This window comes from Sphingobacterium phlebotomi (assembly GCF_008180195.1).
In the GTDB taxonomy this organism is placed as follows: domain Bacteria; phylum Bacteroidota; class Bacteroidia; order Sphingobacteriales; family Sphingobacteriaceae; genus Sphingobacterium; species Sphingobacterium phlebotomi.
Genome location: NZ_VTAV01000001.1, coordinates 692,057 through 807,399 on the forward strand (window position 1 = coordinate 692,057; position 115,343 = coordinate 807,399).

The window sequence follows — 115,343 nt, forward strand, 5'->3', positions numbered from 1 at the left end:
CCCTTTAAAAAACGGGTTCCTTCGGTATACAAATTGTTTTTTGAAAAATTGGCGACACCTGTTTCGGTATTATAATTGCCTTTTTCGGTATATAGATTCTCTCCGCTATTTCCTTTGATGTTGGTTGGTCCAAAGAAATAGGTCATGCGTTGATTTGAATTGTAACGCATGGTGTCGGTGTAAATCTTTACATCGGGTGTGCGCACCACAACTTGATTTCGAAAATAGGCATCTTGTGTATTTTCAAAGTAATAGGCGTTTCGCGAAGTAATCGTATCTCCTTTGGAGATAATTCTTCCTCCTCCGGTGTAGTTACCTATTTTGTCGCGCATCTTATAAATTAGATGATTCGTGGTCAAAACGGAATTGGCGTCTACCATGCGGACATTATTCGTTAATGTAGCAATCTGTGGGGCAGCATCATAATGCAGACGGTCGGAATAGATAATTGTTCCGGATGGCTGCGTGATAACGACATTGCCAAATGCTTCAAAGAACTGCCGGCCTACCTCGTCCTCATAGATAATGCCGCTATCTGCGGACAATGTATTTCCTTTGTGCGCATAAACGGGTTGAATACTGCTGAACCCTTGTTGGTCGATAATGGTACTGTACCTCGAAGATATAAGACGTAGCTCTTCCTGGGCAAACAAAGATGTGAGCCACACGAGGTTTAAAATAAGGGCAAAACAGTATTTCACGGAGGCAAAAATAGTTAATTAAATAGCAAAATTTTGTTAAAGGATAAATTTTACTGGCAAATACGTCAGACGGGAATAATGTCTTAACTTTGACATATGGATTTGGTTCACCGTTTTCAAAGATACATGCAAGAAACACTGGATATTCGTATGGATGATAAAGTGCTGCTAGCGGTTAGTGGTGGACGTGATTCGATGTTGATGACTCACCTGTTTTTAGCTACGGGCTACTCCTGTGTGATCGCCCATTGTAATTTTCATTTGCGGGAGGTGGATGCGGACTTGGATGAACAACTGGTAAGAGAATTCGCAGCACAATATAAAGTGCCTTTTTTTGTCCGACATTTCCAGACCAACGATTACGCCGAACAATATAGTATATCCACCCAAATGGCGGCACGTGAGTTGCGTTATGCTTGGTTTGAGGAACTACGTACACAACAAGATGCGCAATGGATTAGTGTCGCGCAACATCAAGACGATCATATCGAAACGGTGTTGCTTAATCTGACAAGAGGAACGGGCTTGCAAGGTCTGCAGGGCATTCTTCCCAAAAGAGGAAAAATAATCAGACCCTTACTGTTTTTGTCATCGGAAGAAATTACGGCCTGTGTACAAGAATGGCAGATTCCGTTTCGGGATGATCAATCTAATTTTTCTACAAAATACGCACGAAATAAAGTACGTCTGGAAATTATCCCTAAGTTTAGGGAAATTACTTCGGAATTCGACGATATCATGTGTGAGAATATTGCTCATTTTCAAGAAGCGTACGATTTGCTCCAATCATTTGTTTTGCCTATCCGAGAAGAGCTTTTTGTTCCAGAGAGGGGCTTGATCCACATCAAGAAATCAAAATTGGAAACCTATTTTCATCGACTTCCCTTATTATTTGAACTGTTTAAACCGTATGGTTTTTCGAAAAATGTGTTGGCCGATTTGCAAATGCATTGGAATGGCGAACCGGGTAAACTTTTTCGCTCGCCACAATATGAGTTGCTGTTGGATAGGGATGATATCTGGCTGAAAGCGCAAGAAGAAGAACAACAACCTTGTGGAGCTATCGAAATACAAGCGGACACCTCGGTTTTTTCTTTTGTAGATAAGCTATTCGAAGTCGCAATAGAAGAAGATACATTAATACAACGATCAGAAAATGTGCTACAGGTAGATTTTGAAAAGTTACAGTTTCCATTGACGTTACGTTTTTGGGAAGAGCGTGATTATTTTTATCCGATAGGAATGGGCGGTAAACGTAAAAAGGTAAGTGACTATTTTATCCAGCAGAAAATAGGACGGTATAAGAAGAAGACGATTCCTATTTTAATCAACGGCAATGGTGATATTGTATGGATTGTTGACTATCGTGCAGATAATCGGTATAGGATAACGAAAAGTACAAAAAAAGTCTTTACTTTAGTTTGTAAATAAACGCTATGAACGAACATTATCTTTTTCAGGAAAAGCAATATTTAGGACGGGACGCTACGTGGATTAGCGTACGGATGATTTTGGCTTTATTTTGTTTTGTAGCTTTTTATTTAAATATAGAAAATATGCCTTCCAGGCAATTGTTCTTCATCGTTGGAACAGGTGTTATTATCGTCTCCGTCATCATGATTTACATGGTGCATTATAAAACGACAGTAGAAGGTAAGTTTTTGATTCTAAGTGGGCTGTGGTCGTCTAAGCTAGTTAAAATAGACCTGTATAATATCGTAAAGGTAGAGTTAAAACCATATAGTTCGTTTATATTCAATAATCCGGTTTATAATTTGCATAAAGGAGGAAAAATCCGTTTTTATTCTGGTGGAAAAGATGCGGTATGGTTGACAGATAAAGAGGGATTGATATACATAATAGGTTCACACAAAGCGGAAGAGCTGGCTCGTGCCGTTATGGAAGCAAAACGGAAGCTGAATACTTAAATTTTGTTAAGGATTTTGATGCTGACATTCTGTTGACGGATAGAAAAGAATAAAATTACTATTTTTGATAAAAACGTTGAGCGTATGGAATTTCTTAAGATTATCGCTATATTTTTTCTCGTCTTTTATGGATTAAAATATTTGTTTCGTCTGTTAATGCCTTTTGCGTTACGTAAAATGACGGAACGTCTTATGAATAAAGCACAGCAGCAACAATCCACAGGGGGAGGGCGTAGGACATATTATTATACTACAGGAGGAAATCCTTTTGATCAATTTAAGCAGCAAACCCCACCAAAGCAAGAGGGAGAGGTGCGTGTAGACTATGTGCCGGATGAAGAGGCTAAAGCAAAAAAAGGAACGCAGACTGCAGGAGAGTTTATTGATTTCGAAGAGATTAAATAATCTGTAGAGGGCAAAGAAATATATAACGAATAGGTGGGCCAATAGCGGATGTGGTTAAAACAACTTTCTGTTTTCAATTTTAAGAACTATACCGAATCCTCTTTGGAGTTTTTACCCCAAATCAACGCGTTTGCAGGTGCTAATGGGGCAGGGAAAACCAACTTACTTGATGCTATCCACTATCTAGCTTTATGCAAGTCTTATTTTAATCCGATAGATTCGCAACATATCAAAAAAGGTTTTGATTGGTTTATGGTGCAAGGTGAGTTTGATCGTGACGAGATTCCGGATATTATTTCTTGCAACTTAAAGAGAAGTCAGAAAAAGCAGTTTAAGCGTAATAAAAAGGATTACCAACGTCTAGCAGACCATATCGGTTTATTTCCGTTGGTCATGATATCTCCTAATGACACGGTTATTGTGACGGAAGGAAGTGAAGAACGACGTAAATTCATGGACAATGTTATCTCCCAAACCAATAATCATTATTTGGACATTCTTATCCAATACAATAAAATTCTTTTGCAACGCAATATGTTGCTTAAACAGATAAAGGAGAAAGGCGTATTGGATCTCGGGTTATTGGAGGTTTTGAATCTCCAGCTGACCGAAGCGGGGGAGCGGATATTCGAAAGAAGAAAACAGTTTATGGACGAATTCCTTCCGGAATTTGAACGATACTATGCCTTCTTAACGGAAGGAGCGGAGAAAGTTTCGTTGGTTTACGAATCTCCATTGATGGGAACAGATTTCGGGACGTTGTTAAGGGATAGTTTGGAGAAAGATCGTGTATTGGAGCGAACTTCGCAAGGGATTCACAAAGATGACCTGTTGTTTACGATCCACGATGACATGGCATTGAAGAAATTCGGTTCTCAGGGGCAGCAGAAATCTTTTTTAATAGCATTGAAGTTAGCACAATACAGCTTCCTTAGAAACAAGAAAAAATATAAACCATTGCTGTTGTTGGATGATATTTTTGACAAATTGGACGAAAGCCGAACGAAAAAACTGATGCAACTCGTTTCCGAGGACGAATTCGGACAGATTTTTATTACGGATACAGACGCGGAAAGAATAAAGGATATTTTCGATGAAATAGCGCAACCAATTCGTATTTTTGAAGTGAAAGGGGGCACTATAGATGTATAAGAAGAAATTGGATGAAATTCCGACGAAAGATGATGTAGGCATTAAGGAGGTTATCGAGAAATGGATTGAGACCTATCGTCTGCGCTCCAAGTACGATGAATCGTCAATAGTCAATGCTTGGCCCGATATTATTGGGAAAGCTATTGCTAATCGCACGCAGCGGATCTATATTCGCGATAAAAAATTGTTTGTTAAAGTAGAATCAGCCGTTATCAAAAATGAGTTGGCGATGATGCGCCGTCAGATTATTGGTCGGGTGAATGAATATGTGGGGCATGTGGTAGTAGAAGAGTTCGTAATCCTATAAATATTCTTCGAGATCGCCCTTTCCTTCTCTTAGGACTTCAAAATCTCCCGATGTTACATCGACAATCGTAGAGGCGACATTACCCCCATAACCACCGTCGATAACCAAATCAACAAGGTCTTGATATTTTTCATATATTAACTCAGGGTCAGTAGAGTATTCAATTATATCGTCTTCATCTCGGATGGAAGAAGTAACAATCGGATTACCTAGCTCTTTCACTATTTCCCGAACAATATGGTTATCAGGTACACGGATACCTACGGTTTTCTTTTTCGTGCTTAATAGTTTGGGAACTTGGCTGCTTGCATTAAAAATAAACGTAAAAGGACCTGGTAATGCTTTTTTCAATACACGAAACACAACAGTATCAAAAGGCTTGGTGTATTGCGAGATGTCGGTCAAGTCATAGCATATAAAAGATAGGTTGGACTTTTCCGGTTTGAGACCTCTTATTTTGCATACACGTTCGATAGCTTTCTGATTCGTGATATCACAGCCAATACCATACACCGTATCGGTAGGATAGATAATGACACCGCCTTTTTTAAGGATATCTACTGCCTGTTCGATAAATTTCGGGTTCGGATTTTCTTCGTATATTCTTAAAAGCATTTGATAAAATAAATAAGAAGCTATAAAAATAAAACCGCTGAAAGTTAAAAAAGTTCAGCGGTTTTACCCTTTTATTAAAATTCTGCGTTTTTGGGTGTCCTTGGAAATGGAATGACATCCCGTATGTTGGTCATCCCAGTTACAAATAATACCAGACGTTCAAATCCTACTCCGAAACCGGAATGTGGAGCGGAACCAAAACGACGTGTGTCTAAAAACCAATCCATTTCTTCTTCCGGAATACCAACTTCTGCCATACGTGTGAGCAGTTTGTCAAGGTTTTCCTCCCGCTGTGAGCCACCGACCATTTCACCGATTCCTGGAAACAGGATATCCATGGCACGTACCGTATGGCGACCTAACGCATCAGGCTCATTCTGTTTCATGTAAAATGATTTGATTTCGCGCGGATAATCCGTAAGAATCACCGGTTTTTTGTAATGTTTTTCTACCAAATAGCGCTCATGTTCCGATTGTAAATCCGCTCCCCATTCTTCAATAAGATAGTTAAATTGTTTCTTCTGATTAGGTTTGCTTCGTTTTAGAATTTCAATAGCTTCTGTATAGGTAACACGTTCAAAATCGTTTTCGATAACGAAGTTCAATTTTTCCATCAAGCTCATTTCAGACCGTTGGTTCTGCGGTTTTGATTTCTCTTCTTCCAATAGCCGGTTATTCAGTAGCTCGATTTCTTCCGGACAGGTGTCTAGCGCATATTTGATGACGTATTTCAGCAAGTCCTCCGCTAAATCCATATTATCGTCTAGCACATAAAATGCCATTTCCGGTTCGATCATCCAAAACTCGGCTAAGTGCCGCGTCGTATTAGAGTTTTCCGCCCGGAAAGTAGGGCCGAACGTATAAATGTTACCCAATGCCATCGCCGCAAGCTCCCCTTCCAATTGACCTGATACCGTCAAGTTTGTTGGTTTACCGAAAAAATCTTCTTTAAAGTCTATTTCGCCTGATTCGGTGCGGGGAGGATTGCTTAAATCCAAGGTCGTGACCTGGAACATTTCTCCGGCACCCTCCGCATCAGAGCCCGTAATAATGGGGGTATGCATATACACGAAATCTTGCTCGTTAAAGAATTTATGTACAGCAAATGCTAGGGCGTTACGTACTTTAAATATTGCATTGAACGTACCGGTACGAAAACGTAAATGTGCTATTTCCCGTAGGAACTCTAAACTGTGCTTTTTGGGTTGTAATGGATATTTTTCGGGATCTGAATCCCCTAGGATCGTCAGTTCATTCACTTTAATTTCTACGCGCTGCCCTTTTCCTAATGACTCCACCAATTGTCCTTTTACGCGCACGGCAGCACCCGTTGTTACTCTTTTCAATAAGGCCTCATCTGTATTTTCAAAATCTACAACTGCCTGTATATTGTTGATAGATGAGCCGTCATTGATCGCAATGAATTGGTTGTTCCGGAAAGTCCTGACCCAACCTTTTACAATGACTTCTTTACCAAATTCTTCTGATTTTAATAACTCTTTTATACGTGTGTGTTCCATTTTAATAATAGTATTATTATACTCTCCTTTTTTCTTGATAAAAAAGGAGACAAAAAATCAAGACTGAATATGGTTCTGCTATTTTTCTTTGTCTATTCCTAAACAAAATAAAACTCGCTACGCTCAAACATTATTTTGTTTTTAACGGAACAGCCGGCAGAAAAATGGCCGCAGAACAATATAAGGTCATTATAGCCCGCGTCATCACTTACCTTACTGGTCGCATTTATTTACGCCATACACACGGCCAGTTTGTCTTTCAGCACGCAATGCACTATCTCTCCCTTAACCTCTAATGTCGCATCCGGATGTTTGAGGTCTGTAGAAACTCATTCTTAGTACCACCTCTTCTCTCAAATATCCGAAGCGACGATTTTTTTTGCTTCTTTTTTTGAGGTAAAAAAAGAAGATAAATAATTTTTTACAAAAAAACCGGTTTTCAAAAAGGAAACCGGTTTTTTGAAGCAATACTGCTTATTATCCTTTCAGTACTTTCGTTACCAACTCGGCCGCTTCTTTTAATAGGATAGCAGAGTAAACCTGTAAACCGGAATCATCGATTAATTTCTTTGCTTCCGCCGCGTTTGTCCCTTGAAGGCGAACAATGATGGGTACTGGAATATTTCCGATTTCTTGATATGCATCAATTACACCTTGTGCTACTCGATCACAACGAACGATACCACCGAAAATGTTAATTAAGATAGCTTTTACATTTGGATCTTTTAAGATAATATTGAAACCAGCTTTTACAGTCTCCGCATTCGCAGTACCACCTACGTCTAAGAAGTTCGCTGGTTCGCCACCTGCAAGTTTAATAATGTCCATAGTAGCCATCGCTAAACCAGCACCATTTACCATACAACCTACGTTACCATCCAATTTCACATAGTTCAAGTTGGATTCTCCTGCTTCTACCTCGGTAGGATCTTCTTCTGCTAAGTCACGTAATGCGGCATAATCCGCGTGACGGTATAGCGCGTTCTCGTCAAAATTGACCTTAGCATCTACCGCCAAGATTTTATCATCAGAGGTTTTTAATACCGGATTGATTTCAAACAACGCTGCGTCAATAGAATCGTAAGCCTTATACAAAGCAGCGATAAATTTTACCATATCTTTGTGTGCAGCACCGGAAAGACCCAGGTTGAAAGCAATTTTACGTGCCTGGAAGCCTTGCAAACCCGCTTTAGGGTCGATTTCTTCTTTAAAAATTAAATGAGGAGTTTTTTCCGCAACCTCTTCAATATCCATACCTCCCTCGGTGGAGTACATGATGATGTTGCGTCCTTTTGCACGGTCTAATAAAACCGAAACATAAAACTCTTTGACTTCACTCTCTCCAGGATAGTATACATCCTGTGCAATCAAAACTTTGTTTACTTTTTTTCCTTCCGGACCGGTTTGTGGAGTCACCAATTGCATCCCGATAATGTCGGTTGCACGTTGCAATACCTCGTCGTGGTTTTTCGCCAATTTCACGCCACCGCCTTTACCACGGCCGCCGGCATGGATTTGTGCTTTTACAACCACCCAGTCTGAGTTAAAATCTTGTTTTAATGTCTGTGCAGCCTCAACAGCCTGCTCGGGAGTTTCTGCAAGGATTCCTTCTTGAACTCTTACGCCAAAACTTTTAAGTATTTCTTTTGCTTGATATTCGTGAATGTTCATCTTAAAAAATTTGTCGTAAAATTATGATTTTTAAATGGAAAGGGCAAGTAATCTTTTCTTCCTTTTTTTCTTACCTTCGCATTATGATATTGGAAGCAAACCAGATATATAAATCTTTCGGTCAGCTACCGATTTTGCGTGGTGTAGACCTATCCGTAAAAAAAGGTGAAATTGTTTCGATCGTTGGTGCATCGGGTGCCGGAAAAAGTACCTTGTTACATATTATCGGCACGTTGGACAGACCGGATAGTGGACGGATTGTCATTAATGGTATTGACGTAAATGAGCTGAGTGAAAAAAAGATGAGCTTATTCCGTAATAAACATATTGGTTTTGTTTTCCAGTTTCATCATCTACTGCCGGAATTTACAGCGCTTGAAAATGTTTGTATCCCAGCCTTTATTAGCAATGTTGGAAAAAAAGAGGCAGAAATACGTGGTATGGAGCTTTTAGAACGATTGGGGGTACAACATCGCGCCCAACACAAACCATCTGAGATGTCGGGAGGGGAGCAGCAAAGGGTATCGGTAGCGCGTGCATTAATCAACCAACCGGCGTTAATTTTAGCGGATGAGCCATCCGGTAATCTTGATTCGGAGAATGCTGCTTCTTTGCACCAGCTGTTTTTTGAACTACGCGCCTCCCTTGGGCAGACCTTTATCATTGTCACGCACAATGAGGAGCTGGCTAATATCTCCGATCGGACGGTTCACATGTGCGACGGACAGATTCTTTGAAATAAATGATGGATACTATTTTAATCACATACGGTACACAGCCTTTTGCTCAGCGTATCGGTAGACTGTTGTCTTCGTGTTACAAGGTCGCTTACGCCAGTTCGGAACCATTTCCGGATATATTGTTAAAGCAGAACTATCATCGGATCCCGACAGGAGCGAACCCTACGTTTGCGCATGAGATATTAAAGTTATGTTTGGATAAAGGATATCAGATAATACTCCCTTTAGGTAAAATGGAAGGACAGCCATTAAATGAGGCCCGTGTATTATTGGAAGAGTACGGGATAGCAGTCTTATTGCCCCATGATCTGGAGGATTGCTTTGTTATCGAGAATCCATCGGGCGCTGTTCATGTGCTGAAATCTGGAAAAGATATGCTGACAGGTGAACAGCTATGTGATAGTCCTTTTTCAGGGGTAGGAATGATGTCTGATTCAGACGAAGAGCCGATACTGTGTTTGGTTTAAATGATGAATAACGAAGCTTTTTCTTTTGATAAGTCGGTTTATGTCTTTGAAATCGATGATGTATTATATCCTAAACGGGATTACTTATTGCAGGTATATTATTTGTTTTCCAATTTCGTAGAATATACGGAAGGAAGATCCTTGGCAACGGAGATTTTGGGTTTTATGAAGGAAACTTTCGAGGCGGTAGGGGAGCACGCAGTGCTACCAAAGACCATTGTGCACTTTGAATTGACTGAAGGATATCTTGAGAATTTTGAAAGATTAAAAGCTAATGCCCATTTGCCTTTGAAGCTTATTTTGAAAGACGATATTAAAACATTATTGTTATCTTTATTCGAGAAGGGGAAAAATGTGGGGATACTAACTGACGGTAATCCCGTAAAACAATTGAATAAATTGAAGCACATCGACTGGCAAGAATTATCCAGATTTTTACCATTGTTAAAGGTGTTTTTTATACGCGAATTGGAGTTCCGTAATATTAATCCTATTGATTATCTTGTAGGGGAGTATCATGTACCGGCAGATGAGATTCAAATTATTGCTGGAAATGAATCAGGATTTTGATAGATTGTTTTACTAATAAATACATGGGTATGAAGAAAAAACCTGCAACGATAAAGGAAATTGCACGGAGATTGAAAATATCACCTTCCACTGTTTCGCGTGCACTCAACGACCATCCGAGTATTGGTTTAGTGACTACTATGCGGGTTAAGAAGATGGCTGAAGAACTGAATTATGAGCCTAATCAGACGGCTATATTTTTCAAGCAGCGTCGAACGTTCACCATTGGTGTTATTCTTCCTAGCCTCTCCGAGCCTTTCTTTTCCTCCGCCATTAGCGAAATAGAAAAGGTGGCAAGTGAGCATGATTATACTGTGCTGATGGGACAATCGCATGATGATGCGGAGCGTGAACTAAAAATTCTCCAAACATTTAAGAAGCATCGGGTAGATGGCATTTTGATATCATTAGGCAAAAATACGGAAGATTTGGGTTTTGTCGAGATGTTAAATGATGCGGAGATTCCTATTGTTTTTTTTGATTGCGTGCCAAGAATTGATGATGTTAATAAAGTATACAGTGATCTTTCTACCGGTATGCGTGAAGCCATTCAATCATTTGCTTCTATAGGACATAAGAATATTGCACTGATTAACGGCCCGGAAAATTTACTAGCTTCGCAGGAGCGGGCGGCCGCTTATAGAAAAGCTTTGAATAGTGAAAATCTGGAGTACAACGAACGTTATGAAGTTCATACCGATTTAACAGAACAAGGTAATATCGAAGCGATAGACAAGCTATTGGCATTGTCGGAACGTCCATCGGCTATTGTGTCGTTTAACGATTTTGTCACGTTGGATGTCATAAAATACGTACGTCAGAAGGGATTGGTGCAAAAGAAAGATGTTTTCTTTATCAGCTATGCAAATTATCCGCTGTGGAAATATATGGAAAACCCGCCCATGGGAAGTATAGAACAGTATCCGGATCAACAGGCACGTAAAGCCGCGGAAATCCTGTTTAAACATATCGGGGCGGATGATGATGAACAGCAGCCGGAAACAGTGGTTTTCGAATCGAAGTTGGTACTAAAATAAAAAAGCGAGGCACGTGCCTCGCTTTTTTATTTCTATAAATGAATGACCTCATCATAAGCTGCAGCTGCAGCTTCCATGATGGCTTCACTCATGGTAGGGTGTGGATGAACGGCCTTAATCATTTCGTGTCCTGTGGTCTCCAGCTTTCTGGCAACCACGATTTCTGCGATCATCTCCGTCACATTAGCTCCAATCATATGCGCTCCAAGAAGCTCACCATATTTTGCATCAAAAATCAATTTGACAAATCCATCTTTTGCACCTGCAGCCGAAGCTTTACCAGAGGCTGAGAACGGGAATTTGCCTACTTTAAGATCATATCCAGCTTCTTTAGCCGCTTTTTCCGTATAACCGACAGAAGCAACTTCTGGTGAGCAGTATGTACAACCTGGGATATTATTGTAATCAATAGGGTCAACATGGAGACCTTTGATTTTCTCAACACAAGTTATCCCTTCTGCGGAAGCAACGTGTGCTAAGGCTTGACCTTTTACAATATCGCCGATGGCGTAGACACCATCAACGTTCGTTTTATAGAAGTCGTCCACTATCACACGGCCTTTATCCGTTTTTACACCAACTTCTTCTAAACCTAAATTTTCGATATTTGGCGTGATACCTACGGCAGAAAGAACAACTTCAGCTTCAATTGTTTCCGTACCTTTTGCTGTTTTAATAGAAACTTTTGATAGTTCACCTTTGGTATCTACCGATTGTACCTCCGATTTGATCATGATATCGATACCCGCTTTTTTCAGTGATTTTTCCAATTGTTTGGAAACCTCTTCATCTTCAACAGGAACAATTCTATCCATGAATTCTACGATTGTTACTTTTGTACCGATCGCATTGTAGAAATAAGCAAACTCTACTCCGATAGCTCCCGAACCAACTACCACAAGTGATTTGGGTTGTTTAGGAAGGTTCATCGCTTGACGGTAGCCAATAATTTTCTTACCGTCTTGAGGTAAGTTAGGTAATTCGCGTGAGCGGGCACCTGTCGCTAATATCGTATGTTTAGCTGTATATTCTTTGGTTGAACCATCAGCACCTTTTACCTCTACCTTACCGCCTTTTTTTATTTTCGCAGCACCCATGATGACATCAATTTTGTTCTTTTTCATCAAGAACTGAATACCTTTACTCATGCCATCCGCCACACCGCGACTTCTCTTCACAATGGCAGAAAAGTCTGCTTCGCCACCTTGAACTTTGATTCCGTATTCTTCGGCATGGTTCAAGTATTCGAATACCTGTGCACTTTTCAGTAGCGCTTTGGTCGGGATACAGCCCCAGTTTAAACAGATACCACCTAATGCTTCACGTTCTACAATGGCTGTTTTAAAGCCTAATTGAGATGCGCGGATAGCAGCAACATATCCTCCTGGACCACTACCGATTACTATGATGTCGTAATTCATATGTAATTAATTTATTTTTAAAGGTCATATGGAATACCCCGATTATTTTTATTTGTGTTTTTGCAATCTTGGGTATTTCATAATGTGTATTATTTTTAAGCGTATGCATGGTACATGGGATATTCCCGGTACGCATATAATTTAAATATTTTGTAGTAAAAGACCTTGTACGCATAGCGAACGTTCCAAAAATACATATTTTTTTTCGGTATTAAACAACCGTTTTTGTGTTTCACGAAAGGATAATGAGAGACCATTTAACTGTCATGTCAGACTTTAGTCAATAGATAATTAAAATACCCTGCTATTGGACTTTAGACCGTAAGTTTGCAAAAACTTTTAATCGATCATTATGCTACGGATTTTTCAGCAAATTGCATTGTGGGAGGCCATTTCCACTGTTGTTCTTTTTTTTGTCGCTATGCCCTTAAAATATCTGGCAGATATACCAGAGGCTGTTCGTATTGCTGGCTCTATCCACGGTTTCCTGGTGGTACTATTTGTTGTTCTACTGATTATGTGCTGGAGCGAATATAAATGGCCCTTTAGCCGTGTAATAAAATATTTTTTGGCATCCTTGATACCCATTGTATCCTTCTGGGTAGAGCGTGATGTAAAGAAACAAATAGCTTCCGCTCGATAGCAACTACTCGCCGTTTCTTTCTATCCCCATATAGGCATATGTAATTTCTGTTTTATGATGTGGGGCCGGGTTACCATCTTCATCTAAATTCACAAATACTAATTTGTCAATAGATAGGATGGTTTTACGGGTGATTTTATTCCTTACTTCACAGCGCATGGTGAGGGAGGTACGTCCAAACTGGACAGCTTCAATCCCCATTTCGATAATATCACCCTGTTGCGCGGAGCTTACAAAATTGATTTCCGAGATGTATTTGGTTACTACCTTTGGGTTTCCGAGTTGCACAATGGCATAGATAACGGCCTCTTCGTCAATCCATCGTAATAGTGTTCCGCCAAATAAAGAGCCGTTTGGGTTTAAATCCTCCGGCTTTATCCATTTTCGCGTATAGAAATTCATAATGTTAATATTAATTAAAAAAGGCAAGATAATCTATCTTGCCTTTTATTCTTTAAGCGTGAATTGCTCTGTTTGCGGTAGCTGCTAACGCCGCCTCTTTTATGGCCTCCGTAAATGTTGGATGCGCATGGCATATCCTACCGATATCTTCGGCCGATGCTCGGTATTCCATTGCTACAACAGCTTCTGCGATCATATCAGCCGCACGTGGGCCAATCATGTGTACGCCCAATACTTCATCAGTTTCGGCGTCTGCTAAAACTTTAATGAAACCGTCCGTATCTCCAGACGCTTTAGCTCGACCGGATGCTTTAAAAGAAAACGAACCAGCCTTATATTTTACACCTGCTTCCTTCAGCTGTTCTTCTGTTTTTCCTACAGAAGCCACCTCAGGCCAAGTGTATACCACACCAGGTATAAGGTTGTAGTCGATATGTGGTTTTTGACCTACAATATGTTCTGCTACATAGATTCCTTCATCTTCTGCTTTGTGGGCAAGCATGGCACCTTTAATCGCGTCGCCGATCGCATAGACACCTTCCACCGATGTTTCTAAATGCTCATTAACGGGTATTTTGTTTCCTCGCTCTTCGGTTTTGATACCGATATTCTCCAGTCCAAGTCCCTCCGTATAGGCAGTTCTTCCGACAGCAACAATACAATAGTCACCCTCTAAGGAAATAGTCTCGCCTTTTGGATTTTCCGCAGTCACCGTTACTTTTTTACCTTTTGCATTAGCGCCGGTAACTTTATGTCCTAAGAAAAATTCCATTCCTAGATTTTTCTTTAACACGCGTTGCAGCTCCTTCCCTAAGCCACCATCCATGGTGCCGATGATGGATTTAGCAAATTCAACAACCGATACCTTTGCGCCAAGACGTGCATATACAGAACCCAATTCTAACCCAATAACACCCCCGCCAATCACAATAAGATGTTTCGGAACTTCTTGAAGGTTTAATGCTTCCGTAGAAGTGATGATCCGTTTTTTGTCAATCGGTAAAAAAGGAAGTGCCGTAGGTTTTGAACCGGTGGCAATAATCACGTTTTTTGCTTTTAGTTCCTCTGTGCTACCGTCTTTTTTGGTGACTTTGATCGTGTTTTTATCGACAAAGGACCCTACACCCTCATAGGTGTCTATTTTGTTTTTCTTGAAAAGAAACGTAATACCAGCCGTATTTTGGGAAATAACCTCATTTTTACGCTCCATCATCTTTTTCACATCGATCTTAAGGTTACTTAAACCGATGCCGTGGGATTCAAAATTGTGCGCCGCATTGTGGTAATGCTCTGAGCTATCCAATAATGCTTTGGAAGGGATACAGCCTACATTTAGACAGGTTCCTCCAAAAGTGCTATATTTTTCGATTACAGCCGTTTTTAATCCAAGCTGGGCACAACGAATAGCACCTACATATCCACCGGGGCCGCTTCCTATAACGATTACGTCGTATTGCATAAAAATAGTATTGTAGTTCGGCCCCAAAGTTAACGATTTAAATAAATTTAATTGTATTTAATGCGTAAAATAAAAAAGCACTTACCTGGGTAAGTGCCTTCTACTTGTAAAGCTATTTTTGAATTATAAACTGTCTTATTCAGCAACGATTTGCCCTTGCATGACACCGAAATGTCCTGGGAAACTACAGATATATGTATACACACCTTTCTCTAAGGTAAATGTGATTTTATCTTCTTCACCTGGCCCTAGTAATTTCGTGTGTGCTACGATAGAGCTTAAAGATGTTTTTGGGATATAATCATTGTCGGCAGCAGCAACGGCTTCCCCACCAAATGTAGCCACATCTACTCCCGGTTTTAGGATGACAAGGTTATGACCCATAGATTCTTTTGGCAGCTCTCCTACATTTTTTAATGTAAGTTGAACTTCTTCACCGGCCTTCACACGTAAAAGGTCTTTGTTAAATTTCATCTGGTCGTTGCCTTCTACGGCAAGCGTATTGGATAGTTCCACGTTTTCAATGCCCGGAACAGTTTCTGTTGTTGCACTTCCTGTTGTCGCTGTTTCTTCTGTTGTGGTTGACGTGCTTTTATTTTCAGAACCACCACAAGCCGCAAACGACAAAGCGATAGCAATCGCTGGAAAAACAAATAATCTTTTCATTTTAAAGAAAATTAAATATAAATATATGTATGCTTTGAACAAATTTAGTTAATATTATTTTATAATCAAGATATTATACCCTTTTTGAGATAAGTTTGTCGATTTTCTGATACAGATCCAAGGGATCGAAAGGTTTTCCGATAACGCTATCTGCTCCTGCTTCATATGCAGCCGCCTGTTCGTGTTGCAATACGGATGCAGAAATAGTAATGATGGGCGTATTGGCTTTATGCGGATTTGGATGCGCCTTGATTTCCTGTATTGCTTCAAAACCCGACATAACAGGCATGTGCGTGTCCATCATGATAAGATCGTAATCGTGTTGGTTTATATATTCAACAGCAATCCTCCCGTTTTTTACCACATCGACCTCGCAACCCCAGGACTTCAATATGTGCACGAGCATAAAACTATTTAATTCGTTGTCTTCTGCCACGAGGATTCGGACGTTATCAAATTTATGTAGGGATGAGATCGCTGTCGTATCTATTGTTTCTTCCTGCCTAAAATTGTCAACTTTTTCGAACGTGGCTTGGAACGAAAATGCAGATCCTTCTCCGTAAGCGCTTTTTGCTTCAATTTTTCCATGTAGCAAATCTGCTAACCGTTTTACGATAGCGAGCCCCAAGCCGGTACCGCCGTATTTTTTTGTGATGCCGTCGTCGCCCTGTTCGAATGCAAGGAATATCTTTTCGATAGCTTCTGGTTTGATACCTATCCCGGTATCGGTTACCGTAAACTTAATGGTACATTGTGAAGCCGCTTGGTCTACAACACTTGTTTGCAATGTGATTTTGCCTTCTTCTGTAAATTTTAAGGCATTCGATACAAAGTTGTCGATAATTTGTTGGATACGGATGGGGGAGCTCCTTATATATTCTGGTAATTGTGGGTCAATATCCATTTCGAATGCCAGATTTCTATCCAACGCCTTTATCTTGAAGAAATTGTCGATATCCATTAACTTCTTACGGATGGAAAAATTCTCGTATTCTATTTTCATCATACCCGAATCTATTTTGGAAATATCGAGGATATCGTTGATGATGAGTAAAAGCGAGTTTGAAGCATTGTCCAGCCGCTTGATCCAGTCGTGTTGTTCATTATTAAGCGGTGTATTTCGGAGGATGTGTATAATACCTACGATACCGTTAATCGGTGTCCTTATTTCATGACTCATGTTGGCCAGGAAACTCTCTTTAGATCTGCGGGCTTCTTCGGCTTCCTCTTTTGCAAGGATGAGTTGTCTCTGCGATTCCTCTAACGCAATGTTCTTTTGCTTGATTTCTTCCTGTATGTGGATTTGGCGCACAAAAGAGGTAACTTTCGCGACAGTTATCTCTGGATGGAGAGGTTTGTAAAGGTAATCTACCGCTCCACTTTCCAGTCCTTTCAGTAAGTATCTATCCTCTTTGGAAATCGCCGTTACCATAATGGCCATGATGTGGTTGGTCTTTGGATTTGATTTCAACAGCGAAACAAATTCAAAGCCATTTATTTCAGGCATTTGCACATCGACCAGAGCAATGGCAATATCATTTTTCCAGCAAATTTTAAGTGCCTCATTCGGATCGGTCGAGCTGATGATGTTGATATGGTCGACTTCTGAAAGCAAAGCAGATAAACTGATGATGTTTTCTTCCTTGTCATCTAAAATGAGAAGATTAACATGCTTCATGTTGATTTTATTTTAAATTTCTGAAATACGATATAATCTGTCGGTTACTGTATATCTCGACATGCCCATTGGCCTCAATAGCGTGCCTGGGCATCGTTGAAATTAAGGCTTCCGTGGGTGATTGTACAATAACTTTTGACCCCATCTGCTGCAACTGTTTTACACCGTCTGTACCATCTTGATTAGCGCCCGATAGTAAAAAGGCCGTACAATGATCAAGATATACTTCTGCTGCCGTCTCAAAAAGTACGTCGATAGACGGGCGAGAAAAACGAACACGTTCAGAGAGATCCAATGAAAATGTCTTATCCGGTTCTATTAACAAATGATAACCTGGTGCAGCAAAATATATCTCTCCTTTTAAGATAGTCGCTTTATCCTCGGCCTGGACAATCTTTTTTTTGAGCCTTGCAGAAAGCGTATCTTCTATCTTCGTGGTAAATTTGGGGTTACGATGAATAACAATGATAATGGCAGGAGAGAAAACCTCCGGTAAAGCCTCTATCATATCGATAATTAACGTGTATGAACCAGCGCTTCCTCCAATTAAAATGATGTCATTCGCTTTTTCCATCACTTTACTTTTTGATAAATGTTAAACTTTTTGTTAATCACTTTGAATTTGGACATAATTTCGTGATTGAACAACGTTTCTTTGGTGCCTAAACAGATAAAGCCAAATTTACTTAAGGATTCGTAGAATAAATGAAAGATACGGTTTTGCAACTCCAGATCGAAATAAATAAGCACATTGCGACAGGATATGAATTGAAATTCATTGAAGGTATAATCTGTGGCAAGGTTATGTTGTGAGAAAAGTATATTTTTCCGAATATCCGCATGGATAATAGCAGCATCATACATAGCCATATAATAATCTGATAAGCTTTTGAATGCGCCTGTGGCATTATAGTTCTCCGTATATAATTTGAAGTTTTTAAGCGGATAAATCGCTTTTTTGGCCGTTTCCACTACGTTGCCATTTACATCAGTACCATAGATAAAACTACGATTATATAAACCCGCCTCCGTTAACATAATTGCCAAAGAGTACACTTCTTCTCCAGTGGAACATCCGGCACTCCAAAATTTTAGGCGAGGAAAGGTTTCAAGATAGGGGAAGACATCCGTACGTAGTGCGGCATAATAAAGTGGATCCCGAAACATCTCCGTTACGTTTACCGTAATCTCGTTCATCAAATAGGTATGGAAACCTTCCACATTGATGATAGCATTCTTTAAGTCCACAACATCCATTCGCTCTAAATCCATCACACGTTGTATGCGGCGTTTTAGTGAAGATTTGCTGTAACCCATTAAATTAAAGCCAGAGACTTTCCCCACTAACTCGACAATCTCTTGGAGTTCCTGAAAACTGATATGGGATATGGTTAACTTAGCCATACGCGCATCAACGATACTAATTTGTCAATGTCGATTGGTTTGCTAATATAATCGTTTGCACCAATCTGTATAGATTTTTCTCGATCTCCTTGCATTGCCTTTGCGGTGACGGCTATAATAGGCAGATTAGCGTTCTGTTTATGTTCCCTTATTTTCTTTATGGCTTCGTAACCGTCCATTTCGGGCATCATAATATCCATCAGTATAATATCAATCTTTCCGATATTGTTGTTGGCAATCTCCACAGCCTCCAACCCGTTGTTTGCAATTTCAATTTCCATATTATACGCTTGGAGCGTAGTCGTTAAGGCAAAAACGTTGCGCATATCATCATCAGCAATCAATACCTTTTTTCCCTCCAAGCTACCCGGCTGCGGATTATTCTTTTTAAGCTTGTCGATATTCTTTATAGGTGTATAATCGTCCGAGCTGATTTTGTTGAGGAATAGCGTAACCTCGTCTATCAACCGGCTGTTGCTTTTACCTGACTTGAGCACCATCGCCTTCGTATGTAATCTAATGTGCTCTATCTGTTCCGTAGAAAGATCATAAGCTGTGTTAATAATAACGGGTGTTTCAGCATAGGAGGGTATGGATTTGATCTGGTCTAGCACATCCAATCCATTCGCATCAGGGAGTTTGATGTCCAATATCACGCAGTCAATATTTTGTTCCTCTTTGAGCTTACGGAGAGCAGATTGTGCGGAGAATGCTTGTAGAACATTAATATTATGTTCGGCAAATGCTGATTTTATAACATCGCTTTGAAATTCTTGGTCTTCAACCAATAATACTTTTTTGATGCTTTTGTTAATATTGAGCTGAATATTTTCAAAAGCTTTTCTCAACGCATCTTCAGAAATGGGTTTCGATAGAAAGCCAATAGCTCCTTTTTCAATAAACTCGCGTTGGTTGAAAGACGCAGCGGACATCATGTGGACAGGGATATGCTTTGTTTCAGCATCTGCTTTTAATGCGCGTAGTACTTCCCAACCATCGGATATGGGTAGCATGACATCCAATATGATGGCTTGAGGCTTAAACTGCTGCGCTTTTTGTATGCCATCGACACCGTTGTATGCTAACATAACCTGAAAACCATATAACTCGGCAAATTCACGCAGGATCTCCGCAAAATTAATGTCATCCTCCACAATCAACAATGTGCGCGTTGCATCTGTTGCGTCTTCATTGCTCACGGTAGCATTATTCAGCGTAGGAGGAGACGAGGATATATCTACTGGTTCTTCGTCAGGAATAGCGTTTGTTATCGATTGTTGTCTGGCCGATGTGACGTTCTTTCCGTTTGGATGGTAGGGGATGGTCAATGTAAACGTGCTTCCTTTGCCGATTTCACTTTCTAACGTGATCTGACCGCCCAATAATATGGCGATTTCACGACTGATAGATAAACCTAATCCTGTACCCCCGTATTTTCGGCTCGTAGAGCCGTCTTCTTGGCGAAACGCTTCAAAAATCAACTGTTGTTTTTCATTTGATATGCCTTTTCCAGTATCGGAAACGGCAAATTTTAAGTATTCTTCATCACGCGTGATGGCTAACTGAATCTTTCCGTTGTTATTCGTAAATTTGAAGGCATTCGAAAGAAAATTCTTAAGTACTTGCTCTAGCCGGTACTCATCACAAACAAAAGTTGAGGCGACATCCTCCTGAATAGTGATGTCAAATTGTATATCTTTTTTCTGAGCAACAGTGGTAAATAAACTTTCCATGTTGTCTGCAAATTCCGCGGTGCGGATAATATCTTTGTTAAGCTCTACTTTCCCTGCTTCAATCTTGGCGAGGTCTAATAGTTCGTTTATAAGTTGTAATAAATCGCTGCCCGCACTGTGGATAACAGAAGCATATTTAACTTGATCGGTGTTTAGATTTTCGGCTTTATTGTCTTGTAAAAGTTTTGCTAAAATCAAGATGCTATTTAGCGGTGTTCGAAGTTCATGGCTCATGTTCGCCATAAACTCCGATTTATATCTGCTCGCAAGCTCTACTTCCTTGATTTTTTCTTCCACGGTTTTCTGCGCTGCGTTCAGCTCTTCATTACGTGATACCAGTTGATTCGCCTTTTCTTCCAATTCGGTATTGGCTTGCTGCAATTCCTCTTGTTGCACACGTAGCTCTTCTTCCGAGGCTTCTAATAAATTCGTTTTATAGATCAGCTCTTCGTTGGTGATACGCAGTTCTTCCTGTTGCGCCTCCAATTCCTCCGTCTGTTGTTGTGTTTCCTCCAGGAGATTTTCCACCAATGTATGTTTCTGTCCACTTTTTATAGCAATGGCTAGAATATGTGCGATGCGTTCTACATAGCTACTGATTCTCGGTAGATCATCATCCGCATAGTTGCCGCCGATTTCGAGTACGCCCCATGTACGACCATCCTGCACACAAGGTGCTAACAGGATGACTTGAATCTGATTTGAACTGAGCGCGCTGGAAGAGCTGAATACATCCTCCACATTCTCTCGGAGAACCTTTAATTTTTTACTTTTTGCGACATGTCCCACTAAGCCTTCGCCTTCGAGAAAGATTTCGGGTAGTTTACCAGTGTGATCCACACCAATCTGTTGCTTTAACGCGTACTCATACGAATCTACCTTCTGTATATATAAAGCTGCAGCATGCGTGTCTATGGTTTCTAAAAGGGTTTCAAAAGCAATTTGGGCAATCTCGTTTTCATTATCAATGCCACTGATTCGTTCGTTAAGTTTGCTGGATTCTGTTAACACCCAATTGCTGTCTTCGATTTGCTTCTGGGCGGCTTTGATTTCCTTGTTTAATAAATGGGTCTCTTTAGAACGTTGCCCTAATTCATTCATCGTTTTTACAATCCTGTTGAGGATATAAATCAAGACCAGCATCAGAAAGCCTATTAATATATAGGTCCTGGTTTTTAAAGCCTCGACTGATTCATGGATTTCCTTCACACTGATAACTTTCACTCTTTCAATTTGCTTCCCAAGGTCGTTGAAAAAGTATACGGCAGCACCTATAATTAAGATATAGGTCATCGTTACCCCAATGAACAATTGCCATTTTAGGCGTACATCCTTTTTCATCAGTATAATTATTTATATTATTGTTTTTCTAAAGATAGATGCCCTTTGGGTACAAAAATAACAATTGACTGATATAAAGAGGTCTATATATGAAAATAATTTGTTCAATTAAGCTCTTGAAAGATTCCGCTTGAATTGTTCTTAGCCCGAGAAGGGTCACTTTAATTATAAATTAGGTTGCTTAAAATGCAAAATAAAATAATATCTTTAAGGAGTTACTTAATTAATATAATGTATGGGACCTGAAATTAGCTTAGTTTTAATTATTGTAGGGGGAGTTGTCGCTTTTTTTGTGCTGATATACTTGTTGCCGGTGAATCTTTGGTTTACAGCACAACTTTCCAATGTGAAAATCAGTCTTTTGAATTTGGTGTTGATGCGCTTGCGGAAGGTGCCGCCATCGCTAGTGACGAATGCGATGATCACATCGACAAAAGCGGGATTACGTATCTCCACGAATGATATCGAAACCCATTATCTCGCCGGAGGAAATGTGAATAAAGTGATCAAAGCGCTTATTTCGGCGGATAAAGCGAATATTCCCCTTAATTTTAAATTGGCTACTGCAATTGACCTTGCGGGGCGGGATGTTTTTGATGCGGTTCAGCTTTCGGTAAATCCTCAAGTTATTAACACGCCCCCTGTAGCAGCGGTAGCAAAGGACGGTATACAGTTGATTGCGAAAGCAAGAGTAACCGTGCGTGCCAATATCAATCAGCTTGTAGGTGGAGCTGGTGAGGAGACAATTTTAGCGCGGGTAGGCGAAGGGATTGTAACGACAATTGGATCGGCTGTAGACCATAAACAGGTGCTGGAAAATCCTGATAACATCTCCAAAACCGTGCTTTCCAAAGGTTTGGATTCGGGGACAGCATTTGAGATCTTATCGATTGACATTGCTGATATTGATATCGGGGAAAATGTGGGAGCTAAATTGCAGACCGACCAGGCAGAAGCAGATTTAAAAGTCGCGAATGCCCGAGCGGAGGAACGTCGTGCGATGGCCGTCGCTTCCGAACAAGAAATGCGTGCCAAGGCCCAAGAAGCAAGAGCAAAAGTAATAGAAGCGGAATCGCAAGTGCCGTTGGCTATGGCTGAAGCTTTCCGGAGTGGAAATCTGGGGGTAATGGACTACTATAAAATGCAGAATATGCAGGCTGATACAGAGATGCGATCTTCGATTTCTAAACCAACCTCGGGTGACAAAGGGAAATAAAACAAAACCCTGGCGATGGGCGCCAGGGTTTGCTACTAACCAATTATAAACCTAAATTATGAAAAGACAATTTTAATATTGTAATCTTTATTTGCTCTTTGATTACAATACAAAAGTACGTCTAAAAAAAATATTTGTCAAGGGTTTCGATGGTATAGTTGCCTATGTAACTAACATCTGACAAATTTCTGATGAAATGACGGGTTTTGATAAAAATTTGGCTTGATTAATTAACTATTTTTATGGTTTTACGACAGTTCGCCCACATTAAAGTTCTTTTGCTGGATGTAGATGGCGTGCTTACGGACGGCTCTGTGCTTGTTACAGAGCAAGGTGAGCAATTAAGACGATTTTCTATTAAAGATGGGTATGCTATACAACTGGCTATAAAACGTGGTCTTCGTATTTGTATTATCAGCGGCGGAAAGTCGCAAGGTGTATTGCACCGTCTCCGTGGACTTGGTGTGGAAGATATTTATCTCGGCGTCACCGATAAGTTGGCATTAATGGGGGAAATTATTATCCGTTACGATGTCGCGTTAGCGGAAGTCGGTTTTATGGGAGATGATATACCAGATTTGGCGTGTTTAAAGCAGGTCGGATTACCCATGTGCCCACAGGATGCTGTGGAAGAAATAAAAGCCGTTGCACGTTATGTTTCACCGAAAAACGGTGGAGAAGGTTGTGTTCGAGATGTTATTGAGAAAATCTTGAAACTACAGAAAAAATGGTATCACGAAGATAATATAAAAAGTAACTAAATGCCCATAAACACGCTTAAAGATATCCCGATAATCTTGGGATCACAATCACCTCGACGGAAAGAACTTCTGCAAAAAATGGGATTTGATTTTCAAGTGATCGTCAAGGAGACGGATGAACATTTTGACGAACAGCAATCGCCTCAGGAGATTGTAAAACATATTGCCATTAATAAGATTTTAGGCTTTGATAGCATTTCCTTCCATGATGCATTGGTTATCACAGCGGATACAGTGGTTGTGTGCCGAGGTAATATATTAGGAAAGCCCCGCGATGAGAAAGAAGCATTTCAGATGCTGAATCAGCTACAGGGAGATAGTCATACCGTATTGACAGCGGTGGCCTTGCAGTACCAAGGAAAATTACATTCCTTCGTTGAGGAAACCCGGGTAGCATTTTATCCGCTATCGGAGCAAGAAATCCTTTTTTATCTGGAAAATTATCGTCCGTTTGATAAAGCAGGTTCCTATGGTATTCAGGAATGGATTGGGTTTATCGGGATCAAATCTATTACGGGGTCGTATGAAAATGTGGTAGGATTACCAACGGCACGATTATATCAAGAGATGAAAAAATTATAGGGGCAAAATTTTTGCCCCTATATACATTATTTAATATTATAACGCACCCCCGTATAAAACATCCGACCTGTGATCGGACCCCATAGCAGGTTCGTGTCAAAATGGTTGCCGAAAGGTTCTTCAAACGCCAAGATCGGGTCTTTCTGGTAGAAGTTTGTTAAATTTTCTCCACCCAAATATATAGTGAAGTTTTTGTCTGCGCCGAAGCTTTTGCTGATTTGTGCATTCATGGTAACATACGCATCAGAATAGGTCGCCAGCTGATATTCAACGGGATTGTCTACGGTAGACGGAAGACGTTTTTTACCCACCACATTCAATGTGTAATCAAAACTCCATCCACTATGTAAGTTGTATCCCATATTGACGAAACCTCTGTGCTTGGCTGTCAATGGTTTTTGTAGACGTCCGTCTTGATAGTCTGTCTGTACGTCCAGTAACCTGTACGCCATTCTTGTTTCGAAGTGCTGCGCCGGCATAAATCTAAATTCAGCTTGTAAACTATTGGAGTATGATTTGCCTTCTAGATTATAGAATGCCACCGTTCTAGGGTTCTCCCAATCTACAACTACCTGATTGGTGAAGTTGTTGTGAAAGAGTTCGAGGGATACACCCGATTCTCTCCCAAATAATTGGAAATCTTGATCAAAAGTAAGGCCGGTGTTCCAAGATACTTCCGGTTTTAGCCCATAGGCAGTGCCGTTTTGGTTGGTAAGCTGCGTGTAGTCTATCGCGCGGCTCGATGCGAATATGCCCAGATTTTCTGCAAATATATTCGCTGTTCGCTGTCCCCTTCCGGAGCTTAAGCGGAACGTCGTGGTGTTAGTGGGCGCATAACGAAGTACAGCCCTTGGAGTTGTAAACCAACCGTAAATGCTATTATAGTCTTGACGAAGACCTAATACTGCGTCGAATTTCTCACTAGGGGTATAGGTGTATTCGAGAAATGCTCCCGAGACGGTTTCCGTTCTGTTAAAATCGTATTGAAGGATATTTTCATTGTATTTATCGTACGACACGGAAAATCCAGCTCTGTATTTATGATTTACATTGCCGATGACATCTTGATAAAGCAAGTTGGCATAGCCGCTATTTTGCTCATTATCATAGGTCGTTAAACCAAAAAAGCTGTTTTGGCGGAAATGTGATCCGGAGAGTTGTAAGCCTATGCTACGGAGTTTGTTGCTTGGGAAAACATAACCAATCTTCGCAAAACCTTCCACACGGTCGATATCGAACCCCAGTCCGTAACGATTGGTGGTTAACTTGTCGGTGTTTTTATTAAAATCGATTTCTCCTCCGGTACGGTCATCACTTAAATATTTGATGCCAAACTGTGCGATTAGACCCTTGCCATCTTCATAATGCCATCTGTTGATACCCGAAAAAGTATTACCCACAGGCATATCTCTAAAGCCGTTATTGCTGAAATTCATGTTCTTGTTGTACATGAAATTATCATGTAACAAGAGGCCTACAGACCATTTGTCATTTATTTTTTGAGCCAGATTTAAATTGACATCCGTACGTCCCATGTTATTGGCATACGCATTAAAATAGAGGCGATCTGTGTGATGTGGTTTTTTCAATTCTACATTGATTTGTCCCGACATGCTTTCAAATCCGTTCGCTACTGATCCCATACCTTTGCTGATGTGTATAGCTTCAATCCATGGTCCGGCCATACTATTTAATCCCAGTGGTGACGCGAATCCCCGCGGGCCGGGGAGGTTCTCCACCGTTAATTGAGTGTAAATACCACTTAAGCCTAATAGTTGGACTTGCTTGGCACCTGTTACCGCATCACTCGCGACTACATCCACAGAGGCGTTTGTCTCAAAACTTTCGCTAAGATCACAACAAGCGGCTTTAAACAGTTCTCTGGCCGTAATTGTCTCCACGCGGTTAGCGTTCAATTTATCGACATAAGCTGTGCGTTGCCTTCTGGAAACGACCACCTCTCCTAAGACATTATCTTTTGCGTGGATCACCAATATCTCATGTAGATTCTTTACTTCGATGGTGTCGGGCTGCATGCCAGCGTAGCTCACTATGAGATGTCTGTAGCCTTTTTCATGTTTGATGTCAAACACACCCTCTCCATTACTTTGCTTTTGTGACGCTTTATTTTCCAACCAATGCACGTTTACACCCGCAATGGGTGTGAGATCACCGCGATTATTTTCTTGTACCACGACACCACGAACAATGTGTTCATGGTCATGGTTATGATGGTCATCATCATGTTCGTCGGTGCTTTTTTCCCCGCCGAGTCGGTCGTATAAACAGCACTGATGGAGCTTTTCATAAACTTCTTGCTTAGCTCGTGTTTCATCGGTATCATGTCCGGCGTCGGCAATCGACTGCTTAATGTTTTTTGCGGAAATAACACTTGGATTGAAAACTACTGTCGCCATACCATCTTGTAAATTCCATGTGGCTTGCGAAACACCGTTGATTTTCGCTGCTTTCTCAATCCGTTGTTTACACATGGCACAATTTCCCGCTACTTCAAAAGTGATGGTGCTATCTTGCTTGGCAAAACTGATGCTGTATATACTGATAAAAAGTAAAGTGAACAGTCCTTTATATATTCGATTCATTATATTTTGTCATTTGATTATTGTTAAAATAAATAGACTAACATTCCTTGGTTTCCTTATAAAATGGAAATGGAATAGTATCGCTGTTTTAATCCTTTAACAATGAAAATCAAATTCGGAAGTTACAATGAAGAAGATAGGTCGGTGCGGATCGTTTTGCCAGCAGGAACTGATCAGGTCCGGTGTTTATTTTTTGTGTGTCAACATGTGGTTGAAAAACCACTAGCCAAATGATAGAGAGCGTCGCTGGCGATAATGTCATGAAATTAAAAGAGGAAGGTGTACTTTCAACCTCTTCTTGTCCTTTCTTTAAATCAATTCTGATGTCTTTGCAGCAATTGTCACCTTTCATATCACACGTATGAGATGAAGACGACTCTTTTTCATGTTCATGATCCAAACAAATAGGACAACTTTGATGATGTTCCGCAGCGTTATCTTGTAGCATGATTAAGGAGCCTCCATGACATTGGTGCATATAGACCGTAGCCCCTGTGCAAGTCAAGGTGTAAAAAAATAAAATTATGCTCGATAAGAATGCTCTCATTAAAACAAAGGTAGGAAAGATTTTCTATCTCTAAAAAGTTGTGTAAAAAAAATAGGATTAAGGTATTGCATTTGCGTAAAGAAGATATTAAATTTATATCATCATAAAACTAATCGATATGGAGCAACTACTGTCTGAGCCTAGGGTTCTTCTCTCTTTAGCGGCGTCACTCTTAATCATAGCTATTGGTATATTTAAGGTATACTCCAGATATGTAAAAGAACCGTAAGAGACACCTGGAGGAAATCGAGAATTTACGTTCTCAATCTTTATAGCCTGCCCTGAAACGGAGCTTAAGGACAGACTATAAAGATGTTGATGTTATTTATGCCGTTTTGATACTTTTAATAAAAGGTTCTATCTTATCCGTATAGTTGTCGTCTGACAATAATCGAACAAAAGCACTGCCAATAATAGCACCTTTAGCATAGTTGGTGGCCTTTTGAAAGGTACCCTTATCGGAAATTCCGAATCCGATAACCAATGGGTTCTTTAAGTTCATATCTTTCAAGCGTTGAAAATACTGCCCTGCTTGTTCACCCACTTCTAGATTTTTACCAGTGGTCGCATTGGACGATAGAAGGTAAATAAAGCAATTAGAGAGGTTGTCTATTTTCCGTATCCGTTCATCGGATGTTTGTGGTGTAACCAAAAAAATATTACTGATATTGTATTGCTTAAATATATTTTGATAAAGATCCTCATATTCGTATATGGGCAAATCTGGGATAATGGCACCATTCACACCTACTTCCTGGCAAGATTTGCAAAAGTTTTCTACGCCGTATTGCAAGACCGTATTAAAGTATCCCATCAGAAAAACGGGAATGGATACGCGTGACCTTAGTTCTCCCAACTGTTGAAAAAGCAGTTGAAGTGTCATGCCATTTTTTAAGGCAACCTCCGAGCTATGCTGGATAACAGGTCCATCTGCTACAGGGTCGGAATAGGGAAAACCAATTTCGAGGAAATCTGCTCCGGCTTGTTCTAATTTTTCAGCGATAGCAATCGTACTATCCAAATGCGGATAGCCCGCCGTATAATAGATGGATAAGAGTCCTTTTGATGTATCGTTTGTAAATATATCTTGTGTTTGCATAGTGTTAAAATCCAAAATATTTCATATAGTTATCCAAATCCTTATCTCCGCGACCTGATAAACAGATCACGACATTTTCCTTACCTTGAAAGGTCATCTTTTCCAAGTAGGCTAAGGCATGTGAACTTTCGATTGCTGGTATGATACCTTCTAATTTTGTGAGCAACAATCCAGCTTGCATCGCTTCGTCATCGGTAATACTGACATACTTTCCACGCCCACTTTTATACAGCCAGGCATGTTGAGGTCCGATGCCTGGATAATCTAATCCGGCGGAGATAGAGTAGGGCTCGACGACTTGACCGTCTTGCGTCTGCATGAGAATAGAACGGCTTCCATGCAATACCCCCTCCTTACCTAAAGCGGTTGTGGCCGCAGATTCTCCACTGTCTACACCGTGCCCTGCTGCTTCCACAGCGATAAGCTGTACTTCCTCATCCTCTAGAAAATGATAGAACATTCCCGCCGCATTCGAACCGCCACCCACACAGGCAAGAACGTAGTCCGGTAAACTATTGCCGGTTTTTTCGGCAAGTTGCTTTTTCGTTTCTTCGGATATAATAGATTGAAAGCGGGCAACTAAATCGGGGTAGGGGTGCGGTCCCACTACCGAGCCAATAATATAATGCGTATCTACGGGGTTGTTTATCCAATCGCGTAATGCCTCATTGGTGGCGTCTTTCAAAGTCTTGCTGCCAGACTGTGCCGCAACTACGGTAGCACCCATCATTTTCATACGGGCTACATTGGGTGCCTGGCGTTGGATGTCGATCTCGCCCATATATACGACACATTCTAGTCCTTTTAGTGCACATACGGTAGCCGTAGCGACCCCATGTTGGCCTGCACCGGTTTCCGCTATAATCCTTTTTTTGCCCAGACGTTCTGCCAAGAGAATCTGTCCGATCGTGTTATTGATTTTGTGTGCTCCTGTATGATTGAGATCTTCTCGTTTTAGAAAGATGTTTGCGCCATAACGTGTTGACAAACGTTTGGCAAGGTACAAGGGCGAGGGACGTCCTACATAATCTTTCAGCAGTTCCTGAAATTCTTGTTGAAAGCTCTCTTCTTGCATAATCTCCATGTATTTTTTTTGGAGTTCCGCTACATTTGGATACAACATTTCGGGGATGTAAGCACCTCCAAATGGGCCATAATATCCTTTTTCGTTTACGTGATATTTACTCATGTCTGATTATTTTCAATGCTTGCTGTAATTTATCAATGTCTTTTAATCCCGGTTTTATTTCAAATTTTGAGTTGATGTCTAAACCGATCAAGCGCTCGTCTGTAATAGTTAATGCACTTGGGATATTGGTGAGGTCGAGTCCGCCACTTAGAAAATAGGGAACATCATAAGGATAGCTTTTCAATAATTCCCAGTCGAAAACACGACCCGTCCCGCCATGTTGTGGACTGCTGGTGTCAAAAAGGAAATAATCGACGATGCCCACGTAGGGAGCGAGGATTTCCCATGATGTGTCAGTATTAATCCCGAATGCCTTGATGATTTCAATATGCGCTGTTTTTACTTGTTCACAGAACATAGGTGATTCTTGTCCATGTAATTGTAAGGCTTGCAGCCCCTGGGCTATTTTTTTATCTATATACGTTTTCTCTGCATTTACGAATACACCCGTTTTTTTAATTTGATCGGGAATGGGAATGTTTGGAAGTTCCGGTGTATAACGGGCTGATTTTTCATAAAAGATGAACCCCATGTAGTCGATGGGAAGCAAGCTGAGCGCCTGAATATTTGTCGGCTCGCGCATACCACATACTTTTATTTTTAAATCTTTCATGTTATGCGGAAATCAATTTATGAAAACTTTGGAACGCTTTTTTTCCTAACAAGGATGATTCTGCTTCGTAATAACAATCTCCGAATGTTTTTTCAGGGTGTATCGTCTTTATGGCAAAAGCGGCGTTAGTCAGTACCACATTGTTTTGCTTTTCGTTGCCTTCTCCACCGATTATACGATGAAAGATAGCCGCCGCTTCTTCCACGGTATCTCCTCCTGCGAGGTCGATCGGAGCTATCGGAGAAAAACCGAGGTCTTCAACCTTAATATATTTCTCTCCTTGATTATCGATGATTTTAAAATCACCTGTGAGCGATATTTCGTCATAACCATCCAGCGCATGGATAACGCTATACTGCTTGGATGTTTTTTGATAGAGATAATTGTATAGACGAGCAAGTTCCAGACTAAACACACCCACAGCTTGAAATTTAGGGTTTGTGGGATTGGTAAGTGGACCTAACATGTTGAAGAATGTTTTAACGCCTAATGCCCGTCGGATCGGTGCAACTGTTTTCATGGCAGGATGGAAAAGCGGAGCATGCAAAAAACAGATGTGGGCCTCATCCAACTGACGCTGAAGCGCATCACGATTGTTGGTAAACGTATAGCCCAAATATTCCATGACGTTGGAAGATCCACAGCCCGAAGAGACGCCTACGTTGCCGTGCTTCGCCACGTGATAGCCTGCTCCTGCTACAACAAAGGATGCCAGTGTGGAAATATTAAACGTGTTTTTACCATCTCCACCAGTACCGCATAAATCAATCAAGTCATATCCCGGAAATTCTACCTTATGACAGAGGTCATACATCGCGTTGCGAAAGCCGCTAAGCTCCTCTACACGGATACTTCGCATGCCGTATATCGTCATAAAAGCCGCTATTTGATGCGAATCGTATTTTCCAGTCGCGATATTCGTAAGAATAGTATATGCTTCTTCCGTTGTGAATGTTTTATACTCAAATAAATGAGCTAGTATTTCTTTCATATCATGCAAAACAAAGTCTATAAAAAAAGGCTTGCCTAATCTTTAGGCAAGCCCACTATTTTTTGATGTAAAAATTTCAAGCAATAGGTTTTTGCCACAACATTAACTGTTGTGCCACCACCAAGCTCTATTTACACTGTTTGATTTCATTTTTATTACTATACAATAGCAAATGTCTAATATTTGTTAATCAAATGCAAGAAAAAATGTGAAAATTATCTAAAAAGATGCCTGTAGACTCCTATTAATACGTTACAAAGTGCGCTTGGTTATCGCCTTTAGATACCAGTGTAAACGATGCGATTTTATCCTGTGCGATATAAACGGCGAGCATCTGACGTTTGCGGTAATGTAAAAAATACATTTTAGCTGTCGGTTTTCCCTCGGGGTCGATATCACGAGTTCCTCGCTTAGGTAATTCTTGGAATGGAATATAGGCTATTTCATCGAGGTTTTTGGGTTGGAGATTGATGCGTATTTCTTCTATACTAGCTTCCAGATAGTCGTATTCTTCATCTGTTTCTGTCTGCTCCAACAATACATGTCTGCTCAGAATGATGTCCGGGCGTAGTGTTTCGTCCGCTACGTCCGCAATAAAATCTTTAATACGTTTAATGTCATCTTGCGTGGACGTTTCAGTGGTTTGTGCTGTAACGTGTGCGACGGAACAGAAGAGGAGAAAACTTGATAATATTTTTAACATAAAAAGCTTACTTTATGTAAATAAGACAGCTTTTCAAAGAGAAGGATTAATACCTTCTCTTTTTAATATTCGTCTTCGTTAAAGAAGAAATCGTCTTTTGTTGGATAGTCTGGCCAAATCTCTTCGATGTTTTCGTAAGGCTCTCCATCATCCTCCAGCGCTTGCAGGTTTTCAATAACCTCAACTGGAGCTCCTGAACGAATACCATAGTCAATTAACTCATCCTTAGTTGCTGGCCATGGTGCGTCTTCTAAATGTGAAGCAAGTTCTAGTGTCCAATACATATATCTACTATTTTAGTGAATTCCTTTTTTTCGCAAAAATAACATTATTATCCACTAAATCAAGTCAGACGATTGTTATTAAATTTGTTTTGATGTAATTTGTTGTGTTACAGCTTTATAAAATTATATGTTTTCAAAATCAGAGCCTTTTTCTTTGAGGGCATCAAGTCTGGGGTGTACCGATTTGATCTCGGGATTGGGGTAGTCGTCTTCGATTAATCCGTCGCGCATACGGACGATTCGATGAGCATGTTGTGCGATATCTTCTTCGTGGGTGACCAATATAATAGTATTACCTCTCGAATGTATATCTTCCATCAATCCCATGATTTCAATGGATGTTTTTGTGTCTAGGTTTCCCGTAGGTTCGTCTGCTAAAATAATGGAAGGGTCATTGATGAGGGCACGCGCTACGGCCACTCGCTGCCGTTGTCCACCGGATAGCTCGTTAGGTTTATGATCTACACGATTTCCCAATCCCACGTTGTCCAAAGCATGTAAGGCCTTTTCTTCCCGTGCTTTTTTACTGTAACCGGCGTAAATCAATGGGAGTGCTACGTTTTCCAAAGCCGAATTTTTCGGTAAGAGATTGAATGTTTGAAAGACAAAACCGATTTCTTTGTTACGAACCTCTGCCAATTCGTTCTCGCTCATTTCTGAAACGTTAATGTTGTTCAGTATATACTGGCCCTTAGTTGGCGTATCTAAACAGCCTAAGATATTCATCAAAGTAGATTTGCCGGAACCAGATGGTCCCATGAGGGCAACAAACTCACCCTTTTTTATGTTTAAGGACACCGACTTTAGGGCGTGTATTCTTTCCGCTCCGATGATGTATTCTCTTCCAATATCTTCTATTTGAATTAAATAATGCTCTTCCATGCGTTTCGCGTTAAGTGGGGATAAGATACAATTTATTTGTTACAGATGTTCCATACTTCCTTCATTTTGTGGTAGACCTCAGCTTCTAAGGAGCCGAAGACCTCACCACCTTCCGCATTTGAAGCAATAGGAGTGAGTACTTTCACGTGGATGACGCCGGGTTTTGCACCATGGGTTTTTCCATCATCCCATAATAGTTGCCACGCATCTTGAATGACAATGGGAAGAATGGGCGTCCGATTTTCACAAGCCATTCGGAAAGCACCGGACTTAAATCGGTGCAGGAGCGGGGGATAATTGTCATCAATTCTACCCTCTGGGAAAATAGCCAATGATTTACCCTCTTGGAGAAGTTCGAGTGCCCTTTTGTATGCTTTGAAGGCCGATATTTTACTGTCTCTTTTGACCGGTATATCGATGGTCTCAAAGAATATGCGCGTAACAGGATTTTTCAGAAGTTCTATTTTTCCCATAAAGGAAAAAGGAGATTTACACAGATAGTTTAAAATGGTAATATCAAGAAAAGAGGTATGGTTGGCACATAGTACATAGTTTTTGGACCAGTCAATAGGTGTTTCATATTCTACGCGGATACGGATGCCGATAGCATAGATTCCCGCTAAGCTTATCCATCTCCGAAAAGCAACCAATTTTTGATAGTGTTTTTTTGGATCTCTAGCGAAATAAAATAGAAACGGATAGCCCAATGAAAAGAAAAATAGGACAGCCGCAAAATATGCATAAAGATGTACCTTTCTTAAGAATCTGGTCATATTTAAACAGTAGAGACACGATGGCTGTCTATCCGACAGGTAAACACGGCGTCTCTACAATTATAATCTATTATTTGTTTAATTCCGCATAATATTTAAAGAATAGGGGGATCGTTTCGATACCTTTCAAATAGTTGTCTATGCCATATTTTTCGTTCGGTGAATGTAAATTATCGCTGTCAAGTCCAAAACCCAATAATACAGTCTTTACGTTAAGTTCTTTCTCAAATAGCGCGACGATTGGGATGGAGCCGCCGCCACGAGTTGGGATAGGCTTTTTGTTGAATGCTTCCTCTAATGCTTTCTCGGCGGCTTGATAAGCAATACTATCGGTTGGTGTTACGACCGGTTCACCCCCGTGATGCGGTGTTACCTTTACTTGTGCGTAAGCGGGAGCGATACTTTCAAAATGTTTTTTGAATAGATTGGTGATCTTTTCTGAACTTTGATTAGGAACCAATCGCATGGATATTTTAGCGTGAGCTTTAGCAGGTAATACGGTTTTTGCTCCTTCACCGATATATCCACCCCATATACCGTTCACCTCTAGTGTCGGACGGATTCCGGTGCGTTCGATCGTGGTATAGTCTTTTTCTCCCCACACCTCGTTAATGCCTAAATCTGCTTTGTATTCTTCGATATCAAAAGGGGCTTTGTTCAGCGCTTCCCTTTCTTCCTTGCTCAATTCTACGACATCGTCATAAAATCCGGGGATGGCAATATGGTTGTTTTCGTCGTGTAAGGAGGCTATCAGTTTGGCAAGGATGGTTGCAGGGTTGGCAACAGCTCCACCATAAACGCCCGAATGTAGGTCGCGGTTTGGTCCGGTCACTTCTACTTCCACATAAGAAAGTCCTCGCAATCCCGTTTCTAGAGAAGGTTGTTCAAGGCTGATCATGGACGTATCGGAAATGACAATGACATCATTCTTTAGTCGCTCTTTATTTTCTTTGACAAAAGTTCCTAAATTGGCGGAACCCACTTCCTCTTCGCCTTCGATCATAAATTTGATGTTACAAGTCAAGGTATTGTTTTTCATCATGTATTCGAATGCCTTGACATGCATATAGAATTGTCCTTTATCATCCGCAGCTCCTCTTGCATAAATTTTCCCATCGCGGATGGTAGGTTCAAATGGAGGGGTATCCCATAACTCCAATGGATCCGCAGGTTGTACGTCATAATGTCCGTATACCAAAACGGTCGGAAGAGACGGATCTATAATCTTTTCTCCGTAAACGATGGGGTTTCCTGCTGTTGGGCAAACTTCTACCTTATCAGCGCCTGATTCTTTTAACTTATCAGCAACAAAGTTTGCCGTATTTACAATGTCTTCTTTGTATTTGGAATCGGCACTAATGGATGGGAAACGTAATAATGCGAATAATTCTTCTAAAAATCTATCCTTATTGGATTGGACATATTCTTTTATTGTTTGCATAATGTTGTGTTTTTACAAAGTTACCAATTATAATTTTCATTAGAATAAATTGTTTTATCTCCTTTTGTTTATGGTAATTTATGCAGGTTTTATTTTTTTTCTGTAATGGATGAGACAAATTTAAGATGTTAAAAAATGCTAAAGATTTCGAGAAAAAATGAATTGTAATGTAATTATAATATTTTAGTAGGGTCGTTAGTTTATGAATTTTAGCTACCAATTTAATGAAAAGACTATCTGTACCGTTTTTTATATTCTTGCTCCTAACTTGTTTTATTCATTTGCAAGCGCAAACAAAAATCACGGGTAAGGTCTTGGATGAAAGTGATCAAACTTCGCTTGTCAACGCTACGATTATGTTGTTGCAGTCGAAAGACTCTATTCTGGTGGATTACACGAGAGCCGATGAAAATGGAGGATTTAAGCTACTTAAACCAGATACCATTCCATATCTACTGATTGTGAGTTATCCGAAATACGGCGATTATTTTAAACATATTGAGGATGACGACGATGTAAATTTAGGCGATGTAAAATTGACGAGCATAAGCCATTTAATTGAAGAGGTTATTGTGACCGGTAGAATCCCCGTTGTTATAAAAGGGGATACCACGGAATATGATGCATCGAGTTTCGTCGTAGAAAAAAATGCTAAAGTTGAAGATTTATTAAAGGTATTGCCTGGCATTTCGGTGGATGCTGATGGGAAAATTACAGCACAGGGAAAGACGGTAGAGAAGGTATTGGTCGATGGAGAAGAGTTTTTTGGTGATGATCCGACGCTCGTGACGCGTAATATCCGTTCGGATATGGTGGACAAAGTACAATTATACGAGAAGAAATCAGAAGAAACAGAACGGACGGGCGTGGATGACGGAGAACGCATACAGACCATCAACGTAAAATTGAAAGAAGATGCTAAAAAAGGTATGTTTGGTAAAGTAGAAGCTGCGGGGGGAACGGATGATTTTTATTTAGGAAAGCTCGCACTGAACAAATTTAATGGCAGCCAGAAAATCGGAGCCTATCTTATGGGTGCTAATGATGGCAACCTAAGTTTAAATTGGGAAGAAGCAGAGAAATTCGGTATGTCGAATATGGAGACGGGAATGACAGATGATGGCGGCATGTATTTTTACTCATCAGGTGATGGTTTCGATTATTGGGATGGAAAAGGTAGGCCTCAAGCACTAAGTACCGGTTTCAGTTTTCTAGACGCTTGGAAAGAAAACAAGCATAAATTAAACGGGAGCTATAAATACGGCATGATTCAAAATGAAGTGGGGGAGAGCTCCCTATCCAGAAATAGTTTGCCGGATAATGAAGAACTAAATACATCCAGTACATCCAATAGAGAAACGGATGCGCGCAGACATCGCTTTAATTCAAAGTACGACTGGAAAATAGATTCATTGACCACCCTTACGCTCAATCTATCCGCATCAAAAGGTAAATCAGAGTCGAATAGTTATACCCGGGCCGAGTCATGGAACCAGGATGGTGCTGCGATAAACGACAACCAGCGAGCGGAAAGCTCCATCTCCGATAATACGGATTTTAACTACCGCGGTTATCTTACGCGACGGTTCAAAAAAATGGGGCGTTCGATATCCTTTCGATTTGGCGGTAATGTCAGTGATAACAAAGGGTCTGGCTTTTTGAATTCAACCCTGAACATCTATGACGAGGAGGGGAATACGCAGAGAGATACAACAGACCAACAAAAAGAAATGAACCGGCAATCAAATAGTATAACCACCTCGTTAACGTATACCGAACCGATTACTTCCAAATTGAACTCCTCGATCGGATATGAGTATAATATGTCTAGAGCGCACGCCATCAATACCTCCTATAATGGCGATGGCGAAGGTAACTATACGGACTTCGATGAGGAATTTAGTAGTGATTTTAATTTTAATACGGTTAGAAATGCGGTGAATGTGGCCGTTAACTATAAGCTGGAAAAATTTGAGGCTAATTTCACGAATAACTTTCGGAACGATGATATGTTCCAGCAAAATAATTACGAAGACCTCAACGCGAGCCGTGACTTTTTTACGTACAATCCTTCTGCAAGATTACGCTATAATTTAAGTAGCAATAAAAGGATCGGGTTTCACTATAATCATTCGAATACGCTGCCCTCGCTTTCCCAGATCCAGCCACTCCGACAGAACCAGGATCCTTTAAATATCGTTGTCGGAAACGAGGATCTGACGCCGGCGCGCAACGACCGATATAATATGTATTACAGCAATTATAATATGATGAAGGGTACGAATTTATATGTCGATATGGAGTGGAGGCAAACCAGAAATGCCATTCAACAGAATGTCATGATTGAAAATGGTGTGCGGACGTTATTTTATGAGAATTTGGACGGATATGTAACGAATAACGGACGGATATGGTTGGGAGGAGGTTTCGATGTTAGTAAGAAAATGCGGTTAAAAGCGCGTGTTTCTGGGAACGGAAGCTATAATAATTATTATAATTATATTAATTCAGCGTTGAACGAGAATACGAACTATGATTACTCTTTTGGGCTAAATCTTTCTAAGAATACAACAAAGAATATTGATTTCAACGTTGGTTTCTATCCCGGTTGGCGGTTGATGGAAACTTCCTTGCAGCCTGAATTGAACAGTTCCGGGTTTGTTTATCGCACCAGCGTTTGGTATTCTTGGAAATTGCCTTGGAAGCTAAGTTTTTACGGAGATATGTCCTATAATTATGAAGCACCAACGAAAGCGCTGAACGAGAAATTTGAGCTCTTGTTGTTCAAACCGGGGATATCAAAGAAGTTCTTAAAAGATGAAAGCCTTGCCGTGGATGTCTACGTTAATGATATTTTTAATCAGAATAAGGGGTTCAGACGATTTCAATCGGGCAGTATGATCTCACAAAACACCTATAACACGATATCGCGATATTTTATGCTGAAGGTTAGTTGGGATTTCACATCCATGAAAGGAGGAAAAGAATGATGAAACAGGTAATCTATTTGATTGGCATTATAGCTGTTTTTGTCACGGGAACAGCAGAAGCACAACATGCTTATTTTCCTACAGAGGGTACGATCCTTTATGACAAGACCGTGCATGTCAAAAACCTGCTTAGACGACATATCTCCACGCTAAAAGACGATGACTTTAGCAAAAATTACTTTCAGGAACTGCAGGATAGAGTTTCGGAGACCGCTGTGTTAAAGAAAAAAGTTTCTTTCCGTGGACAGGAAATGAGTATGGAAAATGTTCCCGAAACTTACGATCCCATCATCAATAATCTGCTTCAGATGGGGCTGCTTGATTATCAGCAAACCCTTTATCAAGACCTGTCTAAATCCGCTTTAAAATCCACTTTTGAGTTGGGGGGATCTCCGGTGCTTATCCAGGATTCACTGCTTCAAGTAAAGTGGAAGATCACGAATGAATATCGTAACATCGCGGGTTATGATTGCCGTAGAGCAAATGGGGTTACGTTAGATTCGGTGTATGTGGTGGCATTCTATACCGACCAAATTCCGATATCGGCAGGTCCAGGTACAATACACGGACTTCCCGGAATGATTTTGGGATTAGTTGTACCAGAGCAACATTTCAATATTTATGCTACAGATGTGAAGTTCGGTTCTCCTACCCTAAAGACGGCTGTGGGTCGAAAAAGAGATAAGCCGATGACGCGTAAAGAAGCGCAAAGTAGATTAAAAGACATTCTCGGACGTTGGATGACCGATCAACAATTTAACTTGTTATTGGCCGCTATGTTTCTTTAGCAAATTATTCCCAGGGCGTTCATGATTTCCATTACGGCATACAAAAAAACCCGATTGTACACACAATCGGGCTTTTATAAGCGAAAAGCCAAAAGACTATTTCTCGGAATTTTTCTTCGCCGTCACTTCGTTACGAAGTTCCTGCGCTAACGTTTTGATTTCTTGTAAACCTTTACGTACACGTGTTCCTGCAGCAGAATTACCATTGTTAAAGAATTTGTCTGCATCTCCTTCGATTGATGCTACTAAGTCTTTTAGTTTGTTGTAGTTTTCCATTTTTAAAAAGTAATTTAGTTTTTATGAATATTATATTTTAAGCTGATTCTAAATACAAGCTAAATATACAAAAACAACGTTTTAAAGTGCAATTTTTGTATTAAAATCGAAAAATAAATTTCGTTTGAAGGTATTATTCGACAATTTTTAGCTCATCAATGATGTTTTGTGCTCCTGCAAATTTATCGATAATGAATAATACATAACGAATATCTACCGATATGGTACGTTGTAAAACCGGGTCGAAAATTACATCGCCAGCCATCGCCTCTATATTTCCATCAAAAGCCAAGCCAATAAGTTCGCCGTTTCCATTTAATACGGGAGAACCAGAATTACCGCCTGTTATATCTTGGTCGCTCAAGAAATTCACGGACATATGACCGTCTTTATCAGCGTAACGTCCATAGTCTTTCGCCTCATATAAATCCATCAAGCGTTGGGGCAAATCAAACTCCTCGTCGCCGGGTTGATATTTCGCGATCGTACCTTTTAAGGTGGTGTAGTTATTGATTTTAGCATCATTACGCGAATCTTTCGGCAAGGCCCGAATGGTTCCATAGGTCAACCGTAAGGTAGAATTCGCATCTGGATAATACTTTCCTTTGGGATTGGCCTCCAACGTACCCGCAATGTATTTACGGTAAGCCGACTGGAACGTGTCTTCCAAGGCTTCTATTTCTGGCGTTTTTTCACGGTATTTATCCATTAAAGCGGTAGAAATCAAATACAGTGGGTCGTTATCAATCGCTTCTACGGATGGGTTGACCAAGAATGAATGTAGTCGGTCAGCCGAAGCAAAAATGCTTTGGTCGAATGCCGTTTGAACTTCTGTTTGGAAATTGCCATTATTTTTGGAGGCAAGCTCTTGTATATAGGGCGCAATATTTCCCGCTTTTGCAGCGTAAAGATTGAGTTCATCCGATAAAACATCCATTTCCAATGGAAGATAGATATTCTCAAATGTCTCCGCAATTCCATTTTCCAGACGCGGGAGCATATCTGCACGACCCTTTTCATTAGCAGCAGCATATTGTTTTAAAGCACTTCCCAGACTATACGGGAGTGGAGCAAACGTCGAGGAACGAAGCATGCCGATCAGGTAGTTGTCATGCCTTGCTTTTTCATTGGTGGCGGCATAATAAGTGTCGATGTCGGAAAGAACATCGCCGTATTTTTCCCTATTATTTTTTTTGTTTGCCCATTTTTGGAACTTCTTTTCTTGCTTGCGTTTGGTTGCTGCAGTTCGGTGTTTTGTTAGTGCATCAATCATTCCCTGGCGGTTTTTCCAATAGTTTGCAACACCGGAATAGGTGGAAGCATAATTTAATTTTACCGCTTGGTCGTTGTCCATGTGCTTCTTCATCGCATCCATTCCTACTTTGGAAGCTTCTACCCACGCCGGATATGCATAATGCACATTTTGATCTATTCCCGCAGCAGGCATCCAGCGATTCGTACGACCTGGATAACCTAAAATCATCGAGAAATCACCTTCTTGAAACCCTTTAATGCTGATGGGCAAGAAGTGCTTCGGTGTTAGCGGTACATTGTCTTCTGAATAAGCTGCGGGATTACCATCTTTGTCAGCATATACGCGGAAAACAGAAAAATCACCCGTATGTCTGGGCCATTCCCAATTGTCGGTATCACCGCCGAATTTTCCAATGCTATTGGGAGGTGTTCCTACTAAACGCACGTCCGTATAATCTTGGTAAACGAAGTAGTAGTATTCATTTCCGTTGTAAAACGACTTGACGGAAACAACGTATTTGCCATTTTCGCTATTCTCTTGTTCGATTTTAGCAATCTCCTGGTTCACCATTTTTTCACGCTCTTTTTCGTCCATGCCATCATTCACCAGGCTCAGTATGCGCTGTGAAACATCATCCATCCGTACAAAGAAGCGAACCGATAGGGATTTGGGCTTTAATTCTTCTTCCAATGATTTCGCCCAAAATCCATTTGTTAAATAATCATTCTCCGGAGAAGAAAGTTCTGCAATCGCACCATAACCACAATGGTGGTTTGTAAATACCAGCCCTTTGCCCGAAACGATTTCCGCGGTACATCCACCGGCAAACTGTACAATAGCATCTTTCAGCGATGAATTATTGATGCTATAGATTTCTTCGGCCGTCAGTTGCAGCCCTTTTTTTTGCATATCTGCCTCGTTTAGGCGTTTCAAATGCATTAAAAACCACATCCCCTCATCAGCGAAAGTGGTCATACTCACCGTGGTAAGGAGTATAAAAATCCAAATTTTCTTCATATTCAACCAATTTTGATATGCAAATTTGATTTAATTCCTTATTAAATCAAAATAATAGTGCTTTTCCGTATCTTTGTTCGATGGCATCATTTGAAGATTTTAAGCTCAACAAGCAATTGCAAAACGCGATTGCGGAAGCGGGCTATACTGTTCCTACGGAAATTCAACAAAAAGCAATCACACCTATTCTTGCCGGGCAGGATGTGATGGGAATTGCGCAAACGGGTACAGGAAAAACTGCCGCTTTCGTGTTGCCGATGCTCATGAAATTGAAATATGCGCAAGGGAATGACCCTCGTGCCTTGATTATATCACCAACACGTGAGTTGGCGATGCAGATTGATGAACATATCCGTTTATTTTCCACTTATCTCGATTTGCGTACCGTGTTGTTATATGGTGGTCTAGGGCCTAAGACGCAAAAGGAGCAATTAGCAAAAGGATGTGATATTATTGTAGCTACACCGGGACGTTTTCTCGATCTTTATCTAGAAGGTGATATTAACACCAAATCTTTGAAATTCTTAGTGATGGATGAAGCCGATAAGATGATGGACATGGGATTCATCGGTAAAATCCATCGGATATTGGAAGTTGTGCCCCGAAAAAGGCAAAACCTTCTTTTCTCTGCTACGATGAGTGAACTTGTCCGCAAGATAGCAGGGGACTTTCTCGCCTTCCCCACAATCATTGAAGTAACAGAACAGGCGACCCCGGCGCAGACGGTGACCCAAGCGCTGTATGAAGTGCCTAACCTAAAGACCAAACTCAATCTCCTACAACATCTTTTGAAAGATGATGAATCGTTCCACCGGATTATCGTTTTCTGTAAAACAAAAACAGTGGCGGATAATGTTTTCCATTATCTGGAACGAAAATATGGGCAGGAGCAAGTACGGGTTATTCATGCCAATAAAGGGCAGAACACCCGTATAAATTCGATCAATGCCTTTAAGGAAGGGAATATTCGTATTTTGGTAGCAACCGATGTCGCTGCACGTGGTTTGGATGTCTCTAATGTAAGCCATGTGTTCAATTTCGATGTGCCTATTGTAATCGAAGATTATGTACATCGGATTGGTCGGACAGGACGGGCGTTTAATAATGGCGATGCGATTACATTTTGTAACCCGGCTGAAAAATATTATATCGAAAAGATTGAAAAACTTATCCGACAGGAAATACCTGTATATACTATTCCAGAAGAGGTTTTTATTGAAAAAACTGACTTTAACGAGAAGCAGGATATTGCACGTGAAATAGACAATCAGAAACGGAAAGAAGATCCGGATTTTAAAGGGGCTTTCCATGAGAAGAAGCACATACCGAAAGCTAATGCCGGTACAAAAAAGCCGTCGAGAGGAAAAACAACGAGCCATAAAGGAAAACCAGCTAAATTCAGAAAAAAATAATTGATGAAGCTTACACCTTTAAATATCACGTTGGCCTGTGTGCTGGTTTGGGTAATTTCGGAAATGAATTTAGATACCGAAATGACATTCTCGTGGGGTTGGCTAGTTGCACTATGTGTAATTTTGTCGTTGATAGATTTGGGGTTCCGCATGATGTTTAAAGATTTGAAAAAATTGTGGCTTGCCCAGATTGGGTTTATATTAGTAGTGGGAATCTTGATGGTGGTTATCCGAGTGATGTAGGGAATTTGTGGGTTAGGGAGTGAATATTTTGAATATATGAAACAAGCAGAAATAAAACTAAATGTTACGTTAGACGAACAGAACATTCCGGAGCGTATCGATTGGTCGTCGACGGATGGAGAGACTTCAGAAGAAATGCCGTCAAAGGCAATGTTCTTAGCACTATGGGACGCGCAATATAAAAATTCTATGCGTATCGACCTTTGGACAAAGGATATGCCTTACGATGAAATGAAGCGGTTCTTTTATGAAACGCTGCAAACCTTGGGCGATTCTTTTTTACGGGCATCGGGTGGCGATCCTATGGCGGATAAGGTCATTGGTGATTTGCGGGACTACTGTGCTCATTTTGCGGAAAAAATGGAAGTACTGGAGGAAGGAAAATGAACTATTTCTTAGTAAAATCTGAACCGTTTAAATATAGTTGGGAGCAATTCAATAAAGACGGAGAAACGTTTTGGGATGGGGTGCGTAACTATCAGGCGCGAAACAATCTCAAAGCAATGAAAAAGGGTGATCTGGTGTTGTTCTATCATAGTAACGAAGGCAAGGAAGTCGTGGGCATCGCTAAGGTTATTAAAGAATTTTATCAAGACCCGACGACGGACGATGAACGTTGGGTAGTGGTAGATTTAGCGCCTGTCGAGACATTCAAAACACCTGTAACGTTAGAAATGGTAAAAGCTGACCCACTCTTGCAGGATATTGCATTGGTACGTCAAGGACGGCTGTCGGTGATGCCACTGAAAGCAGCAGAATTTGACCGTATCGTCGAGTTGGGGAACGCGTAGCATTAAAACAGCAACCGTATGGTTGTTCCTTTACCGATCGTGGATTCCACCTCGATGACACAACCGATCGCCTTGGCAAGGTCACGGATCAAGTGCAAACCCAAACCCGATTTAATTCCCACGACTTCCTTGTCATCATACAAGGCACGGAATTTTTTGCTGTCCGCACCGGGGCCATTATCCGTCACGGAGAGCAGTATCCGTCCATTTTCCTGTCGGGCTTCCCATATTATAGTAGGGTTTTCTGTCGTTGTAAATACGTTTATGGCGTTGCTAGTCAGGTTTCTGACGATGGTTTTTAGATAATTCAAGTCGGTAAATACTTCCAGGTTATCCGGATTATGATATCCAAAATGAATATTTTGATACCCAGAAAAAACTTTTTTGTTATCCTCGAACAGTTTTTGTATTTGGATCTGTTTTGGTTCGGGTTTAAAGTTTTCCATTTGTCCTTTGCTCCATAATAGTAAATCTTCCATCGAAGCAAGTAAGTTTTCGGCTCCCGATATGGTCTTGCCCTGCAGACGTTCTTTCGTTTCTCTGTCCAACAGTTCGGGGTTTTCGTTTTGTAAGTGTAAGAAGTGGATGAGATTGGCCACCGGACTACGGAGGTCGTGGTTCAGTATACTGAAAAATCGGGTTTTGATGCGGTTGGCTTGTTTGAGTTCGGTATTCAATACACGGAGTTTTTCGTTGTGTTTCTTGCGGGATCGATTCTGATAGAACAACAGCCCCCCTATTCCCGCGATTAGGGCAAGCCCGGCAAGTGAAACATTGCGAAAACCTTTTTCTCTTTCAATATTTACCAGTGCCTCGGCGTCCTTTTTCTGTTGGTCGGCTAACATTTCGGCTTCTTTGCGCTTGCTTTCTGCCTGGGCTATAACGTGCTCGTTCTCGATTTGTTGCCGTTTTATTTCCTCTTCGATCATCAGCTGGCGCCGTTCTTCTTCGTTCTTTGCTGCTGCCTGTTTCCGTTCGTATTCGTGGTGTAGTGCCACTAATTGCATTTCCTTTTGGAGAGCTAATTGCTCCTGTTCGGCTGCAAAGCGCAACGAGTCTTGTTGCTTATCCGCTTCATACTGGACTTCTAGACGGGTAAGTTCTTTGGTGTTTTCCTCGTTGAATAGGCTGTCTTTATATTTGGTGTAAAGTTTATAATTTTCAAAAGCCGTTTTATGATTGCCTATCAATGAATATGCTTCAGACAGCGATTCATAGTTTTCCCTGATATTTTTGAGATCATTGACTTTTTTTGCCGTTTCCAACGATTTGTCTAAGTAGTGTATAGCTTGTTCAGGTCGGTTTAGCTTATTATAGAGCCTACCCAATTTGAAGTGTGTTAATCCTATTCGTAATTGGTCCCCATTGCTTTCGATCAGAGCTAACACCTCGTTATAATGATGAAGTGCTTTGTCATATTCTGTCTGATGTTCATATATTAACCCCATGTTGTCCACCACCAGCGCTTTGAGTGTAACATGATTAAGGCTGTCAGCAATATCAAAAGCTTTTTGATAATAATCCAATGCTTTTTTATAGTCCTTTAAATCGCTGTAAACGGGAGCTAGATTAGCATAAACACTGGCTAAATCCCTACTGCTTCCTGTGGCTTGAAAATAATCAATAGCTTTTAAAAAGTTTTCTTCCGCTTTGTCATACTCTTGCGTGAAATAATAAATGTTACCTACATTTAAATGCGCATTTGCCACTAAATAAGCGTCTCCATGTTTTTCAAAAATATTTTTTGCAAACAAAAAATTTCGTAATGCTTCCGGATATTTCCCGCGACGACCTTGGGTCATACCAATATTTAACGACAACTTTGCGGCTTGTATATAATCGCCCATTTCTTCCCGTATCTTCAATGCGTTATTAAAATGCTCTACAGCCTTGTCAAAATCTCCGCGCAAGGCGTACACAATAGCTATATTGTTATGGGATGCCGCCATTCCCTTCCTATAACCTACTTTTTCGGAGATCACGAAAGCCTCTTGTGCATGTTGATGTGCCAAATCAAGGTTTGACATTGTCCTGTAAGCTATAAAAAGTTCATTGCGTAGATGGACTTTTGACGTATCGACGGTTGCTTTCTCCAATTCCACAAGAAGCGAATCAATCTGCTCCTGTCCCTGCTTTTGGGCATAAGCACAACTGAATGAGATGAAGAACAATATAGTAATCAACAATGATTTGATATTATCCTTAAAACTCCGACCTATCGGGATATTGATGTCGTTGGTCAACAATACCTCTTTGGCAGAAACCGATTTAATAAGGTCCTTTCTGACGGCAAAGCTTCGATGGATGCGCACAAAATGATTGAAATGCAGTTCTTTTAATAGATTGCCTATACTAGACAATACGCAATGTTTCTTGTCTTCGGTTACCAGAAGTGTGTAATCTTTCAGTCCCTCCAGATACAACACATCGTGCAGAGCAACTTTGGTCTCTCGGTGTCCTTCGCGTATAAAGACATGATCGGTTCCAAGCATATTTTCGTATAGGTGTGCTTTCTGTTGGATACTTAAAAAGGTTTGTAACCGAACTATACTTTCATCAAATCGCTGTAATGAGATAGGTTTTATTATAAAATCCAAGGTGTCTACCGAAAAGCTGTCCACGGCATATTCAGGATGTGAGGTAACGAAAATACAAACTGGAACCTCCTGGATCATCCTGCGAAACGAAATTCCGTCCATTCCATTCATATCGATATCTAGAAAAACAACATCTATTTGGTTGAAATCACCATTAGACAAAGCTTCTTCCGCATTTTCGAATACGCCTACAAGGCATAATTGCTCATATCGCTTTACAAAAGAAACGATCATCAGACGATCTATCTCATCATCATCTACAACTATACAATTGAAGGGCTTCATAACAATTATTCCTTATAAAGATAAGATTTACAGGTGGATAAATATAGTGTTTATAATTAAAAAGATGTCGTTCGTCTATTAAAAATGTCGTTTATCTATAGACTATAGTATCGGGATACGGTGAAATTTAATTTAGTAGAAAGATAATGGATATAGATAATATTCGGATAATCAAAAACATCAATTATGAAAACGTTTAACATAAACATCAGCAAATTACTATTCGTCGGGATGGCCTGTATGCTATTTATAGTTCCTTCTTGCAAAAAAGGCGATATCGGGCCAGAGGGCCCGGGAGGGCCACCGGGCGAACAAGGTATTCAAGGGGTTAAAGGAGCGGATGGTTCCTCTATTCTTAGCGGTACTAACGTGCCGGCTGCCTCTCTAGGGAAATTGGGCGATTATTATTTTCGCACGGGTACCGGTGATTTATATGGGCCTAAGGTTGCTGCAGGATGGGGAACTCCTACAAAATTAAAAGGAGCGGATGGAAAAAATGGAACCAATGGTAAAAACGGCTCTCAGTTTTTATCAGGAACAGCCATTCCAGCTGCAAATTTGGGATCTGTCGGAGATTTCTATTTTAATACATCCCAAATGATACTTTATGGTCCAAAATCGGCCGCCGGGTGGGGAATCGGAACAAATCTGAAAGCAGAAGCGAGAGTGATGTATTCAGGATGGCAATCTGCTGTCCGTTTTAAAGACAGTGTGATGGATAATACAACGATGCACATCGCACACATCTATTCGCCACACATTACTCCTTCGGTGGAATCAAGCGCTGTTGTTTTGGTTTATTTGGATTATGGAGGAGGAGTGTTTCCTCTGCCTTACACCAGCAGGCCATTAGGAAGAATGAGCACGATATCGTATAAGCTTAAAGCGCGTGAAATAGTAATTACGCGCGTGGCTTATGATGGAGGAGCTATAATACCGCTCTCGAGTTCGATTAGATACCGATTTATGATTATTCCGTCCAACTTTTATGTTGGTATGACCAGAAGAGGTGTTGACTTTAAAGATCCCCTGGCTGTTGATCAAGCTATAAAGGAATTTCAGAAATAACAATATAAGCCTACAATATAATGAAAAGACATAGTAGAATATTTATCACAGGACTTATAATCCTATGCATGGGATTTACGGTCTCTTGCACCAAAGAGGGCGATGTAGGCCCTCGTGGTGAAGACGGTGTGCATGGTGTCGACGGCGAGGACGGCACACGTATCTACACCGGTAGTGCAGCACCTACCGCTGACATCGGAGACATCGGCGATTTTTATTTCCGTACCAGCAACAGCGATTTCTACGGGCCTAAATCCGATGCCGGATGGGGAACAGCGACGAACCTGCGTGGAGCTACCGGTGCAACGGGGCCACAGGGACCACAAGGTCCAGCCGGAGCAGCCGGTTCCAAGATTCTGAGCGGCACAGCTGTTCCTACGACAGGAACAGGCGCTGTCGGCGACTTTTACTTCCGCACCACAACCGGTGATTTCTACGGACCCAAGACGGCCACAAGCTGGGGAACACCTATTAATCTCAAAGGAGTAAAAGGCGAGGATGGTTCTAGAATATACAGTGGAACAACGGTTCCGGCAACTTCATTAGGCGTTGTTGGCGATTTTTATTTCCGCACGACCACGTCCGATTTTTACGGTCCAAAAACAGCTTCAAGCTGGGGTACACCCACCAATCTAAATGGGGCCACTGGTCCACAAGGTCCCGCCGGTACGCCCGGATCGAAGATACGGAGTGGAGCTTCCACACCTACCACAAGCATCGGCGCTGTCGGAGACTATTATATCCATACCGGCACGGCCAATCTCTACGGCCCCAAGACTGCATCCGGATGGGGTAGTCCGGTCATGAACCTCCGAGGTCCGCAAGGTCCGGAGGGACCTCCTGGCAAGGATGGTGAACCTGGTACAGCTAATGTAATATACAGTAATTGGTATGTGATTGATACCTATATACAGCAAGGTTATGGGATTGCTGCACCACAACTTACCCAAGCCATTATGGATCGTGGACAGATTTTGGTCTATAGGAGATATAATAACGGTAAAGTTGACTACGTGGAACAACTCGGCGGAGAGGTAAGTGGTGCATCCGTTTGGTATTTTGTTCAACCGGGAAATATCTTTATTTATTATCACGGTACGTTAGTTATTGATGGATACCATGCCGTCCGTTATGTGCTGATTCCGGGAAGTGTTTTGGCTAGTACAAACGTAGATCTCCGTGATTTTAATCAAGTGAAGACGATGTTCCATATCCCTGATTAAAAAAATGAATGACGTAGTTAACCGATGTGTTATGAAGAGATTAGTTCATATAGGGATATTTTTTGTTTGGTTAGTGGTAAGTCCCGGGCTCCTCGTAGCCCAGGACTTTACCCACATTGCGCAGCAAAAACCTATTGCTTTTAACGGGAATGTCAGCTTAAGGGGATTGTACTACAATGCTAGTGGGATTCCCAACCGGATGGATCCGTACAATTATGTGCTGAGTGGATCGCCTACACTGTCGATATACGGCTGGACGATCCCGACGAGTTTCACTTTCAGCAAGCAGGAGCGCAATTTCCAGCAACCTTTTAACCAATATGGACTAAGCCCCACCTATAAGTGGGTAACCCTGCACGCGGGGTATCGCAACGTAACCTTTTCGCCCTATACCTTGGCCGGACATACGATGCTGGGGGGTGGATTCGAGATCAATCCAGGGAAATTACGTATCGGTATGATGTATGGTCGGCTCAATCGCGCTACCGTGATCGACACGACTTCGATGTCTTTAGTCCCTTATTCCTTCAGCCGGAAAGGCTTAGCCGCAAAAATAGGTTATGGATCCGCTACCAACTACATCGACCTCAGCTTTCTACACGCCCGGGACGATAGCACGAGCATGCCGGGAGATTTGGCTGTCTTTGAAAACCAGATCAAACCTGCAGCCAATTCCGTAGTCGCTTATGCGACAAAATTCACGTTGTTTAAGCGGTTTTTTGTAGAAAGTGATGGTGCGATTAGTCTACTGACACGCGACCTCAATTCGACATTGACACTGGATTCCATTCCCGACAAGACCTTACGCAATCTCGCCGGACTGCTCGACATCAATGGTAGTTCCGAATGGTTTTTGGCATTCAACGCGGGAGTCGGCTATCAAGGTAAAAACTACGCTATCAAGACCAATTACCGGCGTATCGAACCGGGATTCACTTCCATGGGCGCTTATTTTTTCAATAACGATATCGAAAACCTGACCATCAGCCCCTCGTATAATCACCCGAGTGGAAAGTTTCGGGCCAATGTGAGCTTCGGTCTGGAACAAGATAATATCCGCCTACAGAAAGAGGCCACCTCCCGCAGGGTGATAGCATCCGGATTACTATCGGGCGAACTAACGCCACAGCTGGGACTAGATATCAATTTCAATAATTTCTCTAACAACCAACGACCGAATACCCTGCGCTTTGCCGATTCGCTCAAAATTGTACAGACAACCCGGACGATCGGCATCATGCCACGCTATACCATACAGCAGACAGACAAGATACAGATCTTGCTGCTCTCGGCTAATATCAGCAGCATGAACGATTACAACAGCTACTTTGACAACAATCCGGATGTTCCGAGTAGGGACATTACAACCAGTCAATACCTGCTCAACTATACTATTTCATTCCCGCAAAAGAGACTATCGCTCAGCTCTTCACTCAGCTACACCAATCTCAACAGTGAAGCGATGACCAACAGCTATCGAGGAATTACCCTTGGCGCAAATTACGCCTTTGCAAACAACAAGTTGACCACGGGGATAAATAGCAGCATCATGCAGGGGAAAAGCCAAGGAAACAAAAGCTTGATCTTCAACGGGTCAGCCAATATCGGATACACGATCAATAAATGGCAATCACTGCGTGCGATGATGTATTTCACCAAGAACAATCCCGGAAGTGCCATCACCGGAGGAAGTCCCTCTTTTTCGGAAACCCGCGGAGAACTAGCTTACCAATTCAATTTTGGACTATGAAAGCACACAGCATATACAAGATATTCGTGATGCTCGCCCCTATGTTATTGTGGGCCGAAGCATTGTTGGCACAAGTACAGATTACCACACACGTCCTGCCGCCCTATCAGAGCAGGATTGCAGATTACGTGTCTCGTCCCGAGCTCATGTTGGTAACGGTGACCAACACAACCACACAAGAGCTGCATATACAACTGACGGCGAAGATCACCGGTGACAACGGTATCTCGGCTTGGGTCAAACCGGGTTACCGCAGCCCCAATCCGATCGTACTGGGCCCTAATCAAACGGCGAGCTTGAACGGAAGCGATATTGCCTTTCTTTTTGATGTCAACACCATCGAATATACCGGTATCAGCCGATCAGATATGACGCGTGGACTGGGGCTATTGGAGGGGAATTACACGCTTTGTATCCGGGCGTTGGACTACCAGACCATGCAGCCCATGAGTCCCAATGAACCGATTGGTTGTACTATGTTCAGGATCTCTGATCTGGAACCGCCGCGCATTCTGATGCCGATGCATCAGCAGACGGTCAGCACGAGGGGAGTGCAAGCCATGCCTATTACCTGGGCTACTCCTCCGGGCTCTTCGCCCCATATCCAATACAAGGTGAAAATTGTAGAAATGGTTGTACCGAGAGATCCCAACGATGCTATCCAATCCACGCCACCTATTTACGAAGAAACGGTCAATGGCAATAGCCTGCTATACGGACCGGCACATCCACCGTTGATTCGTGGTCGCCAATATGCCATGATTGTGCAGGCGGTTGATCCCAGTGGTATGTCATTTTTCCGGAACAAGGGGATGAGTGAGGCTATTGCCTTTACCTATGGCGATCCCATCAAAGCACCGGTTATTATCAATCCGAGCCACAACAGTGAATTTACAGGTGCCCAACAGCTCCGATTCGATTGGAACGCAGATTTTGAAACCCCACCTAACACCCGGTACACTGTCCGCCTGTTCGAAATGGCAGACTCCGCAGGGCAAGTTATATCGACGCAGCCATTGATAACTTCCACGGTCGCCAATGCGCAACAGCTTACGTACGATCCGGTAACGATGCCTGCACTGACAAAAGGGAGACGCTATCGCGTGCAAGTTACCGCTACGTCACCCGACGGGTCGGCTATGTTTGTCGATGAAGGGCAAAGTCGTCCGGTTGATTTTAGATATGGTGCTGAATTAGCACATCTGGATACCGCCGGCAAGCAAGAGACGACCATCCGCGGAAGGTTGGTGTATCGATTCAAAGGAGACCCATTAGGTGCAACCTATCCGATAGCCAACCAAGAAGTATACCTATCCAAAGTCTATGGGATTGCCCATGCCGATGAATACGGTATCAGCAGCATTGCCGATCCTTCGATGGTGGTGACCCAGGCATTGCAAAGAGAGGATATGATGAACGGCGAATCTGTTATGACGGATGCAGATGGTAATTTTGAACTCAAAATCTATATGTCATCTCTTGACAGCGCAGGGGTTATCCCCACGGAGAAATGGGAAGAAAATGTCAACCTCGGAAGGAATCAAGTCATACCCGGCCTGATGATGAGGCAAAATCAAGAGATTGGAAAGTTGAAAGGACAATTAGGGGTTTACTATAAGGTAAATGTCAATAATCCTCACTTTCTCCAAAGTCAGGAATACCTGCAGATTCAACCCGGAGCGGCCAGGGATCTGGATGATGTCATGATCGATGCCAATAGCTATTCCCTGTCCATTAATGTGCGGGAAGTATTCAATGGTCTCGAAGGAGATTATGTGTCCGGTGCCAAAATACGTCTTTATCGTGAACGCCGGTTCAAAGAAGACAAAACCTACGGTATACCGCTTTATGAGGGTGATATTACAAATGAATCGACCCTGCTATCGGCGCTGTCTGACGACAAGGTGCTGATTGCAGAGCGTACCACCCCGGAGCTGACCAACAAAAAATCTGCTGAAGAGGCAAGGATCGTTTTTAATAATCTATTTAAGAACCTTCCCGCCGATGCTTATCAATACAAAATAGAGTTGGTCGAGGGTAGTTTCGTGGCCCGGGAAATGGAGTTTTCGACAGTCGTCAATGCAGTAAGCAAAACCGGTAATACGAATACGACTGGTACTGGTGCAAAGACGGGTACAAACAACCTCAACACGCTGTCAGGTATTCAAAAAGCACCGGAAGTCTCCTTCGATATGAATAAGCTGATCCAGGGAGCGGTAGAAAGCGGGAACAAAAGCCCAAAAGCTGTACAGACGCTCAACACGGGAGGATTGAACAGCATCCCGACCAAATCTGCCCTAGGATCGCTGTACGGGCGCCCAGAGACTCCCAGCAATTATACCACCAGCAAGTGGACGAACTATGGGTATCGTGAGCAGCCCGAAATAGCTTACTTGACCTTGAAAAAGGAACTACACACGCCACCGCGAACTAAGGTAACGGGAAAGCTTAACTACGCCTTTAAGAATATGAAAGGTGTGCCCGATCAGCCGTATGCGAATATGAAAGTTAAGCTGATGGTCTTCTATGAATACCAGAAACAAAATACGTCTAATACAAACAATAACATGACGACGCATGTTGCGGCCGGTGCAACCAATTTCTATACACTATCCGCTATGGTCAACCTTAATGGAACACCTGCCAAACTCGCAACGGGCAACACGGTATTTATTAATGGTAAGGACGTAGCAGATAATGGTAAAGTGCTGCAAACGGTTACGACCGATGCGCAGGGTAATTTTGAATTTGATTTCCCAAACAGTGATCTAAACGGAAAGTATGAAAGTGGCGTGCTCACAAATGGCATGAGCGGAGATTTGTATGGCGCTAGTGATGTCACATTCCGACGGGTTTACCGCATCGTTCCGGATGAGCCGTATTACTGCGCGCTCGATGAGAATGTGATCGTACAGCCGTGGGAAAGCAAAGACATGGGGACACTTGTATCTTTTGTCCGGACGTACAACCTAAGGGTCAATGTGTCTAAGGTGGATAAAGCCGTCAACCCGACAAGCGCAACGGCGTTTCCTCATGTGCCCGTTGCCCTCTATCGGGATATAGATGCCAAAGCAAAGGCCGCTTTACCAACCATTCCCGGCCTAGATCTCAATCAAAGTGGCGTCAGCCCCCATTCAGGATTGCCGAATAGCGGTGTTACCTTTGCTGTGCAAGGCGTGACCACGTCCGATCCTGCTCCTTGGACAAACGCGGGTCAATTCGCAAGTCTGTCAGCGCTTGGCATCAAAGGACCAAACCTATCGGGTGATCGTGAGCTGAACAAGCCGATAGGCACCAAGAGCCAAGCCTCGGTCGAAAAGAACAATATCGCTGCAATCACAGCCGTGTACACGCCTAATGTCAATGCGACATTTACAGGTATGACGATCCATAATGGAATGGTAGAAAATATAACCAACAATGTGCTATCCGCGCTGTATAGTTATACGAAAGTCAGGGACATGGTATACAGTACCGAGACATCCAACAATAGCTATGTTCTTTTTGAAAATGTGGTGACGCTCCCCGCCAATAAACCTGGTTATAAGGATAGCTATGTTTTCCATGCCGACAACAAGGGAAGGACAGACATCGTGGCATTCGAAGGACTGGTTCACAAGGTGGATCACCGTTCTCCTCCCATGAATATGGCATTAGAGAACGAAAAGAAAGCTATTCTCCCTCCGTTTGGCTATCAGATAAGTGATCAGGAAATTGTATTTAACTATGAATTTGACCCGAATGAAACACTTAACTTTTCCTTAAGACTTGTACCTAAGCCAACTGTTATCCGGGGAAGGGTGATTGACAATAGTACGACCTTGGGTATAAAAGGCGTGCAGGTAAAGGCACAAGTCATGGTCAACGGCAAGACCTATCAAAATCAACGAGAAAATTTTCTGCTCGAAGATTGGGCAACTACGGACGAACATGGGTATTATAGCTTTGAATCATTGGCAAAGAGATTGGAGTCTTTTAACCCCGAAGTGATTAATACAGGACGTGTTTGTTATGGATGTGAAAATAATGTGTCCATCTTGTCAGCCCCAGGATACGAAAAGCAAACGGCAAAACTACCTGTCATTGCCCACGGTCTAACAGGGCAACAGATACCGATCGATTTTTCATTGAAACCAATGGGTATGGATGCCTACGGCTATGTAATGGACGCGGAGACCAATAAGGGTGTTACGGCGAGAGTAAAGATGAAAGTCAATGGAAAATGGGTGGATACCTTTGCCGAACAGGATGGTAGTGCGCATACAGGAATCGTCTTTACCGGCCATGCCGCCACATTTGCAGCTCAGAATTTTGAAAATACCATCGTGGATACCAAAGCGAATCCCGATAAGGCCATAACTATCGGGAAATACGGTAGCCTACAGACTACAACCGCCACGCAAGGACAAAGTGCAACAGGTATTTCTACGGTGTTTAAGGTTGATTTGAACGCAGGCAACAACTATGTGATACAAAGTGCGTTTAACTCACCAAGCTACCAAAACGGAAATCTCCAAATCGTCAATGCGGCTACCAACCAGACGATTAACCAAGGTACGTTCAGCAGTACGGCGAGCCAGAGCCTAAGCACCGCCGTGAACGAGACGTTCATGGTCGGCAGCCAGCTCATAGCCATCGGTCGGCAAAAATTTATTATAGACCTGCCCACCCGTCCGGATTCTATCATCATCATGCCTTACGATCCGGCATATCTGACACTCACGGCGGCAGTCAACCCTTCGGGACCGGGCGCATTTCTCGGAGACTTCAAACTGCAAAAACGAAAGCATAAAATTAAGGTGCGCGTCAAAACCAGCGACGGACGAACGGTGCCAAATGCCAGTGTATATATCGAGGGAGCAGGGGAAGAACACATCAACACCAATGGCAGTGGAGAGGCCCGATTCGAGTTTGTCAACAATTCGAAGAGCAACTTCAATATCTATGTCAAAAACCGTGGTGTAGAAATAACGGCAAACGGGATGTATATGATGGTGTTCAATGCTATTCCGTTTATACCGACCAGCAAAAACAATGTACACAGCGAGGATGATTTGCAAGAAACGGTCGTCGACATTACGGTCATGCCGGCCGTTAAAATCACCGGAACAGTACGTTTTGCCCAAAGTGATACACCTGTCAAAGATGCCTTGGTCTATCTGGATCTCGGGCAAGGTTCCAATTCCGAAAGTCAGGCCTATACCGATGCCAATGGCAGATATGAGCTGCTGATACCCAAATATACCTATTGGGATGGCGGTACTGGCACCCTAGAAGTTGTGTCTGCAAAAATAAAAGGCAGTTACCACGAGGATGCAAAAACCTATGTCGGAACCGAGCGGATGGTCAATATGGTTGCCGGTAGTAGTAGCATAAATGATATAGATCTTGTTATCAACGAGTTGGGGGATATCGATATCAGCAAGTTGTACGGTTTTGATTTCCGATTGGAAAAATACGAACAGAACGGCGAGGAATACACGGTCTCGGGCGAGGTCATCCAGGTAGCCGAAAATGATAATTTCGCCCTACGAGCATTGGCTGACAGACGATTGGCACTCAAAGTGTCCAATCTCAAAGTTCGCAAATCAAGCCTGCGCAATGCGAGCAATATACCGATTGCTGTACCTGTAACCGAGCAGATTACATTTGTCAACCAAAAGACACAGATTCGTGCCTTTGAACACTACAATGCCGAATTGATGGGCGAATCGTCCGGTATCGTGCTTAACCGGCTATCGTCCGATAGCACCGGTACCATACAGGGCAAGGTTCGTCTGGTAGACAATTCGTTTAACTTCCCGACGAGCTACATGACCATCGAAAAGACCGACTTCTACTTAGGAAATTACGGCGATACGGATCTGACCAAAAAAATGATTTTGGACGTATTCCGTACAGGAAACGAAGCACTTTCCGGCAAGTATTCCATCAGCAGAGATCGGGGAGAGGCTATCTCGTTTAAGTACCTCGGTTTTGACGGTGTCAGTGATACTAAAGATGATCGGGAATCCTTTATGGATAAAGAAGGAACACATCTCTTCCTCACGCTCAACCCGAAGATACAGGGTGGTCTCACGATCCGTATGGAAGCCGGCAAGGCACAGATTACCCACGATGGCATCCGGCCGCTTACCGGAATGGGGGAAGTAACGATCAATCTGGACAAATGGAAAATTGTCAGCAAGTCCTGGAATCTGGCACCAAATTCCGGTGGTATCGTCTTGAACAACAGCACGCTGTTTACCGGGCGTGCGGATATCGCACTGCCGAAAATCTCCATTATCCCCGGTGAATTGATATTTCACGATGCCGATCCCAATGATCTCCGGGATAAATTATATCTGGGTGGTACGGCTAAAGTAAAACTGAACATGATGTCCGGTACCGAAGCGGTATTAATCTACGATCCGGATGTAGGTCGGGTTGCAGGTAAAGGACACTTTAAGTTTACACTAACGAACAGAAGCGGCGAAGCGGCTTATGTCAGTGGATTGGAAGGCATGACCAGATCGAGCGACAAAATTATATTTGCATATGTATCTATATTGAGTAACGACGAGGAACTGACCAGCTTCAAAAAGAATGCTGCGCCGATTACCTTGTATAATCAAGCGTCGTTTAGTCCAGTTTCCTTCTTCAGCACGACCGACCGGGTGGTATTTACGGGTAGCACCAACCTACATATACCCAAGGCGCCGGACAATATCAACACGACGTTAAGCTATTATGCCGGAGATGGAGGTAGAAACAGAATGGTGCTGTCACATCTGGATTTCTCCTTTATCGGCGATGGTGGAACGGAATTCCGAACGATCAGCAAGGGCGAAAACGACCAGCTGTTTAATGCCCAGGGATTGGGTATAGCCGGGGTCATCACCTTGCCAAAATCCGATCAGAAAATATACACCCATCTGGTCAGTATGGTGACGGACAATGTAACCGGGGGAGCCGCTGCCGAAGTCAAAAAACAAACCGAACTCCTCCTAGGGGATTTTAAGAGTGAAGCAGAGAACTTTGCTGCCAGCATGGTCGATGAGGTCTTGAACGATCCGGCAATCTCGGGTATGCGAGATGAGATTATCGGCTTTTTGGATCAGGGACAGAGCACCTATGGCCAGGCGATGGCTATGGCTGAATCAGGTTCGCAGCTGTTAACTGACCTGGCGGGACGTATGCGGCTTGCGGGCCAAGGTCTTGGCGTAGTCAATTCGTTGATTGATGGTAATCCCATCGGTAGTATGATGCAGCTCAACGGCTTGATAGAAGGCGTTACCGGAATCAATGTGAAAGATGCTGCAGAGCAGAAAGTTAAGCAAGTTGCCATGCAAACGGTGAAAGCCGTTATGGAGGAACTACCGGTTGACAATCTTGCCGATGGATTGGCAGGAGGTAACGGTGGATTCTCTGGAAGTAAGTTCGACTTTGACTTCAAAAACGGCCGTGTCAAGGGTAGCCTCAGTATGCCCTTATTGACAGCTGGTGTAGTTACATTAAACAACATACAGATTGAAATGTTGTTTGAACCCAAAGGATGGTACTTCTTTGCCGGAGCAAAAGTAACAGCCCCGGTTCCTATCATATTCCCGGTGGATGTAGGGATCGGCATAGGTTACTATCCTGAGTTGACGCCACAGATCGAACAGCAGATGACCAGCAGATCGTATGTTAAGAAATTGCCGTCGACGTTCCATACGAACGGGTTAAGAGGCTTCCTGATCACCGGTAGACGGGATTTTCTCCCGGAGTTTAAAATTAAGTTTGGTGCAGGGGATTTTGCGGCCTTTGCATTGGGTATCCCCAATGTGGAAGTAGGGGCATCAGTAGGGCTTGACGCCCGTATCTACGGGAATTTTGCAGCCCGACACCAACAGATATCCGTAGGAGCCATGTTGTTTGCCCATGCTTATGCTAAAGTTACCAGCATCGGCTGTAGCATAAGTGGTGATGTCCGTGCCGAAGTGGGGGTCAAAGCGACGTTTACCAATAGTAGCGATAACGGTTTTTCACTCGATGCCAAGGGATGTTTCTCCGCAGCGGTAGCTGCGGAACTCGATTGTACACTTTTTTCGAAAGGCTTTGATATGGATGTCATGGGACTGTTGACTTTGTGTGTTGGCGGTGGATGTACCAAAGGCGTTGATTTCGAATTTACCAAAGGATCCGGAAGCTGTAGTAATAGTGATGCTTTTGATTATTAAATTTATACAGATGAAAAATATAGTTTGTTTTTTTAGTGTTATTTTGCTTTATGCAAATAGCTTGTCCGGGCAAGAGCAGGCCACCGTCATCAACATGGTTAGCACGCCGAATGGTATCTACGCCGATCTGAACAATATGGACTTTGGCAACAAAGGCTATGTCGTGCTACGGAAGGAAAATCAGCAAGCTGAATACCAACCGGTCTTGCAGCACGATCCGGTTCGCTCGGCCAAGGAACTGGGTAAGCGGATCAATGATCTGCTGTTCTATATGCCCGACTCCTCACCACTCTCGGATTCCACGGTCAATATGCTTTGGAGCTACTGGCATAATCCAGAGACCCAGATCGAGTTTGTGACGGCGCCTGCTCCCCACCTCAAATTGTACGTCGGGCTAGCCTTTCTCGATACGTCGGTAGCGTTGGGTAAAAGCTATGATTATATTATCGAAAACGAAGACGGTGATCGGTACAACGGTTCTGTTGTCCACCGACTAGACACGATTGATTTCACGGCGATGCGGAGCTTTGATGTCGATCCGGGTGAGGGCTATCCCGAACTTAGGTTTCATTCATCAATTGTAAACGGAGCACCCAGCTTTGAAGTATACCGAAAGGTAAGTGGTGGATTTGACGATTTTGAAAAGATCCATACGACCAAAGGGATGGTCCTTAATGAAACCCAGGATTCTGTCATCTATTTTACGCAGGATACGACCGTCCTCCAAAGTGTGCGATACGATTATTTTATCCGAGGTAAAGACCTCATGGGCAATCTCGGTATCGCATCCGATACCGTATCGCTGCAGGTAGGGGGGAATCGTAATGTCAATGCAGGCTTTAATATCAATACGGCCGCCGTAGACCGAGGCATTCGCATTACCTGGGATTCACTGGATCAGCGTTTTTCTCTCCAAAACATCGTCATCTACAAAAGTGCGGACTACGATACCGGTTATGCGTTGCTGGCAACATTGCCCGTAACGGATACGGAATATATCGATTATGATGTCATCGGTGGAACAGATTATTATTATCAGGTATTGATTCAAGGTGAATCCAATATGTCGTTCGCCTCCGCACGTACGTCGGGTTTATATCAAGGAGTAGTCAATCTCGTTCCGCCCCATTCCGTACGGGGTGAAATCATGAACGGTAAGCCCGGCTTGAGTTGGATGCACCAGGACAGCCTCCATGTAGATGGTTACTACGTATACCGTGCTGTAGGTCGCAACGGAGAATTACAACAGGTGAGCAACATGATTCCCTACGAAAAGGATAGCGTCACGACCTTTCTGGACAGTACAGCAACGGATGCCGGCGAAGTAATCTACTATGGCATCACAGCCGTATCCAAGACCCAGTCCTTGAGCCCGATGTCTGAACTGATTGCTATCAGTATTCCCGAGAGCAAGAATCATAGGATGTCTGCTCCCGATAGATTACAAGCTATCTGGATGGATCAAAACACGGTGTCTATCACTTGGCGGGATATGGATAGGTGGGAGGGAAGCATCGACCACTACAATGTCTATCGAAAACTTAAAGATAGTGCGCAGTTTCCTAAAGAACCGGTTGCCACCGTCGAAATCAATGAATTTGTGGATACCTTGCGGGCAAACGATATGTATGATTACGCGGTACAGGCGGTCTCTATCCATGAAAACCAAAGCGCATTGAGCACAGCGATCAGTATTGAACGTATCCCCGACAAGTTGCTACCGCCACTAAAGGTAAGAGTCATGGAAAACAAGGGGAAAGTGTACCTAACTTGGGATGGGAGCGAAGCACCTATAGAGAAGTACCATATTTACCGGGTCGTCAACACGGAGCCACCGGTACTATACAAAACACTTGATGGGAACTTAACCGCTATCGAAGACACAGACGTCAAACAAGGAAATAACTATCTCTATTATGTCGCCTGTGTCGACCAAGACGAGATGGAAAGCGATTGGAGTGAAGAAGTGATATATAGTCCCTGAAAGGACGATCTTTAAAAGGGTAAAATTATACGGTCTTCATGGCACTGATCAATGACGTGATACTTTTCGCATCTTTGACTGCCATTTTACCGGCGAGGATCAATCGTAGCTCGCGACGCTGTAAAGCTTCGTCGAAGAGCTTTATTTCCTCCTCCGATTCCGGAACCAGTTCGGCGACTTTTCGAGGTTTCGTGTTTTCATCAATAGCCACAAATGTATAGTACGCTTCATTTGATTTTATACGGGTGCCTTCTGGTAGGTTATGCGCAAAAATCTCCATGCGTACTTCCATCGACGAACTAAATGCGCGGGAAACCTTTGCCTGTATAGTAACCACTTCTCCTAGTTTGATGGAGCGTTTAAACGAAACATTATCCACCGATACGGTTACTACGGGGCTATTGGAGTGCTTTTGGGCTGCCATAGCCGAACAAATATCCATCCAGTATAATAATCGTCCGCCCATTAGATTGCCAAAAGTGTTGGTATCGTTCGGAAGTACAAGTTCGTTCATTTCCGTATAGGATTCTTTTGCGAATTTTTTATTCATGCGTTTGTTGTCGTTATCTGTTATAAAAACTAAACTGCTGTTTTATTTCCTCTAGCGATTTTATAAACGGAGTAGGGGAGTAGCCTAATTCTGCTTTTGCCTTGTCGAGAATGAAGCCGGTTTTTCTCGGACGATTGTTTTCTTGTCCGATATCAACGGCGCGGATTGGATTAATAAGCGACCTGTCCAAATGCCAAAAATCTGCGATATGGTAAACGGCGTCCAATACAGACATCATTTCGTCGCCGGAGATATGATATATACCGGTCGCTTCTTTTTCTATTGCAAGGATACAGGCATCCGCTAAATCATCTACGAAAGTAGGCATACGCCACTGATCGCTTACGACGTTGATGCGGTTGTTATCTTCCATTTGTTTCTTTGCCCAAAGTACCAAATTGGAACGATTGCGATCTCCATTTATGCCGTACACTAAAATAGTACGCAGGATCGCGGCACGACAACCGGTGGATGATAAACGTGTTTCAGACGTCACTTTACTTTCTCCATATGCATTACAAGGGTTCGTCTTATCACTTTCCCTATAGGGGCCTTCTTTTCCACCAAATACAAAATCGGTCGATAGGTGGATGAGATGCTTGTCATGTCGCGCACAATATTGCCCCAATTGATAAACGGTTTCGATATTTACCTTTTCACATAGTGTGGGGTCTTTTTCGCAAGCCTCTACGCTACTCATAGCTGCGGTATGGATGATTTTATCTGGTTGAACTTCATCTAATAATGCCTGAAGCGCATCCATGTCTGTAAAATCACATGGGATGTAGGTGTAACCCTCCCGGATAAAATTCCTGTTTTCGCTTTTAGAAGTAGCGACTATACGGTATTGCGATTTATCGATTAACTTTTCAATGAGCTTCTGCCCGAGAAACCCGTTCGCACCCGTAATAAGAATCGTTTGTTTTAGTTCGTCCATTGAAAATCCATTTTGTCCTGTTTCATGGAATTGTCGATGACATCAATTTCCAGCTTTAAGATAGATTCTAATGCGTTATAGTCAATTTTTTCCGGATCATCTCCCGGTTTATGATAGTCATCATGCCCACCGGTATGGAAAAACAAAACGGGAATATCTTTTCTATAAAAGGAAGTTTGGTCAGAACCACCGTTTCCGTCACGACTGAGGTTAAATTTAATATCGCTTGTTATATTTTCAAAAATTGTCGGGAATTTGGAACTCGTTCCGTAGCCGATAACAGCAACACCATTATCGGGATTATAGCGGCCAATCATGTCCATATTTAACATCCAATGGATGTTTTCCAGCGGAATCGTAGGGTTCTCCGTAAAGTATCGGGAGCCTATTAATCCAAGTTCTTCCGCTCCGAAAGCAATAAATAGTAAGTTGAAAGGCTCCGTGATAGCATTGTTGCTGTAATGGCGGGCAAGCTCCAATAGCCCGGCAACACCAGATGCATTGTCATCTGCACCATTATGTATTTCGCCCACGCCCAGCGAGTCCCTTGAGCCACCTTGACGTCCGTCTCCTAAATGGTCGTAATGCGCGCCGATAATGATGGTATACGGGGCATCGTTATCAATGTAGCCAATAACATTGTCTGCTTGGCGAATACTGTCTTTTACTACGACACGGCGTACCCGCGCTTCGAAGGGCTGGCGATAGCCTATTTCTCCTTTTGGCTCGAGTCCATATTGTTTAAAATGTTTTTCAATGTATCTGGCTGCTTTTTTAACCTGTTTGGAGCCGATGCCACGACCTTTCATGTTGTCGTCCGCTAAATAATAGATGTGTTTTTTTAGGTTTTCTTGTTTAATCTGCGCAAGTACAGGTTGGGCGGATACAAATAATAGGAAGTGTAGCGCGATTATATAAAAAGAAAATGGGGCCTTCATGTTCATGCCCCAAACCTAAATAAATTCATTTTTATATGCAATATAATCTATATACATATAAAATGAATTTAATTTCGCTCTCCTCTACCATTGAAAACATTCTAACAGAGGAAATATACTTAATCTTCCAAAACTTCGCTGTTTACGCTTTCTTTTTCCACGTGCTCCTCTTTGAAATAACGTTTCTGAAAAATCAAAATAAGGAATACCCCAACAGAAATAGCTGAATCAGCGATATTGAATACCGGGCGGAAAAAGAGGAAATGTTCTCCTCCCCAAATTGGGAACCAATCGGGGAAATTACCCTCGATCAAGGGGAAATAAAGCATATCCACGACTTTCCCGTGAAATAACGACGAATATCCTCCGCTCTCTGGAAATAAGGTGGCTGTGTTGTAGAATGTACTCTCGCTAAATATCACACCGTAAAAAGTGGAATCAATGATATTTCCCAGTGCACCTGCAAAAATTAGTGCCACATTGAGTATAAAACCACGATGATATTTGTTTTTAACCATATAATGTAATCCATATCCTATACCGATTACAGCAACGATCCGAAACAGGGTGAGAAAAAGTTTTCCGAACTCTCCGCCAAATTCCATACCATAGGCCATTCCATTGTTCTCAATAAAATGGATGAGAAACTTATTGCCTATGATATTAAAATCCTGTCCAATAGTCATGTTGAGTTTTACCCAAAATTTTGATACTTGGTCAATGAACAAGATAATGGCGATCAGTAAGAGTGGTCGGTTATAGCCTTTCATAAATATATAAAAATGGAGATGCTTAAACGTTGTATTTTGAACATCTCCATTCTATCTCCTATTAATTGTTAATACTGTTTGTTTTTCGCTTCAATGCTCAACGTCGTGTGTGGTACTGCTTTTAAACGTTCCTTTTGGATCAGCTTACCGGTTTCGCGACAGATACCGTATGTTTTGTTTTCAATACGTACCAAGGCGGCTTCTAGATTGTCAATAAATTTTTTCTGACGAGCTGCAAGCTGGTTTGTTTGTTCCTTCTCTAACGTCGCTGAACCATCTTCTAATGTCTTATATGTTCCAGCCGTATCATCTGTTCCATTAGCGTTACTGCTACTTAACGAAGATGTCAAAGCCGCCAGTTCCTCTTTTGCTACGCGAAGTTTTGCAAGAATAATTTCTTTAAATTCTTGAAGTTCGGCATCACTGTAGCGCGTTTTTTCTGTACTCATTTCCATAATTAAATTTTATCAACAATTACTCTTAACTCCTTACCATCGATCTCGATAGTGTCTCCAGACTCCAACGATGCTTCTACAAAATCAATAGCGTTTGCTAGAATTTCGGTGCAAATATACGATAAATTATTTTCTACAGCTTCTTGTATTTCAGTATTTTGAGTAATTGTCACTTTAATTCTATCCGTCACCTCAAAACCTTTCTCTTTGCGGAGATTCTGGATGCGGTTAATCAATTCTCTAGACAACCCTTCTTTTTTCAATTCTGGTGTAATATGAATATCTAACGCCACGGTTAATTTCCCCAGATTGGCGACCTGCCATCCGGCAACATCTTCTGCTATAATTTCTACGTCTTCCGGTTGGATGCTATAGGGGGTACTTTCTAACTTTAACGATCCTTCCTGCTCTAACGATCCAATTTGTGCATCATTCAAGGACTGGATAGCCGCAACAACCATTTTCATATCCTTTCCTACTTTTGCCCCGAGAACTTTAAAGTTTGGCTTTATTTTCTTTTTAATTATTCCCGCTGTATCCGTAATAAAAGATACTTCTTTAATATTTGTTTCTGACAGAATAAGTTCTTTGACTTTTTCAACTTTTTCTTGAAAAGCGTTATCCAGTACGGGGACTAAAATCTTATTTAGTGGCTGGCGAACATTAATTCCCGTTTTCTTCCGCAAGGATAATGTCAAAGATGATATATCTTGTGCCAATGCCATACGTTCTTCCAGATCCTTGTCCACTAGTTCTGTATGATAGGTTGGGAAATCTGCCAAGTGCACTGATTCGTATGGTTCTTTTCCGGTGCCTGCATTCAAATCGAGATATAAACGGTCAGCGAAGAATGGTGAGATAGGTGCCATCAACTTCGATACCGTATCCAGACAGGTGTATAGGGTCTGATATGCCGATATCTTGTCTTCGGTATAATCACCTTTCCAAAAACGGCGGCGGCACAAACGTACGTACCAATTGCTTAAATGCTCATCGACAAAATTCTGGATGGCACGTGCGGCTTTGGTAGGTTCAAAGTCAGCATAATATGCATCCACTTCTTTGGTTAAGCTATTCAATAAAGAAATAATCCAACGATCTATTTCCGGACGCTTTTCTATAGCGATATCCGGTTCGCTATAGCTAAAATTATCGATATTGGCATATAGTGCAAAGAAAGCGTAGGTGTTATACAGGGTACCGAAGAATTTACGACGAACCTCATCTAGCCCCTCTTCGTTAAATTTAAGGTTATCCCACGGTGCTGCGTTGCTGATCATATACCAACGGGTTGCATCCGCACTGTATTTATCAATAGTAACAAACGGATCAACGGCGTTGCCCAAACGCTTAGACATTTTGTTGCCGTTCTTGTCTAATACCAAACCGTTAGATACGACGTTTTTAAAGGCTACCGATCCATGGATCATCGTGGAAATCGCATGAAGTGTAAAAAACCAACCACGGGTTTGGTCTACACCCTCCGCAATGAAATCCGCCGGAAAAGCATCCTCGTATCCGTCTTTGAAAGGATATTTGTCTCCACGAGCTAGTTTGTCATGGTCAATTCCCCATTGCGCATACGGCATGGCTCCCGAATCAAACCACACGTCGATTAAATCCAGTTCTCGGAACATCTTCTGTCCATTTTCAGAAACCAAAACAATATCGTCTACATACGGACGATGTAGATCTAGCGCATCTGTTTCAAATTTATCCAGATAAGATTGGTTTATTGTTTTCTCCTCTGTACTCAATACGTCCGACTGTATACTACGCTCCAACCGTTTTCTTAACTCTGGCAAGGAGCCCACACATATCTCTTCATTCTCATCCGCCGAACGCCAAATCGGAAGCGGTGTTCCCCAATAACGGGAGCGGGAGAGATTCCAGTCCACCAGATTTTCTAACCAGTTGCCAAAACGGCCAGAACCGGTCGCTTCCGGTTTCCAGTTGATGGTTTGGTTCAATGCCACCAACTTGTCTTTTACCGCTGTTGTACGGATAAACCAACTGTCCAACGGGTAATATAATATTGGTTTGTCCGTGCGCCAACAATGGGGATAGGTGTGTTCATATTTCTTAACGTCAAAAGCCTTGTTTTCTTCTTTCAGTTTGATGGCTATCAAGACGTCTGTAGGACGAAAATCTTTATCTGCTCGCTCTTCTGCGGAATAGTATTCTTCTTTGACAAAACGGCCTGCGAAATCGGTTATTTCTTTTACGAAACGACCGGTACGGTCTACTGTTGGTACATCTTTGCCATGCTCATCACGCACTAAAATGGCTGGAACACCATTCTCCTTACAAACCCGGAAGTCATCTGCCCCGTATGTTGGTGCAGCATGTACAATACCCGTACCGTCTTCTGTTGTGACAAAATCTCCTGCCACCACTCGGAACGCTTTCTCTACCAGCTCTTCGCTTGTGATATAAGGTAAAAGTTGATGGTAACGCAAGCCGATCAATGCTTCTCCTTTAAATTCTGCAGCAATTTCCCAGGGGATCACTTTATCTCCGACTTTGTATTCTTGGAAAGAAGCTTGCTGTCCTTCTGTTTTGAAATGTTTCGCAATAAGATTCTTCGCCAAGATGACCGATACCGGTAGCCCAGTGTACTGATTAAATGTTTTTATCTTAACGTAGTCTATGTTTTTCCCAACGACTAATGCAGTGTTGCTCGGCAATGTCCACGGGGTTGTTGTCCACGCAATGAAGGCTACATCTTCATCTTCCGAATCCAACAAAGTGGTCAGGAGCGGATGTATCTGTGTTTTGTCTAGCCGGAATTCAGCAACGATAGTGGTGTCTTTTACATCTTTGTATGTTCCCGGTTGGTTCAACTCGTGTGAACTCAAACCTGTTCCAGCCGCGGGAGAATAAGGTTGTATGGTATAACCTTTGTATAAAAGACCTTTCTTGTAAAGCTCTTTCAACAAATACCATAGCGTTTCGATATATTCGTTCTGGTAGGTGATGTACGGATCGCTAAGATCAACCCAATAGCCCATTTTCTGGGTAAGGTCATTCCATACGTCGGTATATTTCATTACCTCTTTTCGACATGCATCATTATAAGCTTCGACACTGATTTTTTTGCCGATATCTTCTTTGGTAATACCCAATGTTTTTTCGACAGCCAACTCAATAGGCAATCCATGCGTATCCCATCCACCTTTACGCTTCACCTGGAAGCCTTTTAAGGTCTTATAGCGACAGAAAATGTCTTTAATCGAGCGCGCCATCACATGGTGGATACCCGGCATACCATTGGCGGATGGAGGCCCCTCATAAAAAGTATAGGGTTTGTTGGCGGGACGATTTGATATACTTTTTTCAAAGATATTGTTCGATTCCCACCGTTCTAGTATTTCTCTACCTATTTCAGGCAAGTTTAACTGCTTATATTCCTTGTACATCCGAAATTGCGATTGTTTTTTAAAGGTCGCTAATTTAGTGATTTTAAATGGAAAATAGTAGTTTGTAGTGTGGATTATGTAATGAAGGTATTGGTTTCAAAAACGAAGGCAGACCTTTACATCCGCCTTTGAATTATGCAGAGAACGAACTTCCGCAGCCGCAAGTGCTCGTAGCGTTCGGATTGTTGAACGTAAAACCGCGTGCATCCAGACCGCTTTTGAAATCTATTTCCATACCAGCCAAATAGAGGCCATGCGCCTTATTCATGAAAACACGAAGGCCCGCTATCCTATATTCACTGTCACCGTCTTTCTTTTGGTCAAAACCCAGTATATAACTCATGCCCGAGCAACCTCCTCCTTCTACGCCAACACGCAAGCCGAAATCTGCACCGATTTCCTGTTGGTCGATCAACTTTTTTAGTTCCGCTACAGCGCCTTCAGTCAACGTTACGGGAGCGGTATTTGTTGTGGTTTCTGTACTCATGATGTGTCGTTTAATGTATTTCGCTGTTACAAATTTACATCTTTCTTTTAAAGAAGCTTTTGGAGACTGTCTATTTTTGACAATAATAAAACATTACTAACTTTTTTATGGATTTATATTATCTTTGCAGCAAAATTTAAAAGTTTTTTATCATACTCCTTAACAATAACATAATGGAAAGAGATCAGGTCATTTTTAACCTAATAGCCGATGAGCTAAAGCGTCAAGAAGAAGGCATCGAATTGATCGCTTCAGAAAACTTTGTAAGTAAACAAGTGATGGAAGCCGCCGGTTCGGTTTTAACGAATAAATATGCGGAAGGCTTGCCCGGAAAACGTTACTACGGAGGTTGTGAAGTGGTTGACGAAATTGAAACGATTGCTATCGACCGTGCAAAACAATTATTTGGTGCTGCGTGGGTTAACGTACAGCCTCACTCAGGTGCACAGGCAAATGCGGCGGTTTTCTTGGCGACAATAAAACCAGGCGATAAAATTTTAGGACTTGACCTCTCTCATGGTGGGCACTTAACCCACGGTTCGCCTGCAAACCTGTCCGGTAAAATTTACCAACCGTTATTTTATGGAGTAAAAGAAGACACAGGGCTTATCGACTATGAACAATTAGAAGAAACGGCGTTGCGCGAAAAACCTAAAATGATTATCTGCGGTGCTTCTGCCTACTCTCGCGACTGGGATTACGCCCGTATTCGTAAAGTAGCTGATGAAATAGGAGCACTCGTATTGGCGGATATTTCGCACCCTGCTGGATTAATTGCAAAAGGTCTGTTAAGTGATCCACTTCCACATTGTCATATTGTGACCACAACCACCCACAAAACGTTGCGTGGTCCTCGCGGTGGTATGATTATGGTCGGCCAGGATTTTGAAAATCCTTGGGGAATTAAAACACCGAAAGGAGAAATCCGCACGATAACACAATTGTTGGATTTGGCTGTGTTCCCGGGTACGCAAGGAGGACCTTTGGAACATACCATTGCGGCTAAAGCTATTGCGTATGGAGAAGCATTGGGTGATGAATACTTGGAATATGCTAAACAAGTACAGAAGAATGCGCAAACATTAGCTCAATTCTTTGTTGACCGTGACTACAAGATCATTTCGGGCGGTACAGACAATCATTTGATGTTGGTCGATTTGCGTAATAAGGATATTTCCGGTAAAGAAGCAGAAGCGGTATTGGGCAAAGCCGGCATCACGACGAATAAAAACATGGTTCCATTTGATACACGTTCACCATTCGTCACTTCAGGTGTACGTTTTGGTACAGCAGCTGTTACCACACGCGGTATGAAAGAAAATGACATCATCCAAATCGGTGAATTGATTGATGAAGCGTTGGCAAACCGTGCAAATGACAGTGCTTTAGATGCTATTCACGGAAAAGTGAAAGCTTTGATGGCACAGTTTCCATTATATAAGTAATAGCTATATAATATTAGGTTATAAGGAGAAGGTGAGCATATTTTTGCTCACCTTTTTTATGTATTTTGTTATTTAAAACCGTATATAAGCAAACTATTTCCGTAGCTTATTTGTTATATGTTGGAAAAGTGAAAGATGTGTGAATAAATGTTAAAAAATAATCGTTTAATTTGAATGTTCGTTATTTTTCACTTGCTTTGAGATATGATTAAACAAACGAAAGGACGCCTATAATACACTTTACTCTTTAGAATAAATTCAAACATAAATCTGGGGATTTACTATGAAAAAAATAAAAGAAAAGAGTGACCTTGAGTTGATTCAGGCTTATGTATCGGGGGATGAATCGGGAATAGAGGTGTTGCTAAATAGATATAAGTCGAAAATATATACATCCATCTACTTACAAGTGAAAGACGAATATCTTGCAGAAGATATCTTTCAAGAAACCTTTATAAAGGTTATCAAAACATTGAAATCGGGACGATATAACGAAGAAGGGAAATTTTTACCTTGGGTGGTCCGTATTGCTCAAAATATGGTGATTGACCATTTCCGGAAAGAAAAACGAAATCCAACGGTAGTGAGTAGCGAGGGATATGATATTTTTGGCGTATTGGAATTTGCTGATGATAACGCGGAATTTAAATTAATGACCAATCAGCGCGATGTAGATCTGAGGAAGATTATTCAAAAATTACCCGACGATCAAAAGGAAGTTCTTATCATGCGCCATTTTTGTGATATGAGCTTTAAAGAAATTGCGGAAATCACCGATGTGAGTATTAATACAGCACTTGGCCGGATGCGTTATGCCCTCAATAATTTGCGAAAAATGATTGAGGAGCATAATATGATGCTGAATATGGGATAAATCCTCGTTAGAATTTCGTGTTTTCTACTTCTTCAGCAGTTTCTTCTACTTTTGCTTTCAAGTCTGCTTTAAATGCCAATACAGATTTTGCTAATTCCTCGGAAGAGGTAGCCAAAATCTGAGCGGCTAAAATTCCAGCATTTTTTGCCGCATTCAATGCAACAGTTGCTACGGGAATCCCATTAGGCATTTGTAAAATAGAGAGCACCGAATCCCAACCGTCAATAGAGTTGGTCGATTTTACCGGAACACCGATCACGGGCAAGTGGGTAATAGAAGCAACCATCCCCGGAAGATGGGCAGCGCCGCCAGCGCCTGCAATAATGACTTTCAACCCACGTGTCGCGGCTGATTTTGCATATTCATACATCCGCTCGGGCGTACGATGGGCCGAAACAATAGAAACTTCAAAAGTTACCCCTAACTTTTTCAAAATATCGATAGCATCCTGCATCACGGGAAGGTCGGACTTACTTCCCATGATTATGCCCACTTGTGTACTATTTTCTTGATTCATTTTTAAGCTTTTACCTTTAATGTTTCCTGCACCCACCGTGCATTTTTTATCGCTAACTCGCGGTCGTCATTTACAATGCATACGTGCCCCATTTTGCGAAAAGGTTTCGTGTATTTTTTTCCATATAAATGGACAAACACACCTTCAACGGCAAGTACTTCTTCTACGCCCTCATATTTGGCAAGACCTTCATGCGACGGTTCGCCTAGCAGGTTTATCATTACCGCATTCGTTCTCGCTGTCGTAGCCCCCAACGGTAGATTGAAAATGGCACGTAAATGCTGTGCAAATTGCGACGTCATATTTCCCTCAATGGTATGATGTCCACTGTTGTGTGGACGAGGGGCGAGCTCGTTTACTAAAATCTCACCTTCTTTTGTTAGGAACATTTCAACCGCCAGGAGACCGACAATTTGTAAGTCTTCTACTATTTTCTTCGCTATTTCATCAGCTTGCGTTTGGATCTCAAAGGACAATGTCGATGGTGAAATCAGGAACTCTACCAAGTTAGCATCGGGATTAAACTCCATCTCCACTAGAGGAAAGGTGGATACATCTCCTTTATCATTTCTGGCAACAATTACCGCAATCTCTTTTTCAAAATCCACCAACTCTTCCACCAAAGAAGGCTCTTCAAAAGCATGCTCTATTTCTGCTGTACTATTGATTTTCTTTACACCCTTACCATCGTAGCCGTCCTTGCGAAGCTTCTGCATATAGGGTAATGGGATAACCGTCTCGTATAAATTTTCTTTATTGGAAATAAGCTGAAAAGCTGCTGTCGGAATATCGTTCTGTTTAAAGAATTGTTTTTGCATACCTTTGTCTTGAATCAATCGAATGATTCGGGATTGTGGATATACCACAACACCTTCGTCCTCAAGTTTCTCCAAAGCATCTACATTCACTTTTTCGATTTCGATAGTAATCATGTCCAAATCCTTGCCAAAATTATAGACTGTTTCGAAATCACTCAATGAACCACATTCAAAGCGGTTACATAATTTACGGCAGGGCGCATTTTTATCTGGATCTAGTATATGCACGTTTACGTTGTAATTGATGGCTTCTTGTATGAGCATACGGCCCAACTGACCGCCACCAAGAATCCCTAATTGCAACTCACCATAAAAATCTTTTGCCATAGTGTTTTTAAAAATATATTAAGCGTGTTCAGAAAAATATTGATCTTGTAATATATTCTCTGTTTCTATTTTCTTTTGAAGTTCTAAAAATGCACCTATTAATGCTTCTGGTCTCGGTGGACATCCCTGTACATATACATCGACAGGAATAATTCTATCGACACCTTTCACCACGTGATAACCATGCTGCCAATATGGACCTCCACAGTTCGAACAGGAACCCATTGATATGACATATTTGGGTTCCGGCATCTGCTCGTAGAGTTTCCTTATCCTATCCGCCATTTTAAATGTTACGGTGCCCGCTATGATCATCACATCCGATTGTCTGGGAGAAGGACGGGGAAATACGCCCAATCGGTCCAGATCGTATGTTGACGCCATGGCACCCATCATCTCTATCGCACAACACGCAATTCCAAAACTGACCGGCCACATAGACGATAATCTTGCCCAATTCAGCAAATCGTCCATTTTCGCAATGATTACTCCTCCATTTTGTGCTTGATCCATGCTTTAATCAGTTTGACTTCTTAAATTTTGGCCGGAATCCTAACCCTCCACTGCGCGCGATTTTTGTATCGGTATCGGCTGTTTCCAAAGACACCGTTTCTTTGTAATCACGGATATGATATTTTTTGTTATTCAATTGTTCATATGCCGCTGTGGGAATCCCGACAGAAACGCGCGGTTGTACATGTGCAGGTTTAATCCATGCGATATCACCTCGCTTCCACACATATACCAACCCAACTACTAGAATACCCAAAAACATGCCCATCTCCACTAACGTAAACCACCCCCAGCGCCCATCGGCAGCAACCAATTCCTTACTTCCAAAAACCGTCGCCCAAGGAAATACGAAGATCAATTCCACATCAAACAGTAGAAAGACCAGCGCAATGACATAAAACCGCGGGTTTATCTGCACCCAAGCGTTACCGGTGACTTCCTCGCCACATTCGTATGTACTTAGTTTTTCGGGGTTTGGTTTTTTTGGCGATAGAATTCTTGCCAACAAAATGGTTACGCACACCAATAGGATACCTACTATCGCTATTAATAGTATTTTTCCATATTCCGATAGCTGCGCGGGGTCATCCATAAGGCAAAATTACGAAATATTATTTAAAAAGGTTTGCCGGGCATTTTGGGCATATTACGCATCATCTTGGCAGCCATAGCAGGATTGGACATTTGCTTCATGACTTTGCGCATGTCTGCAAATTGTTTCATAAGCTTGTTCACCTCGTTGATATCTGTTCCTGAACCCTTTGCTATACGCATGCGTCGTTTTGTATCAATCGCATCTGGATTTTCTCGCTCAAAAGGTGTCATGGAGTCGATAATAGCTTCTATCGGTTTAAAAGCATCGTCCTCTATTTCCACGTCTTTAATGGCTTTCCCGACTCCCGGAATCATCCCCATCAAGTCTTTCATATTTCCCATTTTCTTAATCTGTTGAATCTGGGATTTAAAGTCGTTGAAGTCGAATTTATTTTTTCGGATTTTCTTTTGTAACTCCGCGGCTTCTTTTTCGTCAAACTGCTGCTGGGCTCGCTCGACCAAGGAAACTACATCTCCCATGCCTAGGATACGGGACGCCATACGGTCGGGATGGAACACATCAAGGGCTTCCATCTTCTCGCCCGTACCGATAAACTTAATCGGTTTATTGACTACGGATTTGATAGATAACGCTGCTCCACCGCGTGTATCACCATCCAATTTCGTGAGGACAACCCCCGTGAAATCCAGACGGTCGTTGAATGTTTTAGCGGTATTAACGGCATCTTGACCTGTCATGGCATCCACCACAAATAGGATTTCATGCGGTTGTGTCGCCTCCTTTACGGCGGTTATTTCCGTCATCAATGCTTCATCAATGGCTAGCCGTCCCGCCGTATCAATAATGACGATGTTATTTCCGTTGCGCTTGGCTTCTGCTACGCCTTCTTTAGCGATGGCAATGGGATCGTTTGATTCGCGGTTCACATAGACGGGTACACTCACCTGCTCGCCCAACACTTGCAACTGATCTACCGCAGCCGGGCGATAAACGTCACCTGCGACTAATAAAGGCTTTTTACCTTTTTTATCCCGAAGATAGTTTGCCAGCTTGCCGGAGAACGTAGTTTTACCCGCACCGTTCAAGCCGGCTATTAAAATTACCGTGGGATTATGTGCTATATCTAAATCGGTGACTGTTCCTCCCATCAGGGAAGTCAGTTCATCGTTCATGATTTTAGTCAGCAATTGCCCGGGTGAAATGCTGGTGAGTACATTCTGGCCCAACGCTTTTTGCTTTACTTCATCGGTGAATGTTTTGGCTGTTTTATAATTCACATCGGCATCCAACAATGCTTTGCGAATTTCTTTCATCGTCTCCGCGACGTTTATTTCAGTGATATTTCCTTGTCCTTTTAATACTTTAAAGGCTCTATCCAGTTTATCCTGTAAATTCTGAAACATGTTATCTCTCGTCTTAAAATGTGCTAAGTGCCAAAGTTACAAAATAGTGGTGAATTTTATTTCATCCTACGCGGGGAATCCATGATAAAACAAAGAAATGCGACAAAATATATCGCATTTCTTGTTGCATATTATAGCAAGGACACGGAATATGCACTTCGTGTATTAATCTCTTCTTCCAAAAAGAATATATGCGTAATATAATAACGTTACCAAGGCTGATAAGGCGGCTACCACGTATGTCATTGCGGCCCATTTCAAGGCATCTTTCGCTCCATCGTGCTCATCGCGACTATGGGTGATATTTGCGGTTTCCAACCATTTCAAAGCTCTACCCGATGCGTCAAATTCCACCGGTAAGGTCACGAAAGCGAATAGCGTGGTCAGGAATAGTGCTCCTACACCGACTGCGAGTACCCAGGGGTTCCCGCTAAAAGCCATCAGCAAAACACCACCTATTAATACCCAAGATGTCAATCTGGAAGCTATGCTCACAACAGGTACCATTGCGGAGCGGAACTGTAGCCAAGAATAGGCTGTTGCGTGTTGTACGGCGTGGCCACATTCGTGTGCTGCAACAGCAGCGGCAGCTACACTACGACCGTAATAGACTTCGTTGCTCAAGTTGACGGTTTTATTTGCCGGGTTATAGTGGTCCGACAAACCGCCTCCATCAGCTACAAGCACCTTCACGTCATAGATTCCATTTTCATGGAGCATTTTTTGCGCAATCTCCGCACCCGAAAGTCCCGAACTCAAAGGGAATTCTGAATATTTTTTAAACTTGTTCTTAAACCTCGATTGCACAATCCAACTGATAACCGCAATTCCAATAAATATAATCCAATACATAGTCTTTATTTCTTTTTAAATCGTTTCGCTATTTCTCCTAGCTCTACAAACCACATTCCATTTGTTATTCTTCGCCTTGAAGATAATAAAAACGACTCATTTTGTCAGATTAAAAGAAAAAAATTGATATTAATCTGTCATTATTGCTGATGATGGATTCTTGGTTGGTGGGCATAAGGTTCAAATTTTAGCTTAAAAAGAAGGGTGTCACTATTGAGCGCCCTTCTTTTTGTACGTTATTCCGCTATATTTCGAGCGGGGAAATGAATTATTAAGATACTGGCTCTAAGTATTGTGCATAGCAATATCCTTCTTCTCCATCTTTCGTCCGGACAAGCCACCACTGGTCATTTGCACGGCTAACCAAGGTTATGATTTCATCTTTTGCCGCTTTGCCGACAATCGGCTGATCCGTTCCCGGACCTTTGCGGATATTCAGGTTGGAGTTTTGGGTAATAACTTTTACCTGAGTTCCCGCTACCGCTGTAGAGACGTCGATGTCCATCACGACGTCTCCTGAAAGGAAATTAGGGTCGATTTGGTTGTAAATATCCCATAGTTTGTTTTTTATATCAGCATTCGGTGCAGTGCCACGGATCTGTAATACGCTTTCTTGTTCTTCATACTGGAGGTCGTCTATTCCGGATGCTTTCGCTGTGTCCAGCAAAACTTGATATTTATCTAACAGTGCCATATTGCTCAATTTTTAGTTTTCTATTTTACGGTTAACGCTGACATATCTACTTTTTTAGGGTGGAGCGCATCTAGGGCCATTTTCAAGGTTTGCACACGCGCCTGTTCCAATGAACCGGTTACGGTAATTACACCATCTTTGACGTCGGCTTTTACAGTGGGGAAGTCCTTGGTTGCGTCTGTCACTTTACTGATTAGATCCGTGTCATCCGTGCTGGTTTCAATTTGTGGAGTTTCTACTACGATATTGTTAACTACTGATTTGACGTTTTTTTCGTCTGCATTCTTGACTGCTTTTTCCAGTTCCTGTTTTTCAGTATCTGTGCCGACAGTGCCGGAAAGCGTGATTACACCATCTTTCGCATCTACCGATATATCGGAATGTTCGGCTGAAATGGCAGCTTCTACCTTGGTTTTTAAATCCGCGTCGGAAATTTTGGATTTACAGGAAACCGCGGCGCATGCTATGGCTAGCGTCAAGGCAAGTGCGGAAATGATTTTTTTAACTTTCATCATAATGCTTTTTGTTAATTATTAAATTGTACTGCTTGATAAACAGTGTTATCTTAAAAAATGTTTGGAAGAATCCTAAATCATAAGATACTATGAACATGTGCAAAATGAGGGATTGGCGATCATCCTAGATAGAGAGCGGAAAAAGGAAAGCGTATCGCCTTACAATTGCTAAAGCATTACGGCATAATTACGATCATGATCGCAAGATTGGCTTGAAAAGGAAAAGTGAGGGAAGAGGTTACATCAGATAGTTCTTTACTACTAGATCTCTATCGATATTTTTACTTTACCGCCCAAACCCTTTTCGACAATATCAAAGAGTGTTTTTAAGGTTATATTGCCACCATTATTTTCAATTTTTGAAATATATTCACGTTTTTTATCGACCAATATAGCTAGTTCTGACTGTGTAAGATGTCTTTCTTCGCGCGCCTTTCTAAGCAGCAGGCCGATTTTAAAGGATTCAAAATCCCTTTCAAGTTCATCTCTTCTCTCAGTTCCCGTTTTTCCATAAACATGGTCTTTTATATCTTTCCAACTCTTGGTTTCTCTTACTTTCATGATACAAAGGTAATTTAAAAGTTACTTTTAAGCAGGTCTTTACGATAAATCAATAGTAATACTTTTTGTCTAACGCTAGATAAAGCAGAAATTCCACATCCGGACATTTCGGTCATATCCGGACATTTGATACCATTTCAGTCATTTCCGGCCATTTCGGCCAAAGAGATTTGGAGGATGCTTTATGTTTGTGCTGTTCGGTCATCTCGCGAGGAGCTGACAGGCAAATAGCAGCGGTTTCGTTAGGGTTAATTTTTGTCAAATCCTATCAATTTAGATCAAATCGGATCAAAATTTCATTTTGATTCATCGCTGTCCTTACGTTTGTGCTGTTCGATCATCTCGCGAGGAATAAGAACAAGAAACAAGGTAACGGTTAACCAAAACGGAAAGAGCTCGCCGCAGGAGGAGTAGACCGGTGCCGACAAACATTTTTTTAAACTTTTAAATTTATTATTATGGCAATTAAATTCAATGTACAGGAAATCGGCAACCCGCAGGATGCGGCTGCCCCTAAGAAGTTCTATGCACGTCCGGTAAGCAGTGGCGAGATCACTTTAGAAGATTTGGCTTCTGACATTTCCCATGCTTCATCCATCAATGAAGCGGACGTTATGGCTGTTTTGTACAGCTTAGTGCGCGAAATCCCGCGCAACATCTCCCAAGGTTACATCGTTCGGTTGGGCGGGTTAGGTTCTTTTCGCTTAGGTACCGGCAGTATCGGTAGTGAAACGGCAGAAGAGGTAACCAGTGCAAACATCCACCGTAAACGCGTGCTGTTCCAGAATGGAGCGCGTATCAAAAAAGCTATAGCAGATTTAACTTTCAGGAAAAGCGAATAGCACAGGCTTCACAACATCGTTAACGGTTGAGCCGGCGTCTTAGGATGCCGGCTTTTTTTGTGTCCAATGCGCTCAAAATGACCGTGGTTATCTCCAAAAATGAAAGTTTGTTTTTCTAAAATGAAAGTTTGTTTTTGACAAACAACCGTGGTCACTTCCCAAAAGCAAACTTCGAGTCGGAAAAGTTACGATGGTCGGTTTTATAAAAGCTATTTTTGGCTATTCAGAACCTGTCAGCGTTATTTGTGTTTAATTCCGAGTTAATTTTAGCGTCTGTTTCTTTTGTGCTCATGGTATCTTTCCAGCATGCGTCTGGTAAAAGCGGCATCTTTCTGCCAGTCTTCTCCAGGCCCCCATTCGATGACTTCGTTATTTAGGAAATACACCCAGATGGGTCGCCTTTCTACTTTCTCGGTGTATGAGTTTACTTCGCCTGTCATATATTCGTATACCTCGAGCGGCCCGTCTTCGGTGGATTGCGCCATGACTACCATATTGGGCTTTCCGATACGTTTGATAACGGCTTCTTTGGACATGCCCAAACTGATCAAACTCATATCGCCATGTCTCAGCGCGGCGCAGGATGCTAAGAACAAGAGTAGGACTGCAGCAGCATATGTGAATAATTTACGCATAGATTTTTGATTTATAGTTTTCTTGTTTGACCCCGGCCCGTCGAAAAAGATTAATGATTGGTTGAAATGTTTTTTATATTTACTTCGATTCAAAATTCTGATTTGTATGTTAAAAAATATTTGCTTTCTATTGATGTCTGCCCTGTTGTTTGGAAGTTGTTCTGACAAGGATAATAATGTAGTGGTGCCAGACGATGGACCCGATTCAGAAACAGAAAAACAAATCCAAGTGTTGCCCTTAATATTGACGACGGATAAGAGTGGGGGACATATTTATGAGCAGGTGGGGTTTAGCTTACAGGACAGTACCTATACGGGGCCTAACGGAGGATTTGCTATTTTGCTAAATTATGCTGATGATTTGGATTCTTTGATATGGCGGGTAGAAGGAAATGAAGAAAGGGTACATCTTCTGGAAAAAAATGGCACGAGTGATTCTAAATTCACGATCGAATGGGGTCACTATTTTTACTTGCCGGGAAACTATAAGACGCTTTTGCATGGATATAAAGACGGTGAGATTGTTGTTCGCGATTCTGCTGTAACGGAGATTTTTGCAGATGGGGATTTTTTAAATGTAAATTGGGAACAATTGGACCAAAATCTAAACAAGATGGTGGGATATACCAACGAACATATGAAAGACTATTCGTTGCAGGTCTTCACCAGTTTACGAGATGATGTGCTATCATCCCGGCTTAGTGTAAGATTTGATTCGTTTGATTACAGTAGACCTGACGCCGTAGTGGGAGACCGGGAAATCGAACTGCTTGGTTCGTATATCACTGAATTGTATGGAGAAGCAAAATATCACCTAACAGATACCCCCGCTCCTGATGAGTTGTTGAAGCTTTTCAAAACAACATTCAAAGAAGAGCAGGTATTAAAGATATGGCGTGCCGGTAAATCTAATATTGCCCTTATCAAGAGTGAAGACACAGATGTGATTGGGTTTGGATACCAAATCCACGCTGAACCGATATGATCGATTAACTACAACGTGGCCGCATTTGTTCGCGTATATTCGTCTATATAATCTGCACAACTATGTATATTATTTAATATGTATTTGTGAATCATTTAATTTTGTCAGCTATTCGATTTGTTTTAATATTACATTATATTTGAAGTACATATTGACCATATATTATTAATTACATGAAACCCACACGGGAGCCTCTATTACACTTCGAAGATCCCGAATGTACAATTTTTCCCATACTTACTTCTATTAACCTCCTCAAAGAATTATACAGATGAATATACTATACGATCATCAAATATTTTTAGCCCAAGGTTTCGGCGGAATTTCCAGATATTTTTCTACGTTAATGGAAGGTATACGGCATACATCAGATGTGTCGTATAATTTTTCTATGTATGGTAATCATAACTATTTTCAGTCAAGTGAGATGGTGTTAAAACCTGATTATTTTCAAAGAAGACAATTTCGTCGTTATCCACAAAAAATGTCGGAAGCTAATCGAAGCTATATTTTGAAAAAATTGAAGGAAAAAGATATTAGTGTTTTTCACCCTACTTACTACGATCATTACTATTTAGATGTTATTCGTAAACCATTTGTAATAACAATACATGATATGATCTATGAGAAATACGCTGGTTTTTTTTCGCCTGATGATCCCACTCCCTATGAAAAGCGTGTCCTGATTGAACGTGCGGATAAAATAATAGCTATCTCACATAAAACAAAGGAAGATATCCTGTATTATAACAGGATTGACGAAGATAAAATAGATGTGGTATATCATGGAATTGATCTGGACAAAGCAATAACATATGAAGAAAATATGATTCTTCCAGCAGAATATGTCCTTTACGTAGGAAGTCGTTTTGGCTATAAGAATTTTCCATTATTTGTAGAGGCGTTCGGTTACATCTCTACCAAAAAGAAAGACCTTAAATTAGTCGTCGTGGGGGCCGCTTTAGGAAGTGCCGAAAAAGAACTACTATATAGAAATGGTATACTGGATAAAATCTTACAAATGTCGGTCACAGATAGTCAACTCAATACTTTATACAAAAATGCCATCATGCTTGTTTACCCCTCTTTATATGAGGGGTTTGGATTGCCTATCTTAGAGGCCTTTAAAAATGGATGCCCGGTACTATTGAGTCGGGCAAGCTGTTTTCCGGAAATCGCAGGAGATTCTGCTGCCTTTTTTGAGCCAACTTCTGTAGAATCTCTAATTTATGAAATGCTCCGTATCATCGAAGATCCATTTCTTCGGATTTCGTTAATCGACAGAGGTAGAACAAAATTGCAGGAGTACAATGTAGATAAGTGTGTGAAAGGAACTTTATACACCTATCGCAGTGTAATATGATATCTTGTACGAGGAAAGTCTTCCATCTAAATTTTAACTCTCTCGGAAGTCGACAGTTATAAAATGTTATTCATTGAATTTTTTTACCCCTAATGCTTTCAATAGACGAAATCCTTTAGAAGATTGGAGTCTTTTCTGGTTATTTTCTAGCTTTGTTAGCCTGTCTTCTAATTTAAAATACTGTACATAGTCATGGTGGAACAACGAGAATTCTTTTTCGAGAAATGTTTTCCTCTCGGTTTCTATTGTGTCTCTATTTTTTGGGTCGGAGCTCATTCCATCCATATAAAAAATGGAAATAACGTCTGTAATGTGTTTCGTAGAGACTTGTTCTTTAATAATAACTCTGGTGAAAAACACCCAATCAGCTACTATCTTGTAATTCGTTTCATATTTACCGTATTTTTCAAACAGATCTTTTCTAATAAACGTAGATGGATGACCCAAAGACTGATGAAAGAAATACTTAAATGATAGGTTTTCTGGAAAGTAATAGGTGTCAAGAGTTTCGCCATCTTGTTCTACGAATTGTATATCACCATATATTATTGCTTCGGAAATGAGCTTCGGAATCACCGCTTCAATGACGTTATTGCTAAAAAGTAAATCTCCACTATTGAGAAAGAGTAGATAATCTCCAGACGCCTTTTCTATACCCTTATTCATGGCTTCGTAAACACCTGTGTCTTTTTCAGAAATCCAACTATCGACTATAGGAGAATTTTTAATTAATTCCACGCTGCCATCCGTAGAAGCACCATCTATTACTATGTATTCAAATTCTTTATATGTCTGTTTTCTTACTGATTCCAGCGTATTTTTCAAACCTTCGATATTATTGAGGTTTACTGTGATAATACTTAGCTTCATAAGTTAATTTCTCTCCGTCGTAAGATTTATTTGATCAAGAATCAAATATAGTACTATTTTTAAAAATCCATTATTTATCGATATGCGATCTGTTGAAGTATTCATTTTTGGTGAAAGCGTATATTTTTTTATATATATAAACATGTTTTACCAGTCTTGCATGGTTGGTAAGTCTCTTCCATTTTCTTAGACGATTACGCCAGTTCAATTGATTTGCGGCATTTAGTAAATGGTCAACCATTTTGTATGCGTTCAGATGCGATACGGCAATATTTCTTAATTTCTCTCCGTCCTCAGGGTTATATTTTTCGAACTCCCTTATTAATTCATTCTCCTGATATTGCCGGTTTAAATAACGTCCGGAACAGTTCTTTTTTACATACTTTGCGAAATTTTCGGGACGTAAATAACCATCGGCCTTGTTTCCATTGTACCCTCGGTTATCGTAAATTAAACTAGGTCGTCCACATGCCATGGCGTCATAAACCGAGCGTCCAATGCCGACGACCATATCGAAGTTATTAATTTCTTGCTCGATATTGGTAGTTGGGTTTTTGTGTTTATTATAGGCTTTGAAACGTAGCCCTTTTTTGTTACAGATAGCCTGTAGCTTATTGTTAGCTTTTTCGCTTTGGCATAGAGACAATACGCTTGTAAGCTTTTTATTTATTGGATTTAAAGGTCTTTTTATTTTTATATCAATTCCATTCAACACCACTTCGTTGGGATACCCTAATTTTGTTAAATGATCCGCTATTTCTTGAGAAATAGCAATATGGTAATCTGCCAGGGGAGAGGGTTGTTCTGGTTCTAGTATCGTACCATGGCAAATCTGAATAATGGGTGCTAGGCCGAAGAGTTCTTTAACAGTAGTGTTATGGGTAGCAAAAATTAGATCATATTTCTTCTGATTCATGAAAGGAATTTGCAGTTCTTCCTCTATTTTTTTCGAAATCAATCCCTTGTTGAAGGTAAAGTATTCTACCTCAAAACTTTCCGATGTTGCAAAGGCTTTGATTAAATCAAAGGTGTACAATTCTGCTCCGCCTACACGTACTAGATCATTTACAGCTATTAGAATTTTTTTTTGTTTTGCTTCCATTGCTTTTGAATTTTGATGCAATACAGTTTTCACTCTCTACTAAGAATAAACAACAATTATAGTACCAGTGAATTTGATGGATTCGATCATCCTATATCTGTGTATATATACGAAAGTGTTTGGAAATATGCTACACTTATGAACCCATTATCAAAAAGAGAAGGCAATCCCTGTACTGGTAATCTCAAGTATTCATCCTTTTTTTGCATTTTTGTATATGCAGAAGATAAAAAAATCAATAGTTACTTGATAATTTTGAAAAAAGAAAAGTAGAGTAACTTCAGCAAATATTGTTATATCAATCTGCGATTAACGTTTAACAAACAGTTTTTTATTACGGTCACATGTCAAAAAAAAAACTTCTATTAATTTCTCCGTCAAGTTTTAATTTATACCAGCTTATTTTAAGGAATTTGGAATATTTGGGATACGAAGTGGTACATATTGAAGATCAGGGATACAAGTTCCAGTATACTTCACTATTACAACGTATCTATAACTTTATCCGTAAGGTATTTTTAAATGATAGATATTACAAAGAAAAATTGAAGAAGGCGTATATCTCTATAAAACAGAGAGAGATTCTTTACGCTTGTGACTCTTTTGATATAGCATTAGTGCTCAGAGCTGATTATTTTAAGCCGGACATCATTAGCCTTGCACGTCAGAAAGCTAAGCAAATGATTAGTTTCCATTTTGATGGTATTTCACGAGACCCAAATGTATTGGAGTATGTGCATTTTTTTGACCAATTTTATGTATTCGATAAAGATGATCTCAAAAAGTATCCCTCCTATAACTTACTGTATTCTCCAAATTTTTACCTAGACTATCCAGGACTTCTGAAAGATTCGTATGATAGGCATTATAATGTGTATTATGTAAGTACTTTTCATGAAAGTAGAGTACAAGATTTAATTGCTATACATCAATATATGACAGCGCATTATTCCAAGGTTAAATTCGTTGTTGTTTGCTCACAAGATTATGATTCTAAGCCGCCTGATTATGTAGTTGAGAATATGGAAATACGCAAGGAGACGGTTTCGTTTGACGAACAATTACAACATGTTGCGAATGCCGATATAATCCTTGATTTGGTTATTTCTGATCATAAAGGGTTTTCATTTAGAATATTAGAGGGGATTAAGTTTGGTAAAAAAGTAATCACTACTAATCCTAAGGTAATTGAAGCAGATTTTTTTCATCCTAGCAATTTCTTTATTTTAACAGATGATAATTATGATGATATAGCTGCATTTTTAAATACTCCTTATTCTAATATTGATCCTAAAATAATAGAAAAGTATAGTTTCTCATCATGGCTCCAAAGCAAAATAAAACGTCTTTAAAAGAAACTTCGAGAAGCAAACTGTTGAATTTAAAAAATAAATTAGATTTTATTTTATGCATTTTTGTATATGGCAAGTATTAAAACACCCTTAGTCAGTATTGTTATTCCTTGCTACAATGGAGCTTCGACGATACTGGAAGCTGTTCAGTCAGCTTTAGATCAAAGTTATAAAAATATTGAAATCGTTGTTGTAGATGATGGCTCAACGGATAATTCTCGTATAATAGTAGAAAAAATTATACTTTCAGAACCTAAAGTTTCTTTACATACTCAGGAAAATAGAGGGCTGTCAGCAGCGCGGAATTTTGGCTTGCATCAAGTAAAAGGAGAATATGTGGTGTTTTTGGATGCCGATGATAAGTTAAAAGAAACCTATCTTTCATTGGCGTTAGCTTATTATTTAGAAAATCCTGATACCACTATTGTTTACAGTAATATGGAATTATTTGAAAGAGAGACTGGATTATTTCCATTGGATGCTTTTGAAATAAAGTCCTTTTTGCGGCAGAACTGTATTCCTGCATTTGCTATGGTACGGGTAAAGCAAATTAGAGCTATTGGAGGATTTGATGAATCAGTCACTTTGTGTGAGGATTGGGAGTGTTGGATGCATCTATTAAAAGTTTTCGGAGGAAGCGTTCATCGGATAGAGGAACCTCAGTATTTTTATCGGAAGCGTATCACCAATGATTCCATCTTGGATAGATATAAAGAGAATACTGAAAAACTTAAAAAGGTGAGGGTATATGTGTTTTCTAAGCATCAAGAATTCTATGACGAGCACAACATGGACTTAGAAAGCTTTTATCAAATGGAAGATAAGCTGAAAAAGCTTACTAAAAAATATTACAATACTTGGTATAGAAGATATTTCTATAAGTGGTTTAAACCTCAAAAATATAGTTCTGTTTATATTAAATAATCAATTTTTATTTAATTAGTTGACGCTTATTTAATAATTTGTCAATCAGTATTGTCAACCTACCCCTAATAGGGTGTTTTTTTACAAGCTCTCGGGACAAATCATAGTATGTTCTGGTAAGATCGTCTAAAACGTTTTTCATTAATGGATTCTCTTTTGCTTTCAAGAGTCGATTGTATTTTAAACTAATCTTTTTTATCCTTCTCTTAATGGTTGAAAAACTTAAATCTTGAAGTGGCGAAAAATTCCAGTACAAATTATTTCGTGAACTTGCAGTATTTGGGTACGAGATAATCCCCACTTGTTGTTGATTATGTATTCTATAATAAAAAAGTTTTTCATTTATACTATCGAAACAATTCTCATGGCTCGATATTAGTGCAATCCATTCATCATGATGAAAGTCCTCCATCAACGGTATCGGTAGGATGTGTTGAATATAATCTTTTTTAATAGCCATCGAAGCACCCGTTGCGATATTTCCTCCGTAACACATACTTGCAAAATAGTTTATATTCCCATCTCTTTCTTTTAGAATTTTTGGGACATCCCATACTGTTAACGCGTCCACAACTTTACCATCTTCGTCTATAAGATGTCCATTAGAACATAATACCTTTGTGTTAGGTGATTTTTCGAAATAAGAAATGTATCTCTCTACTTTCTGTGGTGCCCATATATCGTCATGATCACTTAGAAATACAATATCGCCAGTGCAGACCTTTAACACCTGTTCGAAGTTCTTAACGCTTTTTAAATTTTTGACATTTTTTTTAACATGAAAAAGAAACGGATATTTGCGTTGGTAGTCCTGCAAAATTTGCCAAGTATTGTCTGAAGAACGATCATCATATACAATTATCTCATCTACTTTTCTTGTTTGCGTGACGATAGAGTCTAACTGCTTATGAAGGTGTTGCTCTCCATTATATGTACATAATCCAACGGATATTTTCATGATAAGCGTTAATTTAACCTCTTTTACACATTAATCATACGCAAATTGAAAAAGGTAATAACCTGATAATATGAATCTAATTGGGTAAATTTATCGGCATATGTTGCGGTAAATCCAACATATATGCTGCCCAATTTGAGAAGCTATACTTTTGTTTAATATCCTCAGGGAGTACCTGATAGGGTATGTCAATAAATTGTTTCAATTCTGCTAAGCTTTGTTCATTCCAAATCAAAATGTTCTCAGGGCGATAGAAGTCATATTTGATAACATGGGGATTAGTTGTGATTACTTTTTTATCATAACCTATGCCTTCGAAGATACGAAAGGATAGTCCATTATGTATAGGATTTTGAATATCGAGAAGAATATGAGCATTAATAACATCAGTTAAGTTTTCTTCATAAGGAACTAAAGTAGATATTGGTGTGAGCCCCTTACCTTGGACTAGCTGGATAATCCTTTCGTTATTAGTAGCTATTTTAATATTTCTATCTACGTTTAAGTCTTTAAGCTTGTTGTCAATATCTTTTACGATATCGATACGGCCGTCCAAATAGCTACCTATATAGTATAACGTGTCGTTACCGGAAGGTATAGAAGTTGACAAAAAGTCAAAATAGAAATTGGTTGTCGGAAGTGTTGTGTTGGATTTTAAGTCAGTTGCGTCAAAAACGAAAAATCTATCCATTAAATGTAGATATTGATATATCGCAGGATACCGGTCAAGTCCATCCCATTGGTAACCGACGAGCATACCGCACTTTTCTTTTACCAATTGGACAATTTCAAGAGGGAAAAGATCTGGGCGGATAAACAGTGCATAATCTGTGTGTTCAATAGATTTTAATTGCTCGGTAAGCCTTTCTTTGTTGTTTTTGACGAAAAGCTTACGTTTAAAATCTTTGTCGCCTAAAAATGTCTTTCTAAACAAGTTCTGTAGTCTCTGAAAGAGATTTTTGTACTTGAAATGTTCCGAAGCAGGTACTGTAATTAATGAAACGTTAAAACCTTCACTTTCAAAGTTTTTTTTAAAAGCTGAAGGAAATCCTACGTGCTCAGGGATAGCTAAAATTAAACTTTTGCGCATGTTTAGAGGTGAAAAATTTTACTAATATACAAAAAATCTACACCCTCGACCCACCAATTTCACACTCATAAATCGACGTATCGATAGTCCTTTTAAAACGAGATAAAATCCTCCGTATCTTAGGGTTGTTCATAACATTGTCTGGAGATTCCTCGTCGAAGAAAGAAAGCACATACTTCACTTTTTCTTTACCCACGAATACGCCTAACGATAGCTGTTCGCGAATAGGGTTTTTGTATTTGCGCTTTTTCTTGCGGCTCTCAAACTTCAGTTCAAATTCCGTTTTGGAATCAATTTGGTGAGCAGGGAAATATTCTCCAATATAGCGCTCATATTTGCTATAGAAGGAACCAATAAAGCCCTCTTCTGTGTTCCATGGTTTTAGCTCCCCTACAAAATGCAGGATTTTGGGCTGAAATTCTTCTAATAAAGGTATAGTTGTATCGATAAGCTGGTAATTATATAAAAAAGATAGTGATCCGATTTCGTTGTACAGTACGGTATTGATCAATGTTTGATCATGGCGTAAAAGCTTTTGTCTATTTTGCTTCGCATATTCCATCATTTGTTCCAAATAGTCTATCGCAAGCAAACGTTTGGTGTTAAATAGAATGACACCCGCGTTTCTGTACTGATGCTTTAAGGCGATATAGCGATTTAGGTAGGCATTGTGAAAATTAAAGCCTGATTTACGTTCAATCTCCGATATGTCGATAGCCATCATCAATCCCTTTCCGTCTTTATTACTATCTAAAATTTGTGAAATGCAGGGTGCATTTACATAGACATCCGCATCTAGATATAATATCTGCTCATATTGATCTTTAAAAATGCTAGGCAAAAATATCTTGTGATAGGTTGCTGACGAGAGGCGACCAACCGGGAGTTCATTGATAGCCGAGAAATCAACAGTACAATAGCGTATATCTTCATGGATCGATACGGGGATTTTTTCTGTATCAGGTAGACAGATCACGATGTCGAAATCACGTTCTTGCTCTTTTTCCAGTATTTGGCTTGCAACAAAAGAGGCATAAGGTAAAAAGGCATTATCCACACATAACGCCACCGCTCTTCTGTTTTTTGCAGGTTTTGTACTTTGTATAATCTTTGGTAAAGTATATGTCATATAGTCGTGTTTAGTCCTCTTATCTTAATCTAAATTCATTAAAAATGAAGTAGTATTATGCAAAATATATGCCACCTATATTTTACGTTGACGCTGTACTTCGAGCATCTTTGCATACTTCATATAAGAGAAAAACGATTGAATTAACGAAAACGTTACACCATCGATGCCATGAAATACACCTTTTTTTAAAAAATAGGCTTTGAAGAACGCTGTAACACCATGAATCGCCGGTGATAAAGCATTAACTTTTTTTCCTTTTTTTATAAATTCTTCCACCTGCCAATCGGTATATTGGTTTTTTTTGGCAATCAATTGGTGGAAACTATCCCAGGCATAATGCACCAAATGCATGTCGGATTTGTAAATATTGGTGGCGACGACACGTTGATGTACCAGATGAGGAGAGGGGTGGGCTGTTTTTTTATTAAAAAAGCGACAAGCATAATCGGGATACCAATCCGCAAAATTTATTTCCTTGTCTTTTAGGAAGTTTCTTCTTTTAAAGCTATAGGCATCGTAAGGGAGCTGTAGGTATTCTTGTTTTTCGAAGAATGTATAGCAATCATCATCCAGAAACTCATCTGTATCTACATTTAATATCCAATCATGTTGGCAGAATTGGAGTCCAAAGGTTCGCTGGGGGCCATCTCCCAAAAAGGGTTGAGAAATAACGGTTGCTCCTAGCGATGTGGCGATTTCAACGGTTTTGTCCTGACTATGGGAATCAATAATGATGACTTCGTCACAGACTTTTTGTAAACCTTTGATGCATTTTTCAATATATTTATCTTCGTTGAACGTGATGACCAGTCCGCTTACGCCCATATTATTAATCTAAATTCTCTATGTTTCCTCTGTAAAAACTTTATATGTATACAAAGTATATTGCATATAAAGATGAATTTATCTAAGTTTGGGCAAAGATAAATAAATTAGAAAGCAAAACGATGATTCCTAGAATAATTCATTTTTGTTGGTATGGGAGAGGAGCGTATAGTGAAACCATTCAAAAGTGTATTAAATCTTGGGAAACGTTACTGCCGGATTATGAAATTATAAGATGGGACGAATCCAATACGCCCTTCGATAGTATGCCTTTTTTGAAAGTTTTGTACAAACAGAAGAGATGGGCGTTTATCGCTGATTATATGCGTTTATATGCTATTTTTAGGCACGGAGGAATCTATTTCGATACGGATGTGGAAGTAATACGGACATTTGACGGTTTGCTGGGCGAAAAAGCTTTTATCGGATTTCAGACGGAAATAGGCGTGTCGAAGTTTCCTTTTAATACGGCGGTTATCGGATGTGAAAAGGGAAATGGCTTTATTGAGCTTTGCCTCCAAGAGACGGAGAAACTGCAGCGTATGAAATACCACCCTATGGCAGCGCCAGTCGTATCAACGGAGGTCTTGATGAACAAATACGGTGTGGATACCTATAAAACCCAACGATTGAAGGACGTGCTCCTACTTGAGAAAGATTACTTTTATCCGTTTTCATGGACAGAGACCTTTGATGAAAGTTGCATTACACCCAATACGCTTGCCATCCATTGGTGGGAGGATTCGTGGGGAAATAAGAAGAAGAATATAGCTTATTATTGGCGATCGCTATCCCGAAAAATAGAACGTACACCATTAATCTTGGCCTCTCGACTGGCTTATGCCTTTGGAAATAGGAAGAGTTTCTTTTTGTATCCTCTCCACCACCATCTCCGGCGTCACTAAATCAATAGCTTCTACACCATTACAAATACACGATTTATTTCCATATATGGAGCTGGGCCGGTTAGGATGTTCTACCTGAATGCAATCTTCTGTCGATTGTCCATAACCCAAGAAGCCAGCGTAGGGATGTGTTGCTCCCCAAATAGATAGACAGCGTGTACCCACTAATGAAGCCATATGCATACCAGAGGAATCCATGCTAATCATTAAATCCAAATGGCTAATGAGATCGAGCTCGCCCTTCACACCCAATTGACCAATCGTGTTGTGTACATGCGGGTACTGTTCGCCCCACGTTGTTGCCGTCTCCAGTTCCTGTTTTCCACCGCCAAAGATGAAAAATGTATATGTAGAGGTAGGAAAGGTTTTGAAAATAGTATTCCAATGGCTCGGTTTCCATACTTTGTAAGGATGCTGGGCAAAGGGAGCGATGCCGATTTTGATAGTTTTTGACGTTAGCAAATTTTGATAGGCATCCGGTATGGGACGTTCCTCTCTTTGTAATTGATAGCTTAACTTCAGTGAAAGTCCAAGCGCTCTAAATACGTCTGCATAACGTTCCACCGTAGCGCGCAGCGGTTTGAAAATCTTATATCTTTTTCTGGTCAGCTCTTTTTTTCGATGGCGTGCTTTATCAAGGATGGCTAAACGGTAGCCGGCCGTTTTAAAAAATAGCGTAAGAATCCGTGAACGGATATTATTGTGCAAATCGGCTACGTAATCAATATCGTATTTTTTGAGCTCGTTGAAAAGTCGCCATAGCCCTTTGGCTCCTTTATGTTGATCATCGGGAAAGATAGGGTGGAAGGTGAGATTGGGGATGCCGTCAAAAAATGCGACAAACTGCGGTCGACTTACCATAATGAGTTCTATCTGCTTGTGTTGAGCGCTGAGCTCTCGCAAGACAGAAGCTACCATTGCCACATCCCCCATTGCCGAGAAGCGTATAACCAATACGCGGGCTGTCTTCATCTTCCTTATTTTTTTCTGAAAGTGTTTGTTTCTAATTCTAATTTGTCATCAAGAACCATCATGCGCTTTTTTTAACTTTTGCTGAATTAGGATTCATGAAGGTTTTGTTTTCCGTAAAGTATAGGGTTCAGCGACGGATCATTATACATTTTCATTTGCTTGTAAACTTTCATATATTTATCTCCGGATGCAATATCGGTGAGCAGTTCATCAATGCTTTCTGACAAATCTTTACGTTGCTCTAACAATATATCTAATTTGAATTGACAAGAAGTAATATGTGCCTGGTCTACATCAGTGCGTTTGGTTTCCTGGTCCATATGGTATATCTTCAGTGCCAAAATAGATAGCCTATCGATCGCCCACGCCGGACTTTCGGTATTGATTCGCGCATGCTCTTTCGCCTGAACATTCTGGAACTGCTGTAGATAGTAACTGTCGATATACTCTACGGTATCGGTGCGCACCTGATTTTGTTTGTCGATCCGACGCTTCCAATTCAACCCCTCTTGCGGAGTGATATCTGGATTGCGAACCACATCTTCCATGTGCCATTGCATGGTATCTATCCAGCATTTAAGATACAGTAGATGTTCTAACGACTGGCTATTGTATGGATTCTCTATAGGATGGTCAATATTATCATGACGATGATAATCTTCGATGGCACGTTGAAATATCTTGTTGGCAATTGCGCTAATCATAAAGACAAAGATAAGGTTTTTTTTATGTTCTTTTTAAGACAGCATTAGCATCATCCAATTGGGGAAAATACCAAACAAGATAATAGTTGCCGTCAATAAATATGCGATAATGAGCAGCACCACCGATGACCTTTTCCTTTCGTAGCTTTCTTTACCACTATCACGTAAAAATGCATATAATGGAATCTTGAAATAAAAAAACAGCGAGATAACTGACGTAAGTGCACCGACAACGAGCAGGAGAAGTATCCCCGTATTGCCCGATGATTGAAAGACGGAAAACGTAGAGGTGAAAACCATCAATTTCGCTACAAATCCTACGGTTGGCGGTATACCGATAAGTGACACCGCAACCAACGTAAATGCCGTAAATAACATAGGCATCTTTTTACCCATACCTGCATAGGAAAGGAGGGAAGTGGACTCTGTTTGTTGCTCTAGCTGATCAATAAAGATAAAGGTAGCCAGATTCATAATGACGTATGCTACAATATAGAATAATAGGTAGCTGAAAGCATCTTGATAGGCAAATACGGCCATGAGTAGTAAGCCCGTATGGCCGATGGACGAATAGGCCATCATCCGTTTGACGTCCTGCTGTCGAAGCGCGGCGAGGTTACCCACGAGCATCGTGACGATAGCGACGACCATGATGAACCAAGTGCTTAATTCGGAAAAGTAAAATGCTGTGGACGACCATGATTGGTAGAGACGAGCAAATAATATAATAGCGCCTATTTTAGGGATAGTGGATAGAAAAGCGGTAATGGCGGTAGGCGCACCTTGGTAAACATCGGGGCTCCATACATGGAAAGGCACAAAGCTGAGCTTAAATCCGATCCCGGCAAATACAAAAAGTAAAGCCAAGGTAATAACAGCTTCGGGAGCATCCATTAGCCCTTGTAGGTGCTCGGCCGACTGAAAATCTAGATTGCCCGTCAGCCCGTATACAAGTGAAAGACCATAGAGCATCACCGCGGCACATACCGATCCGAAAAGAACATACTTCATCGCAGCTTCTGATTGGATTTTATTTTGCGAAAAATAACCCACCAATATATAGGAAGCGATAGAGACCATCTCTATACCGATAAAAGCCATTAACCAGTGGCTCGTACTACTTAATACATGCATGCCTAATGTCGCGGCTAGCAGTATGCTGTATACATCACCATTGTTTTTGGAGTGACGTTGTTGTAGAAAAATTGCAATAATGAGTGTACTGGATATAATCACAAGGCGGGCATAAGTGCTTAACATATCGACCAACCACATGCCCGAGAATCCAGTTCCCGTTGTAGAAAGTTGATCGACAAGATAGTACAATGAAAACACCAACGTAACCATACAGGCGGTGAACGTACTGTTTTTCCAACGTTTTTCCATGAAAAGTGCCGTGAAAATGCACACGATAAAACCGATAATCAACGTTAGCTCCGGTTTGAAAAGCGGAATGGAAGCGATAATCTGGTCGAGTATATTGGGGATAGAGATGTTCACGGTTTTATTAATTCAATAAGTTGTAGCACCGAAGCATTGAGGTTGCCAAATACAAGGGACGGCATAATGCCCAGCAGTAAGGCTAGGGCGAGCGCAGGGAACAAAATTACTTGTTCGCGGATGTTTAAATCGGTGAGGGCTTCTTGCCATGCTTGTCCGCCTTTTAATCTCGTCTGTCCGAAAAACATACGTTGTAGCGTCCATAAGAAATACGCTGCGCTTAATAATATACCAATCGATCCACCTATGGCCATCCAACGGGGCACACCAGTCGACATGCTTTCGGCATTAAATGCGCCAATGATTACGAAAGCTTCACCAATGAAGGCGGAGAAACCGGGCAGTCCCAACGAAGCAAAAAATGCAATCGCTACATAAGCGGTATACTTCGGCATAAGCGAAGCAAGTCCGCGGAAATTATAAATATAACGGTCGTGTACGCGATCGTATAATACACCGACGAGAAAAAATAAAGCTGCACTGAGGAATCCGTGCGAAACCATTTGGAACATAGCGCCGGATAGTCCTTCTGCCGTCAGTGATGCAATTCCCAGTAGTACGAATCCCATATGCGATACCGAAGAATAGGCTATCATGCGTTTCAGATCCTTTTGTGCCAATGCATTCAATGCACCGTACAGTATCGAAATGACTCCAATCAATGCAAGCCACCAATTCGTGTAAGCGGCTATATCGGGAAAAATGCTATAACAGACCCGAATGATACCATAACCACCAACTTTCAGCAATATACCCGCAAGAATAATGGAAACAGGCGTAGGCGCTTCCACGTGTGCATCGGGTAACCAAGTGTGCAACGGAACAATTGGGACTTTAATGGCAAAGGCGAAGAACAGGACAATAAAGCCGATCAGACGAGCCGGTATACCAAAGACCTCATGGTAGTTGGTTATATAGGCGAAGAAAGAACCGTCTACATAGTTGGCAGGGTTCATCATGTGCAACATATTGAACGTATGGGCGCCTGTCACTGGGTTGATTACCGAGAAATAAAGCCCTACGATCACCAATAGCATGAGTACTGAACCCAAGAGGGTATAGATAAAGAACTTGATTGCAGCATATTCACGCCGCTCTCCTCCCCATATTCCGATAAGGAAATAGAGCGGAAGCAGCATCACTTCATAGAATACATAGAATAAGAAAAAGTCCAACGCGGAAAAAATGCCCATTACAGCGGTGTTCAGTATCATCAGTAAGGCAAAATACCCTTTGGGATTTTTGTCGATGTTCCAGGAAGCACCAACGCCCATCAGCATAACCAGCGTGCTTAATACAATAAGAGGAAGCGAAATCCCGTCTACACCGATTAAGTAATCGATCTCCAATTTTCCAATGGCACCTAAATCCATGCGTATCCATGATAATTGCTCCACAAATTGGTAAGCATCTAACTGTTGGATACCGCCCAATGTAGCATCGAAATTCCCGTAGAGATAAAGTGAAAGGCCGAATTGCAGAAAGGTAAAACCTAAGGCAATGTATTTATAGGTTGCTTTGGCTGATGACGGTAAGGTTAAGATCAGCAGTGTAGCAACGAGTGGTAAAAATATCAATATGGATAACACGCCCATTTTCTATTTAATTATCAAATAAAGTATTCCCAAAACAACAATGGTCAATGCAAAACCCAAATACGCCTGTAACTGCCCATTTTGAACATGCCGAACAAGATGGCCGATATAATACGTCGCATGGGCAAACAAATTAACCAATCCATCGATGACATGTTTGTCAAACCAATAAACGACCACCGAAAGTTGACGTACAAACCAAGAGAAAAGGTTGGTAAGCCCGTCCACCACATGGCGGTCGAAAGCATATAATATGCGGCTAAGTTTAATGCTCCCTTTCACGAATATGCGGTCGTTAAACTCGTTCAAATAACCCTGTTTATTTGCGAAGTGTACGAAACTGTTATTTTCTGATAAAGGATATTTGTTTTTTACGTACCAGTTCCATCCGAGAAGCCATCCCAAAATTGCTCCCCCCGTTAAAAGGGCCGGAATGAATAAATGAGCTTGGGTTAAGGTAGGATAGACGGTGTCAACATCCAATGCCTGCATAATCCAAGTATGGTGATAATTTGTTAACGATAGTCCGAAAAGCGGGAATAAACTGCCCGCAGCAAGGAAAAGCATCGGTATAAGCATAGCATTCGGTGCTTCGTGGAATGTCATCCCTGTTTTTATATACGAGCGGTATTTAAAAGAACCAAAAAAGACCTTGAAGATAAGCCGTCCGATGTAGAAGGCCGTAAGGATGCTGACGATAATTAACAATACAGGAATCAGCACATAAACACCCCCCAGATGACTAGCCCATTCGTATGCCGTAATGACGATGCTATCCTTGGAAAGATAACCTGAAGTAAATGGGAATCCGGCGAGGGATAAGGAGGCGATTACCATACAGCCAAAGGTCTTTGGCATAAAACGTCTTAAACCGCCTATATGACGTAAATCCTGTGGATCGAATTCCAGTTGTGCCTTTGCTTTCAAATGTGCCATTTCGTGTATGACCGCTCCCGCACATAAGAACAGCAAACATTTAAAAAAGGCATGCGTGGTTAGGTGAAACATAGCGGCATCCCATGCACCGATGCCCACCCCCACCATCATAAAACCCAATTGGGAGATGGTCGAAAAGGCAAGTATTTTCTTAATGTCATATTGACCTAATGCAAAAAGAGCAGCGGACAGTGCCGTCAGCGTGCCTATAAGGACGATGACCAGTAGAACAGTCTCGTTGAAAAGCGGAAAAACGGTGCAGAGTAGGAATACACCTGCAGCTACCATCGTAGCAGCATGAATAAGAGATGACACCGAAGTGGGTCCCTCCATTGCATCGGGTAACCATACATGCAATGGAAACTGAGCCGATTTTGCCATAGCTCCCAGAAAAAAGGCCAGACCTGCAAACGTAGCCCAAGGGGTATTTTTATCGATAAGTGGCGTGGAGCTTGTTTGGTCAAATAAGGTCGACAGGTCTAGTGTGCCACAATGCGCATAAACAAGGGCTATCCCTATGAGAAAACCGATATCTCCGATCCTGTTAATCAAAAATGCTTTTTTATTAGCTTGTACAGCCGTTTCTTTGGTAAACCAAAAACCGATTAACAAGTAAGAGGCAAAACCTACTAACTCCCAAAAAATATAGAGTTGCAATAGATTAAGGGATACCGTCAACCCTAACATAGCAAAGCAGAACAGGCTTAGATACATCCAATAACGGTGTATGCCGCTGTCGCCTTTCATATAAGCACGTGAATAGATATGTACGGGGAGGGCAATAATACAAACGACCAGTTGCATGAGGGCAGTAAGGTTATTGACGAGTATACCTACATAGAGCGTATGCTCTCCGATAGTAAACCATTCCCATTTTTGCAGAACAGATGTACTATTCCATCCAGGCAAGAACACGCCGAATAGACTTATCACTGCGCTCGCTATTATACCAATCAATGCGATGTTGCCCGAAATGGACTTTTTACCCAGTACGGCCTGTATAATGAATGCCAACAAAGGAAATAACATGACGAGAATGCTGGCGGTAATGGGCGATATGTGGAGAAAGGTATTCAAGTTTAATCTTTCAATTCGTGGATGTTTTCTGGATTAATGGTTTTAAAATGCCGGTATACATTCAGGATAATCGCTAATCCCACGGCTACGGCAGCAGCAGCAAGAACAATAGCAAACAAAGCGAACACTTGACCGCCATAATTTATTTTATCGTATTTTCCGAATGCCACAAAATTCAATATGGCGGCATTGATCATGAGTTCGATACCTACTAAAATCATAATCGTGTTGCGCTTGGCAAGCACCGCATACAAACCAATAGAAAAGATACATGCGCTAACAACTAGGAAATGGGTGAGGGTTATCATTCTTTGTCCTCCTTTCGTGATAAGTGTGCAGCGCCTATAAGGGCCATCATCAAGAAAACGGATATAACTTCAAAAGGTAATACATATTGGGTCATAAACTTGAATCCCAATGCTTTTATATTGTTGTCTGTGGGCAATATGATTGTTCCCTTGGCTTCGGATTGTGCAATCCATTGCGGCATGTGCTGTGACCAACCGATATAACTATATATCATAATACCCAAAAAAGCTAGGGCTAGGATCAACGCCTGCCAGTTAGGCAATGAAATAAAACGCTTTGACGTGGATTGCAGGTCGTTGAGCAATTCCTTGTTGGACAGCATAAAAGCAAAAATCAACAGGATAAGTACCCCTCCGACATAGACTAAAATTTGTGTAATAGCGATGAAGTCGGCCAGCGCGAAAAGGTAAAGCCCTGCCATTGCAAAAAGCACGATGAAAAGTAGAAACAGCGCACGGGCGGTATTGCGTATATTGACTAGTAAAAGCGCAGAAATGATCGCCATGCTGGCGAAAGCGTAGAATAATAAGGATTCTATCATCGTTATTTTTTCTTAGCCGCCTCCTTATCAGCTTGAAAGCGTGTCCACTCTTCTTTTCGTTTCGCTATTTCTTCCGCTGTCATATCGGAAAAGCCGTAGATCAAATCCGTCAGTTTTGATGTGCTGCGGTCGTATTGGTCGGTCATGGTGATGCACTCTGTAGGACATACCACGGTACACAGCCCACAGTACATGCATTTCGCCATATCGATATCAAACTTCTCTGGATATAACCGTTTGACACTTCCATCCGACGTTTTCCCGATGACACCTACTGATTTGATGGATTGGATGTCGATACAATCTACCGGACACGCTTTTGCACAAAGGTCGCAGACGATGCAATCCTCAATATCGACTTGCAATTGGTAACGTGCGACTTCTGGAATAGGCATCTTTTCCTTTGGATATTGCACTGTAGTGACTCCTTGCTGTTGCTGGAAGTAGTTTTCATCACGAATGTCGAGTGTATGGCGTGATTTTCGAGCACCAAACAAGTGCCTGACCGTTAAAAATAAACCTTTAACAGCAGTCATAAATCCTTGTATGGTTGTTTTTAGTACCAAAGCTATCCTATGTTTACAACATAACTAATATTCTCCATAATCCCGATATAGCGAGACAAACAAACGCTAGCGGAATTAAGACTTTCCAACATAGCGTCATCAGTTGATCGGCCCGAAAACGGGGTAGCGTCCAACGAATCCACATCTGTATACCGACAATGGTCAGCGATTTCAATAATGTCCATGTAATCCCCCATCCCAATCCGGTTGTCCAGTCGGCAAGGCGTAAACTGCCGATGTTGGGTAACGGACTGTTCCATCCTCCTAAGAAAATAACGACACCCAATATCGCCACCAAAAACATCATTGCATATTCGGCGAGAAACAAAAAAGCAAATTTAATTCCACCATATTCGGTGTGAAAACCACCGATAAGCTCAGATTCGGCTTCCGGAATATCAAAAGGAGCACGATTACACTCTGCAAGGGAAGCGATGAAGAAAATAGCGTAAACAATAAGGAGGTGAGGTGCCTGAAAAATGTGCCAAGCGAAAATCCCGCCAACATCGGTTACGTTCCAAAATCCCATAAAATAAATCTGCTCGGGCGATGCAATCCCTTGCAAGTAAGCTATGTCGTTAAGGTTTAACGTCTGTGTAATCATGACGGCAGCAATCAGCGAAAGCCCTACAGGTAGTTCGTAGGATACCATCTGCGCAATAGCGCGGATAGATCCCAATAACGAATATTTGTTGTTGGACCCCCAACCAGCCATTAAAATACCAATGGCGTCGATGGCAACAATGGCCATTATAAAAAAGAGTCCGGTGTTGGTGTTCGCCGGAATAAAGTCCGGTGCCCACGGCACAACACTAAAACCAATGAATACGGCGACAAATATCACAATAGGGGCAAGTGCAAAGAGAACTCTATCTGCTGCGGATGGCGTGATAAATTCTTTCTGTAAAAGTTTCAAAATGTCAGCCAATGTTTGGATAAGACCATATTTTCCGGTTTCCATCGGTCCCAAACGGTCCTGCACAAAACCGGCTATTTTACGCTCTGCATATACCGCAAACAGCGTGAAACCTGCAATAAAAGCAAAGATTGCGACAGGCACAATTATATGGATAACGAGGTCGGCCAATTTGACTTTTTAGAATAATTCTTAATTGGATGCAAACTTACGGAAAACGAAGCAAACCACCATAATATTTAAGAAAATAGACTAAAATAGTAGATTTTATTTTTGATCATCAAATTTTTATCTTGTAGCATACCTCTCAAACCTTTCGTTTGAAATATTGTTCTAATAAGGGAACAACGAACAAATTTTATATGAAGAAATTTAACTTTATTTATGTAGGTGTCTTGCTGATGTTATTGGCAAGCTGTGCGATGCGAAAGTCGTCTAGTAATACTACGTCAGCTTTAATGGGAAAGAAATGGCAATTAGTGGAGTTGGACGGCAAGGTGGTTCCAGAGAAGGTGAACGGTAAGATGCCGTTTTTGACATTGGATGAAGAAAATGGTCGTTATAGCGCAAGCGGTGGTTGTAACGGCATCGGAGGAGAATATACGTTGCAGAAAAATAATGGCGTCTCGTTTTCTCGTGGAATGTCTACGATGATGGCATGTGCAGATATGAGTATCGAAAATGGTTTGCGTACCTTATTTGACGAAGCGGATACCTATACGGTAAAGGAAAATACCATGAGTTTATCAAAGGGGCAGCATGGAGCGGCATTGGCAAAGTTTGTCTTGGTTGTGGACCAATCGGATAAACTGACGGGTACCTGGGAATTGGATTATATCCTAGATGCTGAAGTGGGTTTTGATGAGTTGTATGCGAACAAGAAACCTACCATTACATTTGATGTGGCAGAAAAGAAAGTGAACGGCAACAGCAGTTGCAATAACTTTTCGGGTACAGTGAAAATAGATGGTAACGCGATTTCGTTCGGGCCGATGATGTCAACCAAAATGGCTTGTCCCGGTAATGGAGAGCAAGTGTTCTTTAAAAATATAGAACGCGTGACATCGTTTGATGCACAAGACTCCACGTTGACCATGATCATGGATGATATTGTGGTGATGCGTTGGCAGAAGAAATAAAAAGAAAAGCCACGATTTTCATCGTGGCTTTTCTTTTTATCGCTTATCGAAATCGACGTAATCGCGTTTCGTTTCGCCTACGTAAACTTGACGCGGACGTCCAATAGGTTCTTTATTATCACGCATTTCTTTCCACTGCGCAATCCAGCCCGGAAGACGGCCCAAAGCAAACAACACGGTGAACATATCCGATTCAAATCCTAAAGCACGATAAATAATGCCCGAATAGAAATCAACATTCGGATATAGTTTTCTATCGATGAAATATTGATCATTTAATGCTGCTTCTTCTAGCTTTTTCGCAATGTCCAAAACAGGATCTTGTACACCCAATTTTTCTAAAATATCATCACACGCTTTTTTGATAATTTTTGCGCGCGGATCGAAGTTCTTGTATACACGATGCCCAAATCCCATTAAGCGGAAAGGATCGTTTTTGTCTTTTGCTTTTGCGAGGTATTTCTCGGCATCACCACCATCATTTTTAATGGCTTCCAACATTTCAATAACGGCTTGGTTTGCTCCGCCGTGCAATGGACCCCATAATGCGTTAATACCTGCAGAGATGGAAGCATATAAATTAGCGTTGGACGAACCGACAATGCGAACAGTAGACGTCGAGCAGTTTTGTTCATGATCTGCATGCAGAATCAATAATTTATGCATTGCACTAATAACGACAGGGTCAAAAGTAGTTTCGCCGGTTACTTCTCCGAAAATCATGTTCAGGAAGTTTTCAATATAACCGTAGTTGTTTTTAGGGTAAACCACGGGTTGTCCTAATGACTTTTTCTGTATCCAAGATACAATGGTCGGCATTTTTGCCAGGAGATTGATGATGGTCTTGTTATCTTCTTCCTCCGTTGCATTTGGATTTAAGGATTCTGGGTAAAAAGCAGATAACGCACCTACCAAACAAGACAATTGGCCCATAGGGTGTGATTTGGAAGGAAAGCCAACGAAGAAATTTTTCATGTCCTCGTGTATCATCATTTGTTTTCTGATATCGGAGCGAAACCTCTCCAATACGTCTTTCGTAGGAAGCTCTCCATATATTAAGAGGTAAGCTACTTCTATAAAAGTAGACTTTTCTGCTAATTGTTCGATGGGATATCCACGATAATGTAGAATGCCCTGTTCACCATCTAAGAAAGTGATGGCACTTTTGGTGGCTCCTGTATTTTTAAATCCCGGATCTAATGTGATATATCCCGATTGATCTCGTAGTTTGGAGATGTCTATTGCTTTTTCGTTTTCAGTACCAATAATAACTGGCAATTCGTAAGATGTTCCGCCTAAATTTATTGTTGCTTTATCCGACATATGTGATGAATCTAAAATAATCTACTTTCTACAAATGTATAAAAATCGGTGATAAAATCTAATAGCGATGCATTAAATGACAAAGAATTGTCACTATTCATTTTTAATCGCCTCTGTTTTTTTATATAAATATTTTGGTTTTTACGAAATTTTCGTAATATTGTGAAAGATTAGTATGTTGATTATGGAAAAGTTAACTATTCAAGAGGAAGAAGCTATGTTATCCATCTGGCAATTACGCGGTGGATTTGTGAAGGAAGTGTTGGACAATTTAAAAGGAGAGAAGCCCCCTTATACGACGTTGGCATCAACCATTAGGAATCTGGAGCGCAAGGGTTATGTGAAAGCTGTCAAATACGCTAATGCAAAACGCTATGAACCCATTATTTCCGAGGAGGAGTATAAAGGAAAGTTTATGCACGGGTTCGTAGGGGATTATTTCAAGAACTCCTATAAAGAAATGGTTTCTTTTTTTGTGAAAGAGGAGAAGCTTTCGGCAACGGAATTGGAAGAAATTATGGATATGATAAAAAACAATAAATCGTAGCTTATGGATTCCTTGCTCGCTTATACCATTCAAGTGAATATCCTGCTAGCTATTGTTTATATAGGGTATTACGCCTTATTGAAAAAATTGACGTTCTATCGTTTGAACAGGATATATTTTCTGACCGGCATAGTGTTCGCTTTCGTGTATCCTTTTCTGGATATTAAATCGCTTTTCCGGCGACATATAGAACCCGTGGGGGAGTGGATGGGGTATTTGCCGGATTTTTATACACAACAGGTAGAAGGATCTGTTTATACATTGGAGCATGCAATATATAGTGGTATTGCGATAGTTGGATTGTGTCTGGCCGTACGTTTATGTATTCAACTCCTCAGTTTATTGCGTATTCATATCTATTCACGGAAAGCTGTATGGAAAACGTACTGGTATCAGGATGTACTATTTCCCATTGTCCCTTTTTCTTTTTTGAATAAGATTTATCTTCATAAAGAACAGCATCAGGAGCCGGAACTCTGTGACATTTTTGAGCATGAGGATATCCACGTGAAAGGCCTTCACAGCTTGGATATATTGATATTTGAAGTCTTACTGATAGTTTGTTGGTATAATCCCTTCGTATGGTTCATGCGCAGAGCCGTACGTCAAAATTTAGAATATCTGACTGATCAACAGGTGCTAAATAAGGGGGTGGATCGGCAAACTTATCAGTATTCGTTGTTGCAAGTCTCGAAGCAAGGTGCTTCGTTGGGTGTAAGCAACCAGTTTAATTTTAAATTCTTAAAAAAGCGCATTATGATGATGAACAAGAAAAAATCGTCAAAACTTCAATTGAGCAAATATGCTTTTCTGCTGCCGGTCATGATCTTCTCTGCGGGAGCATTTACAATCAGCAAGGCGGATGGGAAAATTACGGAAGCGGTACAAGTGGCTCGTGAAATGGAGGTAGAGGAGATTAAAGGACTTTTACAGAAGCAGGGTACGGTAAAACCGACCTTTGGCATGAAAAGCGAGGAAACGACTCTCCCTGCCGCTAAAGATGACCAAACTAAAGGTTCGGGATTTCTTCTTGACGGCAAATTGGTAGAGCAAAAGGTAGTTGAGCAGTTGGATGTTAGAAATATTGAAAGCGTAGTAGTCAATATTGATAACAATCTGACAGAACAACATGGATTGAAATCCTTGTTGAATATCAAGACCAAAGAATATGCCGGAACGGTTGGTACACCAAGCCGAATCAAAGCTATTCGTTTTAATGAAGATGGACAAATGACCATCGAAGGACCTATGAGTGGGGTTGCCAGATCAGGGAAAAAGCAGGATTTGTCTATAGATAAGGTTTCTTTTGTCGCAGATTCCGGGCGTAATAGCACAAAGGGTTCGGTAAAGTCACTCGGTAAGAATCCGATCTATATCGTGGATGGTAAACGGACGGTGCTGGGGTTTAGTGTTGGTGAATTAAAATCGGAAGATATCCATAGTCTGGAGGTATTAAAGGGTTTTGCTGCAATAGACGAATACGGTGAAGATGGAAGGGATGGTGTGATTAAAGTCACGACCAAAAAATGGGCGAAGGAAAATCCGGATGAGGTGAAAGACATCTCGAAGATGAAAGATGTTGCTGTGGTCGGTTATAGCTCCAAAAACAGACAGGATACGGTTAAGATTTTGAAAGGAAGTGATGCGCATGATTTTTCGGGAAAAGCGGTAGAAGGCAAAGTAACTGGAGTTCGAGTCAACAGAAAACAGAATCTATCCGATACGACAAAGCGTTCGAACATCGTCTTTAGAAATTCGAAAATGGGTGGGAAACCGCTATTCGTGATAGATGGGGTGGCACAACCTGAAGATACGACGATAGATAAATTGAATCCCGATCAAATTGAGTCTATCGATGTTTTGAAGGACGAATCTGCGGTTGCTAAATATGGCGATAAAGGTAAGAATGGGGTAATTATGATTACGACAAAAACTAGTGCTAAAGCTAGGCAAAGGGAAGGAGGTGATCGTTATACCGATGATGATGTGTTTTTTGTTGACGGTAAAGCGGTATCTAAAAACGAATTTACAGCCGTTCCTGAGAATAAGATTATTGTGAAAGATATACGTGAAAAAACTGGAGAAAAAGGACGGGAAATAGAGATAAAAACACGGAAATGGACAATAAAATAACAAAATAAGCGGCTCTTGCTGCTTATTTTGTGTTAAGATTCGTCATCGTCAATTCGATACCGATATGAACAAAGCTTTGTATCATCTTCACGGAATGATCAATGAGCGCAGGTAGTTCTTTCTGTTCATCACGGTCAAAAGGACTCAATACATAATCCACTTGGCGTCCTTTGGGGAAATTATCACCGATGCCAAAGCGTAGGCGAGCGTAGTTTTGTCCGCCACAAGTCGCCTCTATGGAGCGTAGTCCGTTATGGCCTGCAGCGGAGCCTTTGGGTTTGATACGTAATGAACCAAATGGAATAGCTAGATCGTCTACCACGACTAGTACATTTTGTATCGGAACTTTCAGCTCCTGCATCCAATAGTTGACGGCCTTACCACTTAAATTCATAAAAGTGGTGGGCTTAATCATGTATACGTTTCTGCCTTTTGATTTAAATTCGGTATAATAGGCAAGCTTCATCAACGACCAGGTTGCTCCAGCTTGGTTTGCTGCTTCATCCACTACCATAAACCCGATATTATGACGTGTATCTGCGTATTCCTTACCGATATTGCCCAGCCCGACAATTAAATAATTCATGAGCGCAAAGATAAGAATTAGATGTTAGACAAATAAAAAAGCATCGCACAAGCGATGCTTTTTTATTTGTCTAAATTACTTTACATTATTTTTTAGCACCTTTTGCTGCTTTCGCTGCTTCTTGCTCTGCTTGACGCAATGCACGAGACATTACTACAGATACAATCGTGTCATCAGCGTTATTAAGAATTTTCGCATTTTCCAATGACACCTGGCTCACACGGAAAGATTTACCAACCTCTAACGATTCCATAGGAACTTCAATTTCTTGAGGAAGGTCGTTTGGTAACGCTTTCACGCGAAGATTACGTAGTTTCTGAACTAGCTTACCACCCATTTTAACACCTGGAGAGTCTCCTGTTAATTTGATAGGAATGTTTACAGAAACTTGCTTGTCATCAAACAATTCTAAGAAATCCACATGTGTTACCAAATCGGTAAGCGGGTGGAATTGTGCGTCTTGAACAATAGCACGTGTTTTTTTGCCGTCGATATCCAATTCCAAAAATACTACGTCAGCAGTATAAAGAACAGATTTCAAATCAGCTGCGGATACAGCAAGGTGGGTTTGTTCTTTACCACCATAAAGAACTGCAGGAATCTTTCCTTCGTAACGCAATTCTTTTGCATCTCTTTTCCCTACGTTCTGTCTAACAGAACCGCTAATAGCAATTGATTTCATTTTATGATCATCTAAATTTGAGGTGCAAAAATACTGTATTTTTTCGACTAATCAAATTTTATTTGACACTGTTTGTATGGTTAGACCTTCCGGGGTTTGCGGCCTATTGGCTAGAGCGTATAGCAATTTAAACCTTTTGTTTTAAGAAACATTTGGCTAACTTTGGAGCAAAGTTAAATTAACTTGAAGTTTGTCCGATAGTATAAGGGTAGTACAAAACAATAAACAAATCCAACACATAAAACACGCATAAGAAATGCCTTTGCAATTTAACACGGTGAAGCTGTTCGCAGGGTCTGGAACAGTGGAATTAGCGGAAAAAATCTCCAAATCTTATGGGAAACCGCTTGGCGATATGACCTTATCCAAGTTTAGCGATGGGGAAATTCAGCCTTTTTATAATGAATCAGTACGCGGAAGCGACGTGTTCTTAATCCAATCCACAAACCAGCCAAACGACAATCTTTTAGAGCTTTTATTTATGATTGATGCGGCAAAGCGTGCCTCTGCCCATTATATCACGGTGGTTGTACCTTATCTCGGTTATGCTCGCCAAGATAGGAAAGACAAACCGCGTGTTGCTATTGGCGCGAAATTAATCGCAAACCTCATTGTAGCCGCTGGTGCACATCGTATCATGACCATGGATTTGCACGCTGCGCAGATACAAGGATTCTTTGATATCCCGGTGGACCATCTAGATGGGTCAATTATATTTGTACCGTATATCAAATCGTTGAAACTGCCGAACCTGACCATTGCATCTCCGGATATGGGCGGTTCGTATCGTGCTCGTACATTTGCCAAATTTTTCAATGCTGAGGTTATTATCTGTGACAAACGTCGTAAACGTGCCAATGAGATTGAATCCATGTCCATTATCGGGGATGTGAAAGATCAAGATGTGGTTTTGATAGACGATATATGTGATACAGCCGGCACGTTGTCAAAAGCGGCTGCGTTGATTATGGAAAATGGTGCTCGTTCCGTAAGGGCGGTATGTACACATGCGGTATTATCAGGAAAGGCCATTGATACAATTGAGAATTCGGTATTGACGGAAATGATTGTTACGGATACCATTCAACTAGATCGGGAAAAGCAAAGCAGCTGCAGCAAAATTAAAGTGCTATCGACGGCTGATTTATTTGCCGGTGCTATAAAAAATGTAAATGAACACGGGTCTATTTCCGATCTGTTTGATATTAAATAGCGGTAAGGTGTTATTGCTATAATAAAGCATCTTAAAAAAAGAAGGGGGACGACAGACAGGTCGTCCCCCTTCTTTTTTTTAAGCGTTTTAGATATCTTATCCAGATGGTGTCGGTTGATAAAAAAGAAAGGCCAGCGGAAAACCGTTGACCTTTTAGTAGCGGGGATCAGACTCGAACTGATGACCTTCGGGTTATGAGCCCGACGAGCTACCAACTGCTCCACCCCGCAATGTTTTTTTCTTAGCCCAGCCTCGCGCTTCGCCTGTTATTTTTAGTAGCGGGGATCAGACTCGAACTGATGACCTTCGGGTTATGAGCCCGACGAGCTACCAACTGCTCCACCCCGCAATTTTTTGGTGACACAAAGGTAGCGTTTTTTACACTCAAATCAAAATGAAATCCGCTTTTTTGAAAAGATTAGTCAGGATAATTGGATAATGTTCTAATATTCTGTACTTTCACTGTATCAATTATAATGAATTGTGATGAAAAGAAGATTACTACTAACCGTTGTAACGCTCTATTTATCCGTTCAGCAATTTTATTTATCCTTTTCATATGGGAGGAAAAGTAATGCGTTAACGTGTAAAAAGAGTTTTTTGCCGCCGGACAGTCTGGCGGACAACATCGCCAGTTGGGGCGTGTCCAAGCGTTTTACATTTGTATTTATCTTCACAGGTACAGTTTTGCTAGGGTACAGTACACTGGTAAAAAGTCAAACATGGAGCGAAAGCTCGACCGTAGAGCAAATTGTGGAACAACTTGTGGAAGAAGTGGAAGAAGAAATAGAGATCGATGAATTTCTTGAGCTTCTTCGTCATTACCATACACGACCAATTGATTTAAATAAAACGGACGAGCATGAACTGGCTAAACTCTTATTTCTATCGCCTTTGCAGATTGCCAGTCTTTTGGCACATCGCGAAGAGACGGGAAAGTTTCTTTCTGTTCTTGAACTGCAAGGGATTGCTAATTTTGATCTGCCGACTATTGAACGATTAAGTCCTTTCGTTACCGTCTCGTCCACATCTACACTGGAAGGATTAACTTTGGCGAAGCTTTATAATGATAGTGAACAGCAGCTCATGTTACGCTATGGCACCGTATTCCAGAAACAACGAGGTTATCTTATTACCGATAGTGCACGATCACGTTATCTAGGAGATGCAAATCGTTATATGCTGCGCTACCGTTTTAATTTCCGTAATCGGTTACGTTTAGCGATTAATATGGAAAAAGATGCAGGAGAGCCTTTCTTTCGGGAGAAGCAACGCTATGGTTTCGATCATTACGGGATTAGTCTGTATGTAAAGGACTTAGGTGTTTTTAAGGAACTGCTGCTGGGTAATTATGCGCTACAGATTGGTCAAGGATTGGTTATGTGGAACGGTCTGAGTTTTGGCAAGGGGGCGATGATTACGAGTAGTGCTAGGCAAGGGGCAGGCTTGCGGAGCTATACATCCATGAATGAGCATAATTATCTTTCTGGCTTTGCCACGCGCTTATCTTTTGATAATTGGGAAATTACACCTTTTGTTTCCTGGCGAAAATTATCCGGCAACCGTTCGGTGACAGAAGATGGCAGTTACATCATCAGTTCCATTTCCGCATCGGGACTACATCGAACGCCTAATGAGCTGCGTAATCGCCAGGCTATAAGCCAAGGTGTCGCCGGAATAGATATTACTTATCGTTACAAACGCTTGAAGTTGGGTGCTGTTGGTGTTTACACACAATACAACGGGACTATTGTACATGACGGTTCGCCCCGACATATGTATTCGTTTGAAGGTGATCGATTAACCAATCTAGGTATTAATTACCAATACACTTTTAGAAATGTATATCTCTTTGGAGAAACGTCTCATCAATATGGACAGGGTTGGGCGACGTTAAATGGCCTGATTGCGAGCTTGCATCCGAAAGTATCTGCATTTGTCAACTACCGAAATTACCAACGAAATTATCACGGTGTTTTTGCACAAGCATTGGGCGAGGGAAGCGCGGTTGCCAACGAGGAGGGAATTTATACGGGAATTATGTTCCATAAAAGCAGAAAATTGGAATGGGTGAGTTATATCGATGTGTTTCGCTTTCCGTGGCTGCGTTATCGGGTTGATGAACCTAGCGCGGGAATGGACATCCTTTCGCAATTTACGTATACTTGGTACAGGATAGGGCATATTTCTCTGCGTTATCGCCATCGGCTGAAGCAAGAAAACAATAGTGCTGCACCGCCCGAACGCATGGTCGTGGATGTGCTGAAAGACCAATTGCGGTTAGCATTCCAGTATAAACTGTCCGATCGATGGGAAATCCGGACAAGGACTGAGGGTCTGCGGTATGAAAAAGACGGACGCATCGATTTTGGAGGATTGGCTTATCAAGATGTATTCTGGAGACCTGCGCGCTTGCCAGTGCAAGCGAATATGCGGTTTGCCATATTTTCCACCGATTCCTATGACGCTAGGCTTTATGCGTACGAAAACGATGTGTTATATGCGAGCGGGTTTCCGATGTATAATGGGAAAGGCGGACGTGCCTATATCAATCTACGTTATAGTATAAATCGGAAAACCGATTTCTGGCTCCGTTATAGCCAGACTCACTACCTGGATGGAGAAACGGTAGGGTCGGGATTAGATCAAAGCGACGGTCCACGCCGGTCGGACATTAAGATTCAATTCCGGTATCGATGGTAGGGCAAGCTTCTTATCTGGCATCGCGGAAAGTACCGTTTGCCAGAGCTTTTCTGTTGTTCGGAACAGGTATTGTTTGCGGATATTATATACCGTTATCTACCTTGCTTTTTCAGGTTATAATCGGATGTATTATAGCTGTAATTCTATTGTTGGTGGCGATGGAGATATATAGTCGGCAATGGCGAAGTATATTCTTTCCGCCGTTTTTTTACGCCCTATTGTTCTTGTTGGGTATTGTTTGGATAGCAAGGGAACTTCCAGCACAGCACGCACAATATTTTGGCGACAAGGAAGCCGATTATTTGATAGGGATAGTGATGGACGAGCCGGTTTATGGCAAGACTGGTATTCGTTTTCCGATAGAAATTCGTCATGTTGTCCGTGCTGAAAAAGTAAGTCAGGCAACAGGGCAGATAATGCTGACTATTGCTCGGAAAAGCGAAGAATCCGACGTAATGCTATCTTATGGAGATAAATTGCTGTTCCGTAATATGGTAATGGAGGTTCGTGCGCCTTATAACCCTCAACAATTCGATTATAAACGGTATCTGGCGCATAAAAATATCTATCACCAAGCCTATATACAGGCTGCGGATATTCGACTTATTGGAAGTCATGAAGGGAATAGTATCGTGGCACATGCGTTGAGCATGCGCCAGTATCTGGTTCGGAAATTCACAAGCTTCATTGCGGACAGAGAAGCGCTGGAAGTATGCTCAGCCCTTATTTTAGGTTATCGTGCCAATTTTCAGGCGGAAACATTGGCTGCTTTTATCAATACGGGTACGGTGCATGTTTTGAGTGTGTCCGGGTTACATGTAGGTATGGTGTTCTTTCTATTGAATTTTTTGTTCGGATTTTTAGATCGGTTCTCTCATGGTAGATCCATTCGATTTGCACTGATTCTCATTTTCATCTGGGGTTATGTTTTATTAACCGGAATGGCACCATCTATTTTGCGTGCGGGCGTAATGATTTCTTTTCTATTGATAGCCGGATGGAGCCAACGATCCAACCAAAACCTCAATTCGCTTTTCGCATCGGCATGCTGCTTACTTTTATTTGACCCTTTTGTGATTTTTGATATGGGTTTTCAATTGTCCTATTTAGCCGTTTTAGGATTATTTACACTCTATCCATTACTTGACAAAGCATGCTTTATAAATAATAAGTGGATACGTACCATATGGCAGGCCGTATTGGTTTCAGTTAGTGCGCAACTTTTCACGACGCCCTTGGCACTGTATTATTTTCATCAGTTTCCCAATTATTTTTTGCTCGGAAATCTATTTGTATCGCTGCCCGCTACAGCGTTAATGTACGTAGGTATCGCATTAGCGATTTGTCCTATTTCGTTGATCAATGGTTATTTAGGAATAGGTTTAACTTATTTATGCCGTTTGCTCTTATGGGGTCTTAAAGCTATTGAGGGTTTACCTTTTGCTACGACACAAGGTATTGATTTTTCGGCAATGCAACTCGTTTTATTCCTTTTGGCTATTGTTTTTTTGCTGATCACTTGGTATGGTCTGAGCAAACAATTTTTATGGTGTACGCTCATTTCGATAGGAATAGTGTTATTTTCTACCGCTATAACCGCTATGCGATATACGTCTTATCAAGGTATCAAAATGTATAATGTCGGGCGTGAGGTTGCTATTGGGGTGATTAATCGCGGTGATGTTTCGCTTATCTCTACCTTGGATAGCGTAACGCACCCGCAGTTAGCTATGCAGGTTTTGCCAGATCTTAATCATTACGCGAGAACAGCGGAAATCACCTTTTATCAACTACAATTAAAACGAGGACAACGGATGACGATACAAACTTTTATGGGCACCTTAGGTATTATAGAAGGCGGTAAGACGAAAGAAAAACCTATGGTATGCGATATTATATTATGGCGCAATATGTCAGCTTACTATACCGCAAATGATAATGATTTGAGGGATCGTGCACTTTTGATATTTGACGGGTCGAACACCGCTAGCATTTTATCAGAGATGAAAGAGAATGCTGATGCTTTGGGATTGTCCTATTATGTCTTGAAAAATAATTTTGCTTATGTTTGGGAGAAGAATTGATGGAAAATAAAAACCTAGGTATATTAAAACAATATTGGGGTCATGAGGCCTTTCGTCCGCTGCAGGAAGATATTATAAATGCAGTGTTGCAGGGACGTGACACCTTGGCATTAATGCCTACAGGTGGAGGGAAATCTATTTGTTTTCAAGTGCCGGCACTTCAATTGGCGGGTATATGCATTGTGGTAAGCCCACTTATCGCATTGATGAAAGATCAAGTGCAGAACCTGCGGAAAAAAGGTATTGAAGCGGTTGCCATTTTCTCTGGCATGTCGCATAGAGAGGTGGATATGGCGTTAGATAATTGTGTGTATGGCCGAATTAAATTTCTTTATCTCGCCCCGGAACGACTCTATAGTGATTTGGTAAAAGAACGGATACGCTATATGAAAGTGAGCCTTTTTGCCATTGACGAAGCACACTGTATTTCGCAATGGGGGTATGATTTTCGTCCGGCTTATTTAGCGCTAGCGCAGTTAAGGGAGATTCATCCAAATGCGCCCTTTTTGGCGCTGACAGCTACAGCAACGACACGAGTCGTTGAAGACATCCAGGATAAGTTAGGGTTCGTAGGAAGACAGGTTTTTCAAAAAAGTTTCCGGAGAGAGAATTTAGCCTATATGGTATTGGCAGAGGAGGATAAGATGGGACGTATGTTGCGGATGATTCACAAGATTGGGGGGGCGGGGGTTATATACGTCCGGAATCGCCGAGAAACACAAGAAGTGGCGCAGTATTTAATCAACCATGGCATACCTGCGGATTTTTACCATGCTGGGCTTGATCCACAAACCCGTTCACAAAAGCAAGATAGCTGGATGGAAAATCGGGTGCGTGTCATTGTGGCGACCAATGCATTTGGAATGGGAATCGATAAGTCGGATGTGCGGTTTGTGCTACACTTGGATATTCCCGATTCATTGGAGGCTTATTATCAAGAAGCGGGCCGCGCAGGCCGCGACGGAAAGAAGGCCTTTCCGGTGTTGATGTATCAACAAGCCGATCGAGAAAAATTGTGGGAGAATTTTATATCTGCTTTTCCTCCCATATCGTTTATACAGCAGGTTTATCATCATTTAGGAAACTATTTTCAAATTGCATATGGCGCTGGGAAAGGACTTTTTTTTGATTTTGATCTAGTCGATTTCTGTAAACGTTATAAAATTGATATTCTCCCGACATTGAGTGCACTGAAATTTTTGGAAAGAGATGGGTGGATTGCCGCATCCGAAGCTGTTTTTATACCCTCGCGATTTAAGTTTGAGATCGATTACCAAGAATTGTATAAATTTCAGGTACAGTCGGCGAAGTATGATCCGCTTATCAAACTGATTTTGCGTACGACAGGTGGCGCTTTTGACTTTTACATAACGTTGAACGAATATGAGTTGGCAAAAAAGCTTAAAGTTTCGTATGATGTGGTGGTCGATATGTTGCGAGGACTTCAACAATTGGGGGTAGCTTCTTATCTCCCTAAAACGGATGCTCCTCAATTGGAATTTCTTCAAGCACGTGTAGATTATAAACATCTCTTTATCGATACGTCCTTTATTGATGAAAGAAAGGATATTAAAGAACAACAAATAAAAGCTATTTATACTTATCTTGACACGAAGAACTGCCGAAGTATAGCGTTGCAGACCTATTTTGGAGAAAAGGACGAGACATTTTGTGGTGTTTGTGATTTATGTCTAATGCGCCAGTATCGTGAAGATATACAGGAGAAATTACAGGAAGAAATAAAAACCGTATTATTGGCTGGTGAAAAAGACGTAAAGAGGCTTGTAGATGAATTAACACTTGGCGACGACGACACGAAGCTACACGTAATTCGATTACTTCTGGATAAACAGCAGGTTATCTTACGGGATAACTTGTATCGTTGGAATAGTGATTTTTAGGGCGGGGGTAAACCCTGCCCTAAAAATATTATTTAATCAAGCTTAGCCAAGCTTCTGCCATGAGGTTGGCGCCCGCTAGGGAAGTGTGCACACCGTCTGTTGTCCAATAATCGCCAGCACCATGGTTTGCCGCTTTATCGAATACCGATTGATAAGGTAGAAATGTTGCATTATACTCCTTTGCTATTTCCTTTGCCGCTTGTTGATAACCCAGAAAGTCGGGATACCAAGCATCTGTGACGTGCTTTACACCCTTGACCCCGAATGGTTCACCAATAATCAATTTAACTTGTGGAAGTTGTTTTAACGTCGTGTCTAACAATTGTTGGTATTGTTGTTTGTATTGTTGTGGTGTATTTTGAGCGCCCCTGTCTATCGTGCGCCAAAAATCGTTTACACCAATAAGAATGCTTAATATCGTCGGACGGAGCTGAATAGCATCGGTATCCCATCTGCTGATAAGATCTGGTACTCTATTTCCGCTGATGCCCCGATTATAAACCTGTATGTTTTTATCCGCATATTTATTTAGCAGCGTGGCGGCGGCCATCATCGCATATCCATGACCAAATGCGCTCGTATCATTTGGTTTTAAATTATCGCGTTTGCGCCCCGTATCGGTGATAGAATCACCTTGAAATAGGATGACGTCATTTTGTTCTATGCGTAACTTACCACCTTTTGCTAAGTTGTTTTCTGCCGCAAATAATGCTTTTGTGCCTACAGTGGCCGCTCCTAAGGTGAGGAGGCTTTTCGCTAAGAATTTTCTTCTGGTTTCCATATAAAATGAAGGTTTAAGAAAACCAAGTTAGGTTTTTCAAACGAATTTTTCAACCCCTTGTCGTATTATTTCACAGGCATGTTTTATTTCGCCTTCT

General features: G+C 41.3%; 102 protein-coding genes and 2 tRNA genes (2 of these 104 running past the window's edge). 39 read left to right on the forward strand and 65 right to left on the reverse strand.

All coding sequences use genetic code 11. The features are described 5' to 3' along the window. A protein-coding gene (locus tag FXV77_RS02485; protein WP_246162175.1) for an OstA-like protein crosses the window boundary here: on the reverse strand, positions 1-701 show its start. 1,879 nt of this gene lie to the left of the window's left edge; only the first 701 of its 2,580 coding nucleotides appear in the window; the start codon lies at positions 699-701; the stop codon falls past the left edge of the window. A 126-nt stretch (positions 702-827) separates the two neighbouring features. Here FXV77_RS02485 and tilS point away from each other — a divergent pair, with 126 nt between their 5' ends. The 5 genes from tilS (at position 828) to FXV77_RS02510 (ending at position 4,493) form a co-directional block, all read left to right on the forward strand. Beyond that, positions 828-2,132 (forward strand): tRNA lysidine(34) synthetase TilS, encoded by a 1,305-nt coding sequence (gene tilS, locus FXV77_RS02490; RefSeq protein WP_246162178.1) that lies wholly within the window; start codon positions 828-830, stop codon positions 2,130-2,132. A gap of 5 nt (positions 2,133-2,137) precedes the next feature. Beyond that, the gene (locus tag FXV77_RS02495) at positions 2,138-2,629 is read left to right on the forward strand and encodes a hypothetical protein (protein ID WP_148917632.1); all 492 of its coding nucleotides are present in this window, start codon (positions 2,138-2,140) and stop codon (positions 2,627-2,629) included. 84 nt (positions 2,630-2,713) lie between these two features. Then, entirely contained in the window at positions 2,714-3,034 is a 321-nt protein-coding gene (locus tag FXV77_RS02500; protein WP_148917633.1) for a DUF4834 family protein, read from the forward strand. Positions 3,035-3,082: 48 nt separating this feature from the next. After that, positions 3,083-4,186, forward strand: a complete 1,104-nt coding sequence (gene recF / locus FXV77_RS02505) for a DNA replication/repair protein RecF (protein WP_148917634.1) — start codon at positions 3,083-3,085, stop codon at positions 4,184-4,186. Continuing rightward, positions 4,179-4,493 (forward strand): DUF721 domain-containing protein, encoded by a 315-nt coding sequence (locus tag FXV77_RS02510; protein WP_148917635.1) that lies wholly within the window; start codon positions 4,179-4,181, stop codon positions 4,491-4,493. Before recF ends, FXV77_RS02510 begins: the two co-directional genes overlap by 8 nt. Here the strand turns inward: FXV77_RS02510 and FXV77_RS02515 are convergent. The 3 genes from FXV77_RS02515 to sucC form a co-directional block, all read right to left on the reverse strand. Then, complete coding sequence (locus tag FXV77_RS02515; protein WP_148917636.1) at positions 4,488-5,108, reverse strand: L-threonylcarbamoyladenylate synthase; 621 nt, start codon at positions 5,106-5,108, stop codon at positions 4,488-4,490. The two genes, FXV77_RS02510 and FXV77_RS02515, sit on opposite strands and share 6 nt — an antisense overlap. 74 nt (positions 5,109-5,182) lie before the next feature. Further along, positions 5,183-6,628, reverse strand: a complete 1,446-nt coding sequence (gene asnS / locus FXV77_RS02520) for an asparagine--tRNA ligase (protein WP_187443983.1) — start codon at positions 6,626-6,628, stop codon at positions 5,183-5,185. 477 nt (positions 6,629-7,105) lie between these two features. After that, on the reverse strand, positions 7,106-8,299 hold the full coding sequence (gene sucC / locus FXV77_RS02525) for an ADP-forming succinate--CoA ligase subunit beta (RefSeq protein WP_148917638.1): 1,194 nt from the start codon (positions 8,297-8,299) through the stop codon (positions 7,106-7,108). An 83-nt stretch (positions 8,300-8,382) separates the two neighbouring features. Between sucC and FXV77_RS02530 the strand changes: the two genes are divergently transcribed. The 4 genes from FXV77_RS02530 to FXV77_RS02545 are packed head-to-tail and all read left to right on the forward strand — an operon-like array spanning position 8,383 to position 11,113. Then, complete coding sequence (locus tag FXV77_RS02530; protein ID WP_148917639.1) at positions 8,383-9,036, forward strand: ABC transporter ATP-binding protein; 654 nt, start codon at positions 8,383-8,385, stop codon at positions 9,034-9,036. 5 nt (positions 9,037-9,041) lie between these two features. Next, on the forward strand, positions 9,042-9,506 hold the full coding sequence (locus tag FXV77_RS02535) for a hypothetical protein (RefSeq protein ID WP_148917640.1): 465 nt from the start codon (positions 9,042-9,044) through the stop codon (positions 9,504-9,506). Continuing rightward, a complete protein-coding gene (locus tag FXV77_RS02540) occupies positions 9,507-10,076 on the forward strand; it encodes an HAD family hydrolase (protein WP_148917641.1) in 570 nt (189 codons plus the stop codon). It abuts the gene before it with no gap. Between the two features lie 29 nt (positions 10,077-10,105). Next, on the forward strand, positions 10,106-11,113 hold the full coding sequence (locus tag FXV77_RS02545; protein ID WP_246162181.1) for a LacI family DNA-binding transcriptional regulator: 1,008 nt from the start codon (positions 10,106-10,108) through the stop codon (positions 11,111-11,113). A gap of 32 nt (positions 11,114-11,145) precedes the next feature. Here the strand turns inward: FXV77_RS02545 and lpdA (FXV77_RS02550) are convergent, their stop codons facing one another. Then, positions 11,146-12,534, reverse strand: coding sequence for a dihydrolipoyl dehydrogenase (gene lpdA / locus FXV77_RS02550; protein ID WP_148917643.1), 1,389 nt, complete (start codon positions 12,532-12,534; stop codon positions 11,146-11,148). A 352-nt stretch (positions 12,535-12,886) separates the two neighbouring features. Between lpdA (FXV77_RS02550) and FXV77_RS02555 the strand changes: the two genes are divergently transcribed. Beyond that, a complete protein-coding gene (locus FXV77_RS02555) occupies positions 12,887-13,177 on the forward strand; it encodes a DUF3817 domain-containing protein (protein ID WP_148917644.1) in 291 nt (96 codons plus the stop codon). 3 nt (positions 13,178-13,180) lie between these two features. Here the strand turns inward: FXV77_RS02555 and FXV77_RS02560 are convergent, their stop codons facing one another. From FXV77_RS02560 to FXV77_RS02590, 7 genes are all read right to left on the reverse strand, one after another. Then, positions 13,181-13,579 (reverse strand): acyl-CoA thioesterase, encoded by a 399-nt coding sequence (locus FXV77_RS02560; protein ID WP_148917645.1) that lies wholly within the window; start codon positions 13,577-13,579, stop codon positions 13,181-13,183. A 52-nt stretch (positions 13,580-13,631) separates the two neighbouring features. After that, on the reverse strand, positions 13,632-15,038 hold the full coding sequence (gene lpdA, locus FXV77_RS02565) for a dihydrolipoyl dehydrogenase (protein ID WP_148917646.1): 1,407 nt from the start codon (positions 15,036-15,038) through the stop codon (positions 13,632-13,634). Between the two features lie 135 nt (positions 15,039-15,173). Beyond that, complete coding sequence (locus FXV77_RS02570) at positions 15,174-15,704, reverse strand: plastocyanin/azurin family copper-binding protein (RefSeq protein WP_148917647.1); 531 nt, start codon at positions 15,702-15,704, stop codon at positions 15,174-15,176. A 73-nt stretch (positions 15,705-15,777) separates the two neighbouring features. Continuing rightward, on the reverse strand, positions 15,778-17,382 hold the full coding sequence (locus FXV77_RS02575) for a response regulator (RefSeq protein WP_148917648.1): 1,605 nt from the start codon (positions 17,380-17,382) through the stop codon (positions 15,778-15,780). Positions 17,383-17,389: 7 nt separating this feature from the next. Beyond that, positions 17,390-17,956 carry a chemotaxis protein CheB gene (locus FXV77_RS02580; RefSeq protein ID WP_148917649.1) on the reverse strand — a complete coding sequence of 189 codons (567 nt, stop codon included), beginning with the start codon at positions 17,954-17,956 and terminating at the stop codon, positions 17,390-17,392. Next, complete coding sequence (locus FXV77_RS02585; RefSeq protein ID WP_148917650.1) at positions 17,956-18,786, reverse strand: CheR family methyltransferase; 831 nt, start codon at positions 18,784-18,786, stop codon at positions 17,956-17,958. Before FXV77_RS02585 ends, FXV77_RS02580 begins: the two co-directional genes overlap by 1 nt. Then, positions 18,774-21,860 carry a response regulator gene (locus tag FXV77_RS02590; protein WP_148917651.1) on the reverse strand — a complete coding sequence of 1,029 codons (3,087 nt, stop codon included), beginning with the start codon at positions 21,858-21,860 and terminating at the stop codon, positions 18,774-18,776. Before FXV77_RS02590 ends, FXV77_RS02585 begins: the two co-directional genes overlap by 13 nt. Positions 21,861-22,095: 235 nt before the next feature. Between FXV77_RS02590 and floA the strand changes: the two genes are divergently transcribed. From floA to FXV77_RS02605, 3 genes are all read left to right on the forward strand, one after another. After that, positions 22,096-23,076, forward strand: coding sequence for a flotillin-like protein FloA (gene floA / locus FXV77_RS02595; protein WP_148917652.1), 981 nt, complete (start codon positions 22,096-22,098; stop codon positions 23,074-23,076). Positions 23,077-23,318: 242 nt separating this feature from the next. After that, positions 23,319-23,837, forward strand: a complete 519-nt coding sequence (locus tag FXV77_RS02600; RefSeq protein WP_148917653.1) for a KdsC family phosphatase — start codon at positions 23,319-23,321, stop codon at positions 23,835-23,837. Beyond that, positions 23,838-24,419, forward strand: coding sequence for a Maf family protein (locus FXV77_RS02605; protein ID WP_148917654.1), 582 nt, complete (start codon positions 23,838-23,840; stop codon positions 24,417-24,419). Between the two features lie 26 nt (positions 24,420-24,445). On the opposite strand, the gene FXV77_RS02610 is transcribed toward FXV77_RS02605, so the two are convergent. The 11 genes from FXV77_RS02610 to FXV77_RS02660 all read right to left on the reverse strand — a co-directional run bounded on the left by FXV77_RS02610 (position 24,446) and on the right by FXV77_RS02660 (position 35,544). Continuing rightward, positions 24,446-27,022, reverse strand: coding sequence for a TonB-dependent receptor domain-containing protein (locus tag FXV77_RS02610; protein WP_148917655.1), 2,577 nt, complete (start codon positions 27,020-27,022; stop codon positions 24,446-24,448). A 109-nt stretch (positions 27,023-27,131) separates the two neighbouring features. After that, complete coding sequence (locus FXV77_RS02615; RefSeq protein WP_148917656.1) at positions 27,132-27,470, reverse strand: hypothetical protein; 339 nt, start codon at positions 27,468-27,470, stop codon at positions 27,132-27,134. A gap of 424 nt (positions 27,471-27,894) precedes the next feature. After that, positions 27,895-28,668 (reverse strand): tryptophan synthase subunit alpha, encoded by a 774-nt coding sequence (trpA, locus tag FXV77_RS02620; protein WP_148917657.1) that lies wholly within the window; start codon positions 28,666-28,668, stop codon positions 27,895-27,897. A gap of 4 nt (positions 28,669-28,672) precedes the next feature. Continuing rightward, positions 28,673-29,857, reverse strand: coding sequence for a tryptophan synthase subunit beta (gene trpB, locus FXV77_RS02625; protein WP_148917658.1), 1,185 nt, complete (start codon positions 29,855-29,857; stop codon positions 28,673-28,675). After that, positions 29,850-30,470, reverse strand: coding sequence for a phosphoribosylanthranilate isomerase (locus FXV77_RS02630; protein ID WP_148917659.1), 621 nt, complete (start codon positions 30,468-30,470; stop codon positions 29,850-29,852). The genes trpB and FXV77_RS02630 overlap by 8 nt, the downstream gene beginning before the upstream one ends. A gap of 1 nt (position 30,471) precedes the next feature. Then, positions 30,472-31,461 (reverse strand): anthranilate phosphoribosyltransferase, encoded by a 990-nt coding sequence (trpD, locus tag FXV77_RS02635; RefSeq protein ID WP_148917660.1) that lies wholly within the window; start codon positions 31,459-31,461, stop codon positions 30,472-30,474. Between the two features lie 244 nt (positions 31,462-31,705). Then, positions 31,706-32,164 carry a hypothetical protein gene (locus FXV77_RS02640; RefSeq protein WP_148917661.1) on the reverse strand — a complete coding sequence of 153 codons (459 nt, stop codon included), beginning with the start codon at positions 32,162-32,164 and terminating at the stop codon, positions 31,706-31,708. A 62-nt stretch (positions 32,165-32,226) separates the two neighbouring features. Next, positions 32,227-32,448, reverse strand: coding sequence for a DUF2795 domain-containing protein (locus FXV77_RS02645; protein ID WP_017258669.1), 222 nt, complete (start codon positions 32,446-32,448; stop codon positions 32,227-32,229). A 123-nt stretch (positions 32,449-32,571) separates the two neighbouring features. Continuing rightward, positions 32,572-33,330: an ABC transporter ATP-binding protein gene (locus FXV77_RS02650; protein ID WP_148917662.1), complete on the reverse strand. Its 759-nt coding sequence runs from the start codon at positions 33,328-33,330 to the stop codon at positions 32,572-32,574. A 32-nt stretch (positions 33,331-33,362) separates the two neighbouring features. Beyond that, positions 33,363-34,103 carry a lysophospholipid acyltransferase family protein gene (locus tag FXV77_RS02655; RefSeq protein WP_148917663.1) on the reverse strand — a complete coding sequence of 247 codons (741 nt, stop codon included), beginning with the start codon at positions 34,101-34,103 and terminating at the stop codon, positions 33,363-33,365. A 70-nt stretch (positions 34,104-34,173) separates the two neighbouring features. After that, positions 34,174-35,544: a dipeptidase gene (locus tag FXV77_RS02660; protein WP_148917664.1), complete on the reverse strand. Its 1,371-nt coding sequence runs from the start codon at positions 35,542-35,544 to the stop codon at positions 34,174-34,176. Positions 35,545-35,768: 224 nt separating this feature from the next. Here FXV77_RS02660 and FXV77_RS02665 point away from each other — a divergent pair, with 224 nt between their 5' ends. Both FXV77_RS02665 and FXV77_RS02670 read left to right on the forward strand, forming a co-directional pair. Beyond that, a complete protein-coding gene (locus FXV77_RS02665; protein WP_148917665.1) occupies positions 35,769-38,534 on the forward strand; it encodes an outer membrane beta-barrel protein in 2,766 nt (921 codons plus the stop codon). Next, positions 38,531-39,322 carry a GLPGLI family protein gene (locus FXV77_RS02670; RefSeq protein WP_148917666.1) on the forward strand — a complete coding sequence of 264 codons (792 nt, stop codon included), beginning with the start codon at positions 38,531-38,533 and terminating at the stop codon, positions 39,320-39,322. The genes FXV77_RS02665 and FXV77_RS02670 overlap by 4 nt, the downstream gene beginning before the upstream one ends. A 96-nt stretch (positions 39,323-39,418) precedes the next feature. On the opposite strand, the gene FXV77_RS02675 is transcribed toward FXV77_RS02670, so the two are convergent. Continuing rightward, positions 39,419-39,598, reverse strand: coding sequence for a histone H1 (locus tag FXV77_RS02675; RefSeq protein WP_148917667.1), 180 nt, complete (start codon positions 39,596-39,598; stop codon positions 39,419-39,421). Between the two features lie 133 nt (positions 39,599-39,731). Then, positions 39,732-41,870, reverse strand: coding sequence for a S46 family peptidase (locus FXV77_RS02680; RefSeq protein WP_148917668.1), 2,139 nt, complete (start codon positions 41,868-41,870; stop codon positions 39,732-39,734). An 80-nt stretch (positions 41,871-41,950) separates the two neighbouring features. Between FXV77_RS02680 and FXV77_RS02685 the strand changes: the two genes are divergently transcribed. Genes FXV77_RS02685 through FXV77_RS02700 form a run of 4 tightly spaced genes read left to right on the forward strand, consistent with a single transcriptional unit; the run spans position 41,951 to position 44,316 of the window. Next, positions 41,951-43,282: a DEAD/DEAH box helicase gene (locus FXV77_RS02685; protein WP_148917669.1), complete on the forward strand. Its 1,332-nt coding sequence runs from the start codon at positions 41,951-41,953 to the stop codon at positions 43,280-43,282. Positions 43,283-43,285: 3 nt separating this feature from the next. Then, positions 43,286-43,525 carry a hypothetical protein gene (locus FXV77_RS02690; RefSeq protein ID WP_148917670.1) on the forward strand — a complete coding sequence of 80 codons (240 nt, stop codon included), beginning with the start codon at positions 43,286-43,288 and terminating at the stop codon, positions 43,523-43,525. Positions 43,526-43,561: 36 nt separating this feature from the next. Further along, a complete protein-coding gene (gene gldC, locus FXV77_RS02695) occupies positions 43,562-43,912 on the forward strand; it encodes a gliding motility protein GldC (protein WP_148917671.1) in 351 nt (116 codons plus the stop codon). After that, positions 43,909-44,316 (forward strand): EVE domain-containing protein, encoded by a 408-nt coding sequence (locus tag FXV77_RS02700; RefSeq protein ID WP_148917672.1) that lies wholly within the window; start codon positions 43,909-43,911, stop codon positions 44,314-44,316. Before gldC ends, FXV77_RS02700 begins: the two co-directional genes overlap by 4 nt. A gap of 2 nt (positions 44,317-44,318) precedes the next feature. Here FXV77_RS02700 and FXV77_RS02705 read toward each other — a convergent pair whose 3' ends face one another. Further along, a complete protein-coding gene (locus tag FXV77_RS02705) occupies positions 44,319-47,198 on the reverse strand; it encodes a tetratricopeptide repeat protein (RefSeq protein ID WP_148917673.1) in 2,880 nt (959 codons plus the stop codon). A 186-nt stretch (positions 47,199-47,384) separates the two neighbouring features. Here FXV77_RS02705 and FXV77_RS02710 point away from each other — a divergent pair, with 186 nt between their 5' ends. The 5 genes from FXV77_RS02710 (at position 47,385) to FXV77_RS22390 (ending at position 61,424) form a co-directional block, all read left to right on the forward strand. Further along, positions 47,385-48,266, forward strand: a complete 882-nt coding sequence (locus FXV77_RS02710; protein ID WP_148917674.1) for a hypothetical protein — start codon at positions 47,385-47,387, stop codon at positions 48,264-48,266. A 68-nt stretch (positions 48,267-48,334) separates the two neighbouring features. Further along, positions 48,335-49,489 carry a collagen-like domain-containing protein gene (locus tag FXV77_RS02715; protein WP_148917675.1) on the forward strand — a complete coding sequence of 385 codons (1,155 nt, stop codon included), beginning with the start codon at positions 48,335-48,337 and terminating at the stop codon, positions 49,487-49,489. Between the two features lie 31 nt (positions 49,490-49,520). Further along, positions 49,521-51,239, forward strand: coding sequence for a hypothetical protein (locus FXV77_RS02720; RefSeq protein ID WP_148917676.1), 1,719 nt, complete (start codon positions 49,521-49,523; stop codon positions 51,237-51,239). After that, positions 51,236-59,440: a hypothetical protein gene (locus FXV77_RS02725; protein WP_148917677.1), complete on the forward strand. Its 8,205-nt coding sequence runs from the start codon at positions 51,236-51,238 to the stop codon at positions 59,438-59,440. Before FXV77_RS02720 ends, FXV77_RS02725 begins: the two co-directional genes overlap by 4 nt. Positions 59,441-59,450: 10 nt before the next feature. Beyond that, entirely contained in the window at positions 59,451-61,424 is a 1,974-nt protein-coding gene (locus FXV77_RS22390; RefSeq protein ID WP_148917678.1) for a fibronectin type III domain-containing protein, read from the forward strand. A 25-nt stretch (positions 61,425-61,449) separates the two neighbouring features. Here FXV77_RS22390 and FXV77_RS02735 read toward each other — a convergent pair whose 3' ends face one another. From FXV77_RS02735 to FXV77_RS02765, 7 genes are all read right to left on the reverse strand, one after another. Beyond that, positions 61,450-61,974 carry an acyl-CoA thioesterase gene (locus FXV77_RS02735; RefSeq protein ID WP_148917679.1) on the reverse strand — a complete coding sequence of 175 codons (525 nt, stop codon included), beginning with the start codon at positions 61,972-61,974 and terminating at the stop codon, positions 61,450-61,452. A gap of 13 nt (positions 61,975-61,987) precedes the next feature. After that, on the reverse strand, positions 61,988-62,911 hold the full coding sequence (locus tag FXV77_RS02740) for an SDR family oxidoreductase (protein ID WP_148917680.1): 924 nt from the start codon (positions 62,909-62,911) through the stop codon (positions 61,988-61,990). Further along, entirely contained in the window at positions 62,899-63,855 is a 957-nt protein-coding gene (locus tag FXV77_RS02745; RefSeq protein ID WP_246162183.1) for a M20/M25/M40 family metallo-hydrolase, read from the reverse strand. The genes FXV77_RS02740 and FXV77_RS02745 overlap by 13 nt, the downstream gene beginning before the upstream one ends. Positions 63,856-63,968: 113 nt before the next feature. Further along, complete coding sequence (locus tag FXV77_RS02750; protein ID WP_148917681.1) at positions 63,969-64,619, reverse strand: lipoprotein signal peptidase; 651 nt, start codon at positions 64,617-64,619, stop codon at positions 63,969-63,971. Positions 64,620-64,687: 68 nt separating this feature from the next. Then, positions 64,688-65,074 (reverse strand): TraR/DksA family transcriptional regulator, encoded by a 387-nt coding sequence (locus FXV77_RS02755; protein ID WP_130141500.1) that lies wholly within the window; start codon positions 65,072-65,074, stop codon positions 64,688-64,690. Between the two features lie 2 nt (positions 65,075-65,076). Beyond that, entirely contained in the window at positions 65,077-68,493 is a 3,417-nt protein-coding gene (gene ileS, locus FXV77_RS02760) for an isoleucine--tRNA ligase (RefSeq protein WP_148917682.1), read from the reverse strand. 133 nt (positions 68,494-68,626) lie between these two features. Next, complete coding sequence (locus tag FXV77_RS02765) at positions 68,627-68,980, reverse strand: HesB/IscA family protein (RefSeq protein WP_148917683.1); 354 nt, start codon at positions 68,978-68,980, stop codon at positions 68,627-68,629. Positions 68,981-69,153: 173 nt separating this feature from the next. Here FXV77_RS02765 and glyA point away from each other — a divergent pair, with 173 nt between their 5' ends. Further along, positions 69,154-70,425, forward strand: coding sequence for a serine hydroxymethyltransferase (gene glyA / locus FXV77_RS02770; protein ID WP_148917684.1), 1,272 nt, complete (start codon positions 69,154-69,156; stop codon positions 70,423-70,425). Between the two features lie 283 nt (positions 70,426-70,708). Next, positions 70,709-71,299 (forward strand): RNA polymerase sigma factor, encoded by a 591-nt coding sequence (locus FXV77_RS02775; protein WP_148917685.1) that lies wholly within the window; start codon positions 70,709-70,711, stop codon positions 71,297-71,299. A 7-nt stretch (positions 71,300-71,306) separates the two neighbouring features. On the opposite strand, the gene purE is transcribed toward FXV77_RS02775, so the two are convergent. The 9 genes from purE to FXV77_RS02820 form a co-directional block, all read right to left on the reverse strand. Then, a complete protein-coding gene (gene purE / locus FXV77_RS02780) occupies positions 71,307-71,816 on the reverse strand; it encodes a 5-(carboxyamino)imidazole ribonucleotide mutase (RefSeq protein ID WP_148917686.1) in 510 nt (169 codons plus the stop codon). A gap of 2 nt (positions 71,817-71,818) precedes the next feature. Continuing rightward, entirely contained in the window at positions 71,819-72,961 is a 1,143-nt protein-coding gene (locus FXV77_RS02785) for a 5-(carboxyamino)imidazole ribonucleotide synthase (RefSeq protein ID WP_148917687.1), read from the reverse strand. An 18-nt stretch (positions 72,962-72,979) separates the two neighbouring features. Then, a complete protein-coding gene (locus FXV77_RS02790) occupies positions 72,980-73,474 on the reverse strand; it encodes an NADH-quinone oxidoreductase subunit B (RefSeq protein ID WP_148917688.1) in 495 nt (164 codons plus the stop codon). 7 nt (positions 73,475-73,481) lie between these two features. Beyond that, the gene (locus tag FXV77_RS02795; protein ID WP_148917689.1) at positions 73,482-74,066 is read right to left on the reverse strand and encodes an NADH-quinone oxidoreductase subunit A; all 585 of its coding nucleotides are present in this window, start codon (positions 74,064-74,066) and stop codon (positions 73,482-73,484) included. Between the two features lie 23 nt (positions 74,067-74,089). Next, a complete protein-coding gene (ffh, locus tag FXV77_RS02800; protein WP_148917690.1) occupies positions 74,090-75,433 on the reverse strand; it encodes a signal recognition particle protein in 1,344 nt (447 codons plus the stop codon). Positions 75,434-75,598: 165 nt separating this feature from the next. Then, positions 75,599-76,285 (reverse strand): zinc metallopeptidase, encoded by a 687-nt coding sequence (locus FXV77_RS02805; protein ID WP_148917691.1) that lies wholly within the window; start codon positions 76,283-76,285, stop codon positions 75,599-75,601. A 271-nt stretch (positions 76,286-76,556) separates the two neighbouring features. Then, positions 76,557-76,979: an SH3 domain-containing protein gene (locus FXV77_RS02810; RefSeq protein WP_148917692.1), complete on the reverse strand. Its 423-nt coding sequence runs from the start codon at positions 76,977-76,979 to the stop codon at positions 76,557-76,559. A 20-nt stretch (positions 76,980-76,999) separates the two neighbouring features. Next, positions 77,000-77,494, reverse strand: a complete 495-nt coding sequence (locus tag FXV77_RS02815) for a BON domain-containing protein (RefSeq protein ID WP_246162185.1) — start codon at positions 77,492-77,494, stop codon at positions 77,000-77,002. A gap of 261 nt (positions 77,495-77,755) precedes the next feature. Beyond that, on the reverse strand, positions 77,756-78,055 hold the full coding sequence (locus tag FXV77_RS02820) for a helix-turn-helix domain-containing protein (protein WP_148917693.1): 300 nt from the start codon (positions 78,053-78,055) through the stop codon (positions 77,756-77,758). A gap of 458 nt (positions 78,056-78,513) precedes the next feature. Here FXV77_RS02820 and FXV77_RS02825 point away from each other — a divergent pair, with 458 nt between their 5' ends. Next, positions 78,514-78,897, forward strand: coding sequence for an HU family DNA-binding protein (locus FXV77_RS02825; protein ID WP_148917694.1), 384 nt, complete (start codon positions 78,514-78,516; stop codon positions 78,895-78,897). A 266-nt stretch (positions 78,898-79,163) separates the two neighbouring features. Here the strand turns inward: FXV77_RS02825 and FXV77_RS02830 are convergent, their stop codons facing one another. After that, on the reverse strand, positions 79,164-79,532 hold the full coding sequence (locus FXV77_RS02830; protein ID WP_148917695.1) for a DUF3192 domain-containing protein: 369 nt from the start codon (positions 79,530-79,532) through the stop codon (positions 79,164-79,166). Positions 79,533-79,638: 106 nt separating this feature from the next. Between FXV77_RS02830 and FXV77_RS02835 the strand changes: the two genes are divergently transcribed. Both FXV77_RS02835 and FXV77_RS02840 read left to right on the forward strand, forming a co-directional pair. Next, positions 79,639-80,517 (forward strand): hypothetical protein, encoded by an 879-nt coding sequence (locus FXV77_RS02835; RefSeq protein ID WP_148917696.1) that lies wholly within the window; start codon positions 79,639-79,641, stop codon positions 80,515-80,517. 271 nt (positions 80,518-80,788) lie between these two features. Further along, positions 80,789-81,880, forward strand: a complete 1,092-nt coding sequence (locus FXV77_RS02840; protein ID WP_148917697.1) for a glycosyltransferase family 4 protein — start codon at positions 80,789-80,791, stop codon at positions 81,878-81,880. 66 nt (positions 81,881-81,946) lie between these two features. Here the strand turns inward: FXV77_RS02840 and FXV77_RS02845 are convergent, their stop codons facing one another. Next, on the reverse strand, positions 81,947-82,750 hold the full coding sequence (locus FXV77_RS02845) for a glycosyltransferase family 2 protein (protein WP_148917698.1): 804 nt from the start codon (positions 82,748-82,750) through the stop codon (positions 81,947-81,949). A 70-nt stretch (positions 82,751-82,820) separates the two neighbouring features. Next, positions 82,821-83,852 (reverse strand): glycosyltransferase family protein, encoded by a 1,032-nt coding sequence (locus tag FXV77_RS02850; protein ID WP_148917699.1) that lies wholly within the window; start codon positions 83,850-83,852, stop codon positions 82,821-82,823. Positions 83,853-84,196: 344 nt separating this feature from the next. Between FXV77_RS02850 and FXV77_RS02855 the strand changes: the two genes are divergently transcribed. Further along, positions 84,197-85,204 (forward strand): glycosyltransferase family protein, encoded by a 1,008-nt coding sequence (locus tag FXV77_RS02855; protein WP_148917700.1) that lies wholly within the window; start codon positions 84,197-84,199, stop codon positions 85,202-85,204. A 69-nt stretch (positions 85,205-85,273) separates the two neighbouring features. Next, entirely contained in the window at positions 85,274-86,128 is an 855-nt protein-coding gene (locus FXV77_RS02860) for a glycosyltransferase family 2 protein (protein WP_148917701.1), read from the forward strand. Positions 86,129-86,135: 7 nt separating this feature from the next. On the opposite strand, the gene FXV77_RS02865 is transcribed toward FXV77_RS02860, so the two are convergent. The 4 genes from FXV77_RS02865 to FXV77_RS02880 form a co-directional block, all read right to left on the reverse strand. Next, entirely contained in the window at positions 86,136-87,086 is a 951-nt protein-coding gene (locus tag FXV77_RS02865; RefSeq protein ID WP_148917702.1) for a glycosyltransferase, read from the reverse strand. A gap of 76 nt (positions 87,087-87,162) precedes the next feature. Further along, a complete protein-coding gene (locus FXV77_RS02870) occupies positions 87,163-88,176 on the reverse strand; it encodes a hypothetical protein (RefSeq protein WP_148917703.1) in 1,014 nt (337 codons plus the stop codon). 37 nt (positions 88,177-88,213) lie between these two features. After that, positions 88,214-89,305, reverse strand: a complete 1,092-nt coding sequence (locus FXV77_RS02875) for a glycosyltransferase family 8 protein (protein ID WP_148917704.1) — start codon at positions 89,303-89,305, stop codon at positions 88,214-88,216. A gap of 75 nt (positions 89,306-89,380) precedes the next feature. Continuing rightward, entirely contained in the window at positions 89,381-90,133 is a 753-nt protein-coding gene (locus FXV77_RS02880) for a glycosyltransferase family 2 protein (RefSeq protein WP_148917705.1), read from the reverse strand. A 122-nt stretch (positions 90,134-90,255) separates the two neighbouring features. Here FXV77_RS02880 and FXV77_RS02885 point away from each other — a divergent pair, with 122 nt between their 5' ends. After that, positions 90,256-91,038: a glycosyltransferase family 32 protein gene (locus FXV77_RS02885; RefSeq protein ID WP_148917706.1), complete on the forward strand. Its 783-nt coding sequence runs from the start codon at positions 90,256-90,258 to the stop codon at positions 91,036-91,038. On the opposite strand, the gene FXV77_RS02890 is transcribed toward FXV77_RS02885, so the two are convergent. The 9 genes from FXV77_RS02890 to nuoH form a co-directional block, all read right to left on the reverse strand. Beyond that, entirely contained in the window at positions 90,949-92,010 is a 1,062-nt protein-coding gene (locus FXV77_RS02890) for a glycosyltransferase family 9 protein (RefSeq protein ID WP_148917707.1), read from the reverse strand. The two genes, FXV77_RS02885 and FXV77_RS02890, sit on opposite strands and share 90 nt — an antisense overlap. Positions 92,011-92,096: 86 nt before the next feature. Further along, the gene (locus FXV77_RS02895; RefSeq protein ID WP_148917708.1) at positions 92,097-92,714 is read right to left on the reverse strand and encodes a DUF4254 domain-containing protein; all 618 of its coding nucleotides are present in this window, start codon (positions 92,712-92,714) and stop codon (positions 92,097-92,099) included. A 33-nt stretch (positions 92,715-92,747) separates the two neighbouring features. Then, the gene (locus FXV77_RS02900; protein ID WP_148917709.1) at positions 92,748-94,214 is read right to left on the reverse strand and encodes an NADH-quinone oxidoreductase subunit N; all 1,467 of its coding nucleotides are present in this window, start codon (positions 94,212-94,214) and stop codon (positions 92,748-92,750) included. Continuing rightward, positions 94,211-95,809, reverse strand: coding sequence for a complex I subunit 4 family protein (locus FXV77_RS02905; RefSeq protein WP_148917710.1), 1,599 nt, complete (start codon positions 95,807-95,809; stop codon positions 94,211-94,213). Before FXV77_RS02905 ends, FXV77_RS02900 begins: the two co-directional genes overlap by 4 nt. Before the next feature lie 3 nt (positions 95,810-95,812). Then, complete coding sequence (locus FXV77_RS02910; protein ID WP_148917711.1) at positions 95,813-97,822, reverse strand: NADH-quinone oxidoreductase subunit 5 family protein; 2,010 nt, start codon at positions 97,820-97,822, stop codon at positions 95,813-95,815. 2 nt (positions 97,823-97,824) lie between these two features. Further along, positions 97,825-98,130 carry an NADH-quinone oxidoreductase subunit NuoK gene (gene nuoK, locus FXV77_RS02915; protein ID WP_148917712.1) on the reverse strand — a complete coding sequence of 102 codons (306 nt, stop codon included), beginning with the start codon at positions 98,128-98,130 and terminating at the stop codon, positions 97,825-97,827. Next, the gene (locus tag FXV77_RS02920; protein WP_148917713.1) at positions 98,127-98,672 is read right to left on the reverse strand and encodes an NADH-quinone oxidoreductase subunit J family protein; all 546 of its coding nucleotides are present in this window, start codon (positions 98,670-98,672) and stop codon (positions 98,127-98,129) included. Before FXV77_RS02920 ends, nuoK begins: the two co-directional genes overlap by 4 nt. Before the next feature lie 2 nt (positions 98,673-98,674). Further along, positions 98,675-99,208: a 4Fe-4S binding protein gene (locus tag FXV77_RS02925; protein ID WP_148917946.1), complete on the reverse strand. Its 534-nt coding sequence runs from the start codon at positions 99,206-99,208 to the stop codon at positions 98,675-98,677. 43 nt (positions 99,209-99,251) lie between these two features. Beyond that, the gene (gene nuoH, locus FXV77_RS02930) at positions 99,252-100,325 is read right to left on the reverse strand and encodes an NADH-quinone oxidoreductase subunit NuoH (protein WP_148917714.1); all 1,074 of its coding nucleotides are present in this window, start codon (positions 100,323-100,325) and stop codon (positions 99,252-99,254) included. Positions 100,326-100,516: 191 nt separating this feature from the next. On the opposite strand from nuoH, the gene FXV77_RS02935 reads away from it, so the two are divergent. Beyond that, positions 100,517-101,293, forward strand: coding sequence for an META domain-containing protein (locus tag FXV77_RS02935; protein WP_148917715.1), 777 nt, complete (start codon positions 100,517-100,519; stop codon positions 101,291-101,293). Between the two features lie 36 nt (positions 101,294-101,329). Here the strand turns inward: FXV77_RS02935 and FXV77_RS02940 are convergent, their stop codons facing one another. Next, positions 101,330-102,616, reverse strand: coding sequence for a citrate synthase (locus FXV77_RS02940; protein WP_148917716.1), 1,287 nt, complete (start codon positions 102,614-102,616; stop codon positions 101,330-101,332). A gap of 184 nt (positions 102,617-102,800) precedes the next feature. On the opposite strand from FXV77_RS02940, the gene FXV77_RS02945 reads away from it, so the two are divergent. Together FXV77_RS02945 and FXV77_RS02950 are read left to right on the forward strand one after the other, a co-directional pair. Next, entirely contained in the window at positions 102,801-103,163 is a 363-nt protein-coding gene (locus tag FXV77_RS02945) for a BlaI/MecI/CopY family transcriptional regulator (RefSeq protein ID WP_148917717.1), read from the forward strand. 3 nt (positions 103,164-103,166) lie between these two features. Further along, on the forward strand, positions 103,167-105,296 hold the full coding sequence (locus tag FXV77_RS02950) for a M56 family metallopeptidase (RefSeq protein WP_148917718.1): 2,130 nt from the start codon (positions 103,167-103,169) through the stop codon (positions 105,294-105,296). Between the two features lie 22 nt (positions 105,297-105,318). On the opposite strand, the gene pth is transcribed toward FXV77_RS02950, so the two are convergent. Next, the gene (gene pth / locus FXV77_RS02955) at positions 105,319-105,882 is read right to left on the reverse strand and encodes an aminoacyl-tRNA hydrolase (RefSeq protein WP_148917719.1); all 564 of its coding nucleotides are present in this window, start codon (positions 105,880-105,882) and stop codon (positions 105,319-105,321) included. Between the two features lie 85 nt (positions 105,883-105,967). Beyond that, on the reverse strand, positions 105,968-106,564 hold the full coding sequence (locus tag FXV77_RS02960; RefSeq protein ID WP_148917720.1) for a 50S ribosomal protein L25/general stress protein Ctc: 597 nt from the start codon (positions 106,562-106,564) through the stop codon (positions 105,968-105,970). Positions 106,565-106,820: 256 nt separating this feature from the next. On the opposite strand from FXV77_RS02960, the gene FXV77_RS02965 reads away from it, so the two are divergent. Beyond that, on the forward strand, positions 106,821-107,777 hold the full coding sequence (locus FXV77_RS02965; protein WP_148917721.1) for a ribose-phosphate pyrophosphokinase: 957 nt from the start codon (positions 106,821-106,823) through the stop codon (positions 107,775-107,777). A 157-nt stretch (positions 107,778-107,934) separates the two neighbouring features. Here FXV77_RS02965 and FXV77_RS02970 read toward each other — a convergent pair. Continuing rightward, positions 107,935-108,007, reverse strand: a tRNA-Met gene (locus FXV77_RS02970). A 46-nt stretch (positions 108,008-108,053) separates the two neighbouring features. Further along, a tRNA-Met gene (locus FXV77_RS02975) sits at positions 108,054-108,126 on the reverse strand. 137 nt (positions 108,127-108,263) lie between these two features. On the opposite strand from FXV77_RS02975, the gene FXV77_RS02980 reads away from it, so the two are divergent. Genes FXV77_RS02980 through FXV77_RS02990 form a run of 3 tightly spaced genes read left to right on the forward strand, consistent with a single transcriptional unit; the run spans position 108,264 to position 114,465 of the window. Next, positions 108,264-110,480 carry a ComEA family DNA-binding protein gene (locus FXV77_RS02980; protein ID WP_148917722.1) on the forward strand — a complete coding sequence of 739 codons (2,217 nt, stop codon included), beginning with the start codon at positions 108,264-108,266 and terminating at the stop codon, positions 110,478-110,480. Next, positions 110,474-112,564, forward strand: a complete 2,091-nt coding sequence (locus FXV77_RS02985; RefSeq protein ID WP_148917723.1) for a ComEC/Rec2 family competence protein — start codon at positions 110,474-110,476, stop codon at positions 112,562-112,564. The genes FXV77_RS02980 and FXV77_RS02985 overlap by 7 nt, the downstream gene beginning before the upstream one ends. Further along, the gene (locus tag FXV77_RS02990; protein ID WP_148917724.1) at positions 112,564-114,465 is read left to right on the forward strand and encodes a RecQ family ATP-dependent DNA helicase; all 1,902 of its coding nucleotides are present in this window, start codon (positions 112,564-112,566) and stop codon (positions 114,463-114,465) included. The genes FXV77_RS02985 and FXV77_RS02990 overlap by 1 nt, the downstream gene beginning before the upstream one ends. Positions 114,466-114,493: 28 nt before the next feature. Here FXV77_RS02990 and FXV77_RS02995 read toward each other — a convergent pair whose 3' ends face one another. Together FXV77_RS02995 and FXV77_RS03000 are read right to left on the reverse strand one after the other, a co-directional pair. Further along, complete coding sequence (locus tag FXV77_RS02995) at positions 114,494-115,246, reverse strand: SGNH/GDSL hydrolase family protein (RefSeq protein WP_148917725.1); 753 nt, start codon at positions 115,244-115,246, stop codon at positions 114,494-114,496. Between the two features lie 36 nt (positions 115,247-115,282). Further along, positions 115,283-115,343, reverse strand: the final stretch of a protein-coding gene (locus tag FXV77_RS03000; protein WP_148917726.1) for an aspartate aminotransferase family protein. Its footprint extends 1,127 nt past the window's final position; only the last 61 of its 1,188 coding nucleotides appear in the window; the start codon falls outside the window, past its right edge; it ends in the stop codon at positions 115,283-115,285.

Bases quoted from the DNA above. Each gene is read 5' to 3' on its own strand.
- FXV77_RS02735 (WP_148917679.1), bottom strand. From the start codon at position 61,974: ATGAATAAAAAATTCGCAAAAGAATCCTATACGGAAATGAACGAACTT.
- FXV77_RS02675 (WP_148917667.1), bottom strand. From the start codon at position 39,598: ATGGAAAACTACAACAAACTAAAAGACTTAGTAGCATCAATCGAAGGA.
- trpD (WP_148917660.1), bottom strand. From the start codon at position 31,461: ATGAAAGAAATACTAGCTCATTTATTTGAGTATAAAACATTCACAACG.
- FXV77_RS22390 (WP_148917678.1), top strand. From the start codon at position 59,451: ATGAAAAATATAGTTTGTTTTTTTAGTGTTATTTTGCTTTATGCAAAT.
- FXV77_RS02670 (WP_148917666.1), top strand. From the start codon at position 38,531: ATGATGAAACAGGTAATCTATTTGATTGGCATTATAGCTGTTTTTGTC.
- FXV77_RS02645 (WP_017258669.1), bottom strand. From the start codon at position 32,448: ATGTATTGGACACTAGAACTTGCTTCACATTTAGAAGACGCACCATGG.
- FXV77_RS02755 (WP_130141500.1), bottom strand. From the start codon at position 65,074: ATGGAAATGAGTACAGAAAAAACGCGCTACAGTGATGCCGAACTTCAA.
- FXV77_RS02690 (WP_148917670.1), top strand. From the start codon at position 43,286: ATGAAGCTTACACCTTTAAATATCACGTTGGCCTGTGTGCTGGTTTGG.
- floA (WP_148917652.1), top strand. From the start codon at position 22,096: ATGGGACCTGAAATTAGCTTAGTTTTAATTATTGTAGGGGGAGTTGTC.
- FXV77_RS02935 (WP_148917715.1), top strand. From the start codon at position 100,517: ATGAAGAAATTTAACTTTATTTATGTAGGTGTCTTGCTGATGTTATTG.
- FXV77_RS02830 (WP_148917695.1), bottom strand. From the start codon at position 79,532: ATGCGTAAATTATTCACATATGCTGCTGCAGTCCTACTCTTGTTCTTA.
- FXV77_RS02580 (WP_148917649.1), bottom strand. From the start codon at position 17,956: ATGGAAAAAGCGAATGACATCATTTTAATTGGAGGAAGCGCTGGTTCA.
- FXV77_RS02835 (WP_148917696.1), top strand. From the start codon at position 79,639: ATGTTAAAAAATATTTGCTTTCTATTGATGTCTGCCCTGTTGTTTGGA.
- FXV77_RS02575 (WP_148917648.1), bottom strand. From the start codon at position 17,382: ATGAAGCATGTTAATCTTCTCATTTTAGATGACAAGGAAGAAAACATC.
- FXV77_RS02555 (WP_148917644.1), top strand. From the start codon at position 12,887: ATGCTACGGATTTTTCAGCAAATTGCATTGTGGGAGGCCATTTCCACT.
- asnS (WP_187443983.1), bottom strand. From the start codon at position 6,628: ATGGAACACACACGTATAAAAGAGTTATTAAAATCAGAAGAATTTGGT.
- purE (WP_148917686.1), bottom strand. From the start codon at position 71,816: ATGAATCAAGAAAATAGTACACAAGTGGGCATAATCATGGGAAGTAAG.
- FXV77_RS02655 (WP_148917663.1), bottom strand. From the start codon at position 34,103: ATGACCAGATTCTTAAGAAAGGTACATCTTTATGCATATTTTGCGGCT.
- FXV77_RS02600 (WP_148917653.1), top strand. From the start codon at position 23,319: ATGGTTTTACGACAGTTCGCCCACATTAAAGTTCTTTTGCTGGATGTA.
- FXV77_RS02805 (WP_148917691.1), bottom strand. From the start codon at position 76,285: ATGTATTGGATTATATTTATTGGAATTGCGGTTATCAGTTGGATTGTG.
- FXV77_RS02845 (WP_148917698.1), bottom strand. From the start codon at position 82,750: ATGAAGCTAAGTATTATCACAGTAAACCTCAATAATATCGAAGGTTTG.
- FXV77_RS02865 (WP_148917702.1), bottom strand. From the start codon at position 87,086: ATGAAAATATCCGTTGGATTATGTACATATAATGGAGAGCAACACCTT.
- FXV77_RS02500 (WP_148917633.1), top strand. From the start codon at position 2,714: ATGGAATTTCTTAAGATTATCGCTATATTTTTTCTCGTCTTTTATGGA.
- FXV77_RS02710 (WP_148917674.1), top strand. From the start codon at position 47,385: ATGAAAACGTTTAACATAAACATCAGCAAATTACTATTCGTCGGGATG.
- FXV77_RS02785 (WP_148917687.1), bottom strand. From the start codon at position 72,961: ATGGCAAAAGATTTTTATGGTGAGTTGCAATTAGGGATTCTTGGTGGC.
- FXV77_RS02790 (WP_148917688.1), bottom strand. From the start codon at position 73,474: ATGGATCAAGCACAAAATGGAGGAGTAATCATTGCGAAAATGGACGAT.
- FXV77_RS02715 (WP_148917675.1), top strand. From the start codon at position 48,335: ATGGGATTTACGGTCTCTTGCACCAAAGAGGGCGATGTAGGCCCTCGT.
- FXV77_RS02875 (WP_148917704.1), bottom strand. From the start codon at position 89,305: ATGACATATACTTTACCAAAGATTATACAAAGTACAAAACCTGCAAAA.
- FXV77_RS02810 (WP_148917692.1), bottom strand. From the start codon at position 76,979: ATGGCACTGTTAGATAAATATCAAGTTTTGCTGGACACAGCGAAAGCA.
- FXV77_RS02745 (WP_246162183.1), bottom strand. From the start codon at position 63,855: ATGAACATGAAGGCCCCATTTTCTTTTTATATAATCGCGCTACACTTC.
- ffh (WP_148917690.1), bottom strand. From the start codon at position 75,433: ATGTTTCAGAATTTACAGGATAAACTGGATAGAGCCTTTAAAGTATTA.
- FXV77_RS02965 (WP_148917721.1), top strand. From the start codon at position 106,821: ATGCCTTTGCAATTTAACACGGTGAAGCTGTTCGCAGGGTCTGGAACA.
- FXV77_RS02515 (WP_148917636.1), bottom strand. From the start codon at position 5,108: ATGCTTTTAAGAATATACGAAGAAAATCCGAACCCGAAATTTATCGAA.
- FXV77_RS02680 (WP_148917668.1), bottom strand. From the start codon at position 41,870: ATGAAGAAAATTTGGATTTTTATACTCCTTACCACGGTGAGTATGACC.
- FXV77_RS02495 (WP_148917632.1), top strand. From the start codon at position 2,138: ATGAACGAACATTATCTTTTTCAGGAAAAGCAATATTTAGGACGGGAC.
- nuoK (WP_148917712.1), bottom strand. From the start codon at position 98,130: ATGATAACCCTCACCCATTTCCTAGTTGTTAGCGCATGTATCTTTTCT.
- FXV77_RS02640 (WP_148917661.1), bottom strand. From the start codon at position 32,164: ATGTTAAAAATATTATCAAGTTTTCTCCTCTTCTGTTCCGTCGCACAC.
- FXV77_RS02855 (WP_148917700.1), top strand. From the start codon at position 84,197: ATGTCAAAAAAAAAACTTCTATTAATTTCTCCGTCAAGTTTTAATTTA.
- FXV77_RS02880 (WP_148917705.1), bottom strand. From the start codon at position 90,133: ATGGGCGTAAGCGGACTGGTCATCACGTTCAACGAAGATAAATATATT.
- FXV77_RS02700 (WP_148917672.1), top strand. From the start codon at position 43,909: ATGAACTATTTCTTAGTAAAATCTGAACCGTTTAAATATAGTTGGGAG.
- FXV77_RS02925 (WP_148917946.1), bottom strand. From the start codon at position 99,208: ATGACTGCTGTTAAAGGTTTATTTTTAACGGTCAGGCACTTGTTTGGT.
- tilS (WP_246162178.1), top strand. From the start codon at position 828: ATGCAAGAAACACTGGATATTCGTATGGATGATAAAGTGCTGCTAGCG.
- FXV77_RS02840 (WP_148917697.1), top strand. From the start codon at position 80,789: ATGAATATACTATACGATCATCAAATATTTTTAGCCCAAGGTTTCGGC.
- FXV77_RS02740 (WP_148917680.1), bottom strand. From the start codon at position 62,911: ATGGACGAACTAAAACAAACGATTCTTATTACGGGTGCGAACGGGTTT.
- trpB (WP_148917658.1), bottom strand. From the start codon at position 29,857: ATGAGTAAATATCACGTAAACGAAAAAGGATATTATGGCCCATTTGGA.
- recF (WP_148917634.1), top strand. From the start codon at position 3,083: ATGTGGTTAAAACAACTTTCTGTTTTCAATTTTAAGAACTATACCGAA.
- FXV77_RS02560 (WP_148917645.1), bottom strand. From the start codon at position 13,579: ATGAATTTCTATACGCGAAAATGGATAAAGCCGGAGGATTTAAACCCA.
- FXV77_RS02985 (WP_148917723.1), top strand. From the start codon at position 110,474: ATGGTAGGGCAAGCTTCTTATCTGGCATCGCGGAAAGTACCGTTTGCC.
- FXV77_RS02795 (WP_148917689.1), bottom strand. From the start codon at position 74,066: ATGGATGACCCCGCGCAGCTATCGGAATATGGAAAAATACTATTAATA.
- FXV77_RS02665 (WP_148917665.1), top strand. From the start codon at position 35,769: ATGAAAAGACTATCTGTACCGTTTTTTATATTCTTGCTCCTAACTTGT.
- FXV77_RS02750 (WP_148917681.1), bottom strand. From the start codon at position 64,619: ATGAAAGGCTATAACCGACCACTCTTACTGATCGCCATTATCTTGTTC.
- FXV77_RS02945 (WP_148917717.1), top strand. From the start codon at position 102,801: ATGGAAAAGTTAACTATTCAAGAGGAAGAAGCTATGTTATCCATCTGG.
- FXV77_RS02825 (WP_148917694.1), top strand. From the start codon at position 78,514: ATGGCAATTAAATTCAATGTACAGGAAATCGGCAACCCGCAGGATGCG.
- lpdA (WP_148917643.1), bottom strand. From the start codon at position 12,534: ATGAATTACGACATCATAGTAATCGGTAGTGGTCCAGGAGGATATGTT.
- FXV77_RS02960 (WP_148917720.1), bottom strand. From the start codon at position 106,564: ATGAAATCAATTGCTATTAGCGGTTCTGTTAGACAGAACGTAGGGAAA.
- FXV77_RS02815 (WP_246162185.1), bottom strand. From the start codon at position 77,494: ATGATGAAAGTTAAAAAAATCATTTCCGCACTTGCCTTGACGCTAGCC.
- FXV77_RS02630 (WP_148917659.1), bottom strand. From the start codon at position 30,470: ATGAAAGATTTAAAAATAAAAGTATGTGGTATGCGCGAGCCGACAAAT.
- pth (WP_148917719.1), bottom strand. From the start codon at position 105,882: ATGAATTATTTAATTGTCGGGCTGGGCAATATCGGTAAGGAATACGCA.
- FXV77_RS02950 (WP_148917718.1), top strand. From the start codon at position 103,167: ATGGATTCCTTGCTCGCTTATACCATTCAAGTGAATATCCTGCTAGCT.
- FXV77_RS02545 (WP_246162181.1), top strand. From the start codon at position 10,106: ATGAAGAAAAAACCTGCAACGATAAAGGAAATTGCACGGAGATTGAAA.
- FXV77_RS02870 (WP_148917703.1), bottom strand. From the start codon at position 88,176: ATGCGCAAAAGTTTAATTTTAGCTATCCCTGAGCACGTAGGATTTCCT.
- FXV77_RS02660 (WP_148917664.1), bottom strand. From the start codon at position 35,544: ATGCAAACAATAAAAGAATATGTCCAATCCAATAAGGATAGATTTTTA.
- FXV77_RS02895 (WP_148917708.1), bottom strand. From the start codon at position 92,714: ATGATTAGCGCAATTGCCAACAAGATATTTCAACGTGCCATCGAAGAT.
- glyA (WP_148917684.1), top strand. From the start codon at position 69,154: ATGGAAAGAGATCAGGTCATTTTTAACCTAATAGCCGATGAGCTAAAG.
- FXV77_RS02705 (WP_148917673.1), bottom strand. From the start codon at position 47,198: ATGAAGCCCTTCAATTGTATAGTTGTAGATGATGATGAGATAGATCGT.
- FXV77_RS02685 (WP_148917669.1), top strand. From the start codon at position 41,951: ATGGCATCATTTGAAGATTTTAAGCTCAACAAGCAATTGCAAAACGCG.
- trpA (WP_148917657.1), bottom strand. From the start codon at position 28,668: ATGCAAACACAAGATATATTTACAAACGATACATCAAAAGGACTCTTA.
- FXV77_RS02920 (WP_148917713.1), bottom strand. From the start codon at position 98,672: ATGATAGAATCCTTATTATTCTACGCTTTCGCCAGCATGGCGATCATT.
- FXV77_RS02650 (WP_148917662.1), bottom strand. From the start codon at position 33,330: ATGGAAGAGCATTATTTAATTCAAATAGAAGATATTGGAAGAGAATAC.
- FXV77_RS02590 (WP_148917651.1), bottom strand. From the start codon at position 21,860: ATGAAAAAGGATGTACGCCTAAAATGGCAATTGTTCATTGGGGTAACG.
- FXV77_RS02605 (WP_148917654.1), top strand. From the start codon at position 23,838: ATGCCCATAAACACGCTTAAAGATATCCCGATAATCTTGGGATCACAA.
- FXV77_RS02530 (WP_148917639.1), top strand. From the start codon at position 8,383: ATGATATTGGAAGCAAACCAGATATATAAATCTTTCGGTCAGCTACCG.
- FXV77_RS02535 (WP_148917640.1), top strand. From the start codon at position 9,042: ATGATGGATACTATTTTAATCACATACGGTACACAGCCTTTTGCTCAG.
- FXV77_RS02905 (WP_148917710.1), bottom strand. From the start codon at position 95,809: ATGGGCGTGTTATCCATATTGATATTTTTACCACTCGTTGCTACACTG.
- FXV77_RS02585 (WP_148917650.1), bottom strand. From the start codon at position 18,786: ATGGCTAAGTTAACCATATCCCATATCAGTTTTCAGGAACTCCAAGAG.
- FXV77_RS02995 (WP_148917725.1), bottom strand. From the start codon at position 115,246: ATGGAAACCAGAAGAAAATTCTTAGCGAAAAGCCTCCTCACCTTAGGA.
- FXV77_RS02990 (WP_148917724.1), top strand. From the start codon at position 112,564: ATGGAAAATAAAAACCTAGGTATATTAAAACAATATTGGGGTCATGAG.
- FXV77_RS02725 (WP_148917677.1), top strand. From the start codon at position 51,236: ATGAAAGCACACAGCATATACAAGATATTCGTGATGCTCGCCCCTATG.
- FXV77_RS02570 (WP_148917647.1), bottom strand. From the start codon at position 15,704: ATGAAAAGATTATTTGTTTTTCCAGCGATTGCTATCGCTTTGTCGTTT.
- FXV77_RS02610 (WP_148917655.1), bottom strand. From the start codon at position 27,022: ATGAATCGAATATATAAAGGACTGTTCACTTTACTTTTTATCAGTATA.
- FXV77_RS02820 (WP_148917693.1), bottom strand. From the start codon at position 78,055: ATGAAAGTAAGAGAAACCAAGAGTTGGAAAGATATAAAAGACCATGTT.
- lpdA (WP_148917646.1), bottom strand. From the start codon at position 15,038: ATGCAATACGACGTAATCGTTATAGGAAGCGGCCCCGGTGGATATGTA.
- FXV77_RS02850 (WP_148917699.1), bottom strand. From the start codon at position 83,852: ATGGAAGCAAAACAAAAAAAAATTCTAATAGCTGTAAATGATCTAGTA.
- FXV77_RS02615 (WP_148917656.1), bottom strand. From the start codon at position 27,470: ATGCTACAAGATAACGCTGCGGAACATCATCAAAGTTGTCCTATTTGT.
- FXV77_RS02775 (WP_148917685.1), top strand. From the start codon at position 70,709: ATGAAAAAAATAAAAGAAAAGAGTGACCTTGAGTTGATTCAGGCTTAT.
- gldC (WP_148917671.1), top strand. From the start codon at position 43,562: ATGAAACAAGCAGAAATAAAACTAAATGTTACGTTAGACGAACAGAAC.
- FXV77_RS02510 (WP_148917635.1), top strand. From the start codon at position 4,179: ATGTATAAGAAGAAATTGGATGAAATTCCGACGAAAGATGATGTAGGC.
- ileS (WP_148917682.1), bottom strand. From the start codon at position 68,493: ATGTACAAGGAATATAAGCAGTTAAACTTGCCTGAAATAGGTAGAGAA.
- sucC (WP_148917638.1), bottom strand. From the start codon at position 8,299: ATGAACATTCACGAATATCAAGCAAAAGAAATACTTAAAAGTTTTGGC.
- FXV77_RS02860 (WP_148917701.1), top strand. From the start codon at position 85,274: ATGGCAAGTATTAAAACACCCTTAGTCAGTATTGTTATTCCTTGCTAC.
- FXV77_RS02940 (WP_148917716.1), bottom strand. From the start codon at position 102,616: ATGTCGGATAAAGCAACAATAAATTTAGGCGGAACATCTTACGAATTG.
- FXV77_RS02765 (WP_148917683.1), bottom strand. From the start codon at position 68,980: ATGAGTACAGAAACCACAACAAATACCGCTCCCGTAACGTTGACTGAA.
- FXV77_RS02540 (WP_148917641.1), top strand. From the start codon at position 9,507: ATGATGAATAACGAAGCTTTTTCTTTTGATAAGTCGGTTTATGTCTTT.
- FXV77_RS02980 (WP_148917722.1), top strand. From the start codon at position 108,264: ATGAAAAGAAGATTACTACTAACCGTTGTAACGCTCTATTTATCCGTT.
- FXV77_RS02890 (WP_148917707.1), bottom strand. From the start codon at position 92,010: ATGAAGACAGCCCGCGTATTGGTTATACGCTTCTCGGCAATGGGGGAT.
- FXV77_RS02720 (WP_148917676.1), top strand. From the start codon at position 49,521: ATGAAGAGATTAGTTCATATAGGGATATTTTTTGTTTGGTTAGTGGTA.
- FXV77_RS02885 (WP_148917706.1), top strand. From the start codon at position 90,256: ATGATTCCTAGAATAATTCATTTTTGTTGGTATGGGAGAGGAGCGTAT.